A 110,875-nucleotide genomic window follows, 5' to 3' on the forward strand; every position below is an offset into this window, starting at 1 on the left:
GATCAGCATCCCGTGCTCGGCCTCCGATAATTATCGAAGGCACAATGGACCCAACCCCCGGTCGGTGGGGTCCCTTTTGGACGCCGATCACCCCAGAAGCGGGGTCCTTATTCCACGCCGGTCAACACTGATGACGCTTTGCGGCCATTTCTCCGGACGTCGCCTGGGCTGGCTGGAGGACCTTCCGGCCGACGTCACCAATGAATGGGCCTTCCGTCGCGCGCGTTTCGAATTGTCCTATCCAGCCGCGGAAACGGCAGGGGTAAAGCGGCGCATCGCGTCGGTCGCCGCGGGACTATCTTGTTCTCGCGTGGATACCTTCCAGCATCATATCGCTGGCGATCTCGAATACGATCTCGGCATCGAGCGCGCCGTATGACGTGGCGAGCTGTCTTAGATTGGGAAAACGATCGAGAGGCAGCCGCTCGATCTCGGCAATTTCGGCGGCTTGCGCTGGCCGTATCAACCCGCCGATCTCGGCCATGCACAGCCCGATGACGCTGGCATACCAAGCAAGGCATACGGTCGGCGCAACCGTGTCTGGAACGCCCGCGTCTTTGAGAGCGCCATGAACCATCTCGATATGCGCGAAGTCCGACACGCCAGTGTTCAGAAATTTCTGTGTCAGTGCGAAGGTGTGGGGGTGGCCGAGCGCGAGCGTCCTGTAATCCCGCGCATGCTGGCGCAGCCGGTCGTTCCAGGGCCTCGCTTGGTCGACCGGAGGAAGCTCGGCCGTGATCGCGTCGGCCATGGCGCGATAAAGGCCGTCCTTGTTCCTGAAATGGTAGAGGATGGCCATCGGATCGCAGCCGACGCGCTCGCCAAGCTTGCGCAGGCTGAATGCGCCTTCGCCAAGTTCCTCCATCAGTTCGACCGCCGCGCGGGTGATGGCCTCTTTCGAGAGACCGCGTGGGCCGACGGGCAAACGGGCGGTCCCTGGCGCAGAGGTCATTCGGCCCATTCTGGATCGCCGGTGAAGACGACGGTCAGCCAGCGGTCCGGGCCTTCGCCGCCGATCAGATCGCCGATTTCGTCGCGCAGCGCGTCCCATTCGGCGATGGTGCGCGCAGGGCCGTCCGCCGGCGCGATGAAGTAAAGCTCGATTTCCCTCGACCGGCCGACGCGCGCGACATAGGCGCGATAAGAGACGAGGCCGTGCCTTTCCACGAAAGCCCGCGCGACCGCATCGACATGCCGCTTGAGGTCGACCGGCGTGACCAGGAAGATATCGGCCAGCGCCTGCCGGACGGTCGAGATCGGGAGCGGAATGATGAGCAGGCAGACCATCGCCAGCACCGCCGGATCGATATAGGGCGAGATCCACTGCCATTGCGTGCCCTGAATGGCGAAACCGATGACGAAGGCGATCAGTAGCGCGGCGGTGATGCCGGCCGACATGATCCAGCCTTTGATGTCGAGCCGGACGAACTCCGACTTGATCGCACGATTGGCGCGGGCCTCGACGATGGCGATCGCGGCGCAGGCGATGACGGTGACCACGGCATAGGCGATCGCCCAGCCGAATTCGAGATCGCGGCCGCCTTCCAGCAGGCTGCCGATTGCCGTAACGAAGGCGTAGACGGCCGCGCTGATGAGGAGCGTGCCGTTCAGGCCGAGGATCATCGGCTCCAGATGCCAGAAGCCCATGGAGAAACGCTCCTTGAGCTTGCGCGAGAGGTTCCCGGCAACGGCGTAGGAGGTGATGAGGTTGACCGCAACGAGCGACAAGAGGCTCATGCTGGCGTCGATCAGCGCGTAAACGCCATCGAAGACGATGGAGAAAGAGCCGGAGAACAGGCCGAAACCGATGCCGAGACTGGAAATGACAAGGGTCACGGCGATCGACGCTCGCAAGACGCCACGTTCGTCTGACAGGTCGAAGATGCGGAGGTGTTGGCTCATTTTCGGCGGGGCTCGTTTGACTCGCGGGTTCGGGTGTCAGGACCTCGGCGGAAGGAAGGCGCCGACTGTCGAGCCAGCGAGAAAAGAAGTATCTGTATGACTGAAGCTCTACGGTGTAGAAATTAGCGCGTCAAGACGCTGATCGGCTTGCTGCCGCAAGAGCCATGGCTGTCGCTCAACCCGCTGATGAAGCCACGGGCGCGGGTGCCGGGCGGCGGCCATCGGCGTGGCCGATGTCGCCCGGATCTGCGCGGCGGTCCTGGCTGATCTGGTTACGGCGGAGTTTCAGGATCTGACGTAGTTTCCCGGCGAACATCGCGCTTGCGAAACCGCAGGCCTCCCGCGAGCGGGAGGCCGCCGCGCGCGGTACAGGCGCATGCTTGCGTCATGGTGATGCTTGGTGGTTTCGGCACGCCCGACTCAGAATGCCCGGTGGGTGCGCCGGAACAGCCGTTCCCCCGCTTCGGTCGGCGCGATGCTGCGGGTGGTGCGCGACAAGAGCCGCATGCCGAGCCGCTCCTCCAGCGCGCGGACGGTCTGGCTCAACGCCAATTGCGAGACGCCCAACCGCGCCGCCGCCCGGGTGAAGCTGCCTTCCTCGGCCACCGTGGCGAAGGCGTGAAGATCGCGCAGGTTTTCCGGCATTGATTAGCTCATCTAATATCGGCACGCAGATTATAGCGGATAATCGAAACATTCCTACAGCCCTATCTTGGCGTCATTGCACTGGAAGTGGACCCGACAGCGTTGCCAGGTGGTGGACTGCAAGCGGCGCGACATGGCGATGTTCGCGCATCGGCACAGTGACGGCATCGACCAGTTCAACGAAGTCATGGGCGCGATGCGCGGCTCGCCCGATCTGGTCGAGCTTGGCAAGGACGGACGTGGCGAGGATCGGTTCACCACCCGCGACATGATCGAGGCTGAACAGCGGCTCCATCGCGCGGTCCAGATGATGGCGGAGCGGGAACGCCATGACGTGAACGAGGCCGACAGACAGGCGGCACTTGAACGAGCCGGACAACGCGGCCTTGTCCTGTCGGGCGAGCAGGCCAGCGCGCTGGCGCATGTCACGGACGGGCGCGATCTTGGCATTGTCGTCGGTTATGCCGGAACAGGAAAGAGCGCCATGCTCGGCGTTGCGCGTGAGGCATGGGAAGCGGCGGGCTTTGAGGTTCGCGGCGTGGCCCTGTCCGGCATCGCGGCGGAAAATCTCAAAACCGGATCGGGCATCGCATCGCGCACCATCGCCAGTATGGAACACGGCTGGCAGCAGGGCCGCGACATGCTCACCAGCCGCGATGTACTTGTCATCGACGAGGCGGGCATGGTCGGCACCCGCCAGTTGGAGCGCGTGTTGTCCCATGCCGCCGAAGTTGGCGCAAAGGTCGTGCTGGTCGGCGACCCGCAGCAGTTGCAATAGGCGCAGTATCGGGCGGGCGTATCAGGATTATGACTTGGCTGGGCAGGGGAGGGATGGCGTCTGGGCCGCAGGCGCGCGGGGCGGATGCGGCGCGTTCGCTTCCCCGCGCGTCCCGGTCTCCCCGCCGGGACACGCAGGTGTCGAAGGGGGCGATTACGAATCTTCCATGCCGATCTTGCCGGATTTCATCTGCACAAATGCCTTTAATCCATATAAATGAGCCATGGTCGGCAATCCGCCGATCATTCGGCGTGGCTTGAGGGGCCCCTTAATGGCCAAGACATCGGGACCGAGCCTGAGCGCGCAGGCCTATGACAGGATCCGCGCGGACATTCTGGGTGGGGGCTTCGCATCGGGGCAACGGATCAAGATCTCGGATCTGGTGCGCGAGCTTGGCTTCAGCCTTGGCGCCGTGCGCGAGGCGCTGTCCCGCCTTGGCTCCGAGGGGCTGGTCACCGCCGAGACCAACAAGGGATACTGTGTCGCCCGTCTTTCCGCCGAAGAGCTTGACGACCTAACCGAGACCCGCCTCTTGATCGAGAGCGAATGCCTGAGCCGCGCCATCCGCAACGGTGATCTGAAATGGGAAAGCGGGATCGTCGCCGCGCAATTCGAGATGTCGCGGCTGCCGATCATCGATCCGCAGGACCAAAGCCGGGTCAATCCGGCGTGGAACGCCGCGCATACGCGGTTTCATGCGGCGCTGGTGGCGGCTTGCGACAGCCCCTGGCTGCTGCAGTTGCGCGAGATGCTTTTCGTCCAGTCCGAACGCTACCGCGTGGCGACGGTTTCCCATGACGGCGGGCGGCGGGACCTTGCCGCCGAGCACCGCAGGATCGCCGAAAAGGCGATCGCGCGCGATGAGGCCGCGGCGGTCGAGGCGCTGCGCGCCCATCTGGGAATGACGCGCAAGATCCTGCTGGAAACCGGGGTGGCGCCGCGCGGCGGCGAGGGCTGATCGTGGCCTTCCGCCCTCTCCCACCAGCCGCGATCCGGTCCCGGGATCAGGCCGGTTCCGCCTGTCGGCTGGTGGCCGCAAAACGGCTGTCCAGAAGTCCGAAGGCCTGCGCCTGGCGCCCGAGATCGGCCAGAACCGCCTCAAGCCCGGTCGCATCCTTCGCCCCGCCGAACAGATAGAAATCCGGCCGGACCACCAGCGCCGCGACGCCGCGCGCGCGCATGAACGGCAGGATCTGGCCCTGGGTATCGGCGATCTGGTCGTCGCGGGCCTCGGTCTTTCCGCGCACCTCCACGATCTGCGCGCCCAATCCCTCCAGCACCGCGCGCCCGGCGGGGGAAAGAGCATCGGCGTCGATGCCCCCGTTCAAGCCCCCGTCCAGGAGCAGGGTGAAATTGGGCGGGATCAGCCTGTCGAACCGATCGGTCCGGCGACGCAGCCGGGCGGTGCCATGCGGCCCAAGCTCTCCGGCCGGGGCCATCACGGCGCCCGAGGCGTCGCGGGCCAGGAAGCCGTCGGTCAGGATGGGGAAGGGCGCCATCGCCGGGGGATCGCCGGAAAGGAACATCGCGTCGCGCTCGGCGGCCTTCCCTTCGTCGGGAATGCAGATGATCGAGCCGAGGAACATGGAGGCCTCCATGATCTTGATCACATGGGGGCGCCGTTCGGGCTGGTAGCTGTCGAGCAGCGCCTCGTCCGCCCGGCCCGCCAGCACCCGGTCCAGCTTCCAGCCAAGGTTCCAGACGTCGCGCAGCCCGGCGCACATGCCCTGGCCCATGAAGGGCGGCATCAGGTGCGCGGCATCGCCCGCAAGCAGCACCCGCCCGCACCGCCATTCGTCGGCGACCAGCGAGCGGAAGGTATAGACCGCGTGGCGCACCAGATCGCCCTGCTCCGGCTTGATCCAGTCGCCCAGCAATTCGCGCACCTTCTCGGGCCGGGCCATGTCTTCGCGGCTTTCGTGCGGCAGGCGCATGAACTCCCAGCGGCGATAGACCCGCCCGTCTCCGGTGCCGCCGGGAACGATGGTGGTCGGACGTTTCGGATTGCACCACTGGCCGCATTCCACGATGCCCAGATCGCGCCATGTCAGCCCCTCCTTCAGCGCGAAATCCACCACCAGCCAGTCGGCCTCGAAGCCCAGGTCGGTGCGGCCGATCCCAAGCTGTTCGCGCACACGCGAATTGGCGCCGTCGATGCCGATCACATAGCGGGCGGTATGGCGGCTTTCCCGGCCGGTGGCGGTGTCGCGCACCCGCACCTCGACGTGATCGGCATGTTGGGTGAGGCCAAGATATTCATGCTCGAAATTCAGAGAGATGCGGGGCCGCCGCAGCGCCTCGGCATGCAGCGAGAGTTCGAAGGTCGGCTGGTGGACGAAGTTGACCTCGGTCCCGCCCGAGACCGAGCCCTGGGTCCAGTCGATGGTCAGCAACTCCTGCCATTCCGCATTCATCCAGCGATAGGCCGGGGCGGGATCGGTCGCCTTGTCGGCCACCTGCCCAAGGCCCGCCGCATGCAGGTCGCGGAAGATCTCGTGGTCGATGCAGACCGCGCGCGGCAGCGGATAGAACTCGCCGAAGCGTTCGAAGACCCCGACCCGCCAGCCCAGCCGGTCGAGCAGCAGGGCCGAGACCTTGCTGACCGGCCCGTAGCCGATCTGGATGACGTCGAAATCGGTTTGCGTTTGCTTTTCGGACATGACCTTCCTCCCAGAAGTCAGAAATCGAACATGGTGGGCGCGGTCAGAAGTTCACCGCCGCCGCGCCTTTGGTCCGCAAGAGCGCGCGCGCCTCGTCGGGCGAGGCGATCTCATGGCCGAGGTCCTCCAGGATGCGGCGGATCCGGGCGACCAGGGCGGCGTTCGAGGGGGCGAGTTCTCCCTTGCCAAGGTAGAGGTTGTCCTCCAGCCCGACGCGGACATGGCCGCCGAGGATCGCGCTCATCGTCACGAGCGGCATCTGGTGGCGCCCGGCGCCAAGGCACGAGAACAGGCAATCCGCGCCGAACAGCCGCTCGGCGGTGGTTTTCATCGCCATCAGGTTCTCCGGGTCCGGCCCGATCCCGCCCAGGATGCCGAAGATGCCCTGGATGAAGAAGGGCGGCCGGATCAGCCCCTGATCCGCGAAATGCGCGAGATTGTAGAGATGGCCCAGATCGTAGCATTCGAATTCGAACCGCGTGCCGATCTCGCCCAGTTCGCGCATCGCGCGTTCGATCTGGGTGAAGGTGTTGGACATGATCATGTCCCTTGTGCCTTCAAGATAAGGGCGCTCCCAGTCATGCGGCGCCGTCTTGAGCGCGCGCACCGCGCCCGAGATGTTGAAATTGAACGAGCCCATGTTCATCGAGGCAAGCTCGGGCGCCGCCGCGCGCGCCGGGGCAAGGCGCTGCTCCATGGCCATGCCCAGGGCGCCGCCGGTGGTCAGGTTCAGGATCGCATCCGTGCCCTCGCGGATGCGGGGCAGGAATTCCATGAAGGCCTCGGGGGTCTGGACCGGCCTGCCGTCGGCGGGATCGCGGGCGTGAAGATGGATGATCGCGGCCCCTGCCCGGGCGGCCTCGATGGCGGAACGGGCGATTTCGTCCGGGGTGATCGGCAGATGGGGCGACATGCCCGGGGTATGGATGCTGCCGGTGATGGCGCAACTGATGATGGTTTTCCGCGCCATGGCTTTCCTCCTCCTGGCGGTGTTCCCGCGCGGGCCCGTTTTCTGCGGGATCGCGCGGGCACTGGATCGGGCCGTGAATCAGGCCTCGGCCACGACCCGGTTCTCGATGGCGCCGATCCCCTCGATCTCGCAGCGCACCACATCGCCGGTCTGCAGGAATTTCGGTGGGTTGAAGCCCAGGCCCACGCCGCCCGGCGTGCCGGTGAAGATCAGGTCGCCGGGCTTGAGCGTCATCGCCTGGCTGAGCTCCGCGACCTGGTCCCAGACGTTGAAGACCAGATGCTTCAGGTTGGAATTCTGCCGCAGCTCGCCGTTGACATAGGACCGGATCGCCAGCCGGTGGGGGTCGCCGATTTCGTCCGAGGTGACGATCGCCGGGCCCACCGGGCCATGGGTGTCGAAGCTTTTCCCCATCATCCATTGCGGGGTTCTTGTCTGCCAGTCCCGTACGCTGACGTCGTTGCCGACCATATAGCCGAAGATGCGCGACGGCGCTTCCTCGCGCGTGATGTGGCGCCCCCCCTTGCCGATCACGGCCACAAGCTCGACCTCATAGTCGAGCTTGTCCGACACCTTCGGCATCTCGATTCCGTCGAACGGGCCGTTGAGGCAACTGGGCTGCTTGCAGAACCAGACCTGCTCGGTTGGGATGGTCAGGCCCAGATGCCGCGCCTCTTCGATGTGATCGGCGTAGTTGAGGCCGATGGCCGGGATCTTTTCCGGTGCTTCGAGCGGGCAGAGGATGCGGGCCTCGGCCAGCGCGAATCCCGTCGCACCCCCGGCCCCGGCCAGGGCGGGCGCGATCCCGTCCCAGCCCGCGACGACCTCCATCATCCGTCCGGGCGCATCGGGCAGGACAGCCGCCAGCGGCACGACCTTTGCGTCGAAGAGAAGGCCGATTTCCGGGGGGGCGCCGTCACGGGAATAACGGATCAGTTTCATTGGGTTTCCTTTCCTTTTCGCAACGTTCGCCGCGCGCGCGTCCGGCTATTCGGCGCGGCCGAGTTCGTAGACGAAATCGGCCCCCCAGGCATTGAGTTCGGACATCTTCCAGTCGCGTGGCCGCATCGGGTAATGCTCGTGCCAGGGCCGCGCCTCGCACATGTTCAGTTCCGGGATGAAGACGTCCATCTCGGTGTAAAGCTCGATCAGCACGCGGTCGGGATCCATGTGATAGCCCGCCAGATTGTGTCCGGCGCCATGCCGGGCCGGGCCCCATTCCTGCTTCACCCCCCGCGCGCGCAGCAGATCCGCGGCCATCGCATGGGCCGAGGTGTCCTTCAACTCGAACGCGATATGGTGGAAGCGGTTCTCGGGGGCTTCGATGAAGTTCACCACATGGTGGTCGCGGTTGCAGGTGTAGAAATTCGCGATCCCCTCGATCGTGTCGGTGAACCAGAAGCCGAGGAAATCCTCGAAGAATTTCATCAGCTTCCGGCCCTCGGAATTGATCACCGCGACATGGCCCAGGCGCAGTGGCGCAACGCCCTTGCCGCTGAACCCGGGGGCGGGGGCCTCGATGTCGGTATAGAATTGCAGGGTAAGGCCGCCGGGGCCGTCAAGCTCCACCAGCGCGCCCAGGCCGGGCTGGCTGTCGGACTTGATCCGGCCCCCGATGCCGTATTCCTCGGCCTCCTTCAGGAAAGCGGCCAGATCGGTGCCGGGTTTCAGTTGGAAGCCGAGATTACCGATGGCCTTTCCGGTGCTTTCGCGCAGGACCAGGTTGTGATGCTCGTAGCCGACCGAGAGGAACAACTCGCCCTCATGGCCCCGGGCGGTTTCCACAAGGCCCATCGTCTCGGCCCAATGCGCGGCGGCGCGGGCAAGGTCCGGCGTCTCAATCGTCACATAGCCAAGCTGGAATACCTTGGGGTCGAAGGGTTTTTGCATGATCTCCTCCCTCTCATGCGGTTTCGGCGCGCGTCAGGCGGTCTCCCCCGGGGCCAGGCGCACCAGAAGCCTTCCGAAGTTCTCGCCGCGAAACAGGCCGCAGAAGGCTTCCGGCGCCGCTTCCAGCCCCTCGACGACATGCTCGCGCCAGCGCAGCGATCCGTCGCGGATCCAGCCGCCGACGCGGGCCCGAAACTCGGGCGCACGTTCCATCAGCTCGGGGTCGGTATAGACGAAGCCCCGCAGCGCCAGCCGCCGCACCAGCGCGGCGTTCAGCAGGTCCTGCGCCGGGCCGCTGCCGTCGTTGCCCGCAGGCGCATCGCGATCAACCGAGATCGTGCCGCAGACAAGGATCCGGCCCCGATCCGCCATCAGCGGCAGCACCGCGCGGAACACCCGCCCGCCGACATTGTCGTAGTAGATGTCCGCCCCGTCCGGGCAGGCCGCCGCCAGCGCGGCGGCGAAATCGGGGGCGCGGTGATCGACGGCGGCGTCGAAGCCGAGGTCGTCGGTCAGATAGCGGCATTTCGCCATGCCGCCCGCGATCCCCACCGCCCGCGCGCCCATCTTGCGGGCCACCTGTCCCACCACCGAGCCCACCGCGCCCGAGGCGGCCGAGACCACCACGGTCTCTCCGGGCTGCGGGCGCCCGTGATGGACCAGCGCGGTATATCCGGTCTGGCCCGGCATCCCGAGCACGCCGAGCGCGGTCTGCACCGGCGCCAGCGCCGGGTCGATCCGGCGCAGCCCGCTTCCGTCCGACAGAGCGTATTCCTGCCAGCCATGCGCGCTTTCGACGATGTCGCCCTCGGTGAAATCAGGGTGGCGGCTTGCGACCACCCGGGCGACGGTCGATCCCTGCATCGGCTGGTCCAGCGCCGCCGGAGCCGTGTAGTTGCGCCCCTCATACATCCGGGCCCGCATATAGGGATCGAGCGACAGCCAGAGCGTCCTAAGCAGCAACTCGTCCGGGCCGGGATCGGCGATGACGCTGTCGCACAGGGCGAAATTCCCTAGCTCGGGGCCGTTTCCCGGCCTCGAAACGAGATGGACCTGCCGATTGCCGCGCATCTGCTTTCCTCCCAGAATCCTGACGTGGAAGCCATGCGGCCTTTATGACATAAAAGTAGATTACAGTAAACTTAATATATTATTTTGACCGACAGCCTGTGCTGGAATGGCCTTGCGGTGGTCGTCCATGGGGCGCCTGTGCGGGTGTCGGGCCGGGGCGAGGGCCTGCCCGCGCTTGACAGGGCGGTCGGCGGCGGGAATGTCCTTGTCCTGCGCGCGCCCGATCCGGGCGGCGGACCCACATCAGCCGGAGCCGCCAGAATGGCCGGGATCGCAGAGAAGACGGATTGCCTTGGCGTTTTGCTTGCGGCGGGGGCTTCGCGCCGGTTCGGGCCCGATGACAAACTGCTGGCATCCTATGGGGGGGCGCCGCTGGTCGTGCGGGCCGCGCGCGCGCTTGGCGCGGCGGGTTGCGACCGGCTGGCGGCGATCGTCTCCTCGCCCGGTGTGGCCGCCGCCTTGCCCGAAGGCTTTGCCGGGGTCTTCGTCGAACCGGATCAGCCGATGGCGGTCTCGTTCCGCCGCGCCATCGACCTTGCGCGCGAGACCGGCGCGGCGCGGCTCTTGATCTGCCTTGGCGACATGCCCAACCTGCCCGTGGATCTGCTGCGGCGGCTGCGCGGGATGGATGGCTCGGCCGCCTGCCTGGCCGAGGGGGTGCGGATGCCGCCGATGCTGCTGCTGGCCCGCGATTATGCCGCCGCGCGCGAAGGGGCCGAGGGCGACCGGGGGGCGCGGCGTTTCCTGGCTACCCTGCCCGAAAGTGCCCTGCTGGCGCTGACGCCCGAGCAGGCCCGCGATATCGACCGCCCCGCCGATATCGACGCCCCCGACGCGGGCTGATTGCCCGTGCCGCGGGCTGCTTTCGCGCCGCCGCGCCTGTCTTTCGGGCCTATTTCCCGGCCCAGTGCACAAGTCGGCGTTCGACGAACAGGAACATAAGGTTCAGCGCATAGCCCAGCAGGCCCGCCGCCAGGATCGCGGCATACATCCTGGGCATGTCGAAGATCATCTGCGCATTCATGATCCGCTGGCCCAGCCCGTCGGTCGATCCGATGAACATCTCGGCCACGATGACGATCACCAGCGCGATCGAGATCCCGCTGCGCATGCCGACGAAGGTCTGCGGCATCGATTCCCATAGCGTCACATCGATCATGACCCGCAGGGGCGAGGCCCCCATCACCCGCGCCGCCAACTGCCGGGTCTTGCGCGCATTGATCACGCCGTAGGCCACGTTGAACAGGATCGCCAGTGCCGCGCCGAAGGCCGCCACGGCGATCTTCGACAATTCGCCCGTGCCGAACAGCACCAGGAACAGCGGAAACAGCGCCGAGGCCGGGGTGGAGCGGAAGAAGTCGATCAGGAACTCGACCGAGCGATAGACCCTTTCCGAGGCCCCCAGCAGGATCCCCAGCGGCACGGCGACGACGGTCGCAAGCGCGAAGGACCACGAGGTCCGCACGATGGTCCGCCAGAAATCGGTCCAGAGCGTGCCGCCGAACAGGTCGGTGGCAAAGCTGTGGATCGCCGCCCAGGGCGAGGGCAGCAGGATCGGATCGACGATGTTCAGCGCCGAGACCAGCCACCAGACCGCTAGCAGGACCACGGTTCCGACAAGGGGTTGCAGATGGGACAAGAGTTTCGCGGGGCTCATTTGCGCACCTCCTCGCGGAAGATCCGCAGGCTTTCCCCCTTCACCCGGATGAACTCGGGCGAGATGCTGGTCTCTTCGGTCCTGGGGCGGGGGGCGTCGAAGCGCAGCCGGGCCGCGACCTGGGTGGGTTTCTTGGTCAGGAGCAGCACCTCGTTTGCGAGATGCACCGCCTCGTCGAGATCGTGCGAGACCAGAAGCGTGGTCACCTTCTGCGCGCTCAAGGCATGTTGCAGGCGCTCGCGCAGGAACATGGTCATTTCGTAATCCAGCGCCGAGAAGGGTTCGTCCAGGAACAGCACCTCGGGCTCGATCACCATGGCGCGCATGATCGAGACGAGCTGCTGCTGGCCGCCCGACATCTCGTAGGGATAGCGGTTGAGGTCGATCTTGACGTCGAACCCGGCCAGGATGCGCTCGATCCGCGTTTCGCGCTCGGCCTTGCCGAGCCTCAGGAATTTCAGCGGATAGGCGATATTGTCGATGGCCCGCAGCCAGGGAAAGACCGCCTCGCGGTAGTTCTGGAAGACATAGCCGATCCTTGTGTCCTTGACGGTCTTGCCGCCATAAAGCACCGATCCGCCGTCCATTGGCAGGATCCCGGCCGCCATGTTGATCAGCGTGCTTTTCCCGCAGCCGTTGGGGCCGAAGATCGAAACGAAGCTGCCGCGCGCGATGTCGAGGTCGAACCCGTCGTAAAGCGTGACCTTGTCGAACCGCTTCACCAGCCCCCGGATCGAGATATGGGCCGGTTCGGCCGCCCCTTCGGGGGCGACCTCGGCAATCCGGGCAGATCTCACAGCGCCGCCACCATGGTCGTCACATCGACCGCCGAAGGCACCACGCCGAACGAGACGCCGATGTCGATGAAGGCCTGGAAATCGGCGATCTGTTCCTCGGTCAGGTCGCGGACGGCGACGAAATGCGCCAGCGGCACCTCGTCCTTGACCGCTTCGGGAACGTTCATGTCCGAGACCAGATAGTCGCGCACCGTCGGGTCGGTCTGCACATCCGCCATGCCCCGGAACCAGCCGCGGGCAAAGCGTTCGGCCTTGTCGGGGTTGCCCTCCAGCAGCGCGCCGGAAACCACGGCGCCCGCGGCATAGGTATCGGCCTCGGGCTTTTTCAGCAGATAGGTCGAGATCACCCCGGCCTCGATCCGCCGTGCGATCCCGGCCTTGATCATCGCGGTCGCGATCGGCTCCAGCGTGTAGCCGCCGTCGAAATTCCCCGATTGCAGCGCGCCGATCTGCACCCCGAGCTGCTGTTCCTGCATCTGGTAGTCTGTGCCGTCCGCCAGCCCCACCTCGGCCAGGATCGCCTTCGCGGTGGCGATATTGGCGGGCCCGGGCGAGGTGAACAGCCGCGCGCCCTTCAGATCGGCAAGGCTTTGCGCGGGATGATCGGCGCGGACCACGAACTGCTCGAAGACATGTTCGCTGTTCTGCCCGACGAGCGAGATGTAATGCGCGGTGCCCGGACGGCGGGCGTTGATATTCGCGCCCTCCAGCGAGACGAGATTCGCCGCCGCCTCGATTTCGCCCGAGACCAGCGACTGGACGATCAGCGCGGGCGTGTTCAGGAGCACGGTCTCGGGCGCCAGCCCCTCATCGGCGAAATAGCCGCGCCTGAGCGCGACGAAATAGGGCAGCGCCGCGCCGACCGGGAAGACGCCGACCTTGATCGGCTCTGCCGCCTGGGCAAGGGTGGGGCGGGCCATGATGAGTGGTGTTGAAATGACACCGGCAAGAAAGCTGCGGCGTTCCATGGCTGTCTCCTGTTGCATGGACGAATCAAGGCACGCGCTTTCTTGCAAGAGACGGCCGTTGAAATGTCCTTTATAATTGGCTGTCCATAGGTTCTTCGGCTTGTCTCTTGCCTTGGGGCCCGTGGTATCATGCGTCGGGTGAAGGCGTCGGGAATCAGAACCTGAGCCCGAATGTAGCGGTGCGTTTACACTTGGCAAATAATATTTGATATATTCAAAATAAGTTCACCCGCTCTATAACGAGGGGGCCGTTTCCGCCCATTTTCGTGGCAGACGCCTTGAAAGGTCAGCGCGTGTCCGATCCCTTCCTGCATCTGACCTCGGATCCGCGCCTGCACGGCACGCTGGCCTTCCTGGCCGAGGCGGACCGGATGAAATCCATTGTTCGCCAGACCTTCCTGGTCGATGGCTCGCGGCAGGAGACGGATGCCGAGCACAGTTGGGAACTGGCGCTGATGGTCATGGCCTTCGCTGGGTTCGCGCCCGGTGGGGTGGATCCGGCGCGGGCGATGCGGATGGTGGTGATCCACGACCTGGTCGAGATCGACGCGGGCGACAGCTATGCCTATGACGCGAGCGCGAATGCGGCGCGGGTCGCGCGCGAAATGCGCGCGGCCGAGCGGATCTTCGGCCTCTTGCCCGCAGAGACCGGGGCGGAGCTGCGCGCGTTATGGCTGGAGTTCGAGGCGCGCGAGACCCCGGACGCCCGGTTCGCCCGCGCGCTCGACCGGTTGCAGCCGCTGCTTCACGCCTGGCACACCGGGGGCCGGATGTGGCAGCGCCGGGGGGTGCGGCCCGAACAGGTGCGCGAGGGGATGGCCGTGATCGCCGAGGGCATCCCGGCGCTGGCCGATCTTGTCGGCGCGCTGATCGCGGATGCCGAGGCGCAAGGCTTCTTCGGCCCGGCGGGCTGAGGCGCTCCCCTCAGTCGATGGCGAGGGATTCGGCCAGGATTTCGGTCAGCACCGATGCCGCAAGGGTGCGGGCGTCGCGCGTCGAGGGGATGATTCCCATCGGGCCGCGCAGCCGTTGCAGTGCCGCCGCATCGACGCCAAGCGCGTGCAGCCGCTCGGCCCGGCGCTCGGCGGTGCGGCGACTGCCCTGGGCGCCGATGTAGAAGGCCTCGGTCCTCAGTGCCTGGGCCAGGATCTCGGGCTCAAGATCATGATCGTGGAAGAACAGCGTCACCGCCGTATGGCGGTCGGTCGGCAGGTCGGCCCGCCGGGCCCCGTGGTGCGGGAAGGGCAGATTGCGGATCCCGTCACGCCCCGCCAGCGCCAGGGTTTCCTCGTCGGGCGAGGAGAGGAAGGTCTCATATCCTGCGCCCGCGGTCATCCGCGCGAAGGCCACCGCCTCGGGCCCCTTGCCGAAGGTGACGAAGCGGATGTCCGGGTTGATCCGCAGATGCAGGTCGGCACCGCGAAAGGCGCGGGTCGACAGCCGGTCGGGCCCGACCCACAGATCCGCCGGTTCGCGCGCGAGTATGCGCCGCCGCAGGGCCTCGAACCCCTGCGCCCCGGTGAGCGGCAGGATGCGGATGTCGAGACCGCCGCCGCAGGGCAGTTCCAGGTCGCGAAAGGGCGAGCCGTCGCCATAACGCAGGTCAAGCGCGGTGCCCGAGGCGATGACCTTGCGGGCATGCAGCGCGATATCGGCGTCGATGCAGCCCGACGACAGGTTGCCGGTGAACCCGCCGTCCACAGCGAAGACCATGGCCGCGCCGACCGGGCGATAGGCGGGGCCGATGGTGCGGCGGATCAGCGCCAGCGCCTGCGGCGCCTCGATCTTCTCAAGCGGCAGGTCGCTGGCGCGGATCGTGACATGGGTGACCGGGGCGGGTGTGACCGGAGCGGGTGTGACCGGAGCGGGTGCGGCCGGGGCGGGCGCCCCGGCGGCGTTCTGGCCGTCTGGAAGGGGTGGCAGGCGCATCCTCTCCATCCTTTGCCGGGGGGCTGCTGGCCGGGGCGGTTCAGCGCCGCACGTCGAGGCACAGTTTCACATGCGGCGAAGCCTTCTGGCGGTCCCAGGCCTCGGCGACCGAGGACAGCGCCACGATCTCGGTCGCCTGCCGCAGGTCGCCCGCAAGCGCATGGTCGCACAGGCTGGCATAAGCGGCACGGCGCACCTCCGGGGCGGCGATGCTTGAGGAATAGCCAAGGATCGCCGCCCCGGTCCCGCGCATGAAGGCGGGCGCCAGCGGCACCGACAATCCGGCGGAATGGCCAAGCTGCACCAGGCGCCCGCCCCGGGTCGCGGCCATCAGCGCGGCGACGGCGGGTACGCTCCAGACCGGGTCGATGATGACGTCGAGCTTGCCGCCGCTGGCCGCGCGGAACCGCTCGGCCAGGCTTTGCGGCGTGTCCTCGTCCAGGATCCGCACCGTCTCGTCCGCGCCCAGACCGGCAAGCTCGGCCAGCCGGTCGGCATTGCGGGCCGCGGCGATCACGCGCCCGGCCCCGAGATGCTTGGCCAGTTGCACCGCAAGCGCGCCGACCACGCCGCTGGCGCCAAGCACCAGAACCGTTTCGCCCTTTTGCAGTGCCGCGCTGTCGGTAAGCGACAGGTAAGCCGTCAGCCCGCCGATCCCGAGCGTGATGGCGGTTTCGTCCGAGACACCGTCCGGCACCGGATAAAGCCGCTCGGGCTGGGCGAGCGAGGCCTCGGCCATCGAGCCGAACCGCCCCGGCACAGCCGAGAAGTAATGCCGCGCGCCATTTGCGAGGCCCACCCCCTCGCTGCCCGGAACGCGGGGGAAACCGGCGCCGGGCTGGGTGGCAAGGAAGATGTCGATCGGATTGACCCCGGCCAGACTGACCTCGACCGGGACGCCCGGAAGCTCGGCGGTGGGCCGGTCGATGGTGCCGAAGACCGGCGTCCCCGCCGCATCAAGGCGGGCGGCGTTCATCTGTGCGCTCATGGCGTGATCCTTTCGGGCAGCGGGCGGTCGAGTTGGCCCGCGCTGAGAAACAGCGCGAGCAGGGGATAATAGCCCGCGATCACGGTCAGTTCGGTCGCGGCCTCGCGGCCATAGGCGGCGACAAGGCCCGCAAGCAGCGCCTGGTCGGCGGCGCGGTCGCGGATGGCCGAGAATATGTAGCGCACGCAAAGCGCCTCGGCCTCGGCCAGCCCCTCGCCCGAGCCGTCGAGGATGCCCTGGCGTTCGGCCGGGGTCATGCCGAGCTTCACCGCGATCTCGTCGTGGTAGTTCCACTCATAGCCCGAGCCATAGGCCGCCCCCGCCGCGCAGATCGCGATCTCGCGCAGCCGGTCGTCCAGGGTGCCGTGATAGCGGATCGCCTCGCCCACGCCCTGGATCGCCTCGGCGAATTTCGGCGCGTCCAGCATGGCCAGGAACGGATAGGGCACAGAGCCGCGCGGACCCGATGCGATCAGGTCGTGGGCGGCCTTCTGGGCCGGAAGCATCTTCTGAAGATCGGTCTCGCCAATCAGCATCGCGGGGTCTTTCCGAGGTCAGGCCGCCAGGGGACGGAACGAAGAAAATACCGGATCGAAACATGGCACGCTTCGATCCGGCGAAGTAACCCCCGCGTTGCAGGAAGACACGTCGCGGGGGCGGGGAGACTCGCGCCTCAGCGGCGGTCGAAGATCGCCTTGGCGACATTGCCGACGGCCTCGACCTTTTCCTCGATGTCCTCCATCAGCAGGATGCGGCAGGGGCTGGCTTCCAGCCCGTCGTAGCGCATCGGATAGGCGCCGATCACGCCGCGCTTGTTCAGGCACAGTTCGATGTCGCCGCCGACGTTCTCGGCATGGATCAGGCCGCGGTCGAAACCATAGGCGTGGAAGGGGAAGATGTTCTCGACCACTTCGCGGCCCGAACGGGCATGGGTGAAGGAATAGTCGCCGAAGAATTCGTCGCAGGTCATGCCGACCTTCTGTTCGAACCTCTTGGCAAGGTCGGGGCGCATGTGGCGGATCGAGGTGTTCATGGCATGGTCGCCCGAACCCGCGTCGATGCCGAACCACTTGATCTTCTTGTCCAGCATCCATTCCAGCAGCTCGATCTTGCCGCCCGGATGCATGCAGAAATATTTCACCAGATCCTGCTGGGGCTTGCCTTCCCAGTAGCGGTGCCAGCCGGTGTGCAGGATCAGGATGTCGCCTTCCCTGACCTCGACCGGGGCGGATTCGATCATCGCGGGGGTGATCACCGCCCAGTCGTCCATATGCTCCGAGATGTCGACGACCGCGCCCGGGCCGACAAGGAAGTCCATCGCGTAGGAGGCCATGTCGCCCATGCCGTCGGTGCCATGCATCGCGCCGTCGATATGGGTGCCGGTGTGCAGCGCGATGTCGATGCGCTGCGCGACGATCTGCTTCGTCTGCAGGTTCTGCGCGTAATACATCTTGTTGCCCGCATAGCCGACCCAGCCCGGCGTATGGGCATTCATCAGATGGGTCATGTCGGTGATCTTCATCATCGTTCCTTCGTTTGGACGGGGTCGGCCCGGTTGGCGGCCCCGGGATTGGTTGAGCCGAGTTGACAAGAATATTTAATAATATACAATTATTTTCCCGGATTTCCCGAGATTTCGATGCGGGTTCGACCGGAAATTTCGCATATGTCCATTTTTCCCATTGAAACCAGAAGGGTGATGGCGCGGGTTCTTCGCCGCTACGGTTTTCTGTCTGGCGGGCACGGGACCCGGAACTTTATCCTGATGGAAGGCCTCACACGCCCAGGAACAATTCGCGGAAGTTTTCGGCCCGAAGCATCTCGGCGGCGGGCTGGTGCAGGCGGATCGTTCCGGTGGACATCACCGCGACAGAATCCGACAGGCCGATGATCTGCTGGGGGTTCTCCTCGACCACCCAGAGCACGGTCACGCCGCTGCGGTTGATGGCGGCGATGCCGTTCGCGACCTCGTCGGTCATGCCCGGGGACAGGCCCGAGACAGGCTCGTCCAGCACCAGAAGCCGGGGCTTCATAAGCAGCGCCGAGGAAATCGCCAGCATCTGGCGCTCGCCCCCGGAAAGCGAACTGCCAAGCTGGCGGCGCCGCTCGGTCAGGCGGGGGAAACGCTCATAGGCCTCGTCGATGGCGCGGGCCTTGCGCGAGGCCGGGACCAGGGAGGCGCTCATCTCAAGGTTTTCCTGCACGGTGAGCGAGCGGAACACATTGCGCGACTGCGGCACATAGCCGATGCCAAGGGCTGCGATGCGATGGGTCGGCATCGCGCTGATGACCTCGCCCTCGAAGGTGATCCGGCCCGACATGATCGCGCATTGGCGCATGATCGCCCGGGTCAGCGAGGTCTTTCCGGCCCCGTTCGGACCGATGAGCGAAAGCATCTCGCCTTCGCGGATTTCAAGCGAGATGTCGTGCAGCACGGCAAGCTTGCCATAGCCGGCGGTCAGGTTCTCGATCTTCATCTGGGTGGCCATGGGCGGATCTCCGTAGGGACGTGGCCCGCCCCCCGCGAAAGGGGGGCGGGAACGGGCGGTCAGTTCGCCGGGAAGTTCGAGGAATCGATGACCTTGATGGTCTGCCAGCTTCCGTCCTCGGCGATCTGAAGCATCCGTGTGGCCGGGATGGTCACATTGCCGAATTCGTCGAAATCGAGCGAGCCCGAGGCGCCTTCGAAATCGATGTCCTCACCGGCCTGAAGCGCGGCGCGGCCCTCTTCGAAAGAGATGACCTTGGTGCCCTCGGGGCCCGAGACCTGGGTCAGATAGGCATCGACCGAAGCGCCCGAGGCATCGCCCGCCGCCTCGATGGCCAGGGCGACGGCGATGAAGGCGTCGTAGGTTTCGGCCTGATAGAAGCCCGGTTCGGGCTTTTCGCCGAAGCGCGCCTCATAGGCGTCCGAGAACCGCCCCCAGCTTGGCGAATCCTCGACCTGGCTGGACACCGGGTTGATCGCGCCCTTGACGATGTCGACGCCCGCGGCATTGACGAAATCCGGGGATTGCAACTCGGCGGTGACCCAGTATTTCCAGTCGTAGCCGCGCTGATAGGCCTGTTTGACGAAATTCACGCCCGCCGTCTGGCCCACCGCAAGAAAGACCATGGACGGATCGGTGTCGGCCACCGCCCGCACCTCGGCCTGATAGCTGGACTGGCCGGGGGCAAGGACCACCTCCTTGACGATGGTGCCGCCGAGACGCTCGTAAGCCGCCTTGAAGGTATTGGCGCCCGACATCGTGCCTTCGAGGTTCTCGACCACCAGCACGATTTCCTTCTGGTCCATCTCGTCCAGCAGCAGTTTCGCATGGACCACGCCCAGGAAGCTGTCCGAGGCATTGGTGCGGTAGATGAAGGTGCCGGTGCCGCCGGCCTTGTCGAGCGCCTCGGTCCCGGCCGAGGTGGAGATCACCGGGACCGCATTGTCCTTGGCATAGCTGCGCAGGCCCAGGATCGGATCGCTTTCCGGCCCGATGATGGCCGAGACGCCATCGACGCTGACCAGCTTGGTCGCGCCGCGCATGGCGCCCGCGACGGTCGAGTTGTTGTCCTCGGCGATCAGCCGCACCGGACGGCCCAGGAGGCCTCCGGCGGCGTTGATTTCCTCGACCGCGAGGACGGCGGCGTTGTTCAGGGCGGGCGCCCAGGGGCCCATGTCGCCGGTCAGGCCGATCAGAAGGCCAAGCTTGATCTCGCCCTCTTGCGCCATCGCGGCCGGGGCCGACAGCGCAAGCCCAAGCGCCGCCGCGCCGCCAAGCAATGCGCGTCTGGACAGGGTTCCAAAGCTTCTGGTCATGATTTAACTCCTCTGTTGCTGTTTATTGGTGGTCTTTGTCGCGGCTTTATGCCGCCTCTTCGCCGGCCTTGCCGCCAAGGTAGAGCCGGATCACGTCGGGGTTGTTCAGCACATCCGCCGTATCGCCGCTGGCGATCAGCCGCCCGTCCGCCATGGCGTAGGAGCGGTCGCAGATGTCGCGGATGAAGCGCAGGTTGTGGTCGACGACAAGGAAGGTGACGCCGCGCCGCCTGAGCGCGCCGATATGCTGCACCAGATCGCCCTGAAGCGCGGGGTTCACGCCCGCGGCGGGCTCGTCCAGCAAAAGCATCTTCGGATGCGCCATCATCGCGCGGGCGAATTCCAGCATCTTCAGCTCGGGCGCGGCCAGGTCCTGCACCCATTCCGAGGCTTTCGAGGCCAGGCCGAAGATGTCGAGAAACTCCATCGCCTCGTCCAGAACCGCGCTCGCGGGCGACGAGCCCCTGAAGATCGAGGGGCGCGCCAGCGCATCGGCCCGCGAAAAGACCAGCATGTTCTCCATCACGGTCATCTTCGGAAAGCCGACCGGGGTCTGGAACGTGCGCAGCATCCCCGATTTGGCGATCCGCGCGGCGCCGAGGCGGGTCACGTCGCGGCCAAGGAAGCCCACGCTGCCCTTGCTGGCCGGGACGAAGCCGGTGATCACGTTGAAGAGCGAGGTCTTCCCCGCGCCATTGGTGCCGATCAGGCCGACGATCTCGCCCTCGGCGACATCCAGGCTCATGTCGTTCACCGCGCAGACCCCGTCGTAGTAGAGAAAGACGTTGCGGACCTCTAGCATCACGGCTGCCCTTTCGAATGGGCCGCGTCTGCGGCAGTCGCGCGGCGCGGCAGGTTGAAAATGACCCGGGTTTCGGGGAAAAGGCCGTCGGGGCGGAAGCGCAGGATCAGGATCAGCACCAGGCCCACAAGCGCCGTGCGAAGCGAGGTCAGCGCCACCGCCGTCTCGCCCGACACCTGCAGGAAGCGCAGGGAATCGTGCAGCAGGATGAAGACGAAGGCTCCGAACAGCGCGCCCCGGCTGCTGCCGACGCCGCCGATGATCAGCGCGGCCCAGACGAAGAAGGTCAGGTCCGAGGTGAACTGCCCCGGCACGACAAGGGTGTTGTACCAGACGAAGAACACCCCCGCGACGGCCGAGATCGCGCCCGCAAGGACATAGAGCACCATCGAGGTCCGGCTGGGGTCGACCCCGGCGGTGATCGCCAGCGCCTCGTTCTCGCGCAGGGCCTTGCAGGCCCGGCCAAAGGCCGAAAGCGAGATCATCCGCGTCGCATACCAGATCGCCAGAAGGCCCGCGATCGACAGCCCGAACAGGACGTAGCCGTAGCTTCTGGGCTCGACGAGACCGCGGAACGGCTGGGCCAGCCCGTAGATCCCGGCCACGCCGTTGGTCAGCCAGTCCTCGTTGATGTAGATCTGGCGCAGCACCTCGGCGAAGGCGAGGGTGACGATCAGGAAATATTCCTTGCGCAGCTTCAGGGAGGGCAGGCCGATCAGCCAGGCGGCGATCGCCCCGGCGACGGCGGCCCCGATCATCCCCACCCACATCGGCAGGCCGAAGCCGTAAAGGTAATGCTGGTAGGAGGCCGCGGGCCCGGTGGTCAGCACCACATAGGTATAGGCGCCGATGCCGACGAAGGAGACGATCCCCAGATCCCACAGCGGGCCGGTGCCGGTTTCAAGGTTCAGGGCCAGCGTGACCATGCCGTAGATCGCGGCAAGGGTTCCGATGCTGACGGCGAAGAGAAGAATGCCTTCCATGGACCCGGCTCCTTAATGGGTGCGCATCTTGCCGCCGCCCCAGAGGGACTGAAGCCCCTGCGGCCGCACCAGAAGCACGACGATGATGATGAGGAAGGCGATGCCCGAACGATACGAGGGCTCGACGAACAGCAGCCCGATTTCGATGCCGAAGGCCAGGACGAAGGCGGCAAGCATGACGCCGTAGATGCTGCCGATGCCGCCCAGGACGGTGGTGGCAAGGATGATGATGATCTGCTGCCAGCCCATGCCCAGATGCAGCGAGCCCATGATCCCCAGCAAGACCCCGGCAAGCCCGCCCAGGGACGAGGCCACGAACCACACCAGATAGGACGAGCGCACCGGGTCGATGCCGCGGGCGCGGGCCAGTTCCTCATTGTCGGAAACGGCGCGGATCTCTTTCCCGGCACGGGTGTGGGCCATGAAGAGATGGACCGCGAGCGCCAGGACCAGCGCCAGGATCACGGTTGCCAGCTCGTATTTCGTCATGAAGGGCTGGCCGAAAATGCGGATCGCCCGGGTGGGCGGCAAGTCGTAGGCCAGCATCCGCGTGCTTGCGATGGCGCCGGTGATGCCGTGGATCATGTAGGCCGCGCCGACCGAGGTGAAAAGCAGCACGAGCGTCCCGCGCGATTTCACCGGACGGAACAGAAGCCCGTAGCACAAGGTGCCCAGAACCCCCGTCGCCAGGCTGGCCATGAGGGCGGTCACCGGCAGCGGCAGGTCGTAATAGCCCGAGAAGAAAAGGCCGATATAGGCTCCGAAAAGCAGCATCTGGCCATGGGCGATGTTCAGAAAGCCCTCGACTTTCACGATCATGGCGAAGCCGACCGATGAAAGGAGGATGATGCTCCCCGAAATCAGGCCAAAGGTTAAGACGTCCATCGGGATCCCCCAGGTCAAAGCGAGGCCGTCCAGCACAACAGGGTTGTGTCTGCGGCAGGGTCTTCTGTGCGGATTTCCGGCCCGGTCGGCCTACAGGCGGTATCGGGCGCGTGGCTCAGGCCGCGCGGCGGAAAAGCTTGGCGATCATGTTCTTGACGGTCAGCCACAGGATCCGCGTGCCGCCGATCGGACGGGGGGCAGGGGCGGGACGGGGCGCGGCGGCGGAGGTCTGGGCGGTGGGGTCGGCGCTCTGCGCCGGGGCCGATGCGTCGGGCAGCGCCGCCTCGACGTTGCGGACGAAATCCGAGATCAGAACGCTGGCGATTTCCTGGATGATGCCAGTACGGCCGAATTGGGCGATGGCGCCCGAAAGCTGCACATCGGCGTCCACGACGACACGGGTCTTGCCGTCTTCGTCAAGGATGCCGCAATCCATGACCATCTTGCCGCGCGAGGCGCCCTTCTTGTCCACGCCCTTGCCGGTCATGGCGACCTTGTGAGCGGCGGCATCGTAGTTCACCTCGGCCTCGCCTTCGAAGCTGGCCTGGAACGGGCCCACCTTCATCGACATCTTGCCGGTGTGCTTGCCGTCGTCGGCCTGGCCCAGATATTCGGCGCCGGGCAGGCAGGCGGCCACGGCGGGAACATCGTTGAAGAAGGCCCAGACCTGGTCACGCGGCCTGGAAAGCACGAATTCCTGTTGGAGTTTCATTTTTTGTTATCCACTTCCTTGGTGGTTTGGTCAGTAGCTGCGCCCGTTGACGCTCAGCCCGTATACGTCGGTTCGTCGATCCTCGCGGGGGCGGACGCGCTCCGAGCGTCGCCGCGCCGCGCGGATCCGCTCAAGGTCCAGCACCGCCCGGGCGGCGCCCTCCGCATCCTCTTCCATCGGCCCGGCAAGGCAGGCGCCCCAGGCGTCGACGACCAGCGAGGCGCCCAGAAAGCGCATGTCGTCCCTTTGTCCCGATTGCGAGGCGCAGACCATCGGCAACTGGTTGAGATTGGCCTGCACCACGGCGCCGCGCGCCTGGCCGATGAAGCCGCCCTCGTCGCGCGGCGCCTTGTCGAAGCCGCCGACCCAGGCCGTCGGCACGGCCAGGAGATCGGCGCCCAGCAGGGCCAGCCCCCGCGCCATCTCGACGAAGCGCAGGTCGTAGCAGACGCACAGGCCGATCTGGCCGACCGGGGTCTCGGCCACCACCAGGCCCTTGTCGCCGGGGGTGAAGATCTCTTTCTCGCCGTCGAAAAGATGCAGCTTGCGATAGAGCGCCAGCGCGCCCGAAGGCGTGACCAGCATGGCGGAATTGAAGAGCCTGTCCCCATCCGCCTCGCAAAAGCCGCAGACCAGCGTTACGCCCTGTTCGGCGGCCAGCCCGCGCAGAAGGGTCGCGGTGGGGCCCTCGGCGGGTTCGGCGGCGGCGCGCAGGCGCGCGGCGTCCAGATGATAGCCGCCGACGGCCAGCTCCGGGAGGACGATCAGCTTCGCGCCCGCCGCCGCCTCGGCGCGGATCGCTTGGGCGATGCGCTGGCGGTTGGCGCCGGGGTCTCCGGGCACCGCTCCGAACTGGACGGCCGAGACCCCGAATCCGCTCATTGCGCGGCCTCCTGCGGCAGGTCGGCGCAGAAACCGGCGGGCACCTCGGCATCGGGGGCCAGGGCGCCCGCCTTTCGCAGCAGGGGCACATCGGCCGGGGCGGGCCCGCCGACGCTGACGATCCGCTCGCCCAGATCGGCATGGACCGCGTGTTTCACGCCGACCGGCACATGGACCAGGCAGCCCGCATGGAAGGGCAGCGAGAGGTCGTTGGTGTAGTCGACCGCCGTCCCCTTGCCCGACAGGATGAAGATCGTGTCTTCGGAAATCTGGTGGACATGGGGGACATTGGCCTCGCCCGGCTCCAGCACCACATAGTTCAGGTTGGCGTTCCAGGCATCGGTGCCCGGCCAGATCACGAAACGCGCGTCCTTGGAGATCAGGGGCAGGCGCAGCGTGGGGTGATCGCGATGGAAAACACGGATTGCCATGATCTTACCCCAGATATTCTTCATAGAAGGCCGGTTCCACCGGCACGGTGCCGCCGATCGCGGTCAGCCCGGCCGCGCCGGCCTCGATCCTGTAGCGGTCGCCCGCGGCGATATGGATCATCGAGCCTTCGGACAAAGGTTGGGCGACATCGGTCGCCACGTCGCGCACCACGCCCTCGCCGCCCTGGATATACCAGGCGCATTCCTCGCCGTGGCACAGGTCGAGCGTAAGGCCGCGCGGGTCAAGCTCGACCATGTTGAAGCTGCGGTAATGCGCCCCGTTCCCGGGCCAGAGCAGGGCATGGGCGGCACCGCCCCGCTGCACGATCGACAAGGGCGCGCGATGCATGCCCGTGTCGATCACCCGAACCGTGTTGTGCGAATCTACCGTCATTCCATATCCTTGGGCCTGAGACACAATTTGAGCATAATTAAATTTTATGCTGGCACAAGAAATTTTACACATACTTTATATCTCTGCCCTGGTTTCCAAGGGTTTTCGATGTTTCTGCCTATTTTGCGGTCGTTGAGCCAGGCGTCCGGGCAATTTACGACCTTGGGAATCCTGGGCTCGCGCAAATGCTGTCCCCTGCTGTCCGGCTTGGGGCAAGCTGATTTAATGACATCAACTCATTCGGATGATAAGAAACGGCAACGGGACGCTTCTGTTGAAACATCCGCTGGAGATGATAGATCGTTTGGGAAAGGATCCGATGTTGAGCAGTAGTGAACAAATGTTTGAAGATGTCCCCGCCAGCGATGCGACCGAAAAGACCCTGGCCATCATCGGCCAGCGCATCCGCGACCTGCGCAAGGGCAAGTCTATGACGCTGCAGGCGCTGGCCGAGGCCACCGGGCTGAGTTCATCCATGCTGAGCCTGGTGGAGCGCGGCCTCGCCTCGCCCTCGATCGGCTCGCTCGTCGTCATCAGCGAGGCGCTTGGCAAAAGCATGTCGGCGCTGATCGTCGACGGCTCGGCCACGCCCGACAGCCTGGTGGTGCGTGCGAGCGAGGCGCAGGTGCTTGAGACCAACCCCGGAGTCGTGCGCCGGGTGATGAAGGAAGACGGCACCAACGGCACCACCGTCGCCGTGAACGAATATGCGCCCCATACCGGGTCGAGCGAGCGCCCGCTGAGCCATTACGGCTTCGAATACGGGCTGTTGCTTGAAGGTTCGCTGATCGTCGAGGTCGATGGAATCAACCATGTCCTTCAGGTCGGCGATCTCATTTCCTATTCGTCGCAGCGCCCGCACCGGATCTGGAACCCCGGTCCGGGCGTGGCGCGGACGGTCTGGTTCAACACCCACAGCCGATAGGGCGCGCCCAGATCTTACGCAAAAGGCCCGCGTCACGGCGCGGGCCTTTTGCTTTCGGGCGGTGGTGGCAGGTCCCGCTTCCCGGCCGGGTCAGTCCTGCATCCAGCGCGCAACCCGTTGCGGCGTGATCGGCAGGCGGTCGACCACGCCGGGGCGGCCGATGGCATCCTCGACCGCCGAGGCGATGGCGGCGCCGACGGCGGTGATCCCGCCTTCGCCCGCGCCCTTGGCGCCCAGCGGGTTCAGGGGGCTGGGCGCATCCTCGCGAATCATCACCTCGACATCGGGGATCTCAAGGGCGGTGGGCATCAGGTAATCGGCGAAAGAGGTGGCGAGGGGCTGGCCCATGGCGTCATAGACGAATTCCTCGTAAAGCGCGCCGCCGATGCCCTGCGCCACCGCGCCGACGATCTGGCCCTCTACCAGCATCGGATTGATGGCGCGGCCGACGTCGAAGGCCACGAGGTAGCGCTCCAGGTGGATACCGCAGGTGCCCGGATCCAGCCGCACCTGCGCGAAATGGATGCCGTAGGGATAGGTCATGTGATCGGAATTGAACGTGCCCTCGGTCACCAGCCCGTCCTCGGGGCCGAATTCGGCGGCCAGATCGCGCAGGCTGACCGTGGGCCCGTCGGCATGCCAGACCTGCCCGGCGCGGTAGCGCAATTCCCCGCGCGGCAGCCCCAGCTTGCCCGCCGCAAGATCCAGCGCCTGCTCGATCAGCGCCTCGGCCGCCAGCTTGATCGCCGATCCGGTCATCACCGTGACGCGGGTGGCGAAGGCGCCCCGGCCCTGGTCGATCAGCCGGGTCTGGCCGTGCAGGATCGAGATCCCCTCCATCGGCAGGCCCAGCGTTCCGGCGCAGATCTGGGCCATGGCGGTCTCGACGCCCTGGCCGATATTGGCGACGCCGGTGACCACGCAGATCAGCCCGTCGGGGTAGAAATGCAGCCGCACCTTGTCGTCGGGGCCCAGGCCGCTTTTCTCGACGAAATAGCCGATGCCAAGCCCGACCCTCTCGCCCGTCGCTCGGCGCGCGGCGATACTCGCCGTCAGCCCGTCCCAGTCGAGCCGCTCGCGCAGCCGTGCGAGCAGGTCGTGATACTTGCCCGAATCGTAGACGACATGGGTGCCGAGGGCCTCGATCCCCCGGTCATAGGGGATGCATTCTTCGGGGATCAGGTTGCGGGCGCGGATTTCGAACGGGTCGAGGCCCTTCCTGGCGGCGATGGCGTCGATCAGCCGCTCGCGCGCGAAGGTGCTCTCGTAGCGGCCCGGCGCGCGATAGGTGCCGCAAGGTGTCTTGTTGGTCAGCCGGATATGGCCCGCGACGCGGTAGTTCGGCACCAGATAGGGGCCCGGCAGCAGCGCCGCCGCCAGATCCGAGACGGTCGCGCCATGGGTGCGGACATAGGCGCCCTGGTCGGTGAAGAATTCGGCATCCAGCGCCTGGATCACCCCGCGTTCGTCGATCGCGGCCTTCAGCCGGTAGTGCTGGTCGCGCGAATGGTTGGTGGCAAGGAAATGCTCGCGCCGGTCCTCGATCCATTTCACCGGGCGACCAAGGCGCCTGCAGGCGTGGCAGACCAGAACGTCCTCGGGGTAAAGCTCGCCCCTGGGGCCGAAGCCGCCGCCGACATGGCCTTCGGACATCTGCACCTTGTCGAGCGGCAGCCGCAGCATCTCGGCGATGGCGCCGCGATTGTAATGCGGCACCTTGGCGGCTCCATACATGGTGATCGTGTCGCTGGCCGTATCGTAGACCCCAAGCGCGCCGCGGGTTTCCAGCGGGATCCCGCTGTGCCGCCCGACCGAAAGTTCCAGCTCGATCACCTCGGTCGCGGTGGCGAAGACCGCATCCACATCGCCCAGGGCCTTGTGCAGGACCGCAGGCTCGCTCAGCACGCCGGGCATGATATCGGGCATATAGGCCGAGGGCTCGGCCACCGGATCGAGCTGCGGGTCAAGCTCGTCGATATCGGGGAAGATCAGGTCGCAGGCGTCTTCCGCCAGGTATTCCGTCTCGGCGAAGACGACGGCGATGGGATCGCCGACATAGCGGACGTAATCGCGCGCGAGGCACCATTGCCGGTAGGGGCCGAGGCCCTGCACCTTGGTCATGCGAAAGTCGATCTGCGGCAGGTCGGCGATGTCCTCGGCCGTCCAGACCGCGACGACGCCGGGCAGCGCGCGGGCCACGTCGACCTCGACCGCATTCAGCCGACCGAAGGCCACGGGCGAGCGCAGGACCCGCATATGCACCTGGCCCGGGCGGTTGTTGTCGGCGGCGAAACTGCCCTTGCCTGTCAGCAGTTCGGGGTCCTCGATACGCGCGACACTCTGCCCGATGAGGTTCGGCGCGTTTTCCTTCATCCCCTCGCCTCCTGGCGCATCACGTCGGCGGCGGCGCGCACGGCCTTGAGGATGTTCTGATAGCCGGTGCAGCGGCACAGGTTCGAGGACATGACCTCGCGGATTTCCTCGTCGTCCATGTCGGGGTTCTCGCGCAGCGCGCCCGCCGCCAGCATGAGCATGCCGGGCGTGCAGAAGCCGCATTGCAGCCCGTGCAACTCCCAGAACTTCTGTTGCAAAGGGTGCAGGGTATCGCCGTCGGCCAGGCTTTCGACCGTCTCGATCCTGCGGTCTTCCAACTGGCAGGCGAAGGCCAGGCAGGATCGCACCGGGCGGCCGTCCACCAGCACCGTGCAGGCGCCGCAGACCCCGTGTTCGCAGCCGACATGGGTGCCGGTCAGCCCGAGGTCGTCGCGCAGCGTATCGGCAAGGTTGCGGCGCGGCTCGACCGAGAGCGCATGGGCCTTGCCGTTCACGTTCAGCTTGATGTCGATCTTGTCGTTCATTGATCTTTGCCCCTGGCTTCGCGCAGCGCGGCCTTGATGCGGTCGGGCGTTGCGGGGATGGTGTTGATCTGGACCCCGAAGGGCGAAAGCGCGTCGGTGATGGCCGAGACGATGGCGGCGGGCGCGCCGATGGTGCCGCCCTCGCCGATGCCCTTGGCGCCGGTCGCCGTCTCGGGCGAGAGGGTGACCATGTGGTGGATCTCGATCGGCGGGATCTCGGCGCAGGTCGGCGGCAGGTAATCGGCAAGCGAACTGGTCAGAAGCGTGCCGAATTCGTCATAGACCATCTCTTCGTAAAGCGCGCCGGCGATGCCCTGGGCCACGCCGCCCGCGATCTGGCCGTCGACGATCATCGGGTTGATCAGCACGCCCGCATCCTCGACCACGATGAAGCGTTCGATGCGCACGCCGCCGGTCTCGATATCGACCTCGACCTCGGCGATATGGGTGGCGTTCGAGAAGGTGCCGGGCGGGTCGTAGAAGCCCTGGGTCCTGATCCCCGGCTCCAGCCCCTGGAACTTGTGGCTCTGGGTATGGATGGCGCGGGCCAGCTCGGCGATGGCAAGGCTCTGGTTCGTGCCCTCGGCCACCGCCAGCCCGTCCTCCAGCCGGATGGTGGCGGGGGCGACATCCAGCATCCGGCCCGCGATTTCGCGCAGTTTCTCGGCCACCTTGTCGGCGGCGAACATGCTGGCCCCGCCCGAGATCACCATCGAGCGGCTGGCGAATGTGCCCCAGCCATAGGGGGTGGCGTCGGTATCGCCCGCGATCACCCGGATCTGGTCGGGCGCGATGCCGATCCGGTCCGCCACAAGCTGCGCCAGCGCGGTCTTGAGCCCCTGGCCATGGGGCGAGGCCCCGATCCGCAACGTGACCTGGCCCGAGGGGCCCATCTCGCAATCGACATTTTCGTAGCCGGGCACGATGGCCATCTTGCGCGCGGCGAAGGCGGGCGTGCCATAGCCGGTGCGCTCGGAAAACACCGAAAGCCCGATGCCGAGGTAACGGCCCCGCTTGCGCGCCTCGGCCTGGCGGGCGCGAAAGCCCGGATAGTCGGCGATCTTCACCGCCTCTTCCATCGCCTCAAGATAAGAGGCCTCGTCGAAAATCAGCCCGGTGGGCGAGGTATGGGGAAAGCGGGTGATCAGGTTGCGCCTGCGCATGTCGATCGGATCGATCCCCAGCTTCGCGCCGGCCCGGTCCATCAACTGCTCCATGCTGTAGGTCAGCATGGGGCGCGACACGCCGCGATAGGGCGCCATCATCGCCGTGTTCGAGGTCACGCCCACCGAACGCGCGCCGTAATGGCTGAAGTCGTAGGGGCCCGGCAGTTCGGCGAAGGCCATCAGCGGCTCGACCCCGCAGGTCACCGGATAGACCGAAAACGCCCCCACGTTCGAGCGCATGTCGGCATCCACCGCCAGCAGCCTGCCATTCGCCGCAAAGGCGCCGCGCACGATGAAATTCTGGTCGCGCGAATGCGATCCGGCCAGGAAATTCTCGCGCCGGTCCTCGATCCAGGCCAGCTTGCGCTTCAGCCGGAACGCCGCCCAGACCAGGGCGACATATTCCGGGAAAAGCGGCATCTTGGATCCGAAGCCGCCGCCCACATCGGGGGCGACGACGCGCAAGAGCGCCTCGTCGATGTTCAGCGCATCCGCCAGCCCCGTGCGCAGCATGTGCGGCATCTGGACCGAGGCGTAAAGCGTGACCCGCCCGCTGGCATGGTCGTATTCGACGACGCCGCCGCGCGCCTCCATCGGCATGGCGGTCTGGCGCGACGAACGCAGGTCGACCTCGATCACGCAGGCGGCATCCGCGAAGGCCTGATCGACGCCGGGGGTGCGCATCCGCCCCTCGACCATGATGTTCTCGGGCGTCTCGGGGTGAACCGGGCGGGCATCCTCGGCCAGCGCCTGTTCGATGGTGATGACCGGATCGTCGGGCTCGATATCGACGAAGACCTGCTCGGCCAGATCCTCGGCAAGCGCCTCGGTCCCGGCCACGACCATGGCGATGGCCTGGCCGGTGAAGACCACCCTCTCGCCCGCCAGCGCCGGATGCGGCACCCGGCGGTAGTCGGGGCGGTCCAGGATCGCCTGCACCGGGCGCACCCCGCTTGCCTCCAGATCCGAGGCGAGGAAGATATGGCCCTCGAAATCCTCGGGATCGGGAAGGTCGATGCCGGTGATCGCGCCCGCCGCCATCGGGCTGCGGACGAATTTCACCGCGTCGGCCCCGCGGGCGAGGTCCGAGAAATAGCGGCCATGTCCCTTGAGAAGCGCGGGATCCTCAAGCCGCGGCAGGGTGCGTCCGATCCAGCTCATGCCGCATCCTCGGCGGCCTGGGCCAGGGCGCGCGCGATCACCGTGCCGACCAGCTCCATCCGGTATTCGGCCGAGCCATGGATATCGCCCGAGGCCGAGACCATGCCGCGCGCCGCCTCGCCGATGGCGGCGAAGGTTTCGGCTGTGGCGGGGCGCCCGGTCATGTCGGCCTCCAGCGCCTCAAGCCGCTGCGGATGCGCGCCGACCGCGCCCAGGCCAAGGCGCGCGCCCCGGATCACGCCCCCTTCGACCTTCAGCGCCGCGAGCGACATGGCCAGCGCGAAATCGCCCTTTCGGCGCGAGAATTCGTAGAACCCGGTGCCCCAGCCCTCGGGCAGTTTCGGCAGGCGGATGCGGGCCAGCAATTCGTCGCGTCCGACGGCGGTGACGAAGGTGCCCTTGAAATAATTCGCCACCGCCACGCGGCGGGAGCCGGACGGGCCGTGGATCTCCATCTCGGCGCCCATGGTGGTGGCGACGAGGCACCATTCCGAGGCTGGATCGGCATGCGACAGCGAGCCGCCGAAGGTGCCGCGCTGGCGGATCGGGTAATGGGCGATATTGGCGACGACCTTGGTCAGCATCCGGCCCAGCGGACAGGGCGTGACCGGGTGGTGAAAGGTGGCGTGGCGCGTCACCGCGCCGATCTCCAGATGGTCGGGCATGTCGCGCACGCCCTGGATCTCGGCGATATTGTTGATGTCGATCAGGGTCTCGGGCCGGGCGAGACGGAAGTTCATCGAGGGGACGAGGCTTTGCCCTCCGGCGATGATTTTACCCTCCTCGCCATATTCCGCGAGAAGCGTGATCGCCTCGGCGATCGAGACGGGCTTGCGATAGCTGAAGGATGCTGGCTTCATTTTAACCCTGTCAAATTTTTATCATGGATAACACCCGTATTGTCGTCATGTCCAACGCAATTTGCGCTGGAAGGGGCGGTGCGGGCGAAATGCCGATGCGATGACGAAAGAAGCGGCAGATGGCGAAATTTCATATTTATATTATTGATATATAGTAATTAATTTTGGTGACGTTTGGCGGCCATGACGCCCGCCCGACCCGCTTGAGGCCGGGTTCCATCGAAATCGGGCGCGAACCGGCCTGTTTCGGCATATGGCGCAAATCTTGCTATAGTCAAAATGTGACGATGGTTTTCTGTCAGGATTGCCGGGGTGCCATGCCAAGGCGACGGCGCTCGCCGCCACGAAGCGCGGGTCGCCATCCCCTCGATCCATGTTCGGGGAGGTGCCCCGCAGCGGCGCGTGCCGGGCCGCACCCCGGGCGCGATGCGCGTTTCCGTCCGGGCGCTCAGGCCGCTTCCGCGGCGTGGGCGAGTTCGATCTGCACGACATCGGTGCGACCGGCGGCGAAAGTGGCGGCCGAGCCCTCAAGATAGAACTGCCAACTGCGCAGGAAACGCTCGTCATGGCCAAAGCGGCGGATGCGCGGGCGCTCGGCCAGCAGGCGCCCGGCCCAGATCCGGCAGGTCCGGGCATAGTCCTGGCCGAAGGCGAAGCTGCCCTGCACCGAAAGGCCCGCCCGGGCGGCCTCGCGCGCGATGACGGCATTGCAGGGCAGAAGGCCGCCGGGGAAAGTATGCTGGCGGATGAAGTCCGAGCGTTTGCGGTAAAGCGAGAATTCGGCATCCGGCACGGTGATCGCCTGCAAGACCGCGCGCCCGCCCTCGGCCAGCCGGGCCTTGAGCGTCGCGAAATAGGTGGGCCAGTAGCGTTCGCCCACGGCCTCGATCATCTCGATCGAGACGATATTGCCGAAGCGGCCCTGGACATGGCGATAGTCCTGCAAGCGGATCTCTGCCCGGCCGTCCAGCCGGGCATCGGCATAGCCCTTCTGCGCGGGCGAAAGCGTGATGCTGGTGACGCGGCGCCCGCGCGCGGCCGCGGCCTCGGCGAAACCGCCCCAGCCGCAGCCGATTTCCAGAATGCTTTCCCCGGGGCCGAGGCGCGACAGGATCCGCGCGTTCTTGCGTGCCTGCGCGGTCTCCAGATCGTCGCCGTCGGCAAAGAGTGCCGAGGAATAGGTCATGCCCGGGTCGAGCCAGAACTGGTAGAATTCATTCCCCACATCGTAATGGGCGCGAATGTTGCGCGACGATCCGCGCAGGCTATTCAACCGCAAGAGCCGGTCAGTCAGGACCATGCGCAGCCGCGCAATGCCGCGCACGTCGGACCAGGCCTCCAGCCGGTCGGCGTTGCGCAGCGCGAGCACCAGAAGCGCCTCGAGCGAGGATGTGCTCCACAGGCCATCGATCCATGTCTCGCCAAAGCCCACGTCGCCGCGCGCGGCCAGCGCGGTCAGGACTGACCAGTCCCGGATCAGCAGTTCGACCTCTTCGCCCGCATCCCCGAACAGATGCCGCGATCCGTCGGGCAGGGTCAGGCGCAACCGGCCATGGCCGATCCCCTCCAGCGCGGAGAGAAAGCGGTTGCGGATCATGCGCGAGGTAAAGGGCATCAGGTGATCTCCTGTTCAGGCGGGTCGGGCAGACGGCGGTAGCGCGCGCCCTTGAGCTTCAGCCGCAGCGCATTCCAGTAGATCAGCGCCAGCACCCGCAGGCTGCCGCCAGGGCGGCGCAGGCAGGCGGCAAGCACGCGGCGGTCGGTCAGCGGGTGCAGGGGCCCCGCCATGGCGGCGTTCAGGCCCCTGGGGCCGTCGACCTGGGCGATGCGGATCGCAATCCGGTCGGGCGCCAGCGCGAAGTTGAACCGGTATTCTCCGGCCACGTCCTGGAAGGGCGAGACATGGAACACCTTCTGCGCCCGGATCGCGTCACCGGGCCCGAGGGGGGTGAAGCCGGGCTGGTGGCACAGATAGGAATGGCGCTGGCCGAAGGTGTTGTTGACCTCGGCGATCGCGGCCAGCACGGCATCGCCGCGCAGCACCAGCCAGAAGCTGATCGGGGTGAACCAATGTCCCAGGACACGCGGCTGGGTCAGCAGCGCCAGCGCATCGCCGGGCGCCGTCTCCAGTCCTGCATTGGCGAAGCGCGCCCTGGCCCAGTCGGCGCCGCGCCCCTGGCCACGCGGGCCGCCGTGGTCGCGGTCATGCACCGCCAGCAGGTTGAAGCGGTTTCGCGAAAACAGCGGCGGCCCGGCGGCATGGTCGGGCGAGAGCAGCAGATAATCGGTGCCGTAGCGAAAGCTGTGACGGATGCGCCCGCGCCGCGCATGGCTGACAGTGGCGGCCAGATGCAGCACCTCGCCGCAGGTCAGGCGTTGGGCCAGCGTCATCGCTCAGACCTTCTCGGGCAGCAGGCGCCGCGCGATGCGCAGGGCGCTGGCGAAGCCATCCTCGTGAAAGCCGTTGCGCAGCCACGCGCCCGCGAACCAGCTTCGCCGCTCGCCCTGCAGGGCGGCGATGCGGGCCTGCGCGCGCAAAGCGGCATGGTCGAAGACGGGGTGGCGGAAGGTGGTCTCGTCGTAGATGGCCTCCTCGCGGATGGCGATCTCGGGGTTCAGCGAGACGAACAGCGGATCCTCCATCGGGATGTTCTGAAGCCGGTTCATCCAGTAGCTGACGCCGACCGAGGCGCCCTCGTGGCCAGGGGCGGAGCCCGGCGAGTCGGCGCGGTAGACCCACGAACTCCAGCAGCGCCGCCGCCGGGGCATGACGGCTGCGTCGCGGTGAAGCACCATGCGGTTGGGCTGGAACCGCACCGCGCCAAGCGCCGCGCGTTCCTCGGGCGCGGGATCGGCCAGCATGGCAAGCGCCTGGTCGGCATGGGTGGCGAAGATCACCTGGTCGAAGCGTTCCGGCAGACCACCCTGCGGGCGCAGATCCACGCCCGTCTCGTCCCGCGTCACCGCCGCCACTGGCGCGCCGAGGCGCAGGCGCACGCCCGAGGTCCAAAGCGCGGCCTCAAGCCGTGCGACATAGCTGCGGCTGCCGCCCGAGACGGTCCACCATTGATGCTGGCCGCCCGCCGACATCAGGGCGTGGTTGCACATGAAGCGGATCAGGGCCTGCGCGGGAAACGCGCCGATCCCGCTGGTGGGCGTGGACCAGATCGCGCCGCAGATCGGATAGAGGTAATGGTCGCGAAATCGCGGCCCCAGCCGCAACTCGGCCAGCATCTCGGCGATGGTCAGGTCCGGGCGGCCCTGCGCCATATCCTCGGCGCGGGCGTTGAAGCGCAGGATGTCGCGGATCATCCCGTGAAAGCCGGGAGACAGCAGGTTGGCGCGTTGCCCGAACAGCGCATTCCCCGAACTCAGCGCATATTCCAGCCGCCCTGCCATCAGCGAGACGCCGAAGCTCATGTCGCTGCGCTGGACCGCGACGTCGAGGTCGCGAAACAGCGCGGTCAGATGCGGGTAATTGGCATAGTTGAAGACGATGAAGCCCGTATCCACCGGCCGGTCGCCGTTTCGCCCCGCCAGCACGGTGCGAGCGTGGCCGCCAAGGCGGTCGGCCGCCTCGAAGAGCGTGACCTCGTGGTGTCCTCGCAGCAGCCAGGCCGCGGCCATCCCCGAGATGCCGCCGCCGACGATGGCGATGCGCCGGGGCGCGCCACGGCTCAGGTCAAAGGGCATCGGCTCGCTCCCGCTTTGGTGATCCGACCATGTTACGCGGTGCGGTGCGGCCCGGATCACTCGCCGCATCGGGGTTTCGCGAAAAGTTCCGGCTTCGCGAAAAGTTTTTCGTTTGGCTGATCCAATCGGCCCCGGCTGCGTAATCAGGCCATGGTGGCACGAAATGAAATCGACAGTCCGGTGGCGGAGGGGACCCCTCTGACCTTGCATGCGGATGCCGGGCCTGTTCAGTTGGGCTCGATCAGGAAGACAGAGTTCATGACACCAGCTTCACCGGCCGCCGATCCGGCGTCAGAGATGACCATGGCGTTGATCGCGGTGCGCGATCAGCGCGACCGAGCGGCCTTCGGGCGGCTTTTCGACCATTTCGGACCCAGGCTGAAGGCCATGCTGATGCGCGGCGGCCTGCGCGACGGCAGCGCCGAGGATGTGGTGCAGGACGTGATGCTGGCGGTCTGGCACAAGGCCGCGCAGTTCGACCCGCATCGCGCCGAGGCCGCCGCCTGGATCTACCGTATCGCCCGCAACCGCCAGATCGACCTGGCGCGCCGCCGTCCGCCGCCGGTGCCCGATGCGATCGAAGAGCCCGCGACCATCGAGCCCGACGCCGCCCAGATCCTTGCCCTTGCGCAAGAGGCGTCCAGGCTGCGCGCGGCCATGACCATGCTGACCCCCGAACAGGGGCGGGCCCTGGAACAGGCGTTCATCGAGGAGCTGCCCCACAGCCAGATCAGCCAGATGACCGGATTGCCGCTCGGCACGATCAAGTCGCGCATCCGCCTTGGTCTCGAACGGCTCCGGCATGAGCTAAGGGATCTCAAGCCATGACGATCACCCATCACATTCCCGACGATCTTCTGCGCGCCTATGCCAGCGGCAACCTGCCCGAACCCTTCGCCGTGGTCGTGGCGGCGCATGTCTCGCTTTGCGACGAATGCCGCGCGATGGCCGAGGCGCAGGATATGGTCGGTGGCGCGCTGCTCGATCGCCAGGCCGAGGTGGCGCTGTCGCAGGGCGCCCGCGCCCGGCTGATGGCGGCGCTGGATCATGCGCCGCCGCCCGCGCCCGGGCCGCGCGCCTCGGGGATCTTTCCGGCCCCGGTCATGCAGGTGCTGGATGGCCATCCGCCGCAATGGCGAATGCTGGGCGGCGGCATCCGCCAGCAGATCCTCAGTGCCGACCGCACCGGATCGCTGCGGCTGCTTTACATCCCGCCCGGGCGCGCCGTTCCCGAACACGGGCATCGCGGGCTGGAGCTGACGCTGGTGCTGCAAGGCAGCTTCTCGGACAGCGAGGGGCGGTTCGGGCGCGGCGATGTCGAATGCGCCCATGACGAGATCGACCACCAGCCGATCGCCGGTCAGGGAGAGCCCTGCATCTGCCTTGCCGCGACCGACGCGCCCCTGCGTTTCCACGCGATGATCCCAAGGCTGTTGCAGCCGATCTTCAGGATCTGAGCCATGGGTTTCGCGGGCAAGCGCATCTGGATCATCGGCGCCAGCGCGGGGATCGGCGCGGCGCTGGCGCGCGCCTTCGCGACCAAGGGCGCAAGGCTGATCCTGTCGGCGCGCGATGAGGCGATGCTTGCGGCGCTGGCCGGGGAATGCGGCGGGGCCCAGGTGTTGCCGCTGGATCTGGCGCTTCCCGAAACGCTGGAAGGCGCGGTGGCGGCGCTGCGCCGATCCGAGCCGCTTGACGCCGTGATCTGCACCGCCGCGCTTTACGAACCCTCTCGCGTGGCCGGGATCGACCCTGGAAAGGCGGCCGAGATGGTGCGGGTCAACCTGCTTGGCACCATCGAGGTGGCGCGCCTGTGCCCGCCGCTCTTGCGCGATGGCGGGCAGCTTGTGCTTTTCGGCTCGGTCGCGGGATGGGTGGGCCTGCCCGGCGGCCAGCCCTATTCCGCCACCAAGGCGGCGGTGAACAACCTGGCCGAGTCGCTGGCGGCCGAGCTTGCCCCCCGCGTCGATGTGCGGCTGGTCTGCCCGGGCTTCGTGCGCTCGCGCCTGACCGAGAAGAACCGCTTCGCCATGCCGGCGATCATCTCCTCCGAAGAGGCCGCGTCGCAGGTGCTGCGCGGCCTGAGGGGAAGGCGCTTCGAAATCCATTTCCCCAGGCGGTTCACGCTGGCGGTCAAGCTGTTGCGGCTGCTGCCTCATGCGCTTGTGCAAAGGCTGGTCCGGCGGCTGGGCTGAGCCTGCGGTACGCGCCCGCCCGATCGGGACGGCTGCCCGGTCAGGACAGGCGCCCGCTCAGGACGGCGACGCCCGCCCAGGCCGAGAACCCGGTCAGAAACGTGCCCCAGCTCAGGTCCATCGCCACCTGCTGCCAGCTCCAGTCGCGCAGCGTCGCGTAATTGGTCATCTCATAGGTGCCATAGCACAGGAACCCCAGCACCATGCCGCCGACCAGCGCCTGAAGTGGCGCGCCCTCGCGCAGCGCGGGCAACGAGACGAACCACAGCAGCCCCGCCACATAGGCCATATAGAACAGCGCGGCGGGCCCCAGCCGCAGGGGCGAGGCCAGCAGATGGCCGACATGGGTCTGAAAGACCGGACGGACCAGCCAGTTGATCCCGATGATGTCGAGCCCGAGGAAGCAGACCACGGTCGCGGCATAGAGGAAAAGGATCTGCGTCATGTTTCGCCTCGCGGTGATGTCGATGCAGGGGATACGCAGCCCTCGGCCGCGCGGATCACAACCGGGGTGCCGAAAGCTGCGGGCATCGGCGGGCAGGACTGGCCGAATTCCTGGGCAAATTGCCGCCAAATGCGACAAGCAGCCGGGCAAAACATGTATCCGGGTAAAATTTTTACCATCCGCTAAAATTTTTGTCGCGACCGCGGAAGAAACCGGCGTAGCCTTGGGCGAACCTTCACCGGGGCCGCGCCGCCCCAGAGCGCAGTCAGCGCGCAGCCAGAGCGGAGAATGCGAATGGAAGTCGGTGTCTTCATCCCTATCGGCAACAACGGCTGGCTGCTTTCGGAGAACGCGCCGCAATACAAGCCCAGCTTTGCGCTGAACAAGGCGATCACGCTCAAGGCCGAATCTTACGGTTTCGACTTCGCGCTTTCGATGATCAAGCTGCGCGGTTTCGGCGGCAAGACCGAGTTCTGGGACTACAACCTCGAAAGCTTCACGCTGATGGCGGGGCTGGCGGCGGTGACGACGAAGATCAAGCTTTTCGGCACCGTGCCCACGATCATCACTCCGCCCGCCATGGTGGCGCGGATGGCGACCACGATCGATTCCATCTCGGGCGGGCGGTTCGGGATCAATCTGGTGACCGGCTGGCAGCGGCCGGAATACAGCCAGATGGGGCTTTGGCCCGGCGACGATTATTTCGGCGACCGTTACGAATATCTGGCCGAATACACCACCGTCCTTCAGGATCTACTGACCACTGGCCAGTCGGATTTCAAGGGCAGGCACTTCCAGATGGACGATTGCCGGATGAAGCCGCTGCCCGAGGGGGATGTGAAGCTGATCTGCGCCGGTTCCTCGAACGCAGGCATGGCGTTTTCGGCGAAATATGCCGATTACAGCTTTTGCTTCGGGGTGGGGGTGAACACGCCCAAGGCCTTCGCGCCCACCAACGACCGCCTGCTGGCCGCCACCGAAAAGACCGGGCGCGCGGTCAAAAGCTTCGTGCTGACCATGATCCTCGCCGAGGAGAAATCCGAAGACGCCTGGGCGAAATGGGAGCATTACAAGGCCGGGGCCGATGAAGAGGCGATCAAATGGCTGGGCCTGCAAAGCGCCGCCGATACGAAATCCGGCGCGGATACCAATGTGCGCCACATGTCGAACCCGGTCTCGGCGGTGAACATCAACATGGGGACTTTGATCGGATCATATGCCGAGGTGGCCGCGATGCTGGATGAGATGGCCGAGGTGCCGGGCACCGGCGGCGTCATGCTGACCTTCGACGACTTCCTCGAAGGGGTCGAGAAATTCGGAAAACACATCCAGCCGCTGATGAAATCGCGCCAGCACATCACCCTTGAGGCCGCAGAATGACCGCCACCGTCGATACCACCGGCGGCAGGCCGGGCCGCAGGATCACCCTGCCGGGTCGTCCCGAATCGCTGACCCTCAACGCCGACGACACCGCCGTCGTCGTTGTCGACATGCAGAACGCCTATTCGACCGAGGGCGGCTATGTCGATCTTGCGGGCTTCGACATTTCCGGCGCGAAATCGGTGATCGAGAACATCCGGCTTGCCGTCGAGGCCGCGCGGGCGGCAAAGGTGCCGGTGATCTATTTCCAGAACGGATGGGACCCGGATTATGTCGAGGCGGGCGGCCCCGGCTCGCCGAATTATCACAAGTCGAACGCGCTCAAGCATATGCGGGCGAACCCCGAGCTTGCGGGCACCCTGCTGGCCAAGGGCGGCTGGGATTACGCCATCGTCGATGAACTGACCCCCCAGCCCGGCGATATCGTGGTGCCGAAGACCCGCTATTCGGGCTTTTTCAATTCCACGATGGATTCGACGCTTCGCGCGCGCGGCATCCGCAATCTGGTCTTCGTCGGCATCGCCACCAATGTCTGCGTCGAAAGCAGCCTGCGCGACGCCTTCCATCTGGAATATTTCGGCGTGGTGCTGGAGGATGCGACCCATCACCTTGGCCCCAAGGCGATGCAGGAGGCCTCGATCTACAATATCGAGAAATTCTTCGGCTGGGTCTCGACCACCGCCGATTTCTGTGGCGCCGTCGGCCAGATCGCGCCCGCCGAATAAGACTGCGAACCGGCCCGAACAGGAAGGAACAGGAAATGCCCAAGGAAATCGTCGTCCCCACCGGCAGCGGCAAGCCGCTGGCCCCCTATTCGCCCGGCACGCTGGCCGATGGCGTGGTCTATGTCTCGGGCACGCTGCCCTTCGACAAGGACAACAACGTCGTCTTTCTGGACGATCCGAAGGCGCAGACGAAACATGTCCTCGACATCATCAAATCGGTGATCGAGACGGCGGGCGGCACCATGGACGACGTGACCATGAACCACATCTTCCTGACCGACTGGGCCAATTATGGCGCCATCAACGAGGTCTATGCCAGCTATTTCCCCGGTGACAAGCCCGCGCGCTATTGCGTGCAATGCGGGCTGGTCAAGCCCGGCGCGCTGGTCGAGATCGCGAGCGTCGCCCATATCGGCAAGAAATGACTGCGGGCGGGCGGGCCCGGTCCCGCCCGCCCCCCCCCTCCTTCGGGCGGAAGCGATGAAATTCGATATTCATGACGGCCCCGGCGACGAGACGGTGCTGCTCTCATCGGGGCTTGGCGGCGCGGCGGGCTATTGGGCGCCGCAGCTCAATGCCCTGCGCGCCCGGTTCCGGGTGGTGACCTACGACCATTTCGGCTGCGGCCGGACGGGCGGAGAGGTGCCCGAGGGCGTGACGATCTCTGACATGGCCGATGAGATGGCCGAGGTGATGCGGGCCTCCGGGACGCCGCGCGCCCATATCGTCGGCCATGCGCTTGGCGGGCTGTTCGGGCTGGACCTGGCGCTGCGGGCGCCGGAAATGGTGGCAAGCCTGGTGCTGGTCAACGCCTGGAGCCGCGCCGATCCGCATTCGGGGCGCTGCTTCGACACCCGCCTCTCTCTGCTTCGGGACAGCGGCGTCGCGGCCTTTCTGAGGGCGCAGCCGCTGTTTCTCTATCCCGCCGAATGGATGGCGCGGAACGCCGGGCGCCTGGCCGAGGAAGAGGCCCATGGCCTGGCGCATTTCCAGGGCGCCGAGAACATCCGCCGCCGCATCGCCGCGCTGCGCGCCTTCGACATCGACGCGCAGTTGGAGCGGATTTCGGTGCCGGTGCAAGTCATCGCCACCCGGGACGACCTGCTGGTGCCCTGGTCGCGCTCGGCGCGGCTGGCCGAGGGGATCGCGGGCGCCGAATTCGCGCTGGAGCCCGAGGGCGGCCATGCCGTCAACGTCACCCGGTCCGCGCGCTTCAACCGGCTGATGATGGATTTCCTGACGCGGCACCCGGCCCGCCCGGCGGCGTGAGGGGCCGGGATCAGGCCGCGCCTCCCGGATCGGCATATGCAAGCGACCCGCCGATCCAGGTTTCCCGGATCCGCAGCGCCCCACCCTCGTCGGGGGCGTCGAAGAGGATCGCATCCGCTTCGGCCCCGGGCCTCAGCCCGTCCAGGCCAAGAAGGCGCGCGGGCGCGACGGTGGCCAGGTGCAGGGCTTCGTCCAGCGTGATCCCCGCCATGGCGGCGGCCCCGGGGGGTGGTGACGGAAAGCGGCAGCGCCGTCCCGGCCAGGAACGCGGTTCCCGACAGCAGGATCCGCCCGTCCCCGGTCAGCTCCACCGCATCGCCGACCGGCTGGCGGTAGATCCCCGGAGCCCTTCCCGCCAGCGCCACCACGTCCGAGACCAGCACCGTGCCGCCCGCCCCCTTGGCGCGCAGCATGGCCTTGAAGGTCGCGGGCGAAAGATGGTGGCCGTCGCCGATCAGCCCGGCGGTCAGCCGGTCCTCGACCAGTTGCGCGCAGAGAAGATTGGGATGGCGCGGCAAGACCCCGCGGCTCCGTTCCCCGGTGGGTGGACATGCGCGCCCCGGTCTCTGTCGCGCGGGCGATCTCGTCGGGCGTGGCGGCGCTGTGGCCGATCAAGGCGATCGCGCCCGGCGACATGGCGGATGTAATCCTTGGCACCTGGATGCTCGGGTGCCAGCGTCACAAGCCGGACCAGCCCGGCGGTCGCGGCCTGCCAGCGGTCCAATTCGGCGGTGTCGGGCGGGCGGATGTGATCCAGCGGATGCGCGCCGCGCGGCTCGTCCAGCGCAGAGATCGACGACCCCTCGGCATGGATCCCGACGATCATCGCCGCGACCAGCGGATGAGCGGCACGGGCCTGCGCGATCGCCGCGCATCCCGGGGCCGTGCCGGTGATCACCGTGGCCAGAAAACGCGTGACGCCGGTGGCGGCAAGGTCCCGGCACAGGCGCAGCGCCGCGTTCGCGCGACGGGCGCGCCGTTGAAATCGGTGCCGCGATAGCAGTTGACCTGCAGTGGCCTTGTTGCGCAATTCGGATTGAGGCGGCAGGTCTCCCTTTCCCGGCCATCTTCAGCGCATTCGGACAGTCTCGGGCGTGCCGAGGGATGTGAAGCGGTTCATGTGGAGCAGGTGAACGCCATTGGTTCGAGAGAACCCGCGACCCGATGCGGATCTGAGCCTCTGCATGCTGCCTGTCGAAGTCTCTGGCCATGATGCGCTCGCCGAGGAATTCGAGGCATCTCATCCTGGCCTCCACGCGGGGCTTCGTCGGTGATATCCGGACCATTTCTTCCAGCTCGCCCGGCCGAAGCGCTTGCAGGCGCGCAGGGCCTCGTTGCGGGCCTGCAGGCCGGGATGGTGTCCCTTCCAGTCCCGGGCATTGCGTCGTGGTGGCATGATGGCATCGGCGGTGACACTGCCGATCCGCTCTTGCATCGGGATCTGCGCCAGCAAGTCGGGCAGAACGGACGCATCGCCGATGCGGTTGCTGGTCATCTCGACGGCGCGCACCTCGAGCGTTTCAGCATCGATACCGATGTGGATCTTGCGCCATTGCCTGCGGCGGCTGGCTCCGTGCTTGCGGACCGGCCACTCGCCTTCGCCCGAGAACTGGATCCCCGTGCTGTCCATCAGCAGATGCAGCGGCCCGGGCGCGGCACGATACGGGATCTGCACCTTCAGGTGCTTCTGCCGACGGCAGAGCGTCCGTGTAATCCGGCACCGGCCAGTCGAGCCCGCTCAGAGCCCGCAGGCTCTCCACAAACCCCGTCGTTTGACGGAGCGGCAGCCCGAACAGCACCTTGATCGAGAGGCAGAACTGAATGGCCGCCGCCGAGAACCTCTCAGGATGACCCGCCTTGCCGCTCGGGGCCGCAGACCATGACATCTGCGGGTCAAGCCATACCAGCAGCGAGCCGCGGCGCTTCAGGGACAGGCTGTAGCTGGACCAGTTCGTCGTGCGGAAAAGGGGGACGGGCTTGCTCATATGCCTATCCCAAACCCCTGACCCAAAAACATGATTCCGCAAGTCAGAGGGATAGCGCAACAAAGCCGCGTATATGCAAGCCCGTTATGCAGCCGATTGCGCATATGGGCGCTGACCCAGGAAATTTCGCTCAATAAATTGTTTTTATTTATGAAATATGTTTCGGGCCATGGATCGCATGCGATCGCGCCGCCGGATCCCGACAGGCCGGGTCGATTCCTGATAGCTTCGCCGGGCCGTTCCGGGGTATTGGGTCTTTCGCAGGCCGCGTTGCGGGCGCGGCGCAAGAGGTCTTGGGGCACAGCAGGGAACCAACCGATCATGTCCAGCATGCCTCCGTCGGATGCGGTCCCGCAGCGGCCGGTCCCCTTGCCCGGAGATCCGCCCGCTCCGCCCGTGCGGACCACGCTGTTCGGGCTGACGCTGGGCACCCTGGGCGTGGTCTTCGGCGACATCGGCACCTCGCCGCTCTATGCCTTCCGCGAGGCGATGCTGGCCAGCGGCGCCACCCCCGGCCATGTGCCGCAGGCCAATGTGCTGGGGGTGCTTTCGCTGATCATCTGGACGCTGATCGCCGTCGTCACCGCCAAATATGTCACCATCCTTCTGCGCGCCGACAATGAGGGCGAGGGCGGCACCCTCTCGCTGGTCGCGCTGGCGCAAAGGGCGATGGGGCGGGTGCATCGGGGCGTGCTGCTGCTGGGGATCTGCGGCGCGGCGCTGTTCTACGGCGATGCGCTGATCGCGCCGGCGATCTCGGTCCTGTCGGCGGTCGAGGGGGTGCGGCTGATCGCGCCCGCCGCCGGGCATTGGGTGGTGCCGATGGCGGTGGCGATCATCCTTGCGCTTTTCGCGATCCAGAAGCACGGCACCGGCGCGGTGGCGCGGTTCTTCGGGCCGATCATGCTGGTCTGGCTGCTGGTGCTGGCCGCCGGGGGGCTGTGGCAGATACTGGGCCAGCCGCAGGTGCTTCGGGCGGTCGATCCGATGCGGGCCATCGGCTTTCTGACGGCGCATTCCGGGGTGGCGCTGGCGGTTTTCGGGGCGACGGTGCTGGCTGTCACCGGGGCCGAGGCGCTATACGCCGACATGGGTCATTTCGGGCGTCGGCCGATCCGGCTCGGCTGGTTCGCGCTGGTCTTTCCGGCGCTGCTTTTGAACTACATGGGGCAGGGCGCGTTGCTGCTGGCCGATCCGGCCGCACTGGTCAACCCGTTCTATCTGAGCTTTCCCGCCTGGGCGCTGACCCCGGTGGTCCTGCTGGCAACCCTGGCCACGATCACCGCGGCCCAGGCGGTGATCACCGGGACGTTCTCATTGACCCGGCAGGCGGTGCAACTGCGGCTTTTGCCCCGGATGCGGATCCTGCACACCTCGGACGAGCATCGCGGCCAGATCTATATCCCGCTGGTGAACAAGCTGCTGTGCCTGGGCGTGATCGCGCTGGTTCTGGGCTTTGGCAGTTCCTCGGCGCTGGCCTCGGCCTATGGCATCGCGGTGACGGGGGCGATGCTGGTGACCGGGCTTCTGGCGGCGATCGTCATCCACCGCCATTGGGACTGGTCGCGCCCGGCCGCCGCGCTGCTGATGCTGCCTTTCGCGCTGATCGACCTGCTGTTCTTCGGCTCGAACCTGACCAAGCTGGGCGAGGGCGGCTTCGTGCCGCTGGTGATCGCGGTCGGCCTGATGACGGTGATGCTGATCTGGCGGCGCGGCAGCAACCTTCTACTGGCCAAAGAGGCGGAAAGCGAGGTTCCGATGACCGCCCTCATCGCGCAGTTGAAGGAAAGCGATGTCGCGACCGTGGCCGGGACCGCGGTCTTCATGACCTCGACGCCCGAGATCGCACCGGGCGCGCTTCTGCACAGCCTCAAGCATTTTCGCTCCATTCACGAGCAGAACCTGATCCTGACCATCCGCACCGCCGATCTGCCGCGAATCAGCGACGCGGACCGGGTGGAGCTGCATCCCCTGGACGAGGGTTTCCGGCGCGTCACCCTGACCTATGGCTATACCGAAGAGCCGGATGCGCCCAAGGCGCTGATGCTTTTGCGGCGCAAGGGGCTGAAGTTCGACATCATGTCCACCTCCTTCATCCTGTCGCGGCGCAGCCTGCGGCTGGCGGCCAAACCGGCGATGCCGGTCTGGCAGTCGCGGCTTTTCATCTACCTGTCGCGCAATGCCGAGGCCGCTTCGGATTACTTCCGCATCCCGGCGGGGCGGGTGGTGGAACTGGGCGTGCAGATCAGCATCTGACCCGGGGGCGCCTAGGCCCCGATCCGGGCGAGGGCTGCGCCGAAGGCAATCGTCTCGCCCGTCCGTGCGATCCGGGTGATCCGCCCCGGCCTGTGGGCGGTGACAGGGCTCTCCATCTTCATCGCCTCGATGACGGCGATCGCCTCGCCCTCCTCCACCTCGGCCCCGTCCTCGACCTGCCAGAGCGTCAGGATCCCGGCCACCGGCGCGGCGACGGTCGCGGGATCCTGCGACCCCGCCGGGCGCGTCTCGGCGCGGTCCGGGGCCCGCGCCCCCAGCAGTTCGGGCGGCAGGCCGAGTTCGTGGCGCTTGCCGTCGATCTCGACCCCCAGCCGGATCAGCGGGGCCGGATCCGCGGCGGTGACACGGGAATGGGGCACAAGTGCCCGGGCCAGGGTTTCGGAGAAATCGGTCTCGATCCAGCGGGTATGGACCCCGAACACGCCCGAGGGCGCAAGGAAATCCGGCGCCTCCAGCACCGTGCGGTGAAACGGCAGGACCGAGGCCAGGCCCCCGATGTGGAACTCCGAAAGCGCGCGGGCGGCGCGGCGGATCGCCTCGTCGCGGGTGGCGCCGGTCACGATCAGCTTGGCCATCAGGCTGTCGAAATGGCCCGGCACGACCGAGCCCGCCGCGACACCGCTGTCGAGTCGCACCCCGGGGCCCGCGGGCGGATCGAAACGGCTGATCACCCCCGGCGTGGGCAGGAAGCCGCGCGCGGGATCCTCGGCATTGATGCGGAATTCGATGGCATGGCCGCGCGGTTCGGGCAGGCTCTCATCCGCCAGGCGGGCGCCGCGCGCGATCTGGATCATCGCGCGGACAAGATCGATCCCGGTGGTTTCCTCGGTCACCGGATGTTCGACCTGAAGCCGGGTGTTGACCTCAAGGAACGAGAGCCTGCCATCGGCCGCCAGCAGGAATTCCACCGTGCCCGCGCCGCTATATCCAGCCTGGGCGCAGATCGCGCGGCTGGCCCGATGGATCGCGTCGCGCTGGTTGTCGCTCAGGAAGGGGGCGGGGGCCTCCTCGACCAGTTTCTGGTTGCGCCGCTGCAGGCTGCAGTCGCGGGTGCCGATCACCTTCACCCCGCCGTGGCGGTCGGCAAGGATCTGCGCCTCGACATGGCGCGGGCGGTCGAGGAACTGCTCGACATAGCATTCGCCGCGCCCGAAGGCGGCCAGCGCCTCGCGCCGGGCCGAATCGAACAGCTCTTCGACCTCCTCCAGCCGCCAGGCGACCCGCAGGCCCCGCCCGCCGCCGCCATGCGCCGCCTTGATCGCGATCGGCAGGCCATGGGCGCGGGCGAAGTCCAGCGCCTCGGCGCCCGAGGCAAGGGGGCCGGGGCTGCCCCGCACCAGCGGCGCGCCGACGGATCGCGCGATGCGGCGCGCCTCGATCTTGTTGCCAAGCGCCTCGATCACCTGCGGATCCGGGCCGATCCAGATCAGGCCCGCCTCCTGCACCATGGCCGCGAAATCGGGGCGTTCTGACAGGAAGCCATAGCCCGGGTGGATGGCATCGGCGCGGGCGTCGCGGGCGATTTCAAGGATGCGGGGGGCGTTCAGATAGGTCTCGGCCGGGCCATCGCCCCGCAAGGCGCGGGATTCGTCCGCCATGCGGGTGAACAGCGCATTGCGGTCGCTGTCGGCATGGATCGCGATACTTTCGATCCCTTCGTCGCGGCAGGCCCGGATGATTCGCACCGCGATTTCGCCCCGGTTGGCGATCAGAAGGCGGCGCAGCGGGCGCAGTTCGGGCCCTTGCCGTTCGGCATCGGGGACGAAAAGGGTCATGCCGGGCCTCCTGTCGGCTGGATGGGGGCGAAAACCCGCTCGGCGGTGAAGCGGATGCGGGCGCCGGGCGGGATCTGCCCCGCGAGATCCAGCGCCCGCGGCAAAAGCGTGGCGATCACCGGATAGCCGCCGGTCAGCGGATGGTCAGCCAGAAACAGCACCGGCTGGCCGGAATGCGGCAATTGCACCGCGCCGGCCTCGGTCGCCTCCGAGGGCAGTTCGTCCTTCCGCGCAAGGGTCAGGGGCCGGTCCGCCGAAAGCCGGATGCCAACGCGCGACGATTGCGGGCTGACCCGCCATTCGGTGGCAAGGAACCGCTCGATCTGATCCGGCGCCAGCCAGTCCGCCCGCGGGCCGAGCGTGACCGGCAGTTCGACCAGATCCCCGGGCCGGGGCAGCAGGGGTCCCGGCCCGGGATCCGAGGTCGCGAGCGTGGCCAGTTCCCCGGCGACAAGGCCCGCGCCCGCACCCAGCGGATCGGGCCCGATCATCGCCAGAGTGTCGCGGGCCGCCGAACCCAGCACCCGCGCCACCCGGAAGCCGCCGCGCAAAGCCAGATAGCTGCGCATCCCGCGCTCGGGCGGGTGGACCAGCAACTCCTCTCCGGGATCGAGCGCGAAGGCCTGTCCGGGCGGCGCCGACAGCGGGCCTTGCGGCGCCAGGATCTCGATCCGCCCGGCCGCGCCACTCAGCGCGAGCGTCACCGCCCGTTCCGCCCGCAGCCACAGGGGGCCCAGCGTCACCTCCAGCGCCGCCGCGCCCGAGGGGTTGCCCACCGCGCGGTTGGCCCGGCGCAGCGCGCCGAGGTCCAGCGCGCCCGAACCCGAGATGCCCTGGCTGGCCTGACCCGCGCGGCCCTCGTCCTGGAAGAGCAGCGGGAAGGCGGTGGCACGGATGGTCAGGGCAGGCGTCTGCGGCGCCGGGGCGGGTTCGGGCTGGCGGGCTTCCGGCAGGCGAGCCGAGGGGCGCAGCCCCGCCCGGTGCGCGACGAAGCGCACCCGCATCCCCGGCGCCAGCAGCGCCGGGGGCGCGCGGCGCATGTCCCACATCGGCACCGGCGTCGTCCCGATCAACTGCCAGCCGCCGGGTGTGTCCTGCGGATAGATGCCGCAGAACCGCGCCGCCAGCGCGACCGAGCCCGTCGGAATCCGTGTGCGCGGGCTTGGGTGGCGCGGCAGGTCGAAACGCGGATCCGCGCAGGTCATATAGGCGAACCCGGGCGCGAAGCCGCAAAATCCTACCTGCCAGACCGTGTCTTGATGCGCGGCGATCACCTCGGTTGTGCTCAGGCCCATGAGGGCGGCGACCCCGGGCAGATCCTCGCCATCGTAGCGCAGCGGGATCTCTATCGGCGGGCCCGTGGGGGTGAGGCGCGCGCTGCCGTCCTCGGGCAGGCGCGCCGCGACCGCAGCGGCCAGGGCCCCGTCGGCTGGATGCCCGGGCAGGGTGCGGATCATCAACGTCCGCGCCGCCGGGATCGTCTCGGCCAGGCCCGCCACCGGATCGCGGGTCAGCGCCTGGTGCAGCGCCAGCACGCGCTCCAGATCCGGCAGTTCGACCAGAAGCGCCCGGGGCGAGACCGGCAGGAACCGCAGGCTCATCGCGCGGGCCCTGGCGAGGCGAAAGCCGCGATGGCGATCCCTTCTGCCAGAAGCGCCGCGCGCAGGTGGCGAGCGATCGCCACTGCATCGGGGCTGTCGCCGTGCAGGCAGATGCTGCCCGCGGCGATCCGCAGGGGGGTGCCGTCGATGGCCTCGACGACGCCCTCGCGCACCAGCCGGACCATGCGGCGGGCGATCAGGGCCGGGTCGTGCAGAACCGCCCCCGGCGCGCGACGCGAGACCAGCGCCCCCTCCGCCTCATAGGCGCGGTCGGCGAACGCCTCGCCCATGGTCGCAAGCCCCGCCGCCTGCGCGCGCAAGAGGCCCGCGCTGCCCGCCAGTCCCATCAGCGGCAGCGAATTGTCGATTTCGCGAATGGCGGCGATCACCGCATCGGCCTGGCGGGCATCGCTGGCGATGGTGTTGTAAAGCGCGCCATGCGGCTTGACATAGCCGACGCACCCGCCCGCCGCCCGCGCAAGGCCCTGCAACGCGCCGATCTGATAGATCACATCGGCGGTCAGCTCCTCGCTGGAGAGCTCCATCGGGCGGCGCCCGAACCCCACCCGGTCGGGGTAGGAGACATGCGCCCCGATCGCCACGCCCCGCCGCACGGCCTCGGCCAGGGTGCGGCGCAGCGTCAGCGGATCGCCGGCATGGAAGCCGCAGGCGATATTGGCAGAACTGACCAGCCCCAGCATGGCGGCATCGTCGCCCATCACCCAGGCGCCGTAGCTTTCGCCGATATCGCTGTTGAGGTCGATGCTGAGGGTCATGGCGGCTCCCACGGTCCGAAGCGGACCGGCCGGTTTGCCGCGATGCCGCCGGGCCATCTGCGGATCAGCATAGAAAACGCAGGGGATTGTTCAATCGCCGACCAGCCCCTTGCGTTCGCCATGCCCGGCCCGAACGCGGCCTAGCTGCCGGTGACCATGGTCCACCAGATCTTGCCGTTCTCTTCCTGATACCAGGCCAGGCCAAGCTCGCGCGCCGCAGGATCCATGATCACCGCACGCTGGTCGGGCGCCTGCATCCAGACCGAAAGCGTCTCAAGCTCGGTCTGGTAGGTTTCCGAGATCAGCTCGCCCGCCAGCCGCCCGGGATAGCCGGTCCGCTGCACCCGGGTGAGGGGGGAGGAACCGTCCGATCCGAAATGCCAGGGCCGGTTCTGCATCGACATGTCGCGCGAATGGGTCTCGGCGGCGGCGTTCAGATGGCTGCTGTAGGCCAGGGGCGTCAGGCCGCGCGCGCCGCGAAGGGTATTGATCGAATCGAGGAAGCGGAACGGAATCTGCGCGGCGATGTCGGGGGTGATGCGATAGACGCGGGGAATCGGTCGGCCGTCGGGGCCAAGCTGGACGGTCGCCGCATCACCCCCCGCGACGCAGCCTGTCAGAATCAGCGCGGGAAGAAGCAGCACGAATGCGCGTCTGTTCATTGTTTTTTCCAGTTCCATGGGCTCGATGACCGGATTTTGTGACCTTTCCTTTACCGAAACCGCAGCCTTCTGGCAAACCAATCCCGTCCTGCCCGCGCCTGTTTACGGGCGTTTGATTTGCGCGAGCGGGCCAAAAGGCGTAGACAGGCTGTGGATAAAGACACCGGCGGGCTGCAAGCCGGGAAGCCCATGAGGAGCATCGGGATGAGTGAGAAGGCCTTGAACCGCCGCGCGCTTCTGGGCGGGGCCGCCGCCTTGGGCGCCGCCGCCGCGACCGGCGCGCTGCCCGCGATGGCGCAGGATGTCGTGCGCAACAACGCGTCGAGCTTTCGCATGCTGGACTGGCGCGGCTATTTCAACGACACGCGCGGGGGCGCGATCCTGGTCGATATCACCTCGCGCGCGCTGCATTATTGGTCGGCGGACCAGTCGGTCTACCGGCTTTACCCGACCTCGGTCCCGCTTTCCGACGACCTGACCCGGCTGGGCCGCACCGAAGTCGTGCAGAAAGTGGTCAATCCGACCTGGCGTCCGACCCCTTCGATGAAGGAGCGCAACCCGGAATGGCCCGATGTGGTCGAAGGCGGGTCGCCAGATAACCCCTTGGGAACGCGGGCGCTTTATCTGAGCTGGACCTATTACCGCATCCATGGCACCCATGACACCCGCAAGATCGGCCGCAAGTCGTCGAACGGCTGCATCGGGCTTTACAACGAGCATGTCGAAGAGTTGTTCGAGATGGTCGGGGTCGGGGCGCAAGTGTTGCTAATTTGACGACATTTCATCGAAGCCAGACCCACCCCAAAGAGCCGGATTGCAATTTCCCCGACGGGCTGCTTTAGAAGGCTATACGAGGACAGTCTTGGGTGCGTGCCGTCACCTCTGCAACAACTGATGGCATGCGATATCTGGAGGTTACTATGAAGAAAATCGCGCTCGCCGCCGCGCTTTCGGTCGCCGCTTCGTCGGCTTTCGCCGGTGGTTTCGTCGAACCGCAAATCGAGCCGGAAGTGATCAAGCAGTCGACCTCGTCGTCGTCCGCTGGCGTCGTCGTTCCGCTGCTGCTCCTGCTCGTCATCGCGGCTGCCGCGAGCTGAGCTGGACGCTATCGTTCAGGAAAGGACGGCAGAGCGATCTGCCGTCCTTTTCTTTTGCGCAAGCCGGATCCGGGGCGGGGGTTTCGCACGCGGGTCCGCGCCTTTGACGCCCGCGGGAATCGGCCTGCCGCCTTGCGGCCCCGGCCGACCCATCCCGGAGCGTTGGAACGGATCCGCCCCCGCCGCGATGGCAGGCCTGGGCTGCAAGGCCGCGCCTCAGCGCGGCGCCAGCCACCCGGCCAGATTCTCGTCGATCACCGTCGCCAGCGCATGGATATGGGCGGGCTGGTCGTTGAGGCAGGGGATATAGGTGAAGTTCTCGCCCCCGGCGTGGTGGAAGCTCTCCTGGATCTCGCCCTCGATCTCTTCCAGCGTCTCGATGCAATCGGCCGAGAAGGCGGGCGCGATCACGGCGATGTTCTTCATCCCCGCCTTCGCCAGTTCCGCCACATGTTCGACCGTATAGGGTTTGAGCCATTCCTCGGGGCCGAAGACCGACTGGAAGGTGGTGTCCAGCGCCTCTTTCGGCCAGCCCAGCCTTTCGCGCAGCAGGCGTGAGGTTTTCTGGCACTGGCAGTGATAGGGGTCGCCCTCTTCCAGATAGCGTTTCGGCATGCCGTGGTAGCTGACGACCAGCTTGTCGGGCCGGGTCGGCAGCGCGGCATAGGCGGTCTCGACCGAAGCGGCCAGCGCCTCGATATACAGCGGATGGGCGAAATATTCCGGCACGGTCCGCACGGCGGGTTGGCGCTTTTCCTTCATCAGCGCGCGGAAGAACTGGTCGTTCGCCGTGGCCGAGGTCGCGCCCGCGTAATGCGGGTAAAGCGGGAAGAACAGAATCTTGGTGCAACCGGCCTCGACCATGGCGCGCAGCTTCGATTCGGTCGAGGGATTGCCGTAGCGCATGCAGAAATCGACCATGACCGCATCGCCGTGGCGCTCAGTCAGCGTCTGGGCCAAGGCGCGGGTCTGGGCCTTGGTGATCGTCATCAGGGGCGATTCGCCCAGCTCTTCGTTCCAGATCAGCTTGTAGTTCGCGCCCGAGGCGAAAGGCCGCTTGGTCAGGATGATGGTCTGAAGGATCGGCTGCCACTTCCACGACGGATAGTCGATCACCCGTTTGTCCGACAGGAACTCGTTCAGATAGCGCCGCATCGACCAGTAGTCATAGCCGTCGGGCGTGCCCAGATTGGCCAGAAGCACTCCGATCCTTGGCGGTTTGATGGCGGGATGTCCGGCCGGGACAGGGTCTGACGTCTTGGCTCCGTCGGTCATCTCGCGCGCTCCTTCTGGCTGACAGGACCGAGATAAACCACTCGCGCCCGGGGTCAACCGTTGCGCCCGTCCGGGGGCAGGCGGTGTTCTGTCGCATTCAGCGCGCTGGCCAGCCGATGGGCGGCCGATCCCGGACGCAGGGGTTTTTGCTGGCTTTCATGCGGGGTCCAGCCGGTCAGGCACAGCATCTCGAAGGTGGCGAGGATTCGCCCGCCCTCGGCCGGGAAGGCCTGCGCGTGGATCTGCGCCGCCCGGGAGAACAGCGCGCGCGCGACCGGGCGGCGCAGCCGGGCCTCCAGCGCATTGGTTTCGCCCATGGCGCGCAGGTCGGCCATCAGGTGCAGGGCGCTGCGGTAGCTGACCTCGCGCGTCGCGCTGTCGGCCACCGGCAGGGCAAAGCCCGCGCGCTGCAAGAGGGCGCCGACCTCGCGGATCTCGGCCATGGGCAGGACGCGGGGGGAAAGGCCGCCCGAGACCTCGGCCTCCGCCTCGGCAAGGCTGGCGCGCAATTCGTGCAGCGTGCGCCCGCCGGGAAAGATCGCCAGGAAAAGCCCGTCGGGGCGAAGCGCGCGATGGGCCTGCACCATCTGCCCGACCGGATCGTCGGCCCAGTGCAGCGCCATGGCATGGATCACCGCGTCATGGGCCCCGGGCGCGAAGTCGAGAATGGTCTCGTCAGGCACGATGCGCGCCTCGGGAAAGGCGGATTGCCACAGATCGGGAAATCCGGTGACGATCGCCAGCGACGTAAAGGTTCTGTTAACCGAACTCAGTCTCCACTGCACCTCGTCGATGGCGTCCTGGTGCAGGAACAGCGCGGGATTGGCCGGGCCCATCCGCCGGGCGCGGGCGCGCCGGGCGTCCAGCGCCTTGCGGTCGGTCAGCTTCGGCGCGGTGCCGGGGGGGGCGGGGGATGCGGCCATGGCGGCCGACCATAGGAGGGCGGGATGAATATGCAAGCCTTGATCACCGCGCTTTACCCGCCGCAATGCCTGCTGTGCCGCGCTCTGGTCGACAGCGAATTCGGTCTTTGTCCCGACTGCTGGCGCGACACGCCCTTCATCTCGGGCCTGACTTGCGACAAATGCGGGATCCCGCTGCCCGGACAGCCGGACGAGGCCGGGCCGGGCGTGGTCTGCGACGACTGCCTCGGCCATGACCGGCCCTGGCAGGCGGGGCGGGCGGCGCTGCATTACCGTGACAACGGGCGCAAGCTGGTGCTGGCGCTGAAACATGGCGACCGGCTGGATCTGGCGCGGCCCGCCGCCGAATGGCTGCGGCGCGCGGCGGGGCCGCTGCTGCGGCCGGAGATGCTGGTGGTGCCGGTGCCGCTGCATTGGCGGCGGCTGATCCGGCGGCGCTACAACCAGTCGGCGCTGGTCTCGGCCGCGCTGGCGCGGGCGGCGGGGCTGGAACATTGCGTTGATGCGCTGCGGCGGCCCCGCTTCACCGGCTCGCAGGATGGCCGCACGCGCGAAGGCCGGTTCGAAAATATGGCGGGCGCGATCACCGTGCATCCCCGGCGCGCGGCCCGGCTGAAGGGGCGGGAGGTGGTGATCGTCGACGATGTCATGACCTCGGGCGCGACCTTCGCCGCCGCGACCGAGGCCTGCCATGACGCGGGCGCGGCCTCGGTGCTGGTCCTCAGCCTCGCACGCGTTGCGAAAGAGCCGTAAATCCCTATAGTTCGCCGCGAACAAGGGATATGCGCCATGACTTCCGCCACCAGAGCCGTCGAGATCTATACCACGCCCTTCTGCCCCTATTGCCTTGCGGCCAAGCGCCTGCTGACGCGCAAGGGCGTGGCCTTCACCGAGATCGACGTCAGCGCCGACCCCGAATTGCGCGCGGCCATGACCCGGCGGGCGCAGGGCCGCCGCACCGTGCCGCAGATCTTCATCGGCGACATCCATGTCGGCGGCTCGGACGATCTGCATGAGATCGAGCGCGAGGGGCGGCTCGACGCGCTGTTGTCGGCATGATCCGGGCGGCTCTCCTCCAGCTCAACGTCACCGACGATCCGGCGGCCAATCTGGTCGCCACGCTGGACCATCTGCGCCAGGCGGTCGAGGGGGGCGCGCGTTTCGTGCTGACGCCCGAGATGACGAATTGTCTTTCCTCAAGCCGCAGCCACCAGGCCTCGGTCTACCGGCCCGAGGCCGGGGATGAGACGCTGGCCGCGCTGCGGGCGGCGGCGGAACAGGCCGGGATCTGGCTGCTGATCGGCTCGCTGGGCCTGGTCAGCGGCGATGCGGACGGGCGCTTCGCCAACCGCTCTTTCCTGATCGGGCCGGATGGCACGGTCCGGGCGCGCTACGACAAGATCCACATGTTCGACGTGAACGTGTCCGAGACCGAGGTCTACCGCGAAAGCGCGGGCTACCGGCCCGGCGCGCGGGCGGTGACGGCAGAGACCGATTTCGGCACGCTGGGCCTTTCGGTCTGCTACGATCTGCGCTTTGCGCATCTCTACCGCCGCCTCGCCCAGGCCGGAGCACGGATCCTGGCCGTGCCCGCTGCCTTCAACCACATCACCGGCGCCGCGCATTGGGAGGTGCTGTTGCGCGCCCGCGCCATCGAGACCGGCTGCTTCGTGCTGGCCCCGGCCCAGACCGGCTTTCATGCGGAATCCCATGGCAAGGGGCGGCGCACCTGGGGCCATTCGCTGGCCGTGGCGCCCTGGGGCGAGGTCCTCGCCGATGGCGGCACCGAGCCGGGCGTGACCTTCGTCGATCTCGACCCGGAGGCCGTGGACCGCGCCCGGGGCCGGGTGCCCTCCCTCGATCACGACCGCGCCTTCGAGGGGCCATGACGGGCGAGCGTTTCGACGATATCGCCGTCGCGCTGTTCGGCGAGCTGTTCATGGCTGACCAGCTTGCGCGCAACCGGATCTCAAAGGCCCTGCCGCGCGGGATGGAACTGTCGCAGTTTTCCGTGCTGAACCACCTTGCCCGGGTGGGCGACGAGCGCACGCCGGCCCAACTGGCCCGCGCCTTCCACGTCACCCGCGGCGCGATGACCAATACGCTGGCGCGGCTGGAATGGGCCGGTCACATCCATATCCGCCCGGATTGGGACGATGCGCGGCAGAAATTCGTCGCGATCAGCCCGGCGGGGCGGGCGGCGCGGGATGCGGCGGTCAGCGCGGTTTCCCCCATGATCGCCGATGTGGTCGAGGCGCTTGGCGCCGACCGGGTGCGCGCCGTCCTGCCGGTGCTGCGCGAATTGCGCGCCCGGCTCGAACAGGACAACTAGGCCCGCGTCCCCCGGCCGATTCGCGGCGCTATCCCCGGGCGGAAACCCGGGCGTTGGAATCTCTGCATCCCGCGCCGGCGATGAGGCGGCGGCCCGAAACCCAATCTTAACCCGGCTGCGCCAGTCTGGGGCTGCGGCGGGGGTCGTGGTGACGCAGGTGGTGCAGGTGCAGGGTGCCCGAAGAATGACAGATGCCGGGCTTGCCCCCGCCGCGCCGCTGCGGGTGCTGGTCGTCGACGACAGCCGGGCGCAGCGCCAGCTTCTGGCCGTCTTCTTGCGCCGCATGGGGCATGAGGTGGCCCAATCCGCCACCGCCGAAGAGGCGCTGGAACTCTGCGCGGCCCAGCCGGTCGATCTCGTGATTTCCGACTGGATGATGCCGGGCATGAACGGCGTGGAATTCTGCCGCAGGTTCAGGGCGCTGCCCCGCGAGGGCTATGGCTATTTCATCCTGTTGACCTCGAAATCCGAACGCGCCGAGATCGCGCTCGGGCTTGAGGCGGGGGCGGATGATTTCGCCACCAAGCCGGTCAGCGCCGGAGAATTGCGCGCCCGCCTGCGCGCCGGAGAACGCATCCTGTCGATGCAGGCCCAACTGGTCGAGCGCAACCGCCAGGTCGCCGAGGCGCTGGCCGAGCAGCGCAGGCTTTACGACGCGCTCGACCGCGACCTGATCGAGGCGAGGAAGCTTCAGCAGACCCTACTGCGCGACCGGCATCGCGATTTCGGCGCGGCAAGGGCGTCGATGCTGATCCGGGCCTCGGGCCATGTCGGCGGCGATCTCGTGGGGGCGTTCCGGCTGGATGACAGCCGGGCGGCGGTCTATTCGGTGGATGTTTCGGGCCATGGCGTGGCCTCGGCGATGATGACGGCGCGGCTTGCGGCCTATCTTTCCGGCTCGGTCGAACAGAACCTGGCCTTTCGCCAGATGCCGGGCGGGGCACGGACGGTGCGGGGGCCGGCCGAGCTGGCGGGGGCGTTCAACCGGCTCATGCTCGACGAAATCCAGGTCGAGCAATATTTCACCATGGCCTATGCCGAGATCGAGCTGGACAGCGGCCGGGTGCGGCTGGCGCAGGCCGGGCATCCGCATCCGATGGTGATCCGCGCCGATGGCGGGATCGAGCGGGTGGGGGCGGGCGGCCTGCCCATCGGCCTGATCCCCGAGGCCGGTTTCGACGAGGTCGAATTCTCGCTTGCCCCCGGCGACAGGTTGTTCCTGGTGTCGGACGGCATCACCGAATGTCCGGGCCGGGCGGGCGCCGATCTGGGCGAGGCCGGGCTTGCCGACCTGATCCTGCGCCTTGCCGCGCTGGAGAGCGGCGAGTTTCTGGAGGCGCTGGTCTGGTGCCTGACCGATTTCGCCGGGACCGGGGCCTTTCCCGACGATGTCTCGGCGCTCATGCTGGACTATCTCGGCCCGAAGGGAGGCCCGGGGTGATGCGCGGCCCGCCTCAGCCGCCCGCCTCAGCCGCCGGTCTGGCGCAGTGTCTCGGCCAGCAGGGCGCGGTCGCCCGCATTGCCAAGCCGCACCAGCGCCTCCTCGACCGGCAGCCAGACCGCGCTGTGCCCGGCTTCGGTCGGGGCAGAGAGTCGCATGACCGGGCGGGCCAGGTAGATGGTGCAGATCTTCTCGGCCCAGAAATCGTATTCCGGCATGAAGGTGAAGCGGCGGAAGGTGCCGATCCGGCGCCGGGGCGCGATCTTCCAGCCGGTTTCCTCGATCACCTCGCGGTGCAGGGCGCTGATCGGATGCTCGCCCGGGTCGATCCCGCCGCCGGGAAGCTGGAACTCGGGGACCGGGGCTTCCTGGAACGTCGTCAGGATATGGTCGCCCGCCAGCAGGACGGCATAGACGCCGGGGCGGCGGCGATAGCTTTGCCCCGGTTTCACCGGCTCGCCGAAGCGACGGATGCCCGGAAGGCGCGAGGTGGCGATACGCTGCGACATGGCCTGGCGCCCTGGATGCCTGGATCCCGCCCGTAAACGCAAGGTGGGGGGGGGTTGGTGGGGGAAGTGTCAGCGTCTATATAGACGCGAATTGCCCGCATGACTTGCCAGACCCGGCAGACCAAGGAAACCCCCGAAATGGCCATCGGCTCCAAACTCGCATGGGACGACAGCGTCCTTCCCTTTCAGCTTGACCGCTCGGGCATCCGGGGCCGGGTGGCGCGGCTTGACGGCGCGCTGGACCAGATCCTTGCCCAGCACGACTACCCCGAGACCATCGAGGCGCTGGTGGCCGAGATGGCGCTTCTGACCGCGCTGATCGGCCAGAGCATCAAGCTGCGCTGGAAATTGTCGCTGCAGGTGCGCGGCAAGGGCCCGGCCCGGCTGATCGCGACCGATTACTACGGCCCCTCGGACGAGGGCGAGCCCGCGCTGATCCGCGCCTATGCCAGCTATGACGAAGAGCGCCTGCACGAGACCGACACGCCCTTCGACCTGATCGGCGAGGGGTATCTGGCGGTGATGCTGGACCAGGGCCAGGGGATGCTGCCCTATCAGGGCTTCACCCCGATCGCGGGCGGCAGCCTGTCGGCCTGCGCCGAAAGCTATTTCGCGCAATCCGAGCAACTGCCCACCCGGTTTTCCCTGGCCTTCGGGCGCGAGCGCGACAGGGAGCGCGACAAGGGCGCGCGGGCCGACTGGCGCGCGGGCGGCGTGATGCTTCAGCACATGCCGCAGACCGGCGGCGTCGCGGCCGAGGCGGGCTCGGGCGAGGGCGGGCTTCTGACCCATGCCGACATCCTGTCGGGCGCCGCCTCCGAGGACTGGAGCCGGGTGAACATCCTGCTCGACACGGTCGAACCCGAAGAGCTGATCGGCCCCTCGGTCACGCCCACCGATCTTCTGGTGCGGCTGTTCCATGAAGAGGTGCCCCGGGTCTTCGACGCCCAGCCGACGCGGTTCGGCTGCTCCTGCTCGGAAGAGAAGGTGCGCAACACCATGTCGATCTATTCGCAGAAGGACATCGCCCATATGACCGATGCGAGAGGCAATGTGACCGCCGATTGCCAGTTCTGCGGGGCGCATTACGTGCTGGATCCGAAGACCCTGGGCTTCGAGGGCGCGGATGCCGCCGGTTGAGACGGAATTGCGCGCCGCCCTGATGCGGGGCGGCGCGGCCTCGTCGGACTACGACCTGAACCCCGGCATCCGCCTGCCCGAGGGCAGAAGGCTGCGCCCCGCCGCCGTGCTGGTGCCGGTGCTGCCCGGACCGGCGGGCGGGCGGCTGATCCTGACCAAGCGCGCCTCCCATCTGCGTCACCATCCGGGGCAGGTCGCCTTTCCCGGCGGCAAGGTCGAGGCCGAGGACGGCTCGGCCGAGGCCGCCGCCCTGCGCGAGGCGCATGAGGAGATCGGGCTTTCCCCGGATTCGGTGCGCCTTCTCGGTCGGCTTCCCGCGCATGAGACGGTGACGGGCTTCCTCGTCACCCCCGTCCTGGGCGTGATCGAGGGGGCCTTCCGCCCCCGGCCCGAGGCGGGCGAGGTCGACGAGATCTTCGACCTGCCGCTGGCCCATGCGCTGGATCCGGCGCATTACCTGGTCGAAAGGCGGCGCTGGCTGGGGCAATGGCGGCATTACTATACCCTGCCCTGGGGGCCCTATTACATCTGGGGCGCGACCGCGCGCATCCTGCGTGGCATGGCGGGGCAGGGGGCGGGGAAGCATGAAGATCGCGGGTGACTGGCTGGCACGGGCCGGGACCCAGTCGGTGCTTTCGCTGCTGACCGGGGCCGGGCACCGGGCCTATGTCGTCGGCGGCTGCGTGCGCAACGCGCTTCTCGGCCAGCCGGTGGCGGATATCGACATCTCGACCGATGCGCGGCCCGAACGGGTGATGGCGCTTGCGCGCGCGGCGGGGCTGCGCGCGGTGCCGACCGGGGTCGAGCATGGCACGGTGACGGTGATCGCGGGCGGCGCGCCGCATGAGGTCACCACCTTCCGCCGCGATGTCGAGACCGACGGGCGGCGCGCGAGCGTCGTCTTCTCGGACCGGATCGAGGAAGACGCCCTGCGCCGCGACCTGACGATGAACGCGCTTTACGCCACGGCGGACGGCACCGTGGTCGACCCGCTGGGCGGGCTGGCCGATACGCTCGCGCGCCGGGTGCGCTTCGTCGGCCGGGCCGAGGACCGTATCCGCGAGGACCACCTGCGCATCCTGCGCTTCTTCCGCTTTCTGGCCTGGTATGGCGATCCGGCCGAGGGACCCGACCCCGAGGGCCTGGCCGCCTGCGCCGCGCTGGCCGAGGGGATCGACCGGCTCTCGCGCGAGAGGGTGGGGGCCGAGATGCGCAAGCTTCTGGCCGCCCCCGATCCCGCGCCCGCCGTTGCGGCGATGGCGGCGGCGGGTGTGCTGGCGCGGGCGCTGCCCGGCGCCGATGCGCGCGCCCTGCCGGTTCTGGTGCATCTTGAGGCCGCCCTGGGGCCCCAAGACGCGCCGGACTGGCGTGGCCGCCTGGCCGTGCTGGGAGGCGAGGATACCGCCGCGCGGCTGCGCCTGTCGCGGGCCGAGGCCGCCGCCCTTGCCGCGATCCGGCGTGGCATCGGCGACGGGGCCGCCCCGGCCGAACTGGGCTGGCGCGACGGTATCCAGGGCGCGACCGCGGCCATCCTTGCCCGCGCCGCGCTGACCGGCACCCCGCCGCCCGAGGGCTGGCAGGCCGAAATCCGGCGCGGCGCATCCGCGGTCTTTCCCCTGCGCGCCGCCGACCTGCCCGGGCTGTCCGGCCCCGCCCTGGGCGCCGCGCTGAAGCGGCTTGAGACCGCCTGGCTGGCCGACGGGCTTCGGCCCGGCAAGGCGGAACTTCTGGGCACAGATTTCCTTCCCCCCGAAAACCCGCTATAGGCCCGGGGCAATTCCGGGTGAGAACATGTTCCGCTTTTTCGAGACCCTCGTGGACCCCTATGCCCCCCACGAGGCAACCGACACGCCGCCGCGCAGGCTCTGGCCATTCCTGAAGGTCTATATCCGCCCGTTCCGCAAGGTCTTTGCGGTGACGGCAGTTCTGTCGATCCTGGCGGCCTTCCTCGACGTCGCGCTGATATGGTATCTGGGGCGGCTGGTCGATCTGCTGGCCGAGACCGGGGCCGCCGCCTTCATGGCCGCGCATGGCGCCGAGGTGGCGGCGGTCGCGCTCGGCGTCCTGTTCCTGCGCCCGCTGATCATGGTCGGGAACGTGGCGCTGTTGCACAACACCATCCTGCCCAATTTCGGCACGATGATCCGCTGGCGCGCGCATGCCCATGTGATCCGCCAGCCGGTCGGCTGGTTCGAAAGCGATTTCGCGGGCCGCATCGCCAACCGCATCATGCAGACGCCGCCCGCCGCCGGGGACGCGGTGTTCCAGACCTTCGACGCGGTGGCCTTCGCCAGCGTCACCATCGTCGGCGCGGGGATCATGCTGGCGGGGGCCGATCCGCGCCTTCTGTTGCCGCTGCTGATCTGGCTGGGGCTTTACCTGTGGCTGGTGCGCTGGACCATCCGCCGTGCCGGTCCGGCCGCCAAGGCAAGCTCGGACGCGCGCTCGGCGGTGACGGGGCGGGTGGTCGATGCCTATACCAACATCCATTCGGTGAAGCTGTTCGCCCATCATTCGGGCGAGCTGGACTATGCCAGAGAATCGATCGAGACGGCACGCCAGACCTTCATGACCGAAATGCGGATCATCACCCGCATGGACCTGTGGCTGACGTTGCTGAACGGCTTCCTGATCGTCGCCGTGATCGGCTGGGCGGTGCTTTTGTGGCTGCAGGGGGCGGCCAGCGTGGGCACGGTCGCGGCGGCCTCGGCGCTGGTCCTGCGGCTCAACAACATGACCTACTGGATCATGTGGGCGTTCTCGTCCTTGGTGCAGGCGCTTGGCGTCGTGCAGGAGGGGATGGAGACCATCGCCCAGCCGATCCAGTTGGTCGATGTCCCCGGCGCAAAGCCGCTGGCCTTCCGCGAGGGGCTGATCGAGGTCGATTCCGTCAGCCACCATTACGGGCGCGAGGCCGGGGGGCTGCAGGACGTCTCGCTGCGGATCCGTCCGGGCGAGAAGATCGGGCTGGTCGGGCGCTCGGGCGCGGGGAAGTCGACGCTGGTCAAGCTGATGCTGCGGTTCTACGATCCCGAATCCGGGCGGATCATGATCGACGGCCAGGATATCGCCCGGGTCACCCAGGACAGCCTGCGCCGCCATATCGGCATGGTGCAGCAGGATTCCAGCCTTCTGCACCGCTCGGTCCGCGACAACCTGCTTTACGGCCGTCCCGACGCCACCGAGGAAGAGATGATCGCCGCCGCCCGCCGGGCCGATGCGCATGAATTCATCCTTGGGCTGGAGGATCCGCAGGGCCGCAAGGGCTATGACGCCCATGTCGGCGAACGCGGCGTCAAGCTTTCGGGCGGCCAGCGCCAGCGGGTGGCGTTGGCGCGGGTGATCCTGAAGGACGCGCCGATCCTGATCCTGGACGAGGCCACTTCGGCGCTCGACAGCGAGGCCGAGGCCGCGATCCAGGCCGCGCTTTATGGGGTGATGCAGGGCAAGACCGTGATCGCCATCGCGCACCGGCTTTCCACCATCGCCGAGATGGACCGGATCGTCGTTCTGGATGCCGGGCGCGTCGCGGAAGAGGGAAGCCATGCCGAACTGCTGGCGCAGGGCGGGCTTTACGCCCGGTTCTGGGCGCGGCAATCGGGTGGCTTCATCGGATTGGAGGCCGAAACGCAATGAGCATCGTGCAACGTCTGGGCGAGGTCGTCGATGCCTTCCGTCCGGCGGACGGCCCGCCCCCGACGACCCTGGGCGCCTTCTTCCGCTGGAGCCTGCGCGGCTCCTGGCCCGCGCTGTGGGTCGCGGCGGGGGTCTCGGCGGTGGCGGGCGCGACCGAGGTGTTTTCGGCGACCATCCTGGGCTGGGTGGTCGATGCGGTGACCGGGGCGGACCCTTCGCGCTTCTTCAGCGACCACGCCCTGCTGATGATAGGCTTTTGCGCCTTTTACCTGCTGGCCCGGCCGCTGGCCTTCGGGCTGGCCTCGGCCTCGAACTCGATCGCCGTCGCGCCGAATGTGCTGCCGCTGGTGCTCAGCCGCCTGCATCGCTGGACATTGGGCCAGCCGGTGACCTTCTTCGACAACGATTTCGCCGGTCGCATCGCGCAAAAGCAGATGCAGGCCGCCCGCGCCGTGACCGATACCGCGACCGAACTGATCAATACGGTGACCTTCGCGCTGGCCTCGGTGATCGGATCGGTGGTGTTCCTCTTTGCCATCGACTGGCGGATCGCCGCTGTGCTGGGGCTGTGGCTTCTCGCCTATATCGGCCTGATCCGCTTCTTCATGCCCCGCATTCGCGAGAATTCCGCCGCGCGGGCGGGCGCGCGGGCGATGGTCTCGGGCCAGGTCGTCGACACGATCACCAATATCAAGACGGTGAAGCTTTTCGCCCATGCCGCGCATGAGGACCGGGTGGCGCTGGATGCGATGCAGGTTTTCCGCGACCGTGCGCTGGAATTCGGCGAGATCTCGACCTGGTTCCGGCTGTCGCTGATGACGCTGGCGGGGGTGCTGCCGGTGCTGCTGATCGGCGGCACGGTGCTGATGTGGACCGAGGGCGCGGCGACGCCGGGCGCCATCGCGGCGGCGGGGGCGATCGCGATCCGGCTGGCGCAGATGTCGGGCTGGGTCAGCTTCACGCTGATGGGGATCTACACCTCGGTCGGCGAGGTCGAGGATGCGATGGACACGCTGGCCGTGCCCCATGCCCTGGCCGATGGGCCCGATGCGCGCGTGCTCGACCGGGTGCGCGGCGCGGTCACCTATGAGCATGCGAGTTTCGCCTATGGCGGGCGCCGGGGCGGAATCAGCGGCGTCGACCTGGCGATCCGCCCGGGCGAAAGGATCGGCATCGTCGGCGCCTCGGGCGCGGGGAAGTCGACGCTGGTCTCGCTGCTCTTGCGGCTTTACGATGCGGAATCGGGCCGGGTGCTGGTCGATGGCCGGGACGTGCGCGAGGTGACGCAGGAATCCTTGCGCCGCCAGATCGGCATGGTCACCCAGGAAACCGCCATGTTCAACCGCACCGCGCGCGACAATATCCTTTACGGCCGCCCCGATGCGACCGAGGCCGAGATGATCGCCGCCGCCCGCGCGGCCGAGGCCCATGACTTCATCGTCACCATGCAGGACGACAAGGGCCGCAAGGGCTATGACGCCTTCCTGGGCGAGCGGGGGGTGAAACTCTCGGGCGGGCAGCGCCAGCGGATCGCGCTGGCCCGGGCCTTTCTCAAGGACGCGCCGATCCTCGTGCTGGACGAGGCGACCTCCGCGCTCGACAGCGAGGTCGAGGCCTCGATCCAGGAGGCGCTGCGCCGGGTGATGCAGGGCAAGACCGTGCTGGCCATCGCCCACCGGCTTTCCACCATCGCCGAGATGGACCGGATCATCGTCATGGAACAGGGCCGCATCGTCGAACAGGGCAGCCATGAGGCGCTGATCGCCCGCGACGGCGTCTATGCCCGCTACTGGAAGCGCCAGTCCGGCGGCTTCATCGTCACCGACGAAGAGGACGGGCCCGAAAGCGGGGCCGCCGCGCAATGAGGCTGGTGGTCGAGCGGCTGGGCCATCACGGCGACGGCATCGCGCCGGGGCCCGAGGGAGCGGTCTTCGTCCCGTCCTGCCTGCCGGGCGAGGAGGTCGAGGGTCGGCTGAACGGCGACCGGCTGGAAGAGGTGCGGATCCTGACCCCCAGCCCGGCCCGTGTGCGCCCGGCCTGTAGCCATGCGCGCGCCTGCGGCGGCTGTCAGTTGCAACATGCCGCCGAGCCTTTCGTGGCGGGCTGGAAGGCCGAGGTGGTGCGCCAGGCGCTGGCGGGCCAGGGGCTTGAGGCGCCCGAGCTTGGGTTTCCGGTGCGCGAAGGCGTCGCGACCTCGCCCGCGCGCTCGCGCCGCAGGGCGGTGTTTTCCGGGCGGCGCACCAAGGGCGGCGTGCAACTGGGGTTCCACGCCCGGGGGCGCGACCTGATCGTGCCGGTGCCGGAGTGCCGCTTGATCCACCCGGATCTGGCGGCGGGGCTGCCCGCGCTTGAGGCGCTGGTGGCGCTTGGCGGCTCGCGGTCGACCGAGGTGTCGCTGACGGTGACCCAGAGCCTGACCGGGCTCGACGTCTCCGTCAGGGGCGGCAAGGCGGCGGATGCCGGTCTGCGCATGGATCTGGCGCGGCTGGCCGAACGCTTCGGCCTGGCGCGGCTGACATGGGAGGGCGAGACCGTAGCCCTGCGCCATGAGCCGCTGGTCGCGCTTGGGCCCGCGCGGGCGGTGTTGCCGCCGGGGTCCTTCCTGCAAGCCACCGCAGAGGGCGAGGCGGCGCTGCTGGCGGCGGTGCGCGAGGCGCTTGGCCCCCAGAAGCGCATCGCGGATCTGTTCTGCGGCATGGGCACCTTCGCCCTGCCGCTGGCCGAGACGATGGAGGTCCATGGCGTCGAGGGGCTGGCGGCGCTCACCGGCGCGCTGGAGCGGGCCGCGCGGCGGACGCCGGGGCTGAAACAGGTCACGACCGAGACCCGCGACCTGTTCCGCCGCCCGCTCGAACCGGACGAGTTGAACGGGTTCGGCGCGGTGGTGATCGACCCGCCGCGCGCGGGCGCCGAGGCGCAGGTGCTGCGGCTGGCGCGATCGAAGGTGCCGGTCGTGGCCATGGTCTCGTGCAACCCCGTCACCTTCGCGCGCGACATGCGGATCCTTGCGCAGGGTGGCTACCGGCTGGACTGGGTGCAGGTGGTCGATCAGTTCCGCTGGTCGGTCCATGTCGAACTGGCGGCGCGGCTTTCGCGCGACTAGGCCTGCGGGGCCCGCCCGGCGCGGGATGCGAATGCCGGAAATAGGCGCCAAAAACGCTTTTGCGGCCGTCTGGTAGGGGAATCGGCAATTGCGCCAGCCGTCGGATCGGGCTTAAGCTTCGCGCGATTGTCGGCAAAGAGATATCTGATGCGGAAGCCTTTTCTGACTGCGGCCATGGGCGTCGCGCTTGCCTTTGGCGGAACCTTCCCCCATCCCCTTCCGGCCCAGACACCCGACGATCCGGGCGCGGCCGCCGTGGCGGCGCCGGTGACGGACCGGCTGGTCATCCTTGGCTCGGGGCAGGCCGCGGGGGTCCTTGGCGGGATCTCGCAACTGGTCATGCCCCGCCTGCCCGAGGTCGAGGCCGCCAAGGCCGAATTCCTCTCGGCCGTGCTGCGTTCGACCTCGGTCTCGTCCTTTGTGGCCGAGCCCGAGGATCTGGGCGGCAACACCGGCCAGCTTTTCCTGCGCATCGAGGCCGAGGTCGGCCAGGGCAATGGCGGGCTGTCGCTGTCCCTGGGCGGGGAAAGCCTGTCGCTGACCGATTTCGGCGCCCGGCTGCGGGCCCTGGTCGCGGCGGTCGCGCCCGAGGATCGCCGGGTGGCGATCTTCCATCTCGCCGATCCGGGCGGGCTGTTCGCGGGCCAGGTCTCGGCCTTCCAGCAGGCGGTTTCGGGGGCGGGTTTCGCCATGGTCGTGGCCGAGATCGGCACGCGCGAGCCGAACTGCCAGCTTGCCCTTGCGCCCGATGTCGCGCTGATCGCCGGGCTGGCCGACCGCGCGCCCTTCGGCGACGGCGATGGCGAGACCTCGGCCGCCGAGGCCGAGGCCTGGCTTCTGGCCGCGATGGAGCGTCCGGGCCGCCGCGCGGCGGAATGCAACGCCACCTATGCGCTGATCGTGCGCGCCGATGCCGATCCCGGCGCGCCGGTCGCCCGCGCGGGTGGGGCCGAGCTTTCGGCCGATCTGGAAAGCCAGCTTTACCGCGAGACCTTCGAGGCGAAATTCCTCCTGGGCTCCGAGGATGCGCAAAAGGTCGAGAATTTCCTCGATTCCTGCATCTACTGCCCCAGCGAGCCGGAACTCACCGAAAAGCTGGCCAGCCTGCGCCAGTTCGGTATCACCCGCGATCTGGAAGCCTCGATCTGGGCCGAGATCAAGGAGGACCAGACGCCCGAACGGCTTGAGATCTATCTGGCGAATTGCGGGATCTGCGCCGACCGCGCCGAGGCCGAGACCCTGATCGCCACGTTGCGCGCCAAGGCCGCCGCGCGCGAGGCCGAGGCCGAGGCCTTTGCGGTTGCGCTGGCCGCCCGCGATCTGGACGGGCTGCGCGCCTATGCCGAGACCTGCGTCGCCTGCGACGAGGTGGCCCGCGCCCGCAGCCTGATCGCCGAGATCGAGGCCGATGCGGCCTATCGGGCCGAGGTCGCCGCGCTTGAGGCCGCCACCGCCGGTCGCGACCGCGCCGCGCTGGCCGAATGGCTGGAAAGCTGCACCACCTGCGCGGGCCGCGCCGGGGCCGAGGCCCTGGTCGAGGAATTGCGTCAGGCCGAAACCCTGATCGGTCCCTGTCTTGTCGCGGCGGGCCTGCCGCAGCAGGGCGGGCCGCGCCAGTTGACCGATATCGACATTCCCGCCGCACGCGCGGCCTGCGTCGTCGCTCTGGCCGAACTGCCGACGAACATCCAGCTTCAGGTCGTGGCCGCCCGGATCGACCAGGCCGAGGGCCTGCATGCCCAGGCCCTTGCGATCTACGACGAAGGCGTTGCGGCGGGTCTGCCCGAGGCCCATGGCCTGGCCGCCTATCTGCGCTTCGCCCCGGCGGACGGCAGCGCGCCCGACCTGGTCTCGGCCACCGAGATCGCCCAGGCCGGGGCGGAACGGGGCGACTGGCTCTCGAAAGAGATCCTCATGCTGCTTTACTCGCGCGAGCTGGTGGCGGGCCATGGCGCCGCCGAGGCGGTCGAGATCGCCCGGGGCGCCGCGGGAGAGGGCAATGTCGTCGCGCAGTTCTTCCTTGGCTATTTCCTGCAAAGCGGCATCGGCACCGAACCGGACGAGGCCAGGGCGCTGGAATGGCTGGGGCTGGCCGTCGATGCGGGCTATGTCCGCGCCCAGCCCTTCCTCGCCCAGATCTACGAACAGGGCCGCGCCGTTCCGGCCGATCACGCCCGTGCCGCCGCTTTGCTGTGGAGCGCGCTTGAGGCCGGGGATGCGGTGGCGATCACCCGGCTGACCGACCAGCTCTCCGACCGCCCCTCGGGCGTGATCCTGATCGTGCAGCAGAACCTGCGTGACCTTGGCGTCTACAGCGGGCGGGCCGATGGCATTGCCGGCCCCTCGACCGCGCGCGCCGTGCGTGCCTATGTCGACAGCCTGAACCAGTAAGGACCTAAAGACCGTGACGACCCGCAGCCCCCTGCCGATCCTTTGCCTGGCTCTCGGCCTGGCCCTGCCCGCCGCGCCCGTCGCCGCCGGGATCTATTGCCCGCAGACCCCCGCCGAGGTGGCGGTGCTGGGCGATTCGCTTGCCGACGGGGTCTGGGGATCGCTGTTCCGGGGTTGGCAGGGCTGCGCCACCGTGACGCTGCATCGGGTGACGCGGGTGTCGGACGGGCTGACGGTCACCGCGCCCGAAACCTGGTCGGCGCGGCTGGTGGACAGCCTGGGCGGCGATGTGGCGGCGGCGGATCTGGTCATCGTGCAGTTCGGCGCCAATGACATCCGCGCCCTGCGCACCGAAGGCGGGCGCGCCACCTTCGGCACCGAGGCGTGGAAATCGGCCTATGGCGGGCGGGTGGACAGCCTGCTCGACCATCTGGCCGGTCAGGCGGGCGCGACCTGGTGGCTGGGCCTGCCGGTGGTGGGGGATGCGAAGCTCGAAGCCTCGTATGTCGAGGTCAGCGGGATCCAGTCCGATGCGACCGGCGAATGGCAGGGCGGAATGGCGGCGCGTTTCGTCGACACCCATGAGCCGACCAAGTTCGGTACCGAGGGTTTCGTGCAAAGTGCCGAGATCGACGGGCGCATGACCCAGTTGCGCGCGGGCGACCTGATCCATTTCACCGAGAAAGGGTATGATCTGGTCGCCGCAACCTTCCTGCCCGAGGTGGAGGCGCTGCTTCGCGCCAAGGATGCCGAGGCGACCCTGAAGTCGCTGGCGCTGCAATGATGCGGGCGATCTTCCGCTTTCTTCTGCTGGGCTTTCTGATGTCGGCCTGCGCCAATGCGCCGGCCCAGGATCTGGGGGCGAGCCTTGCGACCGCCGCTCCCGCCGCCGGGGTGGCGACCGATGCGGCCCAGACCGATGCCGCACAGACCGCCGTCGCCCAGACCCCGGCCATCCAGGTGCCGCGCCGTCCGGGCCGGATGATCACCGAGGCCGCCCCCGCCCATCTGATGGTGATCGGCGACAGCCTTTCGCAGGGGTTTGCCGATGCGCTGCGCGCCCGGGCCGCGGAACGCGGGCTGGCCTTGCGGGTGACCAACCGGGGCCGGGTCTCGACCGGGCTGGCGCGGGTGGACTACTACGACTGGCCGACGAATTTCGTCACCCTGGCCGCCGCGGAGAAACCCGATATCGTGGTGGGCCATTTCGGCGCCAACGACATGCAGGGCGTCACCCGGCCCGGCAATCGCGCCTCCTACGGGTCCGAGGGCTGGGCCGCCGCTTATCGGGCCGAGGCCCGGCGCATCCTGGCCACGGCGGCCGAGAACGGGGCGGTGATGATGTGGCTCGGGCCTGCGCCGGACGGCAATGCCGCCCTGGGGCGGCATATGAAGATGATCCCGCCCCTGTTCCAGGCCGAGGCCGAGGCGGCGGGGGCGCTTTACCTGCCGCTTGCCGCCTTCACCTCGGGGCCCGAGGGGCAATATGTGACGGCGGTGGAACTGGGCGGGCAGATGACCACGATCCGCACCGGCGACGGGTCGCATTTCAACGGCACCGGCTATCGGCTGGTCGCCGACCGCATTCTGGATGCGCTGGTAAGCCGCTATCCCGACCTGCAACCGGCCAAGGCCGACACGCTTGCCGCCGCCTTGCAGTAATGGTCTTCCCCACGCTTGAGTTCGTGCTGTTCTTCGCGGTCGTCCTGGCCTTGAACCTGGCCTGCGACGGGCGGAGCGGCTGGCGCAAGGGGATGCTGATCGCGGCCTCGTATCTTTTCTACGCCGCCTGGGATCCGCGCTTCTGCCTGCTGATGGCGGGGGTCTCGGCGCTGGCCTGGGGGGCGGGCCTTCTGGTCAACCGGCCGGGCCTGCGCGGGCCGGTGCTGGCGGTGTCGGTCACCTTGCTTCTGGGCGTGCTCGCGGTCTTCAAATACGCCAATTTCTTCATGCTCTCGCTGGCGCAACTGCTTGAGGCCCTGGGGCTTGGCCGCGACATGGCCTGGGCGGGGATCATCCTGCCGGTGGGGATTTCCTTCTACATCTTCCAGGCGATCAGCTATGTCGTCGACGTCTCGCGCCGCGAGGTCGAGCCCCGGCGGAACCCGGCGGATGTCGCGCTCTACATCTCGTTCTTTCCGCAGCTTGTCGCGGGGCCGATCGTGCGGGCCTCGGATTTCATGCCGCAGATCGACGCGCCCGCGCCGCCCGGTCCCGCCCTCCGGGCCGAGGCGGTGGTGCTGATCCTGACAGGGCTTTTCAAGAAGATGGTGGTGGCGAACTACCTGGCGGTGCTGCTGGTCGATCCGGTGTTTTCCTGGCCGCAGGGGCAGGCGGCGGGCATGGCCTGGGCGGCGCTCTTGGGCTATGCGGTGCAGATCTATTGCGATTTCTCGGGCTATTCCGACATGGCGATCGGCATGGCGTTGCTGCTGGGCTATCGCTTCCGGCCGAATTTCGACCAGCCCTACCGCGCGCGCAGCCTGCAGGAGTTCTGGAGGCGCTGGCATATTTCGCTTTCCAGCTTCATCCGCGACTACCTCTATATTCCGCTGGGCGGCAACCGGGGCGGGATGACAAGGACCAGCCTGGTCCTGCTGGGCACGATGACGCTGGCCGGGCTCTGGCACGGGGCGGCCTGGCCCTTCGTGCTGTGGGGCGCGCTGCACGGGCTGGGGCTGGTGGTGGAGCGCGCGGCGCGGCGCGCGGGCCTGGGCCTGCCTGGGCCGCTTGCGATGCTGGCGACCTTCGCGGTGGTGGTGCTGCTGTGGCTGCCCTTCCGCGCCGCCGACAGCGCGACCATGCTGGCGACGACCCGCGCGCTTTTCCGCCCCGGCCTTGCCGGGCTGGAGACCTTGCCCGCCGCCGTTTTCGTGCTGATCGGGATCGGGCTTGCGCTTAACCTTGCGCCGATGGCGGCGCGCGATGGCGCGATCGCCGCCCTGGCGCGCCTGCCCGCCGCGCTTCAGGCCGGGCTTCTGGGGCTGGGGGTCTTCCTGACCTTCGCCTTCGCGCAGGAAGGCACCGCGCCCTTCATCTATTTCCAGTTCTAGCGGGGGACCCCGGATGCGGCGCGCGATGACCGGCTTTACCCTGACGCTCTGGCTGATGCTGCCCTTGGCCTGGCTGCTTTCGGGTGAGCGATTTCTGGACTGGGCCTATGGAATGCCGGATCTTGGCCCCGTGGATGACATTCTTCTATCGCTTCTTGACGGGGCGGACCGGCTGCGGGTCTCATCCGGGCTGGGAGACGTCTTTGGCGCCCTGCGCGCGCGCCTGCATGGCTGGACCGGCCTTGGCGGGATGTGACGGGGCATGAAATCGAGAAGGGATCTGGCCATGGAAGCATCCGGTTTCACCCGCCGTCAGGCCGTCTCGGGCGGGCTTGCGCTTGGCGCCGCGCTGTTCGCCCCGCCTCTGGCACGGGCCAGCGTGGCGGCGCCGGGGCTGGAGTATCTTGAGACGCTTGGGCCCGTCGAGGGGCGGCCCTTCGTCGCGCCATCATTGCTGCATCCTTCGTATCGCGCGGCGGTCTATGTCAATTGCGCGCTTTCGGGCCCCGGGGCGCAGAAGATGTGGGTGCTGGAGCGCGGCGCGCAGGGCTGGGCGCTTGCCCATCACGACGAGGATTACTGGCAGGGCCGGGACGATTCCCCGGCCTATTCCTGGCCGGTCTCGACCGGGCGGAAATATCCCGGCGATTCCCGCTCGGGCCCGACCCCGGTCGGCGTCTTCAACATCGACGACCGGCGCCACCGCCCCGGCTGGGGATCGCCGGGGATGTATAATTCGCTATACATCGACCTGCATTATTCCGGCGGCCGCGCCTCGGGCGTGGCGATCCACGGCACGACGAGGAACCAGTATGGCAAGCTGGGCCGCGTCGACAGCCATGGCTGCGTGCGGATGCGGCAGGCCAATGCCGACAAGGTCTGGGCGATGATCCATCCCGGCGGTGCCAGGGCCGGGGACTCGCCGCTCTGGGGCGAGATCCCGCGCTATTTCACCTCGCGGGTGACGAAGGACATGAGCCCGCGCTCGGGCTATGTCCGCGACGGATCCCTGCTTTACGCCGAGGATGGCGGGCTTCTGACGCGCGAGGGCTACCGCATGGTCTTCGTCTTCTTCCGGGACGATCCGTGAGCGCAGGCCGCCTTCGCCGCGCCTTGTGCGGGCCGGTTCTGGCGCTGATGCCGCAGGCGGCGTCGGGACAGGATCTGGCGCTGGCGCTTGGCGCGCCGATGGCGGCGCCGGTCCTTGCCGTTCCCGCGGCCCAGGTCCCTTCGGCGGATGAGGCCTGGGTGCCCGGCATCCTGACCTTCCGGGGCCGCCCCGACCGTTCGGGCCATGCCACCGGCCGCCTGCCGCGCGCGCCGAAGGTGCTGTGGCGGGTGGGGCCCTATTGCGGCCTGTCCTCGGACCAGCACGGCACGCGGCAATGGTGCGGCACCGGCTGGACCGGCCAGCCCGCCATCCGCCCGCTGGGGCCGGGCCGGGCCGAGGTGATCTTCGGCGCCTATGACCATGCACTGCATTTCCTCGACAGTCGCAACGGCGAGGATCTGCGCCGCCCCTTCCGCACCGGCGATCTGATCAAGGGATCGGTCACGCTCGACCCTTCGGGGCTGCCGCTGCTCTATTCCGGCTCGCGCGATGATTTCATGCGCGTCCTGCGGCTCGACGAGGCCGAGGCGGTGGAGCTTTACCGCATCAACGGCAATGCGCCCGACGGGATCTGGAACAACGATTGGGATTCAAGCGCGCTGGTCCTGGGGGACTGGATGTTCCAGGGCGGCGAGAACGGCTGGTTCCATGTCGTCCGCCTGAACCGGGGGCGGGACGCGGCGGGCCGCGTCACCGTGGCGCCCGAGATGGTGAACCGCATCCCCGGCTTCACGCCCGCGCTGTTCGCCGCCGTGGGCGACCGGATGGCCAGTATTGAAAGCTCTCCCATGGCGATGGGGGGCAATGTCTGGTTCGCCAATTCGGCGGGGTTGGTGCAGGGCTACGACATCGCGGCGCTGGTCGCGGGCTTGCCGCGCGACGAGGCGCTGGTGATGGAATGGCGCGCCGGGGACGATGTGGACGCCACCCTTGTCGGGGGGCCGGACGGCGCGATCTATGTCGCCATCGAGGACGAGCGGCCGATGAACCCCGACAAGCAGAAGGCCGGGCATCTGGCGCGGCTCGATCCCGCGCGGCCTGCCGATCCCCTGGACTGGTCGATCCGCTTCCCCGGCACCTGGCAGGGCGACGGCGGAGTGTGGGCGACTCCTGCGCTTTACCGGGGCCATCTGCATGTGCCGACCCATGCGGGCGGGCTTTACACGGTCGAGGCTGCGACTGGCCGGATCACCCAGACCCTGCCGATGCCGCCGCATGGCTGGTCCTCTCCGGTCGTGGTGGGCGAGGATCTGCTTCTGGGCACCTGCGAGGGCGACCTGATCGCCTTCTCGCTGGAAGATCCGGCCCGACCGCGCGAGATCTGGCGCTTTCGGCCGCCCGGGGCGGGCTGCTGGGAAAGCACCCCCGCCGTGTGGGAGGGCGTGATCCATCTGGGCAACCGCAACGGCTTTTTCTACGCCGTGGGCGATGCCCCCGCCGGGGCGGAGGCCGGGTTTGACGCACTTCTTCAGTAGCCTTCTTGCCCTTTGGCTGATCGTCTCGGCGGGGCTGGCGCAGGAGATCGTGATCTCCTTCGGGGGCGACGTGAACTTCGCCCGCTCACGCGAGACGCCCGATCCGGTCTGGGTGCGCAAGTTCGGCACCCTCAGGATCGAGGAGACGACGGCGGGCCTTGCGCCCTATTGGGACGCCGATCTCAACATCGTCAATGTCGAGACCGTGGTCTCGGACCGCAACGGTGCAAGCAGCGCCACAAAGGCCTTTGTCTTCCGCAGCCACCCCGAAAGCTTCCGCCACCTGATGGAACTGGGGGTGAACGGCTTCGCCCTGGCCAACAACCATGCCTATGATCACGGCTTTCAGGGCATGGCGGACACGCTTGGGTTCTTCGCCGCCGAGGCCGCGCGGCGCGAGATCGCCTTCGCCGGGATCGGCGCGGGGGATGCGGCCTTCGCGCCTTCGATCGTCACCCTTCGGGGGGTGCGGATCGCCTTCGCCTCGGCCAGTTTCGGCTCGGGCGCGTTCGGGCCGGAATACGGGCCGGTCGGCATGGCCTATCTTTCGGTGCCGTCGCATTACGACCGGGTTCTGGCGGGCCTGCGCGAAGCCGATGCCGATCTGCGCATCCTCGCGCTGCATTACGGGACCGAGAACATGAACGCGCTCAACCCCGGGCAGCGGGCGATGTTCCGGCGCGGGCTGGAAGAGGCGGGGGTCAATCTGGTTATCGGCCATCACCCCCATGTGGTGCGGGGCGTCGAGGCCGATCCGGCGGCGGGTCAGGCAGTGTTCTATTCCATGGGCAACCTGCTGTTCGTCGGCGGGGCCGAGAAGGACAGCGCCCCCCTGGGCATGGATTACGGCCTGCTGGGCCGGGCCTATTTCCAGAAGACCGCGCAGGGCTGGCGGATCACTGCCCTGGAGGCAGTGCCCCTGAAAGGCGTCCATTTCACCCCCGCGCCGCCGCCGCCCGAGCGGGTCGCGCGTACGATCGACCACCTCAACCGGCTGTCCGAGGCCTCGGTCGGCCCGGGGGCGGCGGTGCGCTTCACGCCGGTCGAGGGGCGGGGGGACCGGGGCGCGGCCTGCTACGGCAGCGGCTGGGGGCCGCGCGCGCAGGCGCTTTGCTGCGCTTTCGCCCGCGGGCCGAACCCGTCCTGCGACCTGCCCGATCCGATGTGAACGCGCGGCGATATGTTGCATGCCCCCCCGGCTGGCGCGGGGGCGCGCGCGGGACTATGGTCCCGTCCCAGCGACCGAGGCGGGAAGCCATGGGATGCAATGCCGGGGGCGGCCTTGGCGAAACGGATGCGAGGCGCGGATGGCCGACAACCAGGATACTCCCGATTGTGTCATCGCGGGCGGCGGTCCGGCGGGGATGATGGCGGGCCTTTTGCTCGCGCGGGCGGGGGTTCGCGTCGCCGTCCTGGAAAAGCACCCCGATTTCCGCCGCGATTTTCGGGGCGACACGATCCACCCCTCGACGCTGGAGCTGATGGCCGAACTGGGCTGGCTGGAGGAATTCCTCGCCCTGCCGCATCAGAAGGCCGCCGACCTGCATGCCGAGATCGAAGGCCGCCCGGTGACCATCGCCGATTTCTCGCGCCTGCCGCTGACATGCCGCTACATCGCCTTCATGCCGCAATGGGATTTCCTCAGCTTCCTGGCCGAAAAGGCCGCAGACCTGCCCGGCTTCTCGCTAAGGATGGATCACCGCATCACCGGGCTGATCCATGAGGGCGGCCGCGTCGCGGGCCTTGGCTGGGAGGATGGCGCGGGCCGCAGGGGCGAGATCCGCGCCCCCCTGGTGATCGGCGCCGACGGGCGGCATTCGCAGGTCCGCGCCGGGGCGGGGCTTGAGGTGATCGACTTCGGCTCGGCGGTGGATGTGCTGTGGTTCCGCCTCTCGCGCCTCGCCGACGATCCCGCCCCTGCGATGAGCCATGCCGGACCCCAGCAGGGCATGGTGCTGATCGACCGCGGCGATTTCTGGCAATGCGGCTATGTGATCCGCAAGGGCGGGTTCGAGGATCTGAAGGCCGGGGGCCTGCCCGCTTTCCGCGCGGCGCTGGCGCGGCTTTCGCCCCTGCCCGGGGACCGGCTGGCCGAGATCGCCTCATGGGAGGATGTGCATCTGCTGTCGATCCGGCTGGACCGGCTGCGGCGCTGGTGGGCGCCGGGGGTCCTGTGCATCGGGGATGCCGCGCATGCGATGTCGCCGGTGGGCGGCTTCGGGGTCAATCTGGCGATCCAGGACGCGGTGGCGGCGGCGCGCCTTCTTGCCGCGCCTCTGCGCGAGGGGCGGCTTTCGGACCGCGACCTCGCGGCGGTCGAGGCGCGGCGGATGTTCCCCACCCGCGCCACCCAGGGGCTGCAACGCATGATGCGCAGGAAGCGCGATGCCGGGGGCGAGGTGAAGGGCGGTCCGCCGCGCTTCCTGCGCATGATCGCGCGCTTTCCGGTGCTTTCGCGGCTGATGGGGCGGCTGATCGGCATGGGCTTCAGGCCCGAACGGCTGGGGCCGCTGGCCAGGGCCGCAACGCCCGGAGCGCCCGCGAAATGACGACATCTGCCGCAAAGGATCCCGCGATGCCCGCTTCCACACCCGTCCGCCCGCTGCTGCCGGAATGGGTCTTCGACCTCTTCCGCCTCGTCGCGCTGGTCGAGGGGGTGACGACGCTTCTGCTGTTCTTCGTGGCGATGCCGGTGAAATACCTGCTGGACGATCCGTCCTGGGTGGCGGTCATGGGTCCGGTCCATGGCTATGCCTTCCTGGCCTATCTGGTGGCCATGGTCGCGGCTTTGGCCGGGCGGGGCTGGGGCCTGGCCGATTGGGCGCGCACCGTGCTGGCGGCCTTCCTGCCCTTCGGCACCTTCCTCAACGAACCCTTCCTGCGCCGCCGTCGCGGGGCCGCATCGCCAACCAACGCGACATGAGGCCGCAGCCCGGATTTTCCGCCGTTTTTTGACCTCGCGCAACAACAGCGGCCGCGCCCCGGGGGTAAACGGGACGCAACGGGCAAGTCCCCCGCCGGAAACGCCCGCAGCGGAAATCAAGGAGACGAACATGGACCGCAGAACCTTCCTCGCCGTGGCCGCAGCCACCACCGCCGTCGCCGCCCTTCCCGCCCGGGCCGCGACCGAGCATGAGGTGAAGATGCTAAACAAGGGCGCCGCCGGAACCATGGTGTTCGAGCCCGACTACATCCGTGCCGAGATCGGCGACAGCGTGCGTTTCGTGCCCACCGACAAGTCCCACAATGTCGAGGCGATGAAGGATGTCCTTCCCGAAGGGTTCGAACCCTTCAAGGGCAAGATCAACGAGGAATACGTCGTGACCCTGACCGAAGAGGGCATCTACGGCATCAAATGCACCCCGCATGTCGCCATGGGCATGGTCATGGTGATCCAGGTCGGCGCGGGCCCCTTCGACCTGGCGCCCGCCCAGAACACCAAACTGCCGAAAAAGGCGCGCGAGCGGTTCGACGCCGCGCTGGCCCAGGTGCAATAACCCGGCGCCGCGGCCTTCGGCGTCAGATCGGGACCGGCCGGAGCGATCCGGCCGGTCTTGCTTTTTCCGGCCCGGCAAGAGAGGCGGATCGGCCTGGCGGGGCAGATCCGCGCGGGGTTGCCCATCCGCCACCGCAAGGGTTGCATGCGCGGAAACTCCGACTTAAACGCTAAGAAATCATGATCGGCGCATCCTCTCCATGCCCGGGCGAAGGGTTCGCGCGCCGCCCCCTCAGGAACGGAAAAAAGCAATGTCGCAGACTCTCCGCCTTCTCGCCGGTTCGGCGCTTTTCTCGGCGATGGCTTCGATCGCCCTGGCGGATCCGGTCACCGTCACCCATGCCCAGGGCGAGTTGACGATCGAGGCGGTGCCCGAGACCGTCATCGTCACCGACTGGGCCGCTTTCGACAACCTTTCCGCCCTTGGCGTGGCGGTGGCGGGCGTGCCCGGATCGAACGCGCCCGCCTATCTGGTCGATCAGGTCGCGGCGGATGCGCTGAAGGTCGGCTCGCTGCAAGAGCCCGACATCGAGGGCATCGCCGCCGCCGAGCCCGATCTGGTGATCATCGGCGCGCGCTCGCGCACCTCGTTCCCGGTGATCTCGGGCATCGCGCCGACCATCGACGCCTCGATCGACAACGGCACGCTGATCGAAGGGGTGGAAACCCGCCTGACCCAATATGGCGAGATCTTCGGCAAGACCGAAGAGGCCGCCGCCCTGATCGCCAGTCTGGATGCCAAGGTCGAAGAGGCCAAGGCGGCCGTCGAGGGCAAGGGCACCGGCCTTGTCATCGTCACCAATGCCGGCAAGATCGGCGTCTATGGCCCGCAATCGCGGGTGGCCTGGATCTATACCACGCTGAACATGCCTTCGGTCTATGATACCGTCGACGACCGCGACCATGGCGGCGACGGCATTTCCTTCGAATATCTGCTGGAAACCAATCCCGACTGGCTTTTCGTGGTGGACCGCGACGCGGGCGTCGGCAACGAGGGCGCGGCCCGCGCGCTGCTGGACAATGAGCTGATCCACCAGACCAGCTTCTGGCAGAAGGGCCAGATCGTCTACCTGGAGCCGCAGGCCGCCTATGTCACCATGCATGGCTATCAGGGCCTGATCCTGCTGCTCGACCAGGTTCTGGCCGCCTTCAACGAAGCGGGCTGACGCCTTCGTCCCTTCCTGCCCGGTCCTTGCGCTTCGCGGGGCCGGGATTCTTCCCGCCATGATCCGGCCCCCGCCTTCCCCGCGGCGCGGGCGGCGGGATCAAGCTGAAAAGCAGGTTCCATGCGGCTGTGGCTTTTGATTGCCATGTTGGGTCTGATGATCGTTCTGGCGATCGTCAGCCTTTTCATCGGCGTAAGCGATGTCTCTCTGGGCACGCTTTTCATGCCCGATGCCGCCGAGCGGGCGCAGCAGGTCATGCTGATCAGCCGGGTGCCGCGCACGCTGGCGCTGATGCTCGCGGGATCGTCGCTGGCGATCGCGGGGATGGTCATGCAGATCATCGTGCGCAACCGTTTCGTCGAGCCCTCGACCGTGGGCACCAGCGAATCCGCCGCGCTCGGCTTTCTGGTGGTGACCGTTTTCGCCCCGGCCTGGCCGATGATGGCGAAGATGGGCGTGTCGGCCGGTTTCGCCCTGGCCGGGACCGCGCTGTTCCTGCGCATGCTGAAGTTCATCCCCCCGCGCGAGGTGCTGCTGGTGCCGCTGGTCGGCATCATGCTGGCGGGGGTGATCGGCGCGGTGACCACCTTCTTCGGCTATCGCTTCAACATGCTGCCCTCGCTTCTGGCCTGGCAGATGGGCGATTTCTCGGGTGTCCTGCGCGGCCGATACGAGCTGTTGTGGTTCGGCCTTGGCGCCACCGTCCTGGCCTGGTTCGCCGCCGACCGGCTGACCGTCGCCGGGATGGGGCAGGATTTCACCACCAATCTGGGGCTGAACTACCGCCAGGTCATGATATTGGGCCTGGTCATCGTCTCGGTCGTCTCGGCGGTCTGCCTGGTTTCCGTGGGCGCGATTCCCTTCCTGGGCCTGATCGTGCCGAATGTGGTCAGCCTGATGGTGGGCGACAACATGCGCATCACCGTGCCATGGGTCGCGGTTCTGGGGGCGATCTTCGTCCTGGCCTGCGACATCCTGGGCCGCGTCGCGCGCTATCCCTACGAGATCCCGATCGCCGTCGTCGTCGGCGTGATCGGCAGCGCGATGTTCCTTTACCTCCTGCTCAGGAAACGCCCCCATGCGGCCTGAGCCCGCCCTGACCCTGCCGCAGGGGGTATCCTTCTGGCGGCGGCGCGAATTCGTCGTGCTGGCGGTGCTTTCGGTGCTGGCGCTGATCTCGGTCGTCTGTTTCATGACGCTTGGCGCGCGCGGAAGCTGGAGCTTCATCCTGAGCTTTCGCGGCAAGAAGCTGGTCGCGCTGCTTCTGGTGGCCTGGTCCATCGCGATCTCGACCGTGCTGTTCCAGACCGTGACCTCGAACCGCATCCTGACGCCCTCGATCATGGGGTTCGACGCGCTTTACGTCCTGCTTCAGACCGGGCTTGTCTTCTTCATCGGCACCGAGGCGCTGGTGATGTTCGGCGCCCACAGCAAATTCGCGATGGAAGTCGGGCTGATGGTGGTGTTCTCGGGCATCCTCTTCCGCTGGCTCTTCCTGGGCGAGGAGCGCAGCCTGCATCTTCTGGTGCTGGTCGGGATCGTCTTCGGCGTGCTGTTCCGCTCGCTGGCGCAGTTCATGCAGCGCATCCTGGATCCCAACGCCTTTCAGGTGCTGCAAGACACGCTGTTCGCCAGCTTTTCGACCGTGGACACCTCGTTGATCCGGGTTTCCCTGGCGATCATCGGGGCGGTCAGCCTCGTGCTGTGGCGGATGGGCCATGTGCTGGACGTGCTGAACCTTGGCCGGTCCCATGCCGTGAACCTGGGCGTGGCCTACAAGCGCGACGTGGTGGCGATCCTTGTCATGGTCTCGATCCTTGTCGCGGTCTCGACCGCGCTGGTCGGGCCGATCACCTTCTTCGGCCTTCTGGTGGTCAGCCTGGCCCACGGGCTGATCGGCAATTCGCGCCATCGTTTCATCCTGCCCGCCTCGGTCCTGCTGGCGGTGATCTGCCTTGTCAGCGGCCAGACGCTGCTGGAGCGGGTCTTCGCCTTCGACACCGCCCTGGCCATCATCGTCGAGTTCATGGGCGGGCTTGTCTTCCTTTTCCTTGTCATTCGTGGAGTGGCCAGATGATCGCGACCAAAGGCGTGCGCAAAAGCTATGGGCCGAGCGTCGTGCTCGACGATGTGACGGTCGATCTGCCGAAGAATGCGTTGACGGCGATCATCGGTCCGAACGGCGCCGGGAAATCGACGCTGCTCGCCGTCGTCAGCCGGTTGCTCGGGATGGAGGCGGGAAGCGCGAGCGTGGACGGGCTGGACGTCACCCGCACGCCCAGCGACGTTCTGGCGCGCAAGCTTTCGATCCTGCGCCAGGACAACCACATGACCGCGCGGCTGACGGTGCGCGACCTGGTGTCGTTCGGGCGCTATCCCTATTCCCGGGGGCGCCTGACCGCGCAGGATCACGCCCAGGTCGATCGCGCGCTCGACTGGCTCGACCTGCGGCCTCTGGCCGGGCGGTTCCTGGACGAATTGTCGGGCGGCCAGCGCCAGCGCGCCTTCGCGGCGATGGTGGTTTGCCAGGACACCGATTACATCCTGCTCGACGAGCCGCTGAACAACCTCGACATGAAACATGCCCAGGCGGTGATGACACTGTTGCGCCGGATGTGCAGCGAGCTCGGCAAGACCGTGGTCGTCGTGCTGCACGACATCAATTTCGCGTCCTGGTATTCCGATCATATCGTCGCGCTGAAGGACGGGCGGCTGTGCCGCCACGGTTCCACCGCCGAGATCATGACCGCCGAGGCCCTGCGCGAGATCTACGACATGGAGATCGACATCATCGATTGCGGCGGGCGGCGGCTGGCGATCTATTATGGCGCCCAGGCTCTTTCGGCCTAGACCCGCCCTTTCGGCCTAGACCCGCCCGTCGGCCCCGATCCCCGTCGGTTCATATCCCCTCGGGCGTCACTACCCGCCCCTCGCGCACCGACACCAGCGCGGCCTCGGCCAGCGCCAGGGCGGCCAGCCCGTCCTCGCCCGAGGGCGAAGGCGCGCGATCCTCGCGGATCGCGGCGATGAAGGCGGCGATCTCGTTGGCATAGGCTTCGGTGTAGCGGGTCATGAAGAAATCGTGCAGCGGCGGGCGGGTATAGCCCGCCGCCGTCGCCAGTTCGATCGAGACCGGGCGCTGGTTCTCGGCCGAGACCATGCCTTTCGAGCCATGCACCTCGATCCGCTGGTCGTAGCCATAGCTGGCGCGGCGCGAATTCGAGATGACGGCCTGCCGACCATCGGCGGTTTGCAACAGGACCTGAACGGAATCGTAATCCCCCGCCGCGCCGATGGCGGGATCGACCAGAACCGCGGCGGTGGCGGCGACGGCGGTGATCTCGGCGCCCAATAGGAAACGCGCCATGTCGAAATCGTGGATCGTCATGTCGCGGAAGATCCCGCCCGAGCGGCGGATGTAATCCACCGGCGGCGGGCCGGGATCGCGCGAGGTGATCACCGCCATCTCGACCTCGCCGATCGAGCCCTTGTCGATCTCGGCCCGGACGGCGCGGAAATGCGGATCGAAACGGCGGTTGAAGCCCACCATCAGCCGCCCGCCATGGGCGCGCACGACGCCAAGGCAGGCCCGCACCCGGTCGAGCGACAGGTCGACCGGCTTTTCGCAGAACACCGCCTTGCCCGCGCGGACGAACCGCTCGATCAGATCGGCATGGGTGTCGGTGGGGGTGCAGATCACCACCGCGTCGATATCCCCGGCGGCTTCGATCTCGTCGATCGCGCGGATCTCGCAGCCATGGCGGGCGGCAAGGGCCTGGGCCGCCCCGGGCATCGGATCGGCCACGGCGACCAGCCTTGCATCGGGATCGGCGCCCACGGCGGCGGCATGGACCTTGCCGATCCGGCCCGCGCCCAGAAGTCCGAAACGAATGGTCATCTTCATGCTCCTGCCGGTGCGGCGCTGTCGTCGGGGGCGCCCTTGACCCCGGTGATATAGGATACGATGTCGTTGCCGTCGGTCTCGTCGCGGTTGAGCGAGGCGACGATCCGCCCGCGCCGGAACACCACGATCCGGTCGACCAGATCGAAGACCTGGCGCAGGTTGTGGCTGATCAGGATCATCGGGATGCCGCGCTCTTTCAGCCCCCGGATGATGTTTTCGACCTGCGCGGTCTCTTGCACGCCAAGCGCGGCGGTCGGCTCGTCCATGATCACCAGTTTCGAGGCGAAGGCGGCGGTGCGGGCGATGGCGACGCATTGGCGCTGGCCGCCCGACATGTTGCGGATCGGATTGTCGACATTGGGGATCTTCACCGCCGTCGTCTTCAGGGCCTCGAGCGTGCGGGCGCGCATCGCCCTGCGGTCGAGCCATGAGAAGGGCCCGAGCCGGAAGCGGTAAAGCTCGCGCCCCAGAAAGAGGTTCGAGGGCACGTCGAGGTCGTCCGCCAGCGCGAGGGTCTGGAACACGGTCTCGATCCCGGCCTCGCGCGCCTCAAGCGGTCCGGCATGGCTGACCTCGCGCCCGTCGAAGAAGATCTGGCCCGAACTGCGCTGCTCGACCGCTGTCACCTGGCGCACGAAGGTCGATTTTCCCGCGCCATTGTCGCCCACCACCGCGACATGCTCGCCCCGGCGCAGGATGAAATCGGCGTCTTCCAGCGCATGCACCCCGCCATAGCGTTTGGTCAGCCCCCGGGTTTCAAGAATGATGTCGTCCATCGCGCTTCTCTCCCTTACAGCCGGACGCGGCTGCGCTGCCGCCACTGGTCCAGCACCACCGCGCCGACGATGATCGCGCCTTTCACCATCTCCTGGTAATAGGCGTCGAGCCGGATCGAGGTGAAACCCGAGATGATCACCGAAAAGATCATCGCCCCCAGAACCGTCCCCAGGATCGAGCCGCGCCCGCCCGCAAGGCTGACGCCGCCGATCACGGCCATGGCGATGGCGTCCAGCTCATACATCACGCCCATGCCGGCCTGGGCGGTAAGGTTCTTCGAGGTCAGCAGGATCGCCGCCACGGCGGCCAGCCCGCCCGCGATGGTATAGACCAGCACCTTGTGGCGATCGACGGCGATCCCCGACATCCGCGCCGCCGCCTCGTTCGAGCCGATGGCATAGCTGCGCTTGCCATAGACGGTGCGGGTCATGATCAGGTGAAACAGTACGGCCAGAAGCGCGAAGACCACCACCGGATTCTGTCCCGGCCAGTGCAAGAGGCCGAAGCTGAACCCGCCCAGCAGATCGCCGTTCGACAGGCCCGCATAGGTTTCGGTCGGGAACGAGACCGGCTGGCCGTTCGACCACCAGCGCGCCACCCCGCGGGCCGAGACCATCATCCCCAATGTGGCGATGAAGGGCGGGATCCTGGTATAGGCGATCAGAAGCCCGTTGATCAGCCCGGCCAGAAGCCCGCAGCCCAGCCCCACAAGGATCGGCGCCGCCACCGGCAGGTCCATCGCCCAATCCCCCAGGATCATGCGCGGATTGGGCGCGCCGTTGACGGTGGCGGTCTGGGCGAAGCTCATCGTCACCATGGCGGTCGCGCCGACGACCGAGCCCGAGGAAAGGTCGATCCCGCCCAGGATGATGACCTGGGTCACGCCAAGCGCGATGATGCCCACGATCGCGACCTGAAGCAGGATGATGTCGATGCGCTGCTGGTTGAACAGGCCCGGCACATTGTCGCGCATGTTGAACAGAAAGCTGGTGCCGTTCATCCGGTTCAGCACCTCGAACACCACGACGATGATCAAAAGCGCCGCCGCCACGTTCAATTCGGGCGGGCGCGCCTTTTTCGTCGGGTCGAATTTCAGGCCGCCAAGGCCATGGGTCTGTTGCGTCACCGCGCCCTCCACCAGATCTGTCATCGAAAACGCATGCGCCGGGGCCGGGCAGGCCCCGGAATGCGGGGCGCGGGCCGTTCGGGCCCGCCCCCCCTTCGCGGTCCTGTCCCGGCCCGGGCCGGGACAGGGGGCTTAGTTCTGCGCCAGGTAGTCCGCGATATTCGCGGGCGTCACCAGTTCGAACGCCACCCAGACCTCGCGGTCGACCTCCTTGCCCGCGATCAGCTTCGAGGCGGTGTCGAGCGCGCCCGACCCCTGTGCGAAGGCGTTCTGGAACACGGTCACGTCCAGCTCGCCCGCCTGCATCGCCGCCAGTGCATCGGGGGTGGCGTCGATCCCGGCGATGATGACGGAATCGATGGCGATCCCGGCGGCCTTGATCGCCTGGATCGCACCGATGGCGCTTTCGTCGTTGTTGGCGATGACGGCGTCGAAGGCGGTGCCGGTCGAAAGCCAGTTGGTCATGAGGTTCTGCGCCTGGTCGCGCTGCCAGTTCGAGGTCTGCTGGTCGATGATGGTGATCGCCACGCCGCATTCGTCGCCCGCGATCACGTCATGGATGTCCTGGGTGCGGACCACCGCCGCCTGGTTCGAAAGCTCGCCCATGATGACATAGGCGGCGGCCTCGGTCTTGCCCTGCTCGCGCAGGAGGCGGCAGACCTCAAGCGTCTCCAGCGTGCCCGATTCCAGATCGTCCGAGCCGACATAGGCCTGGTTGTCGGGCAGGGTGGTCAGGTTGACCGGCTGGCGGTTCACATAGACCAGCGGGATCCCCGCGCGCTCGGCCGCATCCGACATCGCCTGGGTGGCCGAGGTGTCGACCGGATTGACGATGATCGCATCCACGCCCGAGGCGATGAAATTGTTGATCTGGTCAAGCTGGCGCGCCACGTCGTTCTGGGCGTCCTGGATCTGGACGGTGACGCCCTTCTTGCCGGCGTCCTCTTCGATCCCGTTGCGCAGGATGGTCAGGAAGTTGTCGTCGAACAGCGCCATGGTGACGCCCACGGTCTCGGCCATGGCGCTGGTGCTCATCAGAGCGGCGATGCCGCCGATTATCAGGGTCTTCTTCATTTCCGTTTCCTCCTCCTCTGTCGGTGCCCGGTCTCACCGTTCCTCCCGCCGGGCCGCCCCTGGGGCGGATCTTGCGTCGTCAGGCCGCCGTCTGCACTTCGGCAGCGGCCCGAAGAAAGGTCATCGAGGCTTGCAGCGCGGGTCTCGGATCCTCCAATCCGTGGACCGCGGGCGAGAATGCCTCGAAGGAAATCGGCGCGGTGCAGCCTGCCGCGCGCAGGGCCCGGATCTGGGCCACGTTTCGCAGCCTGTCATGTTCGCCGACCAGAATCCGGTCGGAATCGCGCATGTCGTCGAAATTCCCCGGCGTCTCGACGCCCGAGACATGGATGCAGCCGGTCAGCGCGGGAAAGATCGGGCCGAAACCGGCCAGCGCGTGATGGAACGTGTCATGGATCATGAAGACCGTGCCCTCGGCTCCGGCAGCTTCGATGCAGTGGGCAAGGACCGACTTTTGCCGCAGCGCGCAGGTGCGGAAGCCCAGGGGCTCGACCATGGCGCGGAGCCCTGCCGATTTCAGCAGAGGCAGGATTTCGCGCAGCGCGGCCAGGGTGGCGCCCTGCGCATCGTCTTGGGCATCGCCCTGCCAGCCGTCATTGCGCGGGATCAGGCTGATCGCCTCGGCGCCCGAGGCCTTCGCGACGGCGATCAGCGCCTCGGCCTCGGCGGCGCGGGTCTCCGACCAGTCGTCGAAGCGTTTCAACTCGGCCAGGGCGAGGATCCGCAGCCCCTGCGCCCGCGCCCCGGCCCGGACCCGGGCGGGATCGACGCCGCCGAACAGCGGCCCGTCGAGGTCGTTGCGGAACTCCACCCCCAGGCAGCCGAGGGATCGGGCAAGGATCAGCAGATCCTCCCATCCCGTCCGGGGCGCGGTCATATGGTTCAGCGCGAAAGGCAGCATGGCCGCATGGTTCTCCTCGCCGATGGTTCGGCCTGGGCGCCCGCCCGCCCGGGATGGAATCGGGACGGCGGGGTCTGGCGCTCCTCAACGCCATATGGAATTGATATTCTATTTTTTCGCCGTATCAATCAAAAAATCCAAGAAACAGAAAATATGTTCCATTGATGGAATGCGCGGTCACAGCGTGATCCGGCGCCCGTCGGCGCGCCCGCTTTCCGCCATGGCGTGGATGACGCGCTCAAAGGCGTGGCCGAGGGCGAAATCGGGCTGGCAGGGTTCCAGCCCTGCGACGGCGCGCAGAAAGGCCGCGCATTCGATCACCTTGAGGTCGTTGATCCCCAGTTGATGCCCAGGCGCCGGGCAGAAGCGGCCATAGGGCGGATGGGCGGGGCCGGTCAGGATGGTCTTGAACCCCTGCTCGGCCAGCGGCCCGCGGTTCTGGTAAAGCCGCAATTCGTTCATCCGCTCCTGATCGAACAGGATCATGCCTTCCGTGCCGTGCAATTCGAAGCCGAGCCGCGATTTCCGTCCCCAGGCCGCGCGCGAGATCACCATGCTTCCCCGCACCCCGTTGGCGAATCGCAGCAGCGCCGAGGCGGTGTCCTCGTTCTCGACCCTGCCGCGACCGGATCCGTCGGGCAGGGGGCGGGTCTCGTGCAGGGTCTGGATCTCGGCCCGCAGGCTTTCGACCGGGCCGAGCAGCCCCCAGGCCAGGCTGACCAGATGGCAGCCGATATCGCCAAGCGCGCCCAGCCCGGCGTCTTCCAGCCGGGCCCGCCAGGTCCAGGGCAGATCGGGGTCGGCCTGGTAATCCTCGTCGGCCCAGCCCCGGAATTGCACCGGGCGCCCGATGGCGCCATCGGCCAGCAGGCGGCGGGCATGGGCATAGGCGGGGTTGTGGGTATAATTGTAGCCCAGCATGGTCGCCCGGCCCGAGGCGCGGGCCGCGTCGCGCATCTCGGCCGCATCCTCCAGCGTCAGCGCCATCGGCTTTTCGCACCAGACATGCTTGCCCGCCCGCAGCGCGGCGATGGCGATTTCGCGGTGCAAACCGTTGGGCGTGGTGATCGACACGATGTCGATCGCCGGGTCCTGCGTGATCTCGCACCAATCCGACACCGCGCGGGAAAAGCCGAATTCCCGTGCCATCTGCGCGGCCTTGTCCTGGGGCTGGTCGCACAGCGTGGCCAGCGCGATCCCGGGCACCGGCCCCAGGCTGTCGCCGAAGACCGAATGGACATTGCGCCAGGCCAGCGCATGGGCCTTGCCCATGAAGCCGGTTCCGATAAGACCGATGCGAAGGGGCTGCATGATGGCGACCTGTTTTAACTTGGAACATTTGTTCCATGTGCTAGCCTGGAACCGGGGCGCTCCGTCAAGAGGGAAAGATGCAGGAAGACCGGACAGGCGAAGAGGCGGGGTTGCGGGCGGATGCCGGAACGGCGGGCGAGGTGGCCGGGACGCGAGGTCCTTCCGAGGCGCCCCGCCCCCCCGAAAGCCCCCCCGAAACGGTCGAGGCGTTCCGCGAGCGGCTTGCCACGGTGATCGAGGGCCTGCCCAAGCGCTTGCGGCAATGCGCCGAACATGTCCTGGCCCATTCCGACCGGATCGCGGTTTCCACCGTGGCCGAACTGGCGGCGGGGGCGGGGGTGCCGCCCTCGGCCCTGATGCGCTTTTGCCAGATCATGGGCTTTTCGGGCTATTCCGGGATGCAGCGCCTGTTCCGCGAGGCCTATGTGCCGGGCTGGCCCGACTATGCCACGCGGCTTGGCAACCTGAAGGCCTCGGGCAGCGGGCGCCCCGGCGCCCTGGCGGCGGAATTCATCGAGGCGGGGCGGCTTTCGCTGGAATCCCTGGCCCGCAACCTGGACGAATCGGCGCTTGAGGCGGCGGTCTCGCTGCTGTCGCAGGCGGGAACGATCCATATCGTCGGGCTGCGCCGGGCCTTTCCGGTCGCCTCCTATCTGGCCTATGTCTTCGAGAAGATGGCGGTGCCTGCCATGCTGCATGACGGGGTGGGGCGGCTGGACCACCGATTCGCGCTGCGCCCGGGCGATGCGCTGATCGCGATCACCTTCGCGCCCTATTCCGAGGAAACCATCGCGCTGGCGCAGGTTGCCCATGACGTCGGCCTGCCGGTCGTGGCCCTGACCGACCGGCAGGGCGGGCCGCTCTCGCGCGCGGCGAAAGTGACGGTGACGCTGACCGAGGTGGATTTCGGCGCCTTCCGCTCGCTTTCCGCGACTCTGGCCATGGCGATGACGCTGGCCGTGGCGGTCGGTTCGGCGCGCGGATAAAAATCGCTTCCCCTGCGATCCAATATGGAATAAATATTCCAAATCATCAGGGCGTGAGCCCCGCCCATGGCGGGGAATCGCGAAGGGAGGCCGGATGAAGCAGCTTGATGTCATCACCATCGGCCGGTCTTCGGTCGATCTCTACGGCGCGCAGATCGGCGGGCGGCTGGAGGATATGGGATCGTTCCGCAAATATATCGGCGGATCGCCCACCAATATCGCCGCCGGCGCCGCCCGCCTGGGCCTGCGCGCGGGCCTGATCACCCGGGTCGGCGACGAACATATGGGGCGCTTCATTCGCGAGGAACTGGCGCGCGAGGGCGTCGACCTGCGCGGCGTGACCACCGACCCCGAGCGGCTGACCGCGCTGGTTCTGCTGGGCATCCGCGACCAGACCCGCTTTCCGCTGATCTTCTACCGCGAGAATTGCGCCGACATGGCCCTGTGCGAGGCCGATATCGACGAAAGCCTGATCGCCGAGACCCGGGCCCTGGTGGTGACCGGCACCCATCTGTCGCATCCCCGGACCGAGGGCGCGGTGATGAAGGCCTTGCGCCTTGCCCGCGCGCAGGGGGCAAGGACGGCGCTGGACATCGACTACCGGCCCAATCTGTGGGGCCTTTCGGGCCATGGCGACGGCGAAAGCCGCTATGTCGAAAGCGCCGCCGTCACCGCGAAGCTGCAATCCACCCTGGGCCTGTTCGACCTGATCGTCGGCACCGAGGAGGAGTTCCATATCGCCGGCGGCTCGACCGACACGATCGAGGCCTTGCGCGCGGTGCGGCGTCTGACCCCGGCGGTCCTGGTCTGCAAGCGCGGCCCCCTTGGCGCGGTGGCCTTCGCGGGACCGATCCCGCAGGATCTGGACCGGGGCGAGAGCGGCCCGGGCTTCGCCATCGAGGTCTTCAACGTGCTCGGCGCCGGGGACGGGTTCTTCGCCGGGCTGCTCAAGGGCTGGCTGGACGGCGAATCCTGGCCCAAGACGCTGGAATACGCCAATGCCTGCGGGGCCCTCGCGGTCTCGCGCCATGGCTGCACGCCCGCCTATCCGTCGTGGGAGGAGTTGCGCTTCTTTCTGTCGCGCGGGGTGGTCACGCCCGCCTTGCGCCATGACGCGGCGCTGGAGCAGATCCATTGGGCGACCACGCGGCGCAATCCGCCCCAGGGCGCATGGTCCGAGATGCGGGTGTTCGCCTTCGATCACCGCATGCAGCTTGAAGAGATGGAGGGCGCCACCCCCGCCCGGATCGGCGCGTTCAAGCGGCTTTGCCTGCGCGCGGCGCGACAGGTGCAGGCGGGGCGCCACGGCTACGGCATCCTTTGCGACAGCCGCCTGGGGCGCGAGGCCCTGTTCGAGGCCGCCGGAACCGGCCTGTGGATCGGCCATCCGGTGGAATGGCCCGGCTCGCGCCCGCTGCGGCTGGAGCCGGGGATCGGCCCGGATCTGGGCGGGCTTGCGGAATGGCCGCTGGAACATGTGGTGAAGGTGCTGTGCTTCTATCACCCCGACGATGTCGCCGCGATCCGCGCCGCGCAGGAGGAGACCATCCTGCGCCTGTTCCATGCCTGCCGCCGCAACCGGCTGGAGATGCTGCTGGAGATCATCCCCTCGAAAGCCGCGGCGGCCGAGGGGCTTGCGGTCGACGAGGCCACCTCGGCCCGGGTGATCGAACGCTTCTACGACATCGGCGTCTATCCCGACTGGTGGAAGCTGGAGCCTTTCGCCTCGGACGCCGCCTATGAGCGGGCCTGTTCCGAGATCGCCCGCCGCGATCCGCATGTGCGCGGCGTCGTGGTGCTTGGGCTCGATGCGCCCGAGGCCGAACTGGCGGCCTCATTCGTCCATGCCGCGCGGCAGCCCCTGGTCAAGGGCTTCGCCGTCGGCCGCACCATCTTTGCCGAGGCCGCGCGCGACTGGCTGGCCGGTCGGATCGACGACGATACCGCCGTCGCGAGGATGGCCGAGAACTACGCCCGCCTGTGCCGGATCTGGGACGAGGCGCGGGCCGCCGCAGGAAAGGCCGCAGCATGACGACGATCCGCCTGACCGCCGCCCAGGCAATGATGCGCTGGCTTTCGGTGCAGACCACCGAGGACGGGCACCGTTTCATCGAAGGGGTCTGGGCGATCTTTGGCCATGGCAATGTGGCCGGGATCGGCGAGGCGCTGCATGGCCTGCGCGACAGCCTGCCGACATGGCGCGGCCATAACGAACAGACCATGGCCCATGCCGCCATCGCCTTCGCCAAGACCTCGGCCCGGCGGCGCGCGATGGCGGTGACCTCTTCCATCGGGCCGGGGGCGACCAATATGGTGACGGCGGCGGCGCTGGCGCATGTGAACCGGCTGCCGGTGCTGTTCGTGCCCGGCGACGTCTTTGCCGGGCGCGGCCCCGATCCGGTCCTGCAGCAGATCGAGGATTTCGACGATGCCACGGTTTCGGCCAATGACTGCTTCCGCCCGGTGGTGCGCTATTTCGACCGGATCTCGCGCCCCGAACATATCCTGACCGCGCTGCCGCGCGCCTTTCGGGTGATGACCGATCCGGCGGATTGCGGCCCGGTCTGCCTTGCCTTCTGTCAGGACACCCAGGCCGAGGCCCATGATTACCCGGAGGCGTTCTTCGCCCCCCGGGTCTGGCATTTCCGCCGCCCCGAGCCCGACCGGCGCGAGCTGGAGGCGGCGGTGGCGCTGATCCGCAGTGCCCGCCGCCCGCTGATCGTGACCGGGGGCGGCGCGATCTATTCCGGCGCGGCCGAGGTGCTGCGCGATTTCGCACGCCGCCACAACATCCCCATGGTCGAGACCCAGGCCGGGAAGGGCGCGGTCGGCTGGGAGGAGCCGCTGCATTTCGGCGCGCCCGGCGTGACCGGCACCGGCTGCGGCAACCAACTGGCGGCCACGGCCGATCTGGTGATCGGGGTCGGCACGCGGTTTCAGGATTTCACCACCGGCTCGCGCCAGTTGTTCTCGGCGCCCGGGCGCAGGCTCTTGTCGATCAACGTCCACGGCTATGACGCCGCGAAACACGATGCCCAGGCCCTGGTCGGGGATGCGCGGATCTGTCTGGAAAACATCTCGGCCGCCCTGGGCGCGCATCGGTTCGAGGACCCGGATTTCGCGCTGCGCGACGCCTGGTTCCGCAAGGTCGATGCGCTGACCGCCGCGCCCGGGACGCAGGAGGCGCTTCCCACCGATGCCCAGGTGATCGGCGCGGTGCAGCGCAATGCCGCAAGCCATTCCGTCGTGATGTCGGCGGCCGGCACGATGCCCGGCGCGCTGCATGTGCTCTGGCGCGCGGCGCAGGGCGGCTATCACATGGAATACGGTTTTTCCTGCATGGGCTACGAGATCGCGGGCGCGATGGGGATCAAGATGGCGCGACCCGAGGCGGATGTGATCTGCATGGTCGGGGATGGCAGCTACATGATGGCCAATTCCGAACTGGCGACGGCGGCGATGATGGGGATCCCCTTCACAGTGGTCCTGACCGACAACCGCGGCTATGGCTGCATCAACCGGCTTCAGATCGCGACCGGCGGCGCGCCGTTCAACAACCTGCTCGACGACAGCCATCACGTCACCCCGGCGCGGATAGACTTTGTCGCCCATGCCGCCTCGATGGGGGCAAGGGTGGTGCGGGCGCATTCGATCCCCGAGCTTGAGGCGCAGTTGCAGCATGCCAGGGGCGCGGAGGGGCCGGTGGTGATCGTGATCGACACCGATCCGGGCCCCGGCACCGGCGCCGGCGGGGCGTGGTGGGATGTCGCCGTGCCCGAGGTCTCGGCCCGCGCCGAGGTGCGCGCGGCGCGGGCCGAATACGAAACCCATGCCAGCCGCCTGCCCGGGCAGGCCCGCGGAGAAAGCCGATGATCCGTTTCGGAACCAATCCCATCGCCTGGGCCAATGACGACGACCGCTCGATCGGCGCGGATATCCCGACCGAGCGCATCCTGGACGAGGCCGGGCGGCAGATCGGCTTCGAGGGGATCGAGAACGGCCATCGCTGGCCCGACGACCCCGAGGAACTGCGGGTGCTTCTGGCCGCGCATGGGCTGCGCTATGTCTCGGGCTGGTATTCGACGGGGCTCCTGGCCCATCCGGTCGAGACCGAGATCGCGCGGGTGCAGCCCGCGCTGGCGCGGCTCAGGCACAACGGCTGCAAGGTGCTGATCGCCTGCGAGACCTCGGATGCGATCCATGGCGATGCCGCGCGCCCGCTTGGCGACCGCCCGCGCCTGGGGGCGGAAGAGATGCGCGCCTTCGGTGCCAGGCTTGAGGCTTTCGCGGAATATCTGGCCGGGCAGGGGATCACGCTGGCCTATCACCACCACATGGGCACCGTGGTCGAGACACCCGAGGAGATCAACGCGCTGATGGCCGCGACCGGACCGCATGCGCAACTGCTGTTCGACACCGGGCATTGCGCCTTCGGGGGGGGCGATCCGCTGGAGGTGCTGCGGCGCCATGCCGGGCGGGTGCGGCATTTCCATGCCAAGAACATCCGCGCCGATGTGGTGGCGCGGGCGAAGGCCGAGGGCATGTCCTTTCTGGAGGCGGTCCTGGCCGGGGCCTTCACCGTGCCGGGCGATCAGGAGGGCGCGGTGGCGTTCGGCCCGTTGCTGGGTGTGCTGGCGGAGGCGGGCTACGACGGCTGGATCGTGATCGAGGCCGAGCAGGATCCGAAGCGGCGCAATCCCTTGCTGTATCAGACGCTCGGGCTGGCGACCCTGCGGCGCGAGGCGGCGGCGGTCGGGCTGACGTGACCGGGCGTTCCGGCATATTCGGGTAAAAGGGGGAAGGGAAGATGGTCGATCTGCTGGTCAGGCCCGGGGGCGTGCGGGGCAAGGTTCACGGCATCACGCCCGAAAGCGCGGGCTGGGGGCATGTCGGCTTCTCGCTCTACCGGCTGGTGGCAGGGGATCGCGCCGATGGCGGGATGGAGCCGCAAGTGGCGGGGCGCGAGGCGATCCTTGTCGTGGTCGAGGGCCGGGTGGCCCTGCACGGCGCCGGTCGGGACTGGGGCGAAATGGGCGCGCGGATGGATGTGTTCGAGCGGCTGGCGCCGCATTGCCTCTACCTGCCCGATTGCCGCGACTGGCGCGCCGAGGCGCTGACGGATTGCACCCTGGCGGTCTGTTCCGCGCCGGGGCGGGGCGGGCATCCGGCGGCGCGGATCGGGCCGGAGGGGATCGCGCTGACCCCGCGCGGCAAGGGCACCAACACGCGATACGTCAACAATATCGCCATGGAGGATCGCGACGTCGCCGACAGCCTGCTGGTGACCGAGGTCTTCACCCCGGCGGGGCATTGGTCCAGCTATCCAAGCCACCGCCACGACGAGGACGATTTCCCGCGCATGACGCTGCTGGAGGAAAGCTATTACATGCGGCTAAATCCCGCGCAGGGCTTCGGCATCCAGCGCATCTATACCGAGGACGGCAGCCTGGACGAGACGCTTGCGGTCAGGAACCATGACGTGACGCTGGTGCCCCGGGGCCATCACCCCTGCGGCGCGCCCTATGGCTATGAGATGTATTACCTCAATGTCATGGCCGGGCCGTTGCGGAAATGGCGGTTCCAGAACGACCCGGACCACGACTGGATCGCGCGGCGCGACGCCTGAGCGGGCCCTCTAGCCGAAGGGAAAGATCAGCGGCACCAGCGTCAGGCTGACCGCCAGCGCCATCAGCGTCAGCGGCACGCCGACCTTCACGAAATCGGAAAAGCGGTAATTCCCCGGCCCCACCACCAGCATGTTCACCGGCGAGGAGACCGGCGTCATGAAGGCGGCCGAGGCCGCCAGCGCCACCGTCATCGCGAAGGGCAGGGGCGAGCTGCCGATCCCGGCGGCCAGCGCCAGCGCCACCGGCGCCATCAGCACCGCCGTCGCCGTGTTCGAGATGAAAAGCCCAAGCAGCGCCGTCAGCACGAAGATCGCCGCCAGCGCCACCCTCGGCCCCGAATCGCCGATCGCGGCGAGCAGGGTCGATGCCGCCAGATCCACCCCTCCGGTGTTCTGAAGCGCGATCGAGAAAGGCAGCATGCCGACGATCACCATCAGGCTTTGCCAATGGATCGCGCGCCAGGCCGAGGGCATGTCGATGCAGCCGAAAAGCCCCAGAAGCAGGCAGCCGATCAGCGCCGCCAGGACATTGGGCACCACGCCCGCCACCATCAGGGTCACGACCAGGGCAAGGATCGCCAGCGCATGGGGCGCGCGGGCGGGGCGCTCGATCACTTCGTCCATCTCGGCCGGAAGCCCCAGCGTGATCAGGTCGGGTGCGTGGCGGATGTTGCGGATCGCCTTCCAGGGGCCGACCGCGAGCAGCGTGTCGCCAAGGCGCAGCTTTTCGGCGAAGACCGGCGCGGTCACCGGGGTCGCGCCGTGCTTCAGCCCGATCACCACAAGCCCGTATTCGCTGCGGAAACGGCTTTCGGTCACGCTGCGGTTGATCAGGCGCGAGCCGGGCGGGACCATCAGCTCGACCATGCCGATGTCCTGCTTGCGGTCGCCGAAGTAATGGCCGCTGATCGGCAGGGGCTGAAGATGGTTCGCCAGCGCGAGGCCGCCGACCTCGAACCCTTCGATCACCACGTCGAGAAACAGCACATCCCCGGCTTGAAGCCGGGTCGCGGCCTCGGGTTGGATCAGGTGACGGCCGAAGCCGCGCCCGCGCTCGACCGCGATCACGTTGATCCCGGCGCTGGCCCTGAGGTCGAGATCGTCCAGCCGCTTGCCGACCCAGGGCGATGCGGGCTTGATCCGCAGCCGATGCTCGCGCGTGCCAAGGCCATAGGCGCCGATCCAGTCCTCCAGCCGCGGCCTCGGCGCGGGCAGGGCGGCGGGCGCCCGTCCCAGCCAGCGCCGCGCGAACAGCATCCACAGGATCGCCAGCGCCAGCATGGGCAGGCCGAAAGGTGCGAAGGCGAAGAAGCCGAAACCCTCATGCCCGGCCCGGATCATCTGGCCGTGGACGACAAGATTGGGCGCGGTGGCGACCAGGGTCATCATGCCGCTGATCAGGGCGGCGGCGGAAAGCGGCATCATCAGCCGGGCGGCGCTGATGCCGGTATTGGCGGCGATGCGCAAGACGATGGGGATGAAGATCGCGACCACGCCGGTCGAGCTCATGAAGGCGCCGGTCCCGGCGGCCATCACCATCACCAGCGCCAGAAGCCGCGCCTCGCCCGGTCCGGCCCAACGGATCAACAGATCCCCCATGGCCTGGGCGACCCCGGTCCGCACCAGCGCCTCGCCCAGGACGAAAAGCGCCGCGATCAGGATGATATTGGGGTCGGAAAACCCCGCGAGCGCCTCGTCGAGCGAGACCACGCCCGTCAGGGGCAGCACCGTCAGCATGATCAGCGCGACCGCATCCATCCGGGGACGGTTGAGCGCGAACAGTGCGACCGTCGCGGCCAGAAGCGCCAGCACGATGGCGAGATCGCTGTTCATCCGGGGTCCTGCCTGCCCTTGCTGCGCGCGCCCGGCCCGCGCCGGATGCGGTGGTATAGCGGCAAAGAGCGGAGCGGAGCAACAACCGGGGCCCGGGCCTTCGGTCTTCCCCGCGCCGCCAGGTCACTGCGGCCCCGGGCGGGTGGCGGCATCGGGGCGGGAGGCCCTGGCCCTTCCCGCCCCGCCCGGGCGGATTTCGCTTCGGGGGGTCAAGATACCGGGCGGCAAAGGGCCACGCCGAGGAGCGGTTCATGACCCGGCGGTTTCTAGGTGTGGGCGAGGCCGTCAACGGCTGCCGCCCTATCGGCTGGCGGAATTATGTCCGCGCCACCTTGAGATACGGGCGAAGCCGCTAAAGGCTGCTGCCCTGTCGGCAAGGGGATATGACGGGCCCCTTCGAGGCATGGGCGAAGCCGCCGGAGGTTGCCGCCCTGTCGGTGGGCGGCCCATGCTTGGGCTATTTCGAGAGATATGGGTAAGAGCCGTCAAGGGCTACCCCTCTTGTCGGTCAGCAGCTTATGACCGCGCCGTTTGGAGATATTGGCCAAACCGCCAAAGGGCGCCGCCTTGCCGGTGGGTGGCTTATGCTCGCCGATGCGGGCTCATGCCTGAGCGACCTTGACGCCCTTTTGGTCAGGGGCAGCTCCGATGGCGGGCCAGGGCCTGGCCCGGGGCGCCCGTTGGCGGGGGCTGGACAGGCGGGGCGTGCGCTAGTCCGGGGGAACCCCGGGTGTTCCGGCTTTGGCCGACACGTTTCCAGCCCAGCGAGTTTCCAGCCCCAGCGAGCCGCGTTCCGGTCAATCCGCCCCTCCGCCCGGATCAGAAGTAGCCCTGGGACCGCAGCGACAACTCGCGCGATTTCCCGATGATCAGATGGTCGTGCAGGGTGATCCCGAGACTGCGGCAGGCATCCTCGACCTGCTGGGTCATGATGATGTCGGCGTCCGAGGGCGTCGGATCGCCCGAAGGATGGTTGTGGACAAGGATCAGCGCGCTCGCGTTCAGCTCCAACGCCCGCTTGACCACCTCGCGCGGGTAGACCGGAACGTGATCCACCGTGCCCCTGGCCTGTTCCTCATCGGCGATGAGCACGTTCTTGCGGTCGAGGAACAGGATGCGGAACTGTTCAGTCTCACGATGCGCCATGGCGGTGTGGCAATAGTCGAGCAGTGCGTCCCAGGACGACAGGACCGGGCGGTTCATCACCTTGGCGCGCATCATCCGCTGCGCGGCGGCCTCGACGATCTTCAGCTCTTGCACCACGGCGTCGCCAACGCCTTTCACCATGGCGAGCCGTGCCGCCGGGGCGGTGACCACGCGGTTGAAATCGCCGAACGTGTCCAGAAGCAGCCGGGCGAGCGGTTTCACATCCTGACGTGGAACCGCGCGGAACAGCACAAGCTCCAGCATCTCGTAATCCGGCATCGCGGCCTGTCCGCCCTCCATGAAACGGGCGCGCAGGCGTTTGCGGTGGTCGGCGATATAGCTGGGCAGGCGGCCGGGCAGCGGAGTCGCCTGCGCCTCGTCCTCATCCCCCAGGGGCAGGACCATGGCGCGGGTGCCATCGTGAAATCCGGGGCGGTCGGGAAATCCGGTATGTCTCATGCGCCAGAGCCTGTGGTTGGAGCGGCCCCGGGCGGGGCCTTGGGGTGGGGCTTTCAGGTGCAGAATGCGCCAGGAATGGTTACCAAAGACTTAAGGCAAGGCTTGAGGCCAACAATGCGGGGCGGCCGATTCCCCGTATCGCGCCGCCGCGCCTTCCGGCCCCCTGCCTGGGCGGATCCCGGCTTGCCGGGAGGGCCGTCGGGCCGCCGGTGTTGCGGTCTTGCGGGATTTTCCTCAAACCTTCGTGATCGCAGGGACCAAATCGGCGGGAAACGGTTGAACCTGCGGCAGGTGGAGGGTCTAGGAACCTGTCCGGTGTGAAATCTGGCGCGAAATCTGGAGCGACAAGACCCCATGGCGAAAAGCGTGGCTTTGACGAGTAACCCCGGTCGATCCGCCCCGAGCGGGCTGGCCCTGTTGACGATTCTGCTTCTGTCGGGCTGCGTGGTCGGCGGCGCGGGCGCCCCCCGTCTGGACGCTTCCGGCGCCTCGGTGCGCGGGGTCTATCCGGTCACCGAGCAGAATATCGAAGCCGTGCGCGGCCGCGCGCTGGAGACGGTCAATGCGGCGCGGGCGCGGGCGGGCCTGGCGCCGGTGGTGATGGATCCGAGGCTGATCGCCGCCGCCGATGTCCAGTCCTTCGAGATGTCGGCCCAGAGGCGGGCCTGGCATTTCGGGCGGGACGGCAGCTCTCCGCTCGACCGGGCGCGGCGCGCGGGCTTTACCGGCACCATCCTGGGCGAGCTGGTCTCGCAGACCTACGAGACCGAGGTGCAGGCCATTTCCACCTGGATGGGCCAGCCCGAGCAACGCGCCATCCTGCTTGATCCGCGCGCGCGGCGGATCGGGCTGGGCGCCTATCAGGAAGAGGACCACAAGCTTTGGTGGACCCTCAACGTCGCGGATTGAAAGGAAGAAGCCGGATGCCAAGCCGATCGAATCTGAACCGCCGGGATCTCTTGGGCCTCTCGGGTGTCTTTATGGCCGGGCTGGCGGCGCCCGGCCTGCTTCGCGCGCAGGATTTCGCCGCCGACACCACGCTTGCCCCGGCCGCCGCGCCGGGTCCGCGCCATGTCACCGCAAGTTTTGCCGCGCAACGCTGGCAGGACCATTTCCAGCACCTGCGCAAGGGGGCGATCCTGTGCGACCTGACCTCGCGCGTGCTGCATTACTGGTCCGAGGATGAAAGCATCCATCTGGTCTATCCCTCCTCGGTGCCGATGAGCGAGGAACTGACCCGGCGCGGCCATACCGAGGTGACGCTGAAGCGGCGCAACCCGACCTGGATCCCGACGCCCGACATGCGCAAGCGCGATCCCTCGCTGCCCGACAAGGTCGATCCCGGCCCGGACAATCCCCTGGGAAGCCGCGCGCTGAACCTGGGCTGGCAATATTACCGCATCCACGGCATCGACAACCTGGCCAAGATCGGGCGCCCGGCGTCGAACGGCTGCGTGGGCCTGTTCAACCCGAATGTCGAGCGGCTGTTCGACCTGGTCGAGATCGGCACTCAGGTCAAGCTGTTGTAATCGTCGCGCCGCCGGGGCATCCGGGCGGCCCTGACGCGAAAAGGGCGGGGATGATCCCCGCCCTCGTTCAACCCTTCATCCCGTCCCAGAACCCCTTGACCTTCGAGAAGAAGGACGATCCCTCCGGGTTGTTCTCTTCCGAGAGCTTCTCGAATTCGGCGAGAAGTTCCTTCTGCCGCGCGGTCAGGTTGACCGGGGTTTCCACCCGCAATTCGATCACCATGTCGCCGGTGCCCGCGCCGCGCAGGGCGGGCATGCCCTTGCCGCGCAGCCGCATCTGCTTGCCCGATTGTGCGCCCGCGGGCACCTTGACCCGCGCCCGTCCGCCGTCGATCGTCGGCACTTCGACCTCGCCGCCAAGCGCGGCCCGGGTGATCGGGATCGGCACCGGGAAGAAGAGATGCACCCCCTCGCGCTGGAAGAGCGCATGCTCCTTCACCTCGATGAAGATGTAGAGATCGCCCTGCGGCCCGCCGCGCAGTCCCGCCTCGCCCTCGCCCGCAAGGCGGATGCGGGTGCCGGTCTCCACCCCCGGGGGGATGTTCACCGAAAGCTGGCGGTCCTTTTCGATCCGGCCCGCACCATGGCAGCTCTTGCAGGGGTTCTTGATGATCTGGCCCGCGCCCGCGCAGGTCGGGCAGGTGCGTTCTACCGTGAAGAAACCCTGCTGCTGGCGCACCTTGCCCATGCCCGAACAGGTCGGGCAGGTCTGCGGTTCGGCCCCGCCCTCGGCGCCCGAGCCGCGGCAGGTGTCGCAGGTGACCGAGGTCGGCACGTTGATGGTCTTCTGGACGCCCTTGAAGGCCTCCTCCAGCGTGACGCGCAGGTTGTAGCGCAGGTCCGAGCCGCGCTGCGCCCGCGCCCGGGCGCCGCCCGCGCCCCCGCGCCCACCCATGAAGTCGCCGAAGAGATCCTCGAACACATCCGAGAAGCTCGATGCGAAATCGCCCTGCTGGAAGCCGCCGCGCGGCCCGCCGCCGCCGCCCATCCCGCCCTCGAAGGCGGCATGGCCGAAACGGTCGTAGGCCGCCTTCTTGTCGGCGTCCTTCAGCACGTCATAGGCCTCGTTCACTTCCTTGAACCGGGCCTCGGCATCGGGATTGTCGGCATTTCGGTCGGGGTGAAGCTCTTTCGCCTTGGTGCGATAGGCTTTCTTGATCTCGTCGGCACCGGCGCCGCGTGCGATGCCCAGCGTCTCGTAATAGTCGCGCTTTGCCATTGCAAAACCCCCTTCATGACCGGAGAAGGGCGGCCCGTTGCCCGGGCCGCCCCCTTGTCCGGCGCAAGTGGAATCACTTCCGCTTGCTGTCGCCCAGATCCTCGAAATCGGCATCGACGATGCTGTCGTCGCTGTCATCGACCGGGCGCGGCTCATCCTCGCCCCCGGCCTCGGCGGCCTGGGCCTTGTAGATCGCCTCGCCCAGTTTCATCGCGGCTTCGGTCAGGTTCTGGATGCCCGACTTGATCTTGCCCGCATCCTCGCCCTTGAGCGCATCCTCAAGCGGGCCCATGGCCAGCTCGATCGCCTCCACGGTCGAGGGATCGACCTTGTCGGAATGCTCTTTCAGCGACTTGCGGGTCGAATCGAGCAGGCTTTCGCCCTGGTTGCGGGTTTCGACCAGTTCGCGGCGCTCCTTGTCGGCCTCGGCATTGGCCTCGGCGTCGCGGACCATCTTCTCGATCTCGTCGTCGGAAAGACCGCCCGAGGCCTGGATGGTGATCCGCTGCTCCTTGTTCGTGCCCTTGTCCTTGGCCGAGACCGAGACGATGCCGTTGGCGTCGATGTCGAAGGTGACCTCGATCTGCGGCACGCCGCGCGGCGCGGGCGGGATCTGTTCAAGGTTGAACTGGCCGAGGATCTTGTTGTCGGCCGCCATTTCCCGCTCGCCCTGGAAGACGCGGATGGTCACGGCGTTCTGGTTGTCCTCGGCGGTCGAGAACACCTGGCTCTTCTTGGTCGGGATGGTGGTGTTGCGGTCGATCAGCCGGGTGAACACGCCGCCCAGCGTCTCGATGCCCAGGGACAGCGGGGTCACGTCCAGAAGAACCACGTCCTTGACGTCGCCTTGCAGCACGCCGGCCTGGATGGCCGCGCCCATGGCGACGACCTCGTCGGGGTTCACGCCCTTGTGGGGCTCTTTGCCGAAGAACTTGGTGACCTCTTCGATCACCTTCGGCATCCGGGTCATGCCGCCGACCAGAACCACCTCGTCAATCTCGCCCTTCGAGATGCCTGCATCCTTCAGCGCGGCGGCGCAGGGTTTCATCGACTTGGCGATCAGGTCGCCCACCAGGTTTTCCAGCTTGGCCCGGGTCAGCTTGACCACGAGGTGCAGCGGCTGGCCGGTGTTCTTGTCCATCGAGATGAACGGCTGGTTGATTTCGGTCTGCTGGCTGGAGGAAAGCTCGATCTTGGCCTTTTCGGCGGCTTCCTTCAGGCGTTGCAGCGCCATCTTGTCGAGCGTCAGGTCGACGGCATGCTCTTTCCTGAACTCGTCGGCCAGATACTGGACGATGCGCATGTCGAAGTCCTCACCGCCGAGGAAAGTGTCCCCGTTGGTGGATTTCACCTCGAAAAGGCCGTCGTCGATTTCCAGGATGGTGATGTCGAAGGTCCCGCCGCCGAGGTCGTAGACCGCGATCGTCTTGGTTTCCTTCTTGTCCAGCCCGTAGGCCAGCGCCGCCGCCGTGGGTTCGTTGATGATGCGCAGCACCTCAAGGCCCGCGATCTTGCCCGCATCCTTGGTGGCCTGACGCTGGGCGTCGTTGAAATAGGCCGGAACGGTGATCACGGCCTGGGTCACGGGTTCGCCCAGGTAGCTTTCGGCGGTTTCCTTCATTTTCTGAAGGATGAAGGCCGAGACCTGGCTGGGGCTGTATTTCTCGCCGCGCACCTCGACCCAGGCGTCGCCGTTGCCGCCGTCCACGATGGCATAGGGGACAAGCTTCTTGTCCTTTTCCACCGCCGGGTCGTCGGTGCGCCGTCCGATCAGGCGCTTGACCGCGAAAACGGTGTTCGAGGCATTGGTCACCGCCTGGCGCTTGGCGGACTGGCCGACCAGACGCTCGCCTTCGGTGAAGCCGACGATCGAGGGGGTGGTGCGCGCGCCTTCCGAATTCTCGATGACGCGAGGTTGCGAGCCATCCATGATGGCGACGCAGGAGTTGGTGGTGCCGAGGTCGATGCCGATGACTTTGGCCATATCTATCCCTTTCTAAAGGCGATCCCCCGTCCGGGGCCCGGAAACTTCGGCGCCTCCGGTGGGGGTCATGGATGCGCTCGGGCGGGGCCGTTGCGCCTGACTGGGCGTATATAGTCAGGTGGATTTGCGCCTGCAACGGCTGCGAGCGGAGAAGTGGCGCGAAATTTCCGCAAGGGGGCGGGACGCGGCGGGCCTTGCGCCCAGGCCCCCTGCGCCAGAGGGCGGGGTTGCGAAGGGGTTTCGGCCGGTGCTAGCCTGCCCAGGCCCAAGGCAGCCGGGCCCGCCGGTCGCGCTTTCCGGCGCGCGGCCCCGGCCGACCCAGGTCGAATTTCCCATGTCAGACTTCGCAGTCTTCCTGTCCGGGGGGCCCTTCATGCTTTGCTCTCTCTCGCGCCGTTCGGTGCTGGCCGCCCTTGCGGCCTCGGGCCTTGTCTCGGGCCTTTCGGTGCGGCGGGCCCGCGGGCAGGGGGCGCCCGCCTCGCCCGCGGCCGAGCGCGGAAACGCCCAGCCCGCCGAGGTGATCGACCACCCCCGGGCGCGCAGCTTCGAGATCGGCCCGACCGATGCGCCCTGGCGGATCTTCCTGGGCCTGCCCGAGGGCGATCCTCCGGCGCGAGGCTGGTCCCTGGTGCTGTCGACCGATGGCAATGCGACTTTCCCGATGCTGTGGCACCACCGCGAGCGGACGGCCCCGGGCGCCCCGGTCCTGCTCGCCTCCATCGGCTATCCGGGCGAGCGGCGCTTCGACACGGTGCGGCGCCGGTTCGACCTGACCTCGCCGGGGATGGTCCCGGTCGGCGGCCTGGCCGAGGGGCAGCGCGGCCCCGGCCGGGACCCGACCGGCGGGCGCGAGGCGCTGCTCGACCTGATCGAGCACCGACTGCTCGACGAGATCGCGGCCCGCGCGCCGGTCGATCGCGAGGACATGACGCTTTTCGGACATTCGCTGGGCGGGCATTTCACCATGCATGCCTTTTACAGCCGGACCTGGCTGTTCCGGCGGTTCTCGGCGGCCGATCCCTCGGGCTGGTGGAACTCGGGCGAGATCGAGCTGGAAGAGCGCGCCTTCCGGGCCGGTGTGCGGGCGGCGGGCGGGCGGCTGGCGCGCGCGACCGTGCTGATGGTCACCGGATCGGCGGGGCGCCTTCCCGCCGAGGGCGAGGCGCCGCGCGAACTGGTCGCGCCGCCCTGGATCGAGCGGCTTGCCGGGATCGAGGGGCTGGAGATCGGCTGGAAAGGCTATCCCGGCGAAAGCCACGGCAGCCTGCTCGGCCCGGCGGCAAGGCGGACGCTGGACCTGCATCTGGGGCGGATCGCCGGGCCGGGGGCGCCCTGAGCGCCCGGCCCGCGCTCAGCGGCGCTTGCCCCAGCTGACAGACACATGCTTGCGGGTGAAGAACTGCCCCATCAGCCCGATCATGATGCAGATCACCGCGCACCAGATCGGATATTCGATCGAGGTGAACCGGGCCGAATAATCCAGGAAGGTGAATGCGCGCCCATGGTCGATGGTGTGGTAAAGCGGGTTCCATTCGAACAGCGCCCGCGTCTCGGCCGTGGCGTAGCTGGCGGGAAACATCTTGCCCGAGGCGATCATGTTCGCGCGCTGGTAGATCAGCGACAGCATCCCCACCAGATCCGGCTGCCAGGGTTTCGCGGCATAGAAGATCAGCCCGATCGCCGCGCCGGAAAACCACGACAGCAGGAACATCGCCACCATCCCCACCGGCTGGTGGAAGGTCAGCGGATTGAACAGCGTGTGGTAGAACAGCATGATGACGATCGCGGCGAAGGTCTGCTGATAAAGCGAGGCCAGCGCGGCCGAAACCACCGCCACCACCGGGTTCATCGGCGCATGCATCATCATGGCCGAGGCCGGGCCGTCCGCGCCCGAGACCGCCGCCACCGCCTTGGTATGGGTCAGGAACATGAAGACGCCGGACATGACGTATAGCACGAAATCGCCCCGGATCGCGATCCGCCGCATGCCCAGGATGTCGAACATCACCACGAAGATCACCAGGATCAGCGCCGCCTGCGCGACATTGATCACCATGCCGTAGACCGCGTTGGAATGCGATCCGCGCAACTGGCGGACGGTGGCATGATATAGCAGTTCCAGAAATTCGAACCCCGTGCCCAGCCGGGATTTTCGTGTCGCCTGCGGTCGGAACATCGCCCTTGCCCTTCGAGACTGCCGCCTGATGCCTGATCTTCGCCGGGAAATCTTGCCGTTCCCTTTCCGGCGAAGGATAAGGGGCGCGGGGGGGCATGGCAACAGCAGCGCCCCGGCCCCCCGCGTTTCTGTCGGTGCTTTCGGCGCGCCGTTTCGCGCATGCCGCGCAAGGCGCCCGCTTTCAGGAGGTTTTCCATGGATTTCGCCACGCTCGTCCCGGTTCTGCGCCGTCTTGCGCTTGAGGCCGGGGACAGGATCATGGAGATCTACGACGGACCCGATTTCGAGGTGCGCGCCAAGGGCGACGCCAGCCCCGTGACCGAGGCCGACGAGGCGGCGGATGCGCTGATCTCGGCCGGGCTGCGCGCGGCCTTCCCGGGTGAGGTGCTGATCACCGAGGAACAGGCCGAAAGCCATGCGCTGACCGCCTCGACCTTCCTGATCGTCGATCCGCTGGACGGGACAAAGGAATTCGTCCAGCGCCGGGGCGACTTCACCGTTAACATCGCCTGGGTCGAGAACGGCGTCCCCCTGCGCGGCGTGGTCTACGCGCCCGCGAAGGGGCGGCTGTTCTACACCCTGCCCGACGGGCGCGCGGTCGAGGAGACCGGCCCTTTCGACAAGGAGGCCCCCGGCCCGCTGCGGCCCCTGCGCGTGAATGCCGCGCCCGACAACGACGGGCTTCTGGTCGTGGCCTCGAAATCGCACCGCGACCAGGCGACCGACGACTACATCAACCGCTACCGGGTGAAGGACGCCAAAAGCGCGGGGTCGAGCCTGAAATTCTGCCTCGTCGCCAGCGGAGAGGCCGATTTCTATCCCCGCCTGGGCCGCACGATGGAGTGGGACACGGCGGCGGGCGATGCGGTGCTGCGCGGCGCGGGCGGGCAGGTGCTGCGGCTGGGTGACCACGGCGTGCTGACCTATGGCAAGCCGGGCTGGGACAATCCGCATTTTCTGGCGCTGTCCCCCGGGGTGATGCTGAAATAGCATTGGGAGACGGGCACGAGTGCCGTTAGGATTGCACGGGACAGGCAAGGGAGCGAGATTCGCGGCATCCCGCCGGGCTTTGGGTCCGTATGTCGCTTTCGCCGGGCCTTTTGATCCTGGATGGTGTAGGATTTTTTACAGATTGGACACGATGGCGCCTGAATCGCGCCACAATGGCTTGAAATGCAAACAGTCATGCGGATGGCATCATGCCGCAGGATGGGATTGAGAATGAGTGCGAAAATGAGATCCAAGAAAGTCACCAAAGCCGTTTTCCCGGTTGCAGGGCTTGGAACCCGCTTTCTTCCCGCCACCAAGTCGATCCCGAAAGAGATCATGACCCTGGTGGACCGCCCCCTGATCCAATACGCCATCGACGAGGCCCGAGCCGCCGGAATCAAGGAATTCATCTTCGTCACCTCGCGCGGGAAATCCGCGCTTGAGGATTACTTCGATACCGCGCCCGAGCTTGAGTCCGAGCTGCGCCGCAAGAACAAGACCGAACTGCTTGAGGTGCTGAAGGCCACCAACATGGATTCGGGCGCCATCGCCTATCTGCGCCAGAACCGCCCGATGGGCCTGGGCCATGCGGTCTGGTGCGCGCGCCGCCTGATCGGGGACGAGCCTTTCGCCGTCCTGCTGCCCGACGACGTGATCGCGGCGGAAAAGCCTTGCCTTGCCCAGATGGTCGAAGCCTATGAAGAGACCGGCGGCTGCATGGTCGCCACCATGGAGGTGCCGCCCGCCAAGGCCTCGGCCTATGGGGTGCTCGACATCGACGAGGACATGGGTTCGGTCGTGAAGGCCAGGGGCATGGTCGAGAAGCCGAAGGCGGAAGAGGCGCCCTCGAACCTTGCGGTGATAGGGCGCTATATCCTGTCGCCGAAGGTGATGACCAACCTCAACCGCATGAAACAGGGGGCGGGTGGAGAGATCCAGCTTACCGACGCCATCGCCGACGAGGTCGAGGGCGAGGGCGTCTATGGCTTCCGTTTCCGTGGCATGCGCTATGATTGCGGCTCGAAGGCGGGTTTCTTGCAGGCGACGGTGGCCTTCGGCCTGTCGCGCCCCGATCTGCGCGACGAATTCTCGGCCTATCTCGATGAGATGGTGGCGCAGTCCCGCGCGGCCGAGTAAGGCCGCGCCGCAGCCCTGGGCCGCGGGTGAGATGCCGCCCGTCGGCCTGGATGTCGGCCGCCTGTGGCAGGCCCTGCGGCTGCGTCTGCGCCGCCGCATCCTGATCGCCCGCGCGATCCGCAAGCGGCGCGAATTGCGCCGGGTTGCCGACCGCACCGGGGCGATCGGCAAGGGTGCGATCCTGTGCGCGATGGTGGTTCGCAACGAATCCGCCCGGCTGCCGTATTTCCTGGATCATCACCGCCGCCTGGGCGTCGATCATTTCCTGATCGTGGACAATGCCAGCACCGATGGCACGGCCGGGTTGCTGTGTGACCAGCCGGATGTGTCGCTGTGGTCCACGGGGGCGAGCTACAAGAAATCCCGCTTCGGGCTGGACTGGCTGAACTGGCTGCTGCTGCGCCACGGCCATGGCCATTGGTGCCTTGTCCTCGATGCCGACGAGATCCTGGTCTATCCGCATCACGAGACCCGGCCGCTGCCCGCGCTGACCGAATGGCTTGACGGGGAAGGGGTCGAGAGTTTCGGCGCGATGATGCTGGACCTTTACCCCGAGGGGCGGCTGTCCGAGGCGGTTCATGCCCCGGGGCAGGACCCGCGCGAGGTGCTGGGCTGGTTCGACGGCGGCAATTACTCGGTCCAGGTGCAGCCGAAGATGCGCAACCTGTGGATCCAGGGCGGCCCGCGCGCCCGCGCTCTCTTCGCCGAGGATCCACGCCGCGCGCCGACGCTCAACAAGATCCCGCTGGTGAAATGGCACTGGCGCTATGCCTTTCTGAACTCGACCCACAGCATGCTGCCGCCGCGCCTGAACGCGGTCTATGACGAGACGGGCGGAGAGCGGATTTCCGGCGTGTTGCTGCATACCAAGTTCCTGCCCGAGATCCTGGTGAAATCCGCCGAGGAAAAGGACCGCCGCCAGCATTTCGCCGACCCCGCGCGCTTCGGTGCCTATTACGACGGGCTGATCGCCGATCCGGTGCTGCATTGCCCGGCCTCGTGCCGCTACATCGGCTGGCGGCAGCTTGAGGGGCTGGGGCTTCTGTCGCGCGGCGGCTGGGTCTGAGGCCGCCCGCCCCGCCCCGTCCTACCCGGCGCGCGGAGCGGATTGTTTACTTTTTTCCGGTAAGTCTTTAGGTTCGGAGAGCTGTTTCGGAACCGGGAAACAATGGGCCAGATGCGCAGGGGCTTTCGGCGGGCAGGACCGCCCTTGCATCCGCGCGATGCGGTTCGGGTGCCGATCGGGGCGTTGCGGTTCCTAGTTGATGGTTGCGGGTGCGGGTTTTGGGCGTGATGGGGTCATACAAACTGCGCTGGCGGCGCAAGCGGCTTCTGGCCCGGGCGTTCCTGAAACGCCGCCAGCTTCGCCCGCTTTCGGTGCGGCTCGAGGGGCTGCGGAAGGGCCAGATCCTGCTTTTCGCGACCCTGCGCAACGAACGGATCCGGCTGCCCTATTTCCTGCGATACTACCGCGATCTTGGCGTCGAGCATTTCCTGTTCGTGGACAATGGCAGCGGCGACGGCGGGGGCGACTATCTGGCCGCGCAACCCGATGTCTCGGTCTGGACGACCGACCACAGCTACAAGGCCAGCCGCTACGGCATGGACTGGATCATGCATCTTCTGCGCCGCCACGGCCACGGCCGCTGGTGCCTGACCGTCGATGTCGACGAATTCCTGATCTATCCCTTCTGCGAGACGCGGCCCCTGCGCGCCCTGACCGACTGGCTGGACGCCAGCGGCATCCGCACCTTCTCGGCCATGATGCTGGACATGTATCCCCGCGGCCCGGTCGAGGAACAACCCTATCGCGAGGGGCAGAACCCGTTCGAGATCGCGCAATGGTTCGACAGCGGCAATTACATGATCAGCCGCAACTGGGGCCTTGGCAACCTGTGGATCCAGGGCGGGCCGCGCGCCCGCGCCTTCTTCGCCGACAACCCCAAGGCGGCGCCCGCGCTGAACAAGATCCCGCTGGTGAAATGGCATCGCTCCTATGCCTATGTCAGCTCAACCCATATGATGCTGCCGCGCGGGCTGAACCTGGTTTTCGACGCCTGGGGCGGGGAAAAGGCCTCGGGCTGCCTTCTTCACGCCAAGTTTCTCGATACATTCGCCCTCAAGGCGCAGGAGGAAATGGCGCGCGGGCAGCATTACGCCCAAAGCCGCGAATATGCCGCCTATCTGGAGGGGCTGAGGACGCAGCCGGATTTCTGGTGCAAGTGGAGCGAGAAATACATCAACTGGCGGCAGCTGGAGATTCTGGGTCTCATGTCCAAGGGCAACTGGGCATGACGCTGGGCGTGGTGATGCTGTGCCATACCGCGCTTGACCGCGCGGCCGAGGTGGCCCGCCACTGGTCGGCGAACGGCTGCCCGGTGGTGATCCATGTCGATCGCCGCACCCCGGGGGCCGAGGTCGCGGCGATGAAGGACGCGCTTTCCGATCTGGACGACATCCGCTTCTCGCCCCGCCATGCCTGCGAATGGGGCACCTGGGGCATCGTCGCCGCGACGCAGGCGGCCAGCCGCATCATGCTGGCCGATTTCGATCGGGTCCGCCATGTCTATCTGGCCTCGGGCTCCTGCCTGCCCTTGCGCCCGGTGCAGGAATTGCGCGACTATCTCGACGCCCGCCCGCGCACCGATTTCATCGAAAGCGTGACCACCGCCGATGTCGGCTGGACGGTGGGGGGGCTGAATGCCGAAAGGTTCACCTTGCGGTTCCCCTTCTCCTGGCGCCGCCACCGCTGGCTTTTCGACCGCTATGTCGGCCTTCAGCGCGCGCTCGGCGTGCGTCGCCGCATCCCCGCCGGGCTGGTGCCGCATCTGGGCAGCCAGTGGTGGTGCCTGACGCGCCAGACGCTTTCGGCGATTTTGGAAGGCAAGCAGCGCGCCGTCCATGACCGCTATTTCCGCCGCGTCTGGATTCCGGACGAAAGCTATTTCCAGACGCTGGTGCGCAAGGTCTCGTCGAATGTCGAAAGTCGCTCGTTGACGCTTTCGAAGTTCGACCACCAGGGCAAGCCGCATATCTTCTACGACGATCACCTTCAACTGCTGCGGCGGTCGGATTGCTTCGTCGCCCGCAAGATCTGGCCCCGGGCCGACAAGCTTTACAAGGCCTTCCTGCGCGCCGACCTGGGCAGCCAGCCCCGGGCCGAGCCGAACCCGGGCAAGATCGACCGGCTGTTCTCCAAGGCGACCGAGCGGCGGCTTCAGGGCCGCGCCGGTCTTTACATGCAGTCGCGCTTTCCCAACCGCGACTGGGTGAACGGGCGCAGCGCCGCGCCCTATTCGGTGTTCGAGGGCTTTGCCGAGCTGTTCGAGGGCTTCGACAACTGGCTCTCGAAGGTCGCGGGGATGCGGGTGCATGGCCATCTCTATGCCCCGGGCCGGGCGGAATTCGCGGGCGGCGCGCAGATCTACAACGGCGCGCTCTCGGACAGCGCGGCGCTTCGCGACTACAACCCGCGCGCCTTCCTGACCAATCTCTTGTGGAACACGCGGGGCGAGCGGCAGTGCTTCCAGTTCGGCCCCGGCGACAACCAGAAGATCGCCCCCTTCCTGGTGGGCGATCCGAACGCCCATATCTCGGTGATCTCGGGCGCCTTCGTGGTGCCGCTGTTCCAGGCCAACCGCAATTTC

Annotated in this window: 106 protein-coding genes and 1 pseudogene (1 of these 107 cut by a window edge); 55 read left to right on the top strand and 52 right to left on the bottom strand. The window is 67.6% G+C overall.

What is annotated here, in order from left to right:
• Positions 1-295 precede the first annotated feature (295 nt).
• The 3 genes from ABNX41_RS05325 to ABNX41_RS05335 form a co-directional block, all read right to left on the bottom strand.
• Positions 296-952: a TetR/AcrR family transcriptional regulator gene (locus tag ABNX41_RS05325; protein WP_438668685.1), complete on the bottom strand. Its 657-nt coding sequence runs from the start codon at positions 950-952 to the stop codon at positions 296-298.
• Entirely contained in the window at positions 949-1,902 is a 954-nt protein-coding gene (locus ABNX41_RS05330; RefSeq protein ID WP_438668686.1) for a cation diffusion facilitator family transporter, read from the bottom strand. Before ABNX41_RS05330 ends, ABNX41_RS05325 begins: the two co-directional genes overlap by 4 nt.
• 420 nt (positions 1,903-2,322) lie before the next feature.
• A complete protein-coding gene (locus tag ABNX41_RS05335) occupies positions 2,323-2,547 on the bottom strand; it encodes a LysR family transcriptional regulator (protein WP_438668687.1) in 225 nt (74 codons plus the stop codon).
• A gap of 133 nt (positions 2,548-2,680) precedes the next feature.
• Here ABNX41_RS05335 and ABNX41_RS05340 point away from each other — a divergent pair, with 133 nt between their 5' ends.
• Positions 2,681-3,325: an AAA family ATPase gene (locus tag ABNX41_RS05340; RefSeq protein ID WP_438668688.1), complete on the top strand. Its 645-nt coding sequence runs from the start codon at positions 2,681-2,683 to the stop codon at positions 3,323-3,325.
• A 271-nt stretch (positions 3,326-3,596) separates the two neighbouring features.
• The gene (locus ABNX41_RS05345) at positions 3,597-4,283 is read left to right on the top strand and encodes a GntR family transcriptional regulator (RefSeq protein WP_438668689.1); all 687 of its coding nucleotides are present in this window, start codon (positions 3,597-3,599) and stop codon (positions 4,281-4,283) included.
• Positions 4,284-4,329: 46 nt separating this feature from the next.
• On the opposite strand, the gene ABNX41_RS05350 is transcribed toward ABNX41_RS05345, so the two are convergent.
• From ABNX41_RS05350 to ABNX41_RS05370, 5 genes are all read right to left on the bottom strand, one after another.
• Complete coding sequence (locus ABNX41_RS05350) at positions 4,330-5,985, bottom strand: bifunctional 3-(3-hydroxy-phenyl)propionate/3-hydroxycinnamic acid hydroxylase (protein ID WP_438668690.1); 1,656 nt, start codon at positions 5,983-5,985, stop codon at positions 4,330-4,332.
• A 43-nt stretch (positions 5,986-6,028) separates the two neighbouring features.
• Positions 6,029-6,955, bottom strand: coding sequence for a 3,5-dioxohexanoate:acetyl-CoA acetone transferase (gene kce / locus ABNX41_RS05355; protein ID WP_438668691.1), 927 nt, complete (start codon positions 6,953-6,955; stop codon positions 6,029-6,031).
• Between the two features lie 78 nt (positions 6,956-7,033).
• Positions 7,034-7,897 carry a fumarylacetoacetate hydrolase family protein gene (locus ABNX41_RS05360; RefSeq protein ID WP_438668692.1) on the bottom strand — a complete coding sequence of 288 codons (864 nt, stop codon included), beginning with the start codon at positions 7,895-7,897 and terminating at the stop codon, positions 7,034-7,036.
• Between the two features lie 45 nt (positions 7,898-7,942).
• Positions 7,943-8,845 carry a VOC family protein gene (locus ABNX41_RS05365; RefSeq protein WP_438668693.1) on the bottom strand — a complete coding sequence of 301 codons (903 nt, stop codon included), beginning with the start codon at positions 8,843-8,845 and terminating at the stop codon, positions 7,943-7,945.
• Between the two features lie 33 nt (positions 8,846-8,878).
• Positions 8,879-9,916 (bottom strand): NADP-dependent oxidoreductase, encoded by a 1,038-nt coding sequence (locus ABNX41_RS05370; protein ID WP_438668694.1) that lies wholly within the window; start codon positions 9,914-9,916, stop codon positions 8,879-8,881.
• Between the two features lie 261 nt (positions 9,917-10,177).
• Between ABNX41_RS05370 and ABNX41_RS05375 the strand changes: the two genes are divergently transcribed.
• Positions 10,178-10,759, top strand: coding sequence for an NTP transferase domain-containing protein (locus ABNX41_RS05375; protein ID WP_438668695.1), 582 nt, complete (start codon positions 10,178-10,180; stop codon positions 10,757-10,759).
• Positions 10,760-10,808: 49 nt separating this feature from the next.
• On the opposite strand, the gene ABNX41_RS05380 is transcribed toward ABNX41_RS05375, so the two are convergent.
• From ABNX41_RS05380 to ABNX41_RS05390, 3 genes are read right to left on the bottom strand one after another with little or no spacing between them, the layout of a single operon-like run.
• Positions 10,809-11,573: an ABC transporter permease gene (locus ABNX41_RS05380; protein ID WP_438668696.1), complete on the bottom strand. Its 765-nt coding sequence runs from the start codon at positions 11,571-11,573 to the stop codon at positions 10,809-10,811.
• The gene (locus tag ABNX41_RS05385) at positions 11,570-12,370 is read right to left on the bottom strand and encodes an ABC transporter ATP-binding protein (RefSeq protein WP_438668697.1); all 801 of its coding nucleotides are present in this window, start codon (positions 12,368-12,370) and stop codon (positions 11,570-11,572) included. The genes ABNX41_RS05380 and ABNX41_RS05385 overlap by 4 nt, the downstream gene beginning before the upstream one ends.
• Entirely contained in the window at positions 12,367-13,338 is a 972-nt protein-coding gene (locus ABNX41_RS05390; protein ID WP_438668698.1) for an ABC transporter substrate-binding protein, read from the bottom strand. Before ABNX41_RS05390 ends, ABNX41_RS05385 begins: the two co-directional genes overlap by 4 nt.
• A gap of 293 nt (positions 13,339-13,631) precedes the next feature.
• Between ABNX41_RS05390 and ABNX41_RS05395 the strand changes: the two genes are divergently transcribed.
• Positions 13,632-14,252, top strand: coding sequence for an HD domain-containing protein (locus ABNX41_RS05395; RefSeq protein WP_438668699.1), 621 nt, complete (start codon positions 13,632-13,634; stop codon positions 14,250-14,252).
• A 10-nt stretch (positions 14,253-14,262) separates the two neighbouring features.
• On the opposite strand, the gene ABNX41_RS05400 is transcribed toward ABNX41_RS05395, so the two are convergent.
• The 13 genes from ABNX41_RS05400 to ABNX41_RS05460 form a co-directional block, all read right to left on the bottom strand.
• Positions 14,263-15,267 (bottom strand): XdhC family protein, encoded by a 1,005-nt coding sequence (locus ABNX41_RS05400; protein ID WP_438668700.1) that lies wholly within the window; start codon positions 15,265-15,267, stop codon positions 14,263-14,265.
• A 40-nt stretch (positions 15,268-15,307) separates the two neighbouring features.
• A complete protein-coding gene (locus ABNX41_RS05405; RefSeq protein ID WP_438668701.1) occupies positions 15,308-16,255 on the bottom strand; it encodes a quinone oxidoreductase family protein in 948 nt (315 codons plus the stop codon).
• Positions 16,252-16,791, bottom strand: a complete 540-nt coding sequence (locus ABNX41_RS05410) for a carboxymuconolactone decarboxylase family protein (RefSeq protein WP_438668702.1) — start codon at positions 16,789-16,791, stop codon at positions 16,252-16,254. The genes ABNX41_RS05405 and ABNX41_RS05410 overlap by 4 nt, the downstream gene beginning before the upstream one ends.
• 137 nt (positions 16,792-16,928) lie before the next feature.
• Entirely contained in the window at positions 16,929-17,780 is an 852-nt protein-coding gene (locus ABNX41_RS05415) for a cyclase family protein (protein WP_438668703.1), read from the bottom strand.
• Positions 17,781-18,030: 250 nt separating this feature from the next.
• Entirely contained in the window at positions 18,031-18,744 is a 714-nt protein-coding gene (locus tag ABNX41_RS05420) for an ABC transporter ATP-binding protein (protein WP_438668704.1), read from the bottom strand.
• A gap of 59 nt (positions 18,745-18,803) precedes the next feature.
• Positions 18,804-20,060, bottom strand: coding sequence for an ABC transporter substrate-binding protein (locus tag ABNX41_RS05425; RefSeq protein ID WP_438668705.1), 1,257 nt, complete (start codon positions 20,058-20,060; stop codon positions 18,804-18,806).
• A 46-nt stretch (positions 20,061-20,106) separates the two neighbouring features.
• Positions 20,107-20,862: an ABC transporter ATP-binding protein gene (locus ABNX41_RS05430; protein WP_438668706.1), complete on the bottom strand. Its 756-nt coding sequence runs from the start codon at positions 20,860-20,862 to the stop codon at positions 20,107-20,109.
• Complete coding sequence (locus ABNX41_RS05435; RefSeq protein WP_438668707.1) at positions 20,862-21,845, bottom strand: branched-chain amino acid ABC transporter permease; 984 nt, start codon at positions 21,843-21,845, stop codon at positions 20,862-20,864. Before ABNX41_RS05435 ends, ABNX41_RS05430 begins: the two co-directional genes overlap by 1 nt.
• 12 nt (positions 21,846-21,857) lie before the next feature.
• Complete coding sequence (locus ABNX41_RS05440; protein WP_438668708.1) at positions 21,858-22,730, bottom strand: branched-chain amino acid ABC transporter permease; 873 nt, start codon at positions 22,728-22,730, stop codon at positions 21,858-21,860.
• 115 nt (positions 22,731-22,845) lie between these two features.
• A complete protein-coding gene (locus ABNX41_RS05445) occupies positions 22,846-23,442 on the bottom strand; it encodes an SRPBCC family protein (RefSeq protein WP_438668709.1) in 597 nt (198 codons plus the stop codon).
• 30 nt (positions 23,443-23,472) lie between these two features.
• Positions 23,473-24,324: a nitrilase-related carbon-nitrogen hydrolase gene (locus ABNX41_RS05450; protein WP_438668710.1), complete on the bottom strand. Its 852-nt coding sequence runs from the start codon at positions 24,322-24,324 to the stop codon at positions 23,473-23,475.
• Entirely contained in the window at positions 24,321-24,755 is a 435-nt protein-coding gene (locus ABNX41_RS05455) for a cupin domain-containing protein (protein WP_438668711.1), read from the bottom strand. The genes ABNX41_RS05450 and ABNX41_RS05455 overlap by 4 nt, the downstream gene beginning before the upstream one ends.
• 4 nt (positions 24,756-24,759) lie before the next feature.
• On the bottom strand, positions 24,760-25,149 hold the full coding sequence (locus ABNX41_RS05460; RefSeq protein WP_438668712.1) for a hypothetical protein: 390 nt from the start codon (positions 25,147-25,149) through the stop codon (positions 24,760-24,762).
• A 340-nt stretch (positions 25,150-25,489) separates the two neighbouring features.
• On the opposite strand from ABNX41_RS05460, the gene ABNX41_RS05465 reads away from it, so the two are divergent.
• Positions 25,490-26,074, top strand: a complete 585-nt coding sequence (locus tag ABNX41_RS05465; RefSeq protein ID WP_438668713.1) for a helix-turn-helix domain-containing protein — start codon at positions 25,490-25,492, stop codon at positions 26,072-26,074.
• A 90-nt stretch (positions 26,075-26,164) separates the two neighbouring features.
• Here the strand turns inward: ABNX41_RS05465 and ABNX41_RS05470 are convergent, their stop codons facing one another.
• From ABNX41_RS05470 to ABNX41_RS05500, 7 genes are all read right to left on the bottom strand, one after another.
• Positions 26,165-28,447: a xanthine dehydrogenase family protein molybdopterin-binding subunit gene (locus tag ABNX41_RS05470; RefSeq protein ID WP_438668714.1), complete on the bottom strand. Its 2,283-nt coding sequence runs from the start codon at positions 28,445-28,447 to the stop codon at positions 26,165-26,167.
• Positions 28,444-28,932: a (2Fe-2S)-binding protein gene (locus ABNX41_RS05475; RefSeq protein WP_438668715.1), complete on the bottom strand. Its 489-nt coding sequence runs from the start codon at positions 28,930-28,932 to the stop codon at positions 28,444-28,446. The genes ABNX41_RS05470 and ABNX41_RS05475 overlap by 4 nt, the downstream gene beginning before the upstream one ends.
• Positions 28,929-31,259 carry a xanthine dehydrogenase family protein molybdopterin-binding subunit gene (locus ABNX41_RS05480; RefSeq protein ID WP_438668716.1) on the bottom strand — a complete coding sequence of 777 codons (2,331 nt, stop codon included), beginning with the start codon at positions 31,257-31,259 and terminating at the stop codon, positions 28,929-28,931. Before ABNX41_RS05480 ends, ABNX41_RS05475 begins: the two co-directional genes overlap by 4 nt.
• The gene (locus ABNX41_RS05485) at positions 31,256-32,119 is read right to left on the bottom strand and encodes an FAD binding domain-containing protein (protein ID WP_438668717.1); all 864 of its coding nucleotides are present in this window, start codon (positions 32,117-32,119) and stop codon (positions 31,256-31,258) included. The genes ABNX41_RS05480 and ABNX41_RS05485 overlap by 4 nt, the downstream gene beginning before the upstream one ends.
• Before the next feature lie 448 nt (positions 32,120-32,567).
• Positions 32,568-33,734 carry a class I SAM-dependent methyltransferase gene (locus ABNX41_RS05490; protein WP_438668718.1) on the bottom strand — a complete coding sequence of 389 codons (1,167 nt, stop codon included), beginning with the start codon at positions 33,732-33,734 and terminating at the stop codon, positions 32,568-32,570.
• Positions 33,734-34,510, bottom strand: coding sequence for a DUF1365 domain-containing protein (locus ABNX41_RS05495; RefSeq protein ID WP_438668719.1), 777 nt, complete (start codon positions 34,508-34,510; stop codon positions 33,734-33,736). Before ABNX41_RS05495 ends, ABNX41_RS05490 begins: the two co-directional genes overlap by 1 nt.
• Before the next feature lie 3 nt (positions 34,511-34,513).
• Complete coding sequence (locus ABNX41_RS05500; RefSeq protein ID WP_438668720.1) at positions 34,514-35,812, bottom strand: NAD(P)/FAD-dependent oxidoreductase; 1,299 nt, start codon at positions 35,810-35,812, stop codon at positions 34,514-34,516.
• A gap of 258 nt (positions 35,813-36,070) precedes the next feature.
• On the opposite strand from ABNX41_RS05500, the gene ABNX41_RS05505 reads away from it, so the two are divergent.
• Genes ABNX41_RS05505 through ABNX41_RS05515 form a run of 3 tightly spaced genes read left to right on the top strand, consistent with a single transcriptional unit; the run spans position 36,071 to position 38,007 of the window.
• Complete coding sequence (locus ABNX41_RS05505; protein ID WP_438668721.1) at positions 36,071-36,640, top strand: sigma-70 family RNA polymerase sigma factor; 570 nt, start codon at positions 36,071-36,073, stop codon at positions 36,638-36,640.
• On the top strand, positions 36,637-37,269 hold the full coding sequence (locus tag ABNX41_RS05510; RefSeq protein ID WP_438668722.1) for a ChrR family anti-sigma-E factor: 633 nt from the start codon (positions 36,637-36,639) through the stop codon (positions 37,267-37,269). Before ABNX41_RS05505 ends, ABNX41_RS05510 begins: the two co-directional genes overlap by 4 nt.
• Before the next feature lie 3 nt (positions 37,270-37,272).
• Positions 37,273-38,007, top strand: a complete 735-nt coding sequence (locus tag ABNX41_RS05515) for an SDR family NAD(P)-dependent oxidoreductase (protein WP_438668723.1) — start codon at positions 37,273-37,275, stop codon at positions 38,005-38,007.
• Positions 38,008-38,047: 40 nt separating this feature from the next.
• Here the strand turns inward: ABNX41_RS05515 and ABNX41_RS05520 are convergent, their stop codons facing one another.
• A complete protein-coding gene (locus ABNX41_RS05520; protein WP_438668724.1) occupies positions 38,048-38,452 on the bottom strand; it encodes a DUF2177 family protein in 405 nt (134 codons plus the stop codon).
• Positions 38,453-38,746: 294 nt separating this feature from the next.
• On the opposite strand from ABNX41_RS05520, the gene rutA reads away from it, so the two are divergent.
• The 4 genes from rutA to rutD are packed head-to-tail and all read left to right on the top strand — an operon-like array spanning position 38,747 to position 41,826.
• Positions 38,747-39,832 carry a pyrimidine utilization protein A gene (gene rutA / locus ABNX41_RS05525; RefSeq protein ID WP_438668725.1) on the top strand — a complete coding sequence of 362 codons (1,086 nt, stop codon included), beginning with the start codon at positions 38,747-38,749 and terminating at the stop codon, positions 39,830-39,832.
• On the top strand, positions 39,829-40,557 hold the full coding sequence (rutB, locus tag ABNX41_RS05530) for a pyrimidine utilization protein B (RefSeq protein WP_438668726.1): 729 nt from the start codon (positions 39,829-39,831) through the stop codon (positions 40,555-40,557). The genes rutA and rutB overlap by 4 nt, the downstream gene beginning before the upstream one ends.
• 35 nt (positions 40,558-40,592) lie before the next feature.
• On the top strand, positions 40,593-40,982 hold the full coding sequence (gene rutC / locus ABNX41_RS05535) for a pyrimidine utilization protein C (RefSeq protein WP_438668727.1): 390 nt from the start codon (positions 40,593-40,595) through the stop codon (positions 40,980-40,982).
• A gap of 55 nt (positions 40,983-41,037) precedes the next feature.
• A complete protein-coding gene (gene rutD / locus ABNX41_RS05540) occupies positions 41,038-41,826 on the top strand; it encodes a pyrimidine utilization protein D (protein WP_438668728.1) in 789 nt (262 codons plus the stop codon).
• Positions 41,827-41,836: 10 nt separating this feature from the next.
• Here the strand turns inward: rutD and ABNX41_RS05545 are convergent, their stop codons facing one another.
• Positions 41,837-42,037: a hypothetical protein gene (locus tag ABNX41_RS05545; protein WP_438668729.1), complete on the bottom strand. Its 201-nt coding sequence runs from the start codon at positions 42,035-42,037 to the stop codon at positions 41,837-41,839.
• A 339-nt stretch (positions 42,038-42,376) separates the two neighbouring features.
• Between ABNX41_RS05545 and ABNX41_RS05550 the strand changes: the two genes are divergently transcribed.
• Complete coding sequence (locus tag ABNX41_RS05550; protein WP_438668730.1) at positions 42,377-42,826, top strand: hypothetical protein; 450 nt, start codon at positions 42,377-42,379, stop codon at positions 42,824-42,826.
• Positions 42,827-42,895: 69 nt separating this feature from the next.
• Here ABNX41_RS05550 and ABNX41_RS05555 read toward each other — a convergent pair.
• A pseudogene (locus ABNX41_RS05555) lies at positions 42,896-43,811 on the bottom strand (IS5 family transposase).
• 321 nt (positions 43,812-44,132) lie between these two features.
• Between ABNX41_RS05555 and ABNX41_RS05560 the strand changes: the two are divergent.
• Positions 44,133-46,067 (top strand): potassium transporter Kup, encoded by a 1,935-nt coding sequence (locus tag ABNX41_RS05560; RefSeq protein WP_438668731.1) that lies wholly within the window; start codon positions 44,133-44,135, stop codon positions 46,065-46,067.
• 11 nt (positions 46,068-46,078) lie between these two features.
• Here ABNX41_RS05560 and ABNX41_RS05565 read toward each other — a convergent pair whose 3' ends face one another.
• The 4 genes from ABNX41_RS05565 to dalA form a co-directional block, all read right to left on the bottom strand.
• The gene (locus tag ABNX41_RS05565) at positions 46,079-47,863 is read right to left on the bottom strand and encodes an acetyl/propionyl/methylcrotonyl-CoA carboxylase subunit alpha (protein WP_438668732.1); all 1,785 of its coding nucleotides are present in this window, start codon (positions 47,861-47,863) and stop codon (positions 46,079-46,081) included.
• Positions 47,860-49,464: a 5-oxoprolinase subunit B/C family protein gene (locus tag ABNX41_RS05570; protein ID WP_438668733.1), complete on the bottom strand. Its 1,605-nt coding sequence runs from the start codon at positions 49,462-49,464 to the stop codon at positions 47,860-47,862. Before ABNX41_RS05570 ends, ABNX41_RS05565 begins: the two co-directional genes overlap by 4 nt.
• A complete protein-coding gene (locus ABNX41_RS05575) occupies positions 49,461-50,240 on the bottom strand; it encodes a LamB/YcsF family protein (RefSeq protein WP_438668734.1) in 780 nt (259 codons plus the stop codon). The genes ABNX41_RS05570 and ABNX41_RS05575 overlap by 4 nt, the downstream gene beginning before the upstream one ends.
• Before the next feature lie 140 nt (positions 50,241-50,380).
• The gene (dalA, locus tag ABNX41_RS05580; RefSeq protein WP_438668735.1) at positions 50,381-50,902 is read right to left on the bottom strand and encodes a divisome-associated lipoprotein DalA; all 522 of its coding nucleotides are present in this window, start codon (positions 50,900-50,902) and stop codon (positions 50,381-50,383) included.
• A gap of 204 nt (positions 50,903-51,106) precedes the next feature.
• On the opposite strand from dalA, the gene ABNX41_RS05585 reads away from it, so the two are divergent.
• Both ABNX41_RS05585 and ABNX41_RS05590 read left to right on the top strand, forming a co-directional pair.
• Positions 51,107-51,676 (top strand): L,D-transpeptidase, encoded by a 570-nt coding sequence (locus ABNX41_RS05585; RefSeq protein ID WP_438668736.1) that lies wholly within the window; start codon positions 51,107-51,109, stop codon positions 51,674-51,676.
• Between the two features lie 146 nt (positions 51,677-51,822).
• On the top strand, positions 51,823-51,999 hold the full coding sequence (locus ABNX41_RS05590; protein WP_438668737.1) for a hypothetical protein: 177 nt from the start codon (positions 51,823-51,825) through the stop codon (positions 51,997-51,999).
• 216 nt (positions 52,000-52,215) lie between these two features.
• Here ABNX41_RS05590 and hemH read toward each other — a convergent pair whose 3' ends face one another.
• On the bottom strand, positions 52,216-53,274 hold the full coding sequence (gene hemH / locus ABNX41_RS05595) for a ferrochelatase (protein ID WP_438668738.1): 1,059 nt from the start codon (positions 53,272-53,274) through the stop codon (positions 52,216-52,218).
• Between the two features lie 53 nt (positions 53,275-53,327).
• On the bottom strand, positions 53,328-54,197 hold the full coding sequence (locus tag ABNX41_RS05600) for a class I SAM-dependent methyltransferase (RefSeq protein ID WP_438668739.1): 870 nt from the start codon (positions 54,195-54,197) through the stop codon (positions 53,328-53,330).
• A gap of 24 nt (positions 54,198-54,221) precedes the next feature.
• Between ABNX41_RS05600 and ABNX41_RS05605 the strand changes: the two genes are divergently transcribed.
• The 5 genes from ABNX41_RS05605 (at position 54,222) to ABNX41_RS05625 (ending at position 57,970) form a co-directional block, all read left to right on the top strand.
• Positions 54,222-54,950, top strand: a complete 729-nt coding sequence (locus ABNX41_RS05605; protein ID WP_438668740.1) for a double zinc ribbon domain-containing protein — start codon at positions 54,222-54,224, stop codon at positions 54,948-54,950.
• 36 nt (positions 54,951-54,986) lie between these two features.
• Entirely contained in the window at positions 54,987-55,256 is a 270-nt protein-coding gene (gene grxC, locus ABNX41_RS05610; protein WP_438668741.1) for a glutaredoxin 3, read from the top strand.
• Positions 55,256-56,086: a carbon-nitrogen hydrolase family protein gene (locus ABNX41_RS05615; protein ID WP_438668883.1), complete on the top strand. Its 831-nt coding sequence runs from the start codon at positions 55,256-55,258 to the stop codon at positions 56,084-56,086. Before grxC ends, ABNX41_RS05615 begins: the two co-directional genes overlap by 1 nt.
• On the top strand, positions 56,083-56,529 hold the full coding sequence (locus ABNX41_RS05620; protein WP_438668742.1) for a MarR family winged helix-turn-helix transcriptional regulator: 447 nt from the start codon (positions 56,083-56,085) through the stop codon (positions 56,527-56,529). The genes ABNX41_RS05615 and ABNX41_RS05620 overlap by 4 nt, the downstream gene beginning before the upstream one ends.
• Positions 56,530-56,713: 184 nt before the next feature.
• A complete protein-coding gene (locus ABNX41_RS05625) occupies positions 56,714-57,970 on the top strand; it encodes a PP2C family protein-serine/threonine phosphatase (protein WP_438668743.1) in 1,257 nt (418 codons plus the stop codon).
• A 26-nt stretch (positions 57,971-57,996) separates the two neighbouring features.
• Here ABNX41_RS05625 and ABNX41_RS05630 read toward each other — a convergent pair whose 3' ends face one another.
• On the bottom strand, positions 57,997-58,479 hold the full coding sequence (locus tag ABNX41_RS05630) for an NUDIX hydrolase (protein WP_438668744.1): 483 nt from the start codon (positions 58,477-58,479) through the stop codon (positions 57,997-57,999).
• A gap of 138 nt (positions 58,480-58,617) precedes the next feature.
• On the opposite strand from ABNX41_RS05630, the gene hslO reads away from it, so the two are divergent.
• From hslO to ABNX41_RS05735, 21 genes are all read left to right on the top strand, one after another.
• Entirely contained in the window at positions 58,618-59,619 is a 1,002-nt protein-coding gene (hslO, locus tag ABNX41_RS05635) for an Hsp33 family molecular chaperone HslO (RefSeq protein ID WP_438668745.1), read from the top strand.
• Positions 59,606-60,220 carry a CoA pyrophosphatase gene (locus ABNX41_RS05640; RefSeq protein ID WP_438668746.1) on the top strand — a complete coding sequence of 205 codons (615 nt, stop codon included), beginning with the start codon at positions 59,606-59,608 and terminating at the stop codon, positions 60,218-60,220. The genes hslO and ABNX41_RS05640 overlap by 14 nt, the downstream gene beginning before the upstream one ends.
• Positions 60,204-61,385, top strand: coding sequence for a CCA tRNA nucleotidyltransferase (locus ABNX41_RS05645; RefSeq protein WP_438668747.1), 1,182 nt, complete (start codon positions 60,204-60,206; stop codon positions 61,383-61,385). Before ABNX41_RS05640 ends, ABNX41_RS05645 begins: the two co-directional genes overlap by 17 nt.
• Before the next feature lie 25 nt (positions 61,386-61,410).
• Entirely contained in the window at positions 61,411-63,255 is a 1,845-nt protein-coding gene (locus ABNX41_RS05650; protein ID WP_438668748.1) for an ABC transporter ATP-binding protein, read from the top strand.
• Positions 63,252-65,120, top strand: a complete 1,869-nt coding sequence (locus ABNX41_RS05655; RefSeq protein ID WP_438668749.1) for an ABC transporter ATP-binding protein — start codon at positions 63,252-63,254, stop codon at positions 65,118-65,120. Before ABNX41_RS05650 ends, ABNX41_RS05655 begins: the two co-directional genes overlap by 4 nt.
• The gene (locus tag ABNX41_RS05660) at positions 65,117-66,358 is read left to right on the top strand and encodes a class I SAM-dependent RNA methyltransferase (RefSeq protein ID WP_438668750.1); all 1,242 of its coding nucleotides are present in this window, start codon (positions 65,117-65,119) and stop codon (positions 66,356-66,358) included. The genes ABNX41_RS05655 and ABNX41_RS05660 overlap by 4 nt, the downstream gene beginning before the upstream one ends.
• A gap of 147 nt (positions 66,359-66,505) precedes the next feature.
• Positions 66,506-68,749, top strand: coding sequence for a peptidoglycan-binding protein (locus tag ABNX41_RS05665; RefSeq protein WP_438668751.1), 2,244 nt, complete (start codon positions 66,506-66,508; stop codon positions 68,747-68,749).
• Positions 68,750-68,762: 13 nt separating this feature from the next.
• Positions 68,763-69,533 (top strand): DUF459 domain-containing protein, encoded by a 771-nt coding sequence (locus tag ABNX41_RS05670; RefSeq protein ID WP_438668752.1) that lies wholly within the window; start codon positions 68,763-68,765, stop codon positions 69,531-69,533.
• Positions 69,530-70,411 carry a DUF459 domain-containing protein gene (locus ABNX41_RS05675; RefSeq protein ID WP_438668753.1) on the top strand — a complete coding sequence of 294 codons (882 nt, stop codon included), beginning with the start codon at positions 69,530-69,532 and terminating at the stop codon, positions 70,409-70,411. Before ABNX41_RS05670 ends, ABNX41_RS05675 begins: the two co-directional genes overlap by 4 nt.
• Positions 70,411-71,802, top strand: a complete 1,392-nt coding sequence (locus ABNX41_RS05680) for an MBOAT family O-acyltransferase (RefSeq protein WP_438668754.1) — start codon at positions 70,411-70,413, stop codon at positions 71,800-71,802. Before ABNX41_RS05675 ends, ABNX41_RS05680 begins: the two co-directional genes overlap by 1 nt.
• Positions 71,803-71,827: 25 nt before the next feature.
• Positions 71,828-72,058: a hypothetical protein gene (locus tag ABNX41_RS05685; protein ID WP_438668755.1), complete on the top strand. Its 231-nt coding sequence runs from the start codon at positions 71,828-71,830 to the stop codon at positions 72,056-72,058.
• Between the two features lie 30 nt (positions 72,059-72,088).
• Positions 72,089-72,892 (top strand): L,D-transpeptidase, encoded by an 804-nt coding sequence (locus ABNX41_RS05690; protein WP_438668756.1) that lies wholly within the window; start codon positions 72,089-72,091, stop codon positions 72,890-72,892.
• Positions 72,889-74,388 (top strand): PQQ-binding-like beta-propeller repeat protein, encoded by a 1,500-nt coding sequence (locus tag ABNX41_RS05695; protein ID WP_438668757.1) that lies wholly within the window; start codon positions 72,889-72,891, stop codon positions 74,386-74,388. The genes ABNX41_RS05690 and ABNX41_RS05695 overlap by 4 nt, the downstream gene beginning before the upstream one ends.
• Positions 74,369-75,556 carry a CapA family protein gene (locus ABNX41_RS05700; protein WP_438668758.1) on the top strand — a complete coding sequence of 396 codons (1,188 nt, stop codon included), beginning with the start codon at positions 74,369-74,371 and terminating at the stop codon, positions 75,554-75,556. Before ABNX41_RS05695 ends, ABNX41_RS05700 begins: the two co-directional genes overlap by 20 nt.
• 139 nt (positions 75,557-75,695) lie before the next feature.
• Positions 75,696-76,937, top strand: coding sequence for an FAD-dependent oxidoreductase (locus tag ABNX41_RS05705; RefSeq protein ID WP_438668759.1), 1,242 nt, complete (start codon positions 75,696-75,698; stop codon positions 76,935-76,937).
• A 26-nt stretch (positions 76,938-76,963) separates the two neighbouring features.
• Positions 76,964-77,311, top strand: a complete 348-nt coding sequence (locus ABNX41_RS05710; protein ID WP_438668760.1) for a DUF3817 domain-containing protein — start codon at positions 76,964-76,966, stop codon at positions 77,309-77,311.
• A 130-nt stretch (positions 77,312-77,441) separates the two neighbouring features.
• The gene (locus tag ABNX41_RS05715; RefSeq protein ID WP_438668761.1) at positions 77,442-77,885 is read left to right on the top strand and encodes a pseudoazurin; all 444 of its coding nucleotides are present in this window, start codon (positions 77,442-77,444) and stop codon (positions 77,883-77,885) included.
• A 250-nt stretch (positions 77,886-78,135) separates the two neighbouring features.
• A complete protein-coding gene (locus ABNX41_RS05720) occupies positions 78,136-79,050 on the top strand; it encodes a siderophore ABC transporter substrate-binding protein (protein WP_438668762.1) in 915 nt (304 codons plus the stop codon).
• Between the two features lie 156 nt (positions 79,051-79,206).
• Entirely contained in the window at positions 79,207-80,139 is a 933-nt protein-coding gene (locus ABNX41_RS05725) for an ABC transporter permease (protein WP_438668763.1), read from the top strand.
• Complete coding sequence (locus ABNX41_RS05730) at positions 80,129-81,127, top strand: iron chelate uptake ABC transporter family permease subunit (RefSeq protein ID WP_438668764.1); 999 nt, start codon at positions 80,129-80,131, stop codon at positions 81,125-81,127. The genes ABNX41_RS05725 and ABNX41_RS05730 overlap by 11 nt, the downstream gene beginning before the upstream one ends.
• Positions 81,124-81,900, top strand: a complete 777-nt coding sequence (locus ABNX41_RS05735) for an iron ABC transporter ATP-binding protein (protein ID WP_438668765.1) — start codon at positions 81,124-81,126, stop codon at positions 81,898-81,900. The genes ABNX41_RS05730 and ABNX41_RS05735 overlap by 4 nt, the downstream gene beginning before the upstream one ends.
• Before the next feature lie 49 nt (positions 81,901-81,949).
• On the opposite strand, the gene iolG is transcribed toward ABNX41_RS05735, so the two are convergent.
• The 6 genes from iolG to ABNX41_RS05765 all read right to left on the bottom strand — a co-directional run bounded on the left by iolG (position 81,950) and on the right by ABNX41_RS05765 (position 88,143).
• Positions 81,950-82,948 (bottom strand): inositol 2-dehydrogenase, encoded by a 999-nt coding sequence (iolG, locus tag ABNX41_RS05740; protein ID WP_438668766.1) that lies wholly within the window; start codon positions 82,946-82,948, stop codon positions 81,950-81,952.
• Between the two features lie 2 nt (positions 82,949-82,950).
• The gene (locus ABNX41_RS05745; protein WP_438668767.1) at positions 82,951-83,730 is read right to left on the bottom strand and encodes an ATP-binding cassette domain-containing protein; all 780 of its coding nucleotides are present in this window, start codon (positions 83,728-83,730) and stop codon (positions 82,951-82,953) included.
• A 14-nt stretch (positions 83,731-83,744) separates the two neighbouring features.
• On the bottom strand, positions 83,745-84,881 hold the full coding sequence (locus ABNX41_RS05750) for an ABC transporter permease (protein WP_438668768.1): 1,137 nt from the start codon (positions 84,879-84,881) through the stop codon (positions 83,745-83,747).
• A gap of 108 nt (positions 84,882-84,989) precedes the next feature.
• Positions 84,990-85,931, bottom strand: coding sequence for a sugar ABC transporter substrate-binding protein (locus ABNX41_RS05755; RefSeq protein ID WP_438668769.1), 942 nt, complete (start codon positions 85,929-85,931; stop codon positions 84,990-84,992).
• 79 nt (positions 85,932-86,010) lie between these two features.
• Positions 86,011-86,832, bottom strand: coding sequence for a TIM barrel protein (locus ABNX41_RS05760; RefSeq protein WP_438668770.1), 822 nt, complete (start codon positions 86,830-86,832; stop codon positions 86,011-86,013).
• A gap of 177 nt (positions 86,833-87,009) precedes the next feature.
• On the bottom strand, positions 87,010-88,143 hold the full coding sequence (locus ABNX41_RS05765) for a Gfo/Idh/MocA family protein (protein WP_438668771.1): 1,134 nt from the start codon (positions 88,141-88,143) through the stop codon (positions 87,010-87,012).
• Between the two features lie 77 nt (positions 88,144-88,220).
• Between ABNX41_RS05765 and ABNX41_RS05770 the strand changes: the two genes are divergently transcribed.
• The 5 genes from ABNX41_RS05770 (at position 88,221) to iolB (ending at position 94,755) form a co-directional block, all read left to right on the top strand.
• Positions 88,221-89,129 (top strand): MurR/RpiR family transcriptional regulator, encoded by a 909-nt coding sequence (locus tag ABNX41_RS05770; protein WP_438668772.1) that lies wholly within the window; start codon positions 88,221-88,223, stop codon positions 89,127-89,129.
• A 94-nt stretch (positions 89,130-89,223) separates the two neighbouring features.
• Complete coding sequence (locus ABNX41_RS05775; protein WP_438668773.1) at positions 89,224-91,161, top strand: bifunctional 5-dehydro-2-deoxygluconokinase/5-dehydro-2-deoxyphosphogluconate aldolase; 1,938 nt, start codon at positions 89,224-89,226, stop codon at positions 91,159-91,161.
• Positions 91,158-93,002, top strand: coding sequence for a 3D-(3,5/4)-trihydroxycyclohexane-1,2-dione acylhydrolase (decyclizing) (gene iolD / locus ABNX41_RS05780; RefSeq protein WP_438668774.1), 1,845 nt, complete (start codon positions 91,158-91,160; stop codon positions 93,000-93,002). Before ABNX41_RS05775 ends, iolD begins: the two co-directional genes overlap by 4 nt.
• On the top strand, positions 92,999-93,895 hold the full coding sequence (iolE, locus tag ABNX41_RS05785) for a myo-inosose-2 dehydratase (RefSeq protein WP_438668775.1): 897 nt from the start codon (positions 92,999-93,001) through the stop codon (positions 93,893-93,895). The genes iolD and iolE overlap by 4 nt, the downstream gene beginning before the upstream one ends.
• A gap of 41 nt (positions 93,896-93,936) precedes the next feature.
• Positions 93,937-94,755, top strand: a complete 819-nt coding sequence (iolB, locus tag ABNX41_RS05790; protein WP_438668776.1) for a 5-deoxy-glucuronate isomerase — start codon at positions 93,937-93,939, stop codon at positions 94,753-94,755.
• A gap of 9 nt (positions 94,756-94,764) precedes the next feature.
• Here the strand turns inward: iolB and ABNX41_RS05795 are convergent, their stop codons facing one another.
• The gene (locus tag ABNX41_RS05795) at positions 94,765-96,588 is read right to left on the bottom strand and encodes an SLC13 family permease (protein WP_438668777.1); all 1,824 of its coding nucleotides are present in this window, start codon (positions 96,586-96,588) and stop codon (positions 94,765-94,767) included.
• A gap of 819 nt (positions 96,589-97,407) precedes the next feature.
• Positions 97,408-98,139 carry a RadC family protein gene (gene radC / locus ABNX41_RS05800; RefSeq protein ID WP_438668884.1) on the bottom strand — a complete coding sequence of 244 codons (732 nt, stop codon included), beginning with the start codon at positions 98,137-98,139 and terminating at the stop codon, positions 97,408-97,410.
• Positions 98,140-98,610: 471 nt separating this feature from the next.
• Here radC and ABNX41_RS05805 point away from each other — a divergent pair, with 471 nt between their 5' ends.
• Positions 98,611-99,102: a CAP domain-containing protein gene (locus tag ABNX41_RS05805; protein WP_438668778.1), complete on the top strand. Its 492-nt coding sequence runs from the start codon at positions 98,611-98,613 to the stop codon at positions 99,100-99,102.
• Between the two features lie 14 nt (positions 99,103-99,116).
• Positions 99,117-99,722 carry a L,D-transpeptidase gene (locus ABNX41_RS05810; RefSeq protein ID WP_438668779.1) on the top strand — a complete coding sequence of 202 codons (606 nt, stop codon included), beginning with the start codon at positions 99,117-99,119 and terminating at the stop codon, positions 99,720-99,722.
• Positions 99,723-99,789: 67 nt separating this feature from the next.
• On the opposite strand, the gene dnaJ is transcribed toward ABNX41_RS05810, so the two are convergent.
• Together dnaJ and dnaK are read right to left on the bottom strand one after the other, a co-directional pair.
• Complete coding sequence (gene dnaJ / locus ABNX41_RS05815) at positions 99,790-100,941, bottom strand: molecular chaperone DnaJ (RefSeq protein WP_438668780.1); 1,152 nt, start codon at positions 100,939-100,941, stop codon at positions 99,790-99,792.
• 73 nt (positions 100,942-101,014) lie between these two features.
• Entirely contained in the window at positions 101,015-102,925 is a 1,911-nt protein-coding gene (gene dnaK / locus ABNX41_RS05820; RefSeq protein WP_438668781.1) for a molecular chaperone DnaK, read from the bottom strand.
• Between the two features lie 334 nt (positions 102,926-103,259).
• Between dnaK and ABNX41_RS05825 the strand changes: the two genes are divergently transcribed.
• Entirely contained in the window at positions 103,260-104,261 is a 1,002-nt protein-coding gene (locus ABNX41_RS05825; RefSeq protein WP_438668782.1) for an alpha/beta hydrolase, read from the top strand.
• 15 nt (positions 104,262-104,276) lie between these two features.
• On the opposite strand, the gene ABNX41_RS05830 is transcribed toward ABNX41_RS05825, so the two are convergent.
• Positions 104,277-105,101, bottom strand: a complete 825-nt coding sequence (locus tag ABNX41_RS05830) for an ABC transporter permease (RefSeq protein WP_438668783.1) — start codon at positions 105,099-105,101, stop codon at positions 104,277-104,279.
• Positions 105,102-105,296: 195 nt separating this feature from the next.
• On the opposite strand from ABNX41_RS05830, the gene cysQ reads away from it, so the two are divergent.
• From cysQ to ABNX41_RS05855, 5 genes are all read left to right on the top strand, one after another.
• On the top strand, positions 105,297-106,091 hold the full coding sequence (cysQ, locus tag ABNX41_RS05835; RefSeq protein ID WP_438668784.1) for a 3'(2'),5'-bisphosphate nucleotidase CysQ: 795 nt from the start codon (positions 105,297-105,299) through the stop codon (positions 106,089-106,091).
• A gap of 243 nt (positions 106,092-106,334) precedes the next feature.
• On the top strand, positions 106,335-107,228 hold the full coding sequence (gene galU, locus ABNX41_RS05840) for a UTP--glucose-1-phosphate uridylyltransferase GalU (RefSeq protein ID WP_438668785.1): 894 nt from the start codon (positions 106,335-106,337) through the stop codon (positions 107,226-107,228).
• Between the two features lie 31 nt (positions 107,229-107,259).
• Positions 107,260-108,294, top strand: coding sequence for a glycosyltransferase family 2 protein (locus ABNX41_RS05845; protein WP_438668786.1), 1,035 nt, complete (start codon positions 107,260-107,262; stop codon positions 108,292-108,294).
• 227 nt (positions 108,295-108,521) lie between these two features.
• Complete coding sequence (locus ABNX41_RS05850) at positions 108,522-109,523, top strand: glycosyltransferase family 2 protein (RefSeq protein WP_438668787.1); 1,002 nt, start codon at positions 108,522-108,524, stop codon at positions 109,521-109,523.
• Positions 109,520-110,875: the 5' portion of a DUF5927 domain-containing protein gene (locus ABNX41_RS05855; RefSeq protein WP_438668788.1), read on the top strand. It continues 342 nt past the right edge of the window; 1,356 of the gene's 1,698 nt are visible here — the first part of the coding sequence; its start codon is at positions 109,520-109,522; its stop codon lies off the right edge, out of view. The genes ABNX41_RS05850 and ABNX41_RS05855 overlap by 4 nt, the downstream gene beginning before the upstream one ends.

It is taken from the genome of Pseudogemmobacter sonorensis (assembly GCF_042762395.1).
Classification (GTDB): Bacteria; Pseudomonadota; Alphaproteobacteria; order Rhodobacterales; family Rhodobacteraceae; genus Pseudogemmobacter; species Pseudogemmobacter sonorensis.

Coding starts and splice junctions, on each gene's coding strand:
- ABNX41_RS05325 (WP_438668685.1), bottom strand. CDS start 952: ATGACCTCTGCGCCAGGGACCGCCCGTTTGCCCGTCGGCCCACGCGGT.
- ABNX41_RS05330 (WP_438668686.1), bottom strand. CDS start 1,902: ATGAGCCAACACCTCCGCATCTTCGACCTGTCAGACGAACGTGGCGTC.
- ABNX41_RS05335 (WP_438668687.1), bottom strand. CDS start 2,547: ATGCCGGAAAACCTGCGCGATCTTCACGCCTTCGCCACGGTGGCCGAG.
- ABNX41_RS05340 (WP_438668688.1), top strand. CDS start 2,681: ATGGCGATGTTCGCGCATCGGCACAGTGACGGCATCGACCAGTTCAAC.
- ABNX41_RS05345 (WP_438668689.1), top strand. CDS start 3,597: ATGGCCAAGACATCGGGACCGAGCCTGAGCGCGCAGGCCTATGACAGG.
- ABNX41_RS05350 (WP_438668690.1), bottom strand. CDS start 5,985: ATGTCCGAAAAGCAAACGCAAACCGATTTCGACGTCATCCAGATCGGC.
- kce (WP_438668691.1), bottom strand. CDS start 6,955: ATGGCGCGGAAAACCATCATCAGTTGCGCCATCACCGGCAGCATCCAT.
- ABNX41_RS05360 (WP_438668692.1), bottom strand. CDS start 7,897: ATGAAACTGATCCGTTATTCCCGTGACGGCGCCCCCCCGGAAATCGGC.
- ABNX41_RS05365 (WP_438668693.1), bottom strand. CDS start 8,845: ATGCAAAAACCCTTCGACCCCAAGGTATTCCAGCTTGGCTATGTGACG.
- ABNX41_RS05370 (WP_438668694.1), bottom strand. CDS start 9,916: ATGCGCGGCAATCGGCAGGTCCATCTCGTTTCGAGGCCGGGAAACGGC.
- ABNX41_RS05375 (WP_438668695.1), top strand. CDS start 10,178: ATGGCCGGGATCGCAGAGAAGACGGATTGCCTTGGCGTTTTGCTTGCG.
- ABNX41_RS05380 (WP_438668696.1), bottom strand. CDS start 11,573: ATGAGCCCCGCGAAACTCTTGTCCCATCTGCAACCCCTTGTCGGAACC.
- ABNX41_RS05390 (WP_438668698.1), bottom strand. CDS start 13,338: ATGGAACGCCGCAGCTTTCTTGCCGGTGTCATTTCAACACCACTCATC.
- ABNX41_RS05400 (WP_438668700.1), bottom strand. CDS start 15,267: ATGCGCCTGCCACCCCTTCCAGACGGCCAGAACGCCGCCGGGGCGCCC.
- ABNX41_RS05405 (WP_438668701.1), bottom strand. CDS start 16,255: ATGAGCGCACAGATGAACGCCGCCCGCCTTGATGCGGCGGGGACGCCG.
- ABNX41_RS05410 (WP_438668702.1), bottom strand. CDS start 16,791: ATGCTGATTGGCGAGACCGATCTTCAGAAGATGCTTCCGGCCCAGAAG.
- ABNX41_RS05415 (WP_438668703.1), bottom strand. CDS start 17,780: ATGATGAAGATCACCGACATGACCCATCTGATGAATGCCCATACGCCG.
- ABNX41_RS05420 (WP_438668704.1), bottom strand. CDS start 18,744: ATGGCCACCCAGATGAAGATCGAGAACCTGACCGCCGGCTATGGCAAG.
- ABNX41_RS05425 (WP_438668705.1), bottom strand. CDS start 20,060: ATGACCAGAAGCTTTGGAACCCTGTCCAGACGCGCATTGCTTGGCGGC.
- ABNX41_RS05430 (WP_438668706.1), bottom strand. CDS start 20,862: ATGCTAGAGGTCCGCAACGTCTTTCTCTACTACGACGGGGTCTGCGCG.
- ABNX41_RS05435 (WP_438668707.1), bottom strand. CDS start 21,845: ATGGAAGGCATTCTTCTCTTCGCCGTCAGCATCGGAACCCTTGCCGCG.
- ABNX41_RS05440 (WP_438668708.1), bottom strand. CDS start 22,730: ATGGACGTCTTAACCTTTGGCCTGATTTCGGGGAGCATCATCCTCCTT.
- ABNX41_RS05445 (WP_438668709.1), bottom strand. CDS start 23,442: ATGAAACTCCAACAGGAATTCGTGCTTTCCAGGCCGCGTGACCAGGTC.
- ABNX41_RS05450 (WP_438668710.1), bottom strand. CDS start 24,324: ATGAGCGGATTCGGGGTCTCGGCCGTCCAGTTCGGAGCGGTGCCCGGA.
- ABNX41_RS05455 (WP_438668711.1), bottom strand. CDS start 24,755: ATGGCAATCCGTGTTTTCCATCGCGATCACCCCACGCTGCGCCTGCCC.
- ABNX41_RS05460 (WP_438668712.1), bottom strand. CDS start 25,149: ATGACGGTAGATTCGCACAACACGGTTCGGGTGATCGACACGGGCATG.
- ABNX41_RS05465 (WP_438668713.1), top strand. CDS start 25,490: ATGTTTGAAGATGTCCCCGCCAGCGATGCGACCGAAAAGACCCTGGCC.
- ABNX41_RS05470 (WP_438668714.1), bottom strand. CDS start 28,447: ATGAAGGAAAACGCGCCGAACCTCATCGGGCAGAGTGTCGCGCGTATC.
- ABNX41_RS05475 (WP_438668715.1), bottom strand. CDS start 28,932: ATGAACGACAAGATCGACATCAAGCTGAACGTGAACGGCAAGGCCCAT.
- ABNX41_RS05480 (WP_438668716.1), bottom strand. CDS start 31,259: ATGAGCTGGATCGGACGCACCCTGCCGCGGCTTGAGGATCCCGCGCTT.
- ABNX41_RS05485 (WP_438668717.1), bottom strand. CDS start 32,119: ATGAAGCCAGCATCCTTCAGCTATCGCAAGCCCGTCTCGATCGCCGAG.
- ABNX41_RS05490 (WP_438668718.1), bottom strand. CDS start 33,734: ATGCCCTTTACCTCGCGCATGATCCGCAACCGCTTTCTCTCCGCGCTG.
- ABNX41_RS05495 (WP_438668719.1), bottom strand. CDS start 34,510: ATGACGCTGGCCCAACGCCTGACCTGCGGCGAGGTGCTGCATCTGGCC.
- ABNX41_RS05500 (WP_438668720.1), bottom strand. CDS start 35,812: ATGCCCTTTGACCTGAGCCGTGGCGCGCCCCGGCGCATCGCCATCGTC.
- ABNX41_RS05505 (WP_438668721.1), top strand. CDS start 36,071: ATGACACCAGCTTCACCGGCCGCCGATCCGGCGTCAGAGATGACCATG.
- ABNX41_RS05510 (WP_438668722.1), top strand. CDS start 36,637: ATGACGATCACCCATCACATTCCCGACGATCTTCTGCGCGCCTATGCC.
- ABNX41_RS05515 (WP_438668723.1), top strand. CDS start 37,273: ATGGGTTTCGCGGGCAAGCGCATCTGGATCATCGGCGCCAGCGCGGGG.
- ABNX41_RS05520 (WP_438668724.1), bottom strand. CDS start 38,452: ATGACGCAGATCCTTTTCCTCTATGCCGCGACCGTGGTCTGCTTCCTC.
- rutA (WP_438668725.1), top strand. CDS start 38,747: ATGGAAGTCGGTGTCTTCATCCCTATCGGCAACAACGGCTGGCTGCTT.
- rutB (WP_438668726.1), top strand. CDS start 39,829: ATGACCGCCACCGTCGATACCACCGGCGGCAGGCCGGGCCGCAGGATC.
- rutC (WP_438668727.1), top strand. CDS start 40,593: ATGCCCAAGGAAATCGTCGTCCCCACCGGCAGCGGCAAGCCGCTGGCC.
- rutD (WP_438668728.1), top strand. CDS start 41,038: ATGAAATTCGATATTCATGACGGCCCCGGCGACGAGACGGTGCTGCTC.
- ABNX41_RS05545 (WP_438668729.1), bottom strand. CDS start 42,037: ATGGCGGGGATCACGCTGGACGAAGCCCTGCACCTGGCCACCGTCGCG.
- ABNX41_RS05550 (WP_438668730.1), top strand. CDS start 42,377: ATGCGCGCCCCGGTCTCTGTCGCGCGGGCGATCTCGTCGGGCGTGGCG.
- ABNX41_RS05560 (WP_438668731.1), top strand. CDS start 44,133: ATGTCCAGCATGCCTCCGTCGGATGCGGTCCCGCAGCGGCCGGTCCCC.
- ABNX41_RS05565 (WP_438668732.1), bottom strand. CDS start 47,863: ATGACCCTTTTCGTCCCCGATGCCGAACGGCAAGGGCCCGAACTGCGC.
- ABNX41_RS05570 (WP_438668733.1), bottom strand. CDS start 49,464: ATGAGCCTGCGGTTCCTGCCGGTCTCGCCCCGGGCGCTTCTGGTCGAA.
- ABNX41_RS05575 (WP_438668734.1), bottom strand. CDS start 50,240: ATGACCCTCAGCATCGACCTCAACAGCGATATCGGCGAAAGCTACGGC.
- dalA (WP_438668735.1), bottom strand. CDS start 50,902: ATGAACAGACGCGCATTCGTGCTGCTTCTTCCCGCGCTGATTCTGACA.
- ABNX41_RS05585 (WP_438668736.1), top strand. CDS start 51,107: ATGAGTGAGAAGGCCTTGAACCGCCGCGCGCTTCTGGGCGGGGCCGCC.
- ABNX41_RS05590 (WP_438668737.1), top strand. CDS start 51,823: ATGAAGAAAATCGCGCTCGCCGCCGCGCTTTCGGTCGCCGCTTCGTCG.
- hemH (WP_438668738.1), bottom strand. CDS start 53,274: ATGACCGACGGAGCCAAGACGTCAGACCCTGTCCCGGCCGGACATCCC.
- ABNX41_RS05600 (WP_438668739.1), bottom strand. CDS start 54,197: ATGGCCGCATCCCCCGCCCCCCCCGGCACCGCGCCGAAGCTGACCGAC.
- ABNX41_RS05605 (WP_438668740.1), top strand. CDS start 54,222: ATGAATATGCAAGCCTTGATCACCGCGCTTTACCCGCCGCAATGCCTG.
- grxC (WP_438668741.1), top strand. CDS start 54,987: ATGACTTCCGCCACCAGAGCCGTCGAGATCTATACCACGCCCTTCTGC.
- ABNX41_RS05620 (WP_438668742.1), top strand. CDS start 56,083: ATGACGGGCGAGCGTTTCGACGATATCGCCGTCGCGCTGTTCGGCGAG.
- ABNX41_RS05625 (WP_438668743.1), top strand. CDS start 56,714: ATGACAGATGCCGGGCTTGCCCCCGCCGCGCCGCTGCGGGTGCTGGTC.
- ABNX41_RS05630 (WP_438668744.1), bottom strand. CDS start 58,479: ATGTCGCAGCGTATCGCCACCTCGCGCCTTCCGGGCATCCGTCGCTTC.
- hslO (WP_438668745.1), top strand. CDS start 58,618: ATGGCCATCGGCTCCAAACTCGCATGGGACGACAGCGTCCTTCCCTTT.
- ABNX41_RS05640 (WP_438668746.1), top strand. CDS start 59,606: ATGCCGCCGGTTGAGACGGAATTGCGCGCCGCCCTGATGCGGGGCGGC.
- ABNX41_RS05645 (WP_438668747.1), top strand. CDS start 60,204: ATGAAGATCGCGGGTGACTGGCTGGCACGGGCCGGGACCCAGTCGGTG.
- ABNX41_RS05650 (WP_438668748.1), top strand. CDS start 61,411: ATGTTCCGCTTTTTCGAGACCCTCGTGGACCCCTATGCCCCCCACGAG.
- ABNX41_RS05655 (WP_438668749.1), top strand. CDS start 63,252: ATGAGCATCGTGCAACGTCTGGGCGAGGTCGTCGATGCCTTCCGTCCG.
- ABNX41_RS05660 (WP_438668750.1), top strand. CDS start 65,117: ATGAGGCTGGTGGTCGAGCGGCTGGGCCATCACGGCGACGGCATCGCG.
- ABNX41_RS05665 (WP_438668751.1), top strand. CDS start 66,506: ATGCGGAAGCCTTTTCTGACTGCGGCCATGGGCGTCGCGCTTGCCTTT.
- ABNX41_RS05675 (WP_438668753.1), top strand. CDS start 69,530: ATGATGCGGGCGATCTTCCGCTTTCTTCTGCTGGGCTTTCTGATGTCG.
- ABNX41_RS05680 (WP_438668754.1), top strand. CDS start 70,411: ATGGTCTTCCCCACGCTTGAGTTCGTGCTGTTCTTCGCGGTCGTCCTG.
- ABNX41_RS05685 (WP_438668755.1), top strand. CDS start 71,828: ATGACCGGCTTTACCCTGACGCTCTGGCTGATGCTGCCCTTGGCCTGG.
- ABNX41_RS05690 (WP_438668756.1), top strand. CDS start 72,089: ATGGAAGCATCCGGTTTCACCCGCCGTCAGGCCGTCTCGGGCGGGCTT.
- ABNX41_RS05705 (WP_438668759.1), top strand. CDS start 75,696: ATGGCCGACAACCAGGATACTCCCGATTGTGTCATCGCGGGCGGCGGT.
- ABNX41_RS05710 (WP_438668760.1), top strand. CDS start 76,964: ATGCCCGCTTCCACACCCGTCCGCCCGCTGCTGCCGGAATGGGTCTTC.
- ABNX41_RS05715 (WP_438668761.1), top strand. CDS start 77,442: ATGGACCGCAGAACCTTCCTCGCCGTGGCCGCAGCCACCACCGCCGTC.
- ABNX41_RS05720 (WP_438668762.1), top strand. CDS start 78,136: ATGTCGCAGACTCTCCGCCTTCTCGCCGGTTCGGCGCTTTTCTCGGCG.
- ABNX41_RS05725 (WP_438668763.1), top strand. CDS start 79,207: ATGATCGTTCTGGCGATCGTCAGCCTTTTCATCGGCGTAAGCGATGTC.
- ABNX41_RS05730 (WP_438668764.1), top strand. CDS start 80,129: ATGCGGCCTGAGCCCGCCCTGACCCTGCCGCAGGGGGTATCCTTCTGG.
- ABNX41_RS05735 (WP_438668765.1), top strand. CDS start 81,124: ATGATCGCGACCAAAGGCGTGCGCAAAAGCTATGGGCCGAGCGTCGTG.
- iolG (WP_438668766.1), bottom strand. CDS start 82,948: ATGACCATTCGTTTCGGACTTCTGGGCGCGGGCCGGATCGGCAAGGTC.
- ABNX41_RS05745 (WP_438668767.1), bottom strand. CDS start 83,730: ATGGACGACATCATTCTTGAAACCCGGGGGCTGACCAAACGCTATGGC.
- ABNX41_RS05750 (WP_438668768.1), bottom strand. CDS start 84,881: ATGACAGATCTGGTGGAGGGCGCGGTGACGCAACAGACCCATGGCCTT.
- ABNX41_RS05755 (WP_438668769.1), bottom strand. CDS start 85,931: ATGAAGAAGACCCTGATAATCGGCGGCATCGCCGCTCTGATGAGCACC.
- ABNX41_RS05760 (WP_438668770.1), bottom strand. CDS start 86,832: ATGCTGCCTTTCGCGCTGAACCATATGACCGCGCCCCGGACGGGATGG.
- ABNX41_RS05765 (WP_438668771.1), bottom strand. CDS start 88,143: ATGCAGCCCCTTCGCATCGGTCTTATCGGAACCGGCTTCATGGGCAAG.
- ABNX41_RS05770 (WP_438668772.1), top strand. CDS start 88,221: ATGCAGGAAGACCGGACAGGCGAAGAGGCGGGGTTGCGGGCGGATGCC.
- ABNX41_RS05775 (WP_438668773.1), top strand. CDS start 89,224: ATGAAGCAGCTTGATGTCATCACCATCGGCCGGTCTTCGGTCGATCTC.
- iolD (WP_438668774.1), top strand. CDS start 91,158: ATGACGACGATCCGCCTGACCGCCGCCCAGGCAATGATGCGCTGGCTT.
- iolE (WP_438668775.1), top strand. CDS start 92,999: ATGATCCGTTTCGGAACCAATCCCATCGCCTGGGCCAATGACGACGAC.
- iolB (WP_438668776.1), top strand. CDS start 93,937: ATGGTCGATCTGCTGGTCAGGCCCGGGGGCGTGCGGGGCAAGGTTCAC.
- ABNX41_RS05795 (WP_438668777.1), bottom strand. CDS start 96,588: ATGAACAGCGATCTCGCCATCGTGCTGGCGCTTCTGGCCGCGACGGTC.
- radC (WP_438668884.1), bottom strand. CDS start 98,139: ATGGTCCTGCCCCTGGGGGATGAGGACGAGGCGCAGGCGACTCCGCTG.
- ABNX41_RS05810 (WP_438668779.1), top strand. CDS start 99,117: ATGCCAAGCCGATCGAATCTGAACCGCCGGGATCTCTTGGGCCTCTCG.
- dnaJ (WP_438668780.1), bottom strand. CDS start 100,941: ATGGCAAAGCGCGACTATTACGAGACGCTGGGCATCGCACGCGGCGCC.
- dnaK (WP_438668781.1), bottom strand. CDS start 102,925: ATGGCCAAAGTCATCGGCATCGACCTCGGCACCACCAACTCCTGCGTC.
- ABNX41_RS05825 (WP_438668782.1), top strand. CDS start 103,260: ATGTCAGACTTCGCAGTCTTCCTGTCCGGGGGGCCCTTCATGCTTTGC.
- ABNX41_RS05830 (WP_438668783.1), bottom strand. CDS start 105,101: ATGTTCCGACCGCAGGCGACACGAAAATCCCGGCTGGGCACGGGGTTC.
- cysQ (WP_438668784.1), top strand. CDS start 105,297: ATGGATTTCGCCACGCTCGTCCCGGTTCTGCGCCGTCTTGCGCTTGAG.
- galU (WP_438668785.1), top strand. CDS start 106,335: ATGAGATCCAAGAAAGTCACCAAAGCCGTTTTCCCGGTTGCAGGGCTT.
- ABNX41_RS05845 (WP_438668786.1), top strand. CDS start 107,260: ATGCCGCCCGTCGGCCTGGATGTCGGCCGCCTGTGGCAGGCCCTGCGG.
- ABNX41_RS05850 (WP_438668787.1), top strand. CDS start 108,522: ATGGGGTCATACAAACTGCGCTGGCGGCGCAAGCGGCTTCTGGCCCGG.